The 114,879-nt window shown below is 71.9% G+C and carries 100 protein-coding genes, 4 tRNA genes and 2 pseudogenes (2 of these 106 only partly in view); 36 read left to right on the top strand and 70 right to left on the bottom strand.

The window, feature by feature from the left end:
- On the top strand, window positions 1–350 hold the end of the coding sequence (locus BM236_RS04150; RefSeq protein ID WP_175507543.1) for a M1 family metallopeptidase. It extends 1,090 nt beyond the left edge of the window; the window shows 350 of its 1,440 coding nt (coding positions 1,091–1,440); its start codon lies beyond the left edge, outside the window; it ends in the stop codon at window positions 348–350.
- A gap of 68 nt (window positions 351–418) precedes the next feature.
- Window positions 419–1,900 (top strand): carboxyl transferase domain-containing protein, encoded by a 1,482-nt coding sequence (locus BM236_RS04155; RefSeq protein ID WP_091120538.1) that lies wholly within the window; start codon window positions 419–421, stop codon window positions 1,898–1,900.
- A gap of 113 nt (window positions 1,901–2,013) precedes the next feature.
- On the opposite strand, the gene BM236_RS04160 is transcribed toward BM236_RS04155, so the two are convergent.
- The 6 genes from BM236_RS04160 to BM236_RS04185 form a co-directional block, all read right to left on the bottom strand.
- Window positions 2,014–3,345, bottom strand: coding sequence for a dihydrolipoamide acetyltransferase family protein (locus BM236_RS04160; RefSeq protein WP_091120818.1), 1,332 nt, complete (start codon window positions 3,343–3,345; stop codon window positions 2,014–2,016).
- Window positions 3,342–4,319, bottom strand: coding sequence for an alpha-ketoacid dehydrogenase subunit beta (locus BM236_RS04165; RefSeq protein WP_091120541.1), 978 nt, complete (start codon window positions 4,317–4,319; stop codon window positions 3,342–3,344). The genes BM236_RS04160 and BM236_RS04165 overlap by 4 nt, the downstream gene beginning before the upstream one ends.
- Window positions 4,319–5,428 (bottom strand): pyruvate dehydrogenase (acetyl-transferring) E1 component subunit alpha, encoded by a 1,110-nt coding sequence (pdhA, locus tag BM236_RS04170; protein WP_091120543.1) that lies wholly within the window; start codon window positions 5,426–5,428, stop codon window positions 4,319–4,321. Before pdhA ends, BM236_RS04165 begins: the two co-directional genes overlap by 1 nt.
- 195 nt (window positions 5,429–5,623) lie before the next feature.
- A complete protein-coding gene (locus BM236_RS04175) occupies window positions 5,624–6,586 on the bottom strand; it encodes a glutathione S-transferase C-terminal domain-containing protein (RefSeq protein ID WP_091120545.1) in 963 nt (320 codons plus the stop codon).
- Window positions 6,587–6,665: 79 nt separating this feature from the next.
- Window positions 6,666–7,733 (bottom strand): histidinol-phosphate transaminase, encoded by a 1,068-nt coding sequence (gene hisC / locus BM236_RS04180; RefSeq protein WP_091120546.1) that lies wholly within the window; start codon window positions 7,731–7,733, stop codon window positions 6,666–6,668.
- A 4-nt stretch (window positions 7,734–7,737) separates the two neighbouring features.
- Complete coding sequence (locus BM236_RS04185; RefSeq protein WP_091120549.1) at window positions 7,738–8,280, bottom strand: VanZ family protein; 543 nt, start codon at window positions 8,278–8,280, stop codon at window positions 7,738–7,740.
- 106 nt (window positions 8,281–8,386) lie between these two features.
- On the opposite strand from BM236_RS04185, the gene BM236_RS04190 reads away from it, so the two are divergent.
- From BM236_RS04190 to BM236_RS04210, 5 genes are all read left to right on the top strand, one after another.
- Window positions 8,387–8,782, top strand: a complete 396-nt coding sequence (locus BM236_RS04190) for a phage holin family protein (protein ID WP_091120552.1) — start codon at window positions 8,387–8,389, stop codon at window positions 8,780–8,782.
- A complete protein-coding gene (locus BM236_RS04195) occupies window positions 8,779–9,009 on the top strand; it encodes an arsenate reductase/protein-tyrosine-phosphatase family protein (RefSeq protein WP_091120555.1) in 231 nt (76 codons plus the stop codon). Before BM236_RS04190 ends, BM236_RS04195 begins: the two co-directional genes overlap by 4 nt.
- A complete protein-coding gene (locus tag BM236_RS04200; RefSeq protein ID WP_091120558.1) occupies window positions 9,009–9,881 on the top strand; it encodes a fructosamine kinase family protein in 873 nt (290 codons plus the stop codon). Before BM236_RS04195 ends, BM236_RS04200 begins: the two co-directional genes overlap by 1 nt.
- Before the next feature lie 59 nt (window positions 9,882–9,940).
- Window positions 9,941–10,189 (top strand): hypothetical protein, encoded by a 249-nt coding sequence (locus BM236_RS04205; protein ID WP_091120561.1) that lies wholly within the window; start codon window positions 9,941–9,943, stop codon window positions 10,187–10,189.
- A gap of 91 nt (window positions 10,190–10,280) precedes the next feature.
- Window positions 10,281–13,031, top strand: coding sequence for an alpha-amylase family glycosyl hydrolase (locus tag BM236_RS04210; protein ID WP_091120821.1), 2,751 nt, complete (start codon window positions 10,281–10,283; stop codon window positions 13,029–13,031).
- A gap of 7 nt (window positions 13,032–13,038) precedes the next feature.
- On the opposite strand, the gene BM236_RS04215 is transcribed toward BM236_RS04210, so the two are convergent.
- The 4 genes from BM236_RS04215 to BM236_RS04230 all read right to left on the bottom strand — a co-directional run bounded on the left by BM236_RS04215 (window position 13,039) and on the right by BM236_RS04230 (window position 17,240).
- Window positions 13,039–14,343, bottom strand: a complete 1,305-nt coding sequence (locus BM236_RS04215; RefSeq protein ID WP_091120562.1) for a putative bifunctional diguanylate cyclase/phosphodiesterase — start codon at window positions 14,341–14,343, stop codon at window positions 13,039–13,041.
- Window positions 14,344–14,534: 191 nt separating this feature from the next.
- Window positions 14,535–14,621: transfer RNA gene (locus BM236_RS04220), tRNA-Ser, on the bottom strand.
- A 103-nt stretch (window positions 14,622–14,724) separates the two neighbouring features.
- Window positions 14,725–15,891, bottom strand: a complete 1,167-nt coding sequence (locus BM236_RS04225) for a CaiB/BaiF CoA transferase family protein (protein WP_091120565.1) — start codon at window positions 15,889–15,891, stop codon at window positions 14,725–14,727.
- A gap of 5 nt (window positions 15,892–15,896) precedes the next feature.
- Window positions 15,897–17,240, bottom strand: coding sequence for an SLC13 family permease (locus BM236_RS04230; protein ID WP_091120568.1), 1,344 nt, complete (start codon window positions 17,238–17,240; stop codon window positions 15,897–15,899).
- 103 nt (window positions 17,241–17,343) lie between these two features.
- On the opposite strand from BM236_RS04230, the gene BM236_RS04235 reads away from it, so the two are divergent.
- Both BM236_RS04235 and BM236_RS04240 read left to right on the top strand, forming a co-directional pair.
- Window positions 17,344–18,099: a FadR/GntR family transcriptional regulator gene (locus BM236_RS04235; protein ID WP_245750120.1), complete on the top strand. Its 756-nt coding sequence runs from the start codon at window positions 17,344–17,346 to the stop codon at window positions 18,097–18,099.
- A gap of 7 nt (window positions 18,100–18,106) precedes the next feature.
- Window positions 18,107–18,865 (top strand): sulfite exporter TauE/SafE family protein, encoded by a 759-nt coding sequence (locus BM236_RS04240; protein ID WP_091120570.1) that lies wholly within the window; start codon window positions 18,107–18,109, stop codon window positions 18,863–18,865.
- A 9-nt stretch (window positions 18,866–18,874) separates the two neighbouring features.
- Here BM236_RS04240 and BM236_RS04245 read toward each other — a convergent pair whose 3' ends face one another.
- Together BM236_RS04245 and BM236_RS04250 are read right to left on the bottom strand one after the other, a co-directional pair.
- The gene (locus tag BM236_RS04245; RefSeq protein ID WP_091120825.1) at window positions 18,875–19,321 is read right to left on the bottom strand and encodes a nucleoside deaminase; all 447 of its coding nucleotides are present in this window, start codon (window positions 19,319–19,321) and stop codon (window positions 18,875–18,877) included.
- A 52-nt stretch (window positions 19,322–19,373) separates the two neighbouring features.
- Window positions 19,374–19,859, bottom strand: a complete 486-nt coding sequence (locus tag BM236_RS04250) for a tRNA adenosine deaminase-associated protein (protein ID WP_091120572.1) — start codon at window positions 19,857–19,859, stop codon at window positions 19,374–19,376.
- 93 nt (window positions 19,860–19,952) lie between these two features.
- Between BM236_RS04250 and upp the strand changes: the two genes are divergently transcribed.
- Entirely contained in the window at window positions 19,953–20,594 is a 642-nt protein-coding gene (gene upp, locus BM236_RS04255) for a uracil phosphoribosyltransferase (RefSeq protein WP_091120574.1), read from the top strand.
- Window positions 20,595–20,606: 12 nt separating this feature from the next.
- Here the strand turns inward: upp and thpR are convergent, their stop codons facing one another.
- The 4 genes from thpR to BM236_RS04275 all read right to left on the bottom strand — a co-directional run bounded on the left by thpR (window position 20,607) and on the right by BM236_RS04275 (window position 24,838).
- Window positions 20,607–21,173, bottom strand: a complete 567-nt coding sequence (gene thpR / locus BM236_RS04260; RefSeq protein WP_091120576.1) for an RNA 2',3'-cyclic phosphodiesterase — start codon at window positions 21,171–21,173, stop codon at window positions 20,607–20,609.
- Window positions 21,170–21,892, bottom strand: a complete 723-nt coding sequence (locus BM236_RS04265; protein ID WP_091120578.1) for a VIT1/CCC1 transporter family protein — start codon at window positions 21,890–21,892, stop codon at window positions 21,170–21,172. The genes thpR and BM236_RS04265 overlap by 4 nt, the downstream gene beginning before the upstream one ends.
- Before the next feature lie 265 nt (window positions 21,893–22,157).
- A complete protein-coding gene (locus BM236_RS04270; RefSeq protein ID WP_091120581.1) occupies window positions 22,158–23,303 on the bottom strand; it encodes an acyl-CoA dehydrogenase family protein in 1,146 nt (381 codons plus the stop codon).
- 56 nt (window positions 23,304–23,359) lie between these two features.
- Window positions 23,360–24,838: an MDR family MFS transporter gene (locus BM236_RS04275; protein ID WP_245750121.1), complete on the bottom strand. Its 1,479-nt coding sequence runs from the start codon at window positions 24,836–24,838 to the stop codon at window positions 23,360–23,362.
- 66 nt (window positions 24,839–24,904) lie between these two features.
- On the opposite strand from BM236_RS04275, the gene glgX reads away from it, so the two are divergent.
- Genes glgX through treZ form a run of 3 tightly spaced genes read left to right on the top strand, consistent with a single transcriptional unit; the run spans window position 24,905 to window position 31,307 of the window.
- Window positions 24,905–27,163, top strand: a complete 2,259-nt coding sequence (glgX, locus tag BM236_RS04280; protein WP_091120829.1) for a glycogen debranching protein GlgX — start codon at window positions 24,905–24,907, stop codon at window positions 27,161–27,163.
- On the top strand, window positions 27,163–29,583 hold the full coding sequence (gene treY / locus BM236_RS19210) for a malto-oligosyltrehalose synthase (protein ID WP_091120583.1): 2,421 nt from the start codon (window positions 27,163–27,165) through the stop codon (window positions 29,581–29,583). The genes glgX and treY overlap by 1 nt, the downstream gene beginning before the upstream one ends.
- The gene (gene treZ, locus BM236_RS04290; protein WP_091120585.1) at window positions 29,580–31,307 is read left to right on the top strand and encodes a malto-oligosyltrehalose trehalohydrolase; all 1,728 of its coding nucleotides are present in this window, start codon (window positions 29,580–29,582) and stop codon (window positions 31,305–31,307) included. Before treY ends, treZ begins: the two co-directional genes overlap by 4 nt.
- Here treZ and BM236_RS04295 read toward each other — a convergent pair.
- From BM236_RS04295 to BM236_RS04330, 8 genes are all read right to left on the bottom strand, one after another.
- On the bottom strand, window positions 31,300–31,995 hold the full coding sequence (locus BM236_RS04295; RefSeq protein WP_217645225.1) for an NAD-dependent deacylase: 696 nt from the start codon (window positions 31,993–31,995) through the stop codon (window positions 31,300–31,302). The genes treZ and BM236_RS04295 overlap by 8 nt on opposite strands.
- Window positions 31,996–32,056: 61 nt before the next feature.
- Window positions 32,057–33,040 (bottom strand): TauD/TfdA dioxygenase family protein, encoded by a 984-nt coding sequence (locus tag BM236_RS04300; RefSeq protein ID WP_091120587.1) that lies wholly within the window; start codon window positions 33,038–33,040, stop codon window positions 32,057–32,059.
- A gap of 43 nt (window positions 33,041–33,083) precedes the next feature.
- Window positions 33,084–33,989, bottom strand: coding sequence for an ABC transporter permease (locus BM236_RS04305; protein ID WP_091120589.1), 906 nt, complete (start codon window positions 33,987–33,989; stop codon window positions 33,084–33,086).
- Between the two features lie 8 nt (window positions 33,990–33,997).
- The gene (locus BM236_RS04310; RefSeq protein ID WP_091120591.1) at window positions 33,998–34,807 is read right to left on the bottom strand and encodes an ABC transporter ATP-binding protein; all 810 of its coding nucleotides are present in this window, start codon (window positions 34,805–34,807) and stop codon (window positions 33,998–34,000) included.
- Between the two features lie 6 nt (window positions 34,808–34,813).
- The gene (locus BM236_RS04315; RefSeq protein WP_091120593.1) at window positions 34,814–35,890 is read right to left on the bottom strand and encodes an ABC transporter substrate-binding protein; all 1,077 of its coding nucleotides are present in this window, start codon (window positions 35,888–35,890) and stop codon (window positions 34,814–34,816) included.
- 34 nt (window positions 35,891–35,924) lie between these two features.
- Window positions 35,925–37,283 (bottom strand): LLM class flavin-dependent oxidoreductase, encoded by a 1,359-nt coding sequence (locus tag BM236_RS04320; RefSeq protein ID WP_091120595.1) that lies wholly within the window; start codon window positions 37,281–37,283, stop codon window positions 35,925–35,927.
- Between the two features lie 257 nt (window positions 37,284–37,540).
- On the bottom strand, window positions 37,541–37,975 hold the full coding sequence (locus BM236_RS04325; protein ID WP_245750122.1) for an acyl-CoA thioesterase: 435 nt from the start codon (window positions 37,973–37,975) through the stop codon (window positions 37,541–37,543).
- 11 nt (window positions 37,976–37,986) lie between these two features.
- Entirely contained in the window at window positions 37,987–39,318 is a 1,332-nt protein-coding gene (locus BM236_RS04330) for a hydroxyacid-oxoacid transhydrogenase (RefSeq protein ID WP_091120597.1), read from the bottom strand.
- A 118-nt stretch (window positions 39,319–39,436) separates the two neighbouring features.
- On the opposite strand from BM236_RS04330, the gene BM236_RS04335 reads away from it, so the two are divergent.
- On the top strand, window positions 39,437–40,330 hold the full coding sequence (locus BM236_RS04335; RefSeq protein WP_091120599.1) for an oxygenase MpaB family protein: 894 nt from the start codon (window positions 39,437–39,439) through the stop codon (window positions 40,328–40,330).
- A gap of 60 nt (window positions 40,331–40,390) precedes the next feature.
- Here BM236_RS04335 and BM236_RS04340 read toward each other — a convergent pair whose 3' ends face one another.
- Both BM236_RS04340 and BM236_RS04345 read right to left on the bottom strand, forming a co-directional pair.
- A complete protein-coding gene (locus BM236_RS04340) occupies window positions 40,391–41,071 on the bottom strand; it encodes a class E sortase (protein ID WP_091120602.1) in 681 nt (226 codons plus the stop codon).
- 37 nt (window positions 41,072–41,108) lie between these two features.
- Entirely contained in the window at window positions 41,109–47,336 is a 6,228-nt protein-coding gene (locus BM236_RS04345; protein WP_091120604.1) for a DUF5979 domain-containing protein, read from the bottom strand.
- Window positions 47,337–47,861: 525 nt separating this feature from the next.
- Here BM236_RS04345 and BM236_RS04350 point away from each other — a divergent pair.
- The 5 genes from BM236_RS04350 to BM236_RS04370 all read left to right on the top strand — a co-directional run bounded on the left by BM236_RS04350 (window position 47,862) and on the right by BM236_RS04370 (window position 54,528).
- Window positions 47,862–50,429 (top strand): LuxR C-terminal-related transcriptional regulator, encoded by a 2,568-nt coding sequence (locus tag BM236_RS04350; protein ID WP_091120607.1) that lies wholly within the window; start codon window positions 47,862–47,864, stop codon window positions 50,427–50,429.
- Between the two features lie 119 nt (window positions 50,430–50,548).
- A complete protein-coding gene (locus BM236_RS04355; protein ID WP_091120609.1) occupies window positions 50,549–51,316 on the top strand; it encodes a DeoR/GlpR family DNA-binding transcription regulator in 768 nt (255 codons plus the stop codon).
- Between the two features lie 106 nt (window positions 51,317–51,422).
- A complete protein-coding gene (locus BM236_RS04360; protein WP_091120611.1) occupies window positions 51,423–52,721 on the top strand; it encodes an ABC transporter substrate-binding protein in 1,299 nt (432 codons plus the stop codon).
- The gene (locus BM236_RS04365; RefSeq protein ID WP_217645227.1) at window positions 52,718–53,677 is read left to right on the top strand and encodes a carbohydrate ABC transporter permease; all 960 of its coding nucleotides are present in this window, start codon (window positions 52,718–52,720) and stop codon (window positions 53,675–53,677) included. Before BM236_RS04360 ends, BM236_RS04365 begins: the two co-directional genes overlap by 4 nt.
- A complete protein-coding gene (locus BM236_RS04370; RefSeq protein ID WP_091120613.1) occupies window positions 53,674–54,528 on the top strand; it encodes a carbohydrate ABC transporter permease in 855 nt (284 codons plus the stop codon). The genes BM236_RS04365 and BM236_RS04370 overlap by 4 nt, the downstream gene beginning before the upstream one ends.
- Before the next feature lies 1 nt (window position 54,529).
- Here the strand turns inward: BM236_RS04370 and BM236_RS04375 are convergent, their stop codons facing one another.
- Genes BM236_RS04375 through BM236_RS04405 form a run of 7 tightly spaced genes read right to left on the bottom strand, consistent with a single transcriptional unit; the run spans window position 54,530 to window position 59,773 of the window.
- A complete protein-coding gene (locus BM236_RS04375) occupies window positions 54,530–55,666 on the bottom strand; it encodes a sensor histidine kinase (RefSeq protein WP_245750124.1) in 1,137 nt (378 codons plus the stop codon).
- Entirely contained in the window at window positions 55,663–56,340 is a 678-nt protein-coding gene (locus tag BM236_RS04380) for a response regulator transcription factor (RefSeq protein ID WP_091120615.1), read from the bottom strand. The genes BM236_RS04375 and BM236_RS04380 overlap by 4 nt, the downstream gene beginning before the upstream one ends.
- A gap of 2 nt (window positions 56,341–56,342) precedes the next feature.
- Window positions 56,343–56,747 carry a hypothetical protein gene (locus tag BM236_RS04385; protein ID WP_091120617.1) on the bottom strand — a complete coding sequence of 135 codons (405 nt, stop codon included), beginning with the start codon at window positions 56,745–56,747 and terminating at the stop codon, window positions 56,343–56,345.
- Window positions 56,744–57,895: a molybdopterin-dependent oxidoreductase gene (locus tag BM236_RS04390; protein ID WP_245750125.1), complete on the bottom strand. Its 1,152-nt coding sequence runs from the start codon at window positions 57,893–57,895 to the stop codon at window positions 56,744–56,746. Before BM236_RS04390 ends, BM236_RS04385 begins: the two co-directional genes overlap by 4 nt.
- Window positions 57,892–58,464 (bottom strand): methyltransferase domain-containing protein, encoded by a 573-nt coding sequence (locus BM236_RS04395; protein ID WP_091120620.1) that lies wholly within the window; start codon window positions 58,462–58,464, stop codon window positions 57,892–57,894. Before BM236_RS04395 ends, BM236_RS04390 begins: the two co-directional genes overlap by 4 nt.
- The gene (locus tag BM236_RS04400) at window positions 58,461–59,117 is read right to left on the bottom strand and encodes a TIGR04282 family arsenosugar biosynthesis glycosyltransferase (protein WP_091120623.1); all 657 of its coding nucleotides are present in this window, start codon (window positions 59,115–59,117) and stop codon (window positions 58,461–58,463) included. Before BM236_RS04400 ends, BM236_RS04395 begins: the two co-directional genes overlap by 4 nt.
- On the bottom strand, window positions 59,114–59,773 hold the full coding sequence (locus tag BM236_RS04405) for a glycosyltransferase family 2 protein (protein WP_091120625.1): 660 nt from the start codon (window positions 59,771–59,773) through the stop codon (window positions 59,114–59,116). Before BM236_RS04405 ends, BM236_RS04400 begins: the two co-directional genes overlap by 4 nt.
- A gap of 109 nt (window positions 59,774–59,882) precedes the next feature.
- Between BM236_RS04405 and BM236_RS04410 the strand changes: the two genes are divergently transcribed.
- Window positions 59,883–61,217 carry a hypothetical protein gene (locus BM236_RS04410; protein WP_091120627.1) on the top strand — a complete coding sequence of 445 codons (1,335 nt, stop codon included), beginning with the start codon at window positions 59,883–59,885 and terminating at the stop codon, window positions 61,215–61,217.
- Here the strand turns inward: BM236_RS04410 and BM236_RS04415 are convergent, their stop codons facing one another.
- The 3 genes from BM236_RS04415 to BM236_RS04425 form a co-directional block, all read right to left on the bottom strand.
- The gene (locus BM236_RS04415) at window positions 61,218–62,255 is read right to left on the bottom strand and encodes an NAD-dependent epimerase/dehydratase family protein (RefSeq protein ID WP_091120629.1); all 1,038 of its coding nucleotides are present in this window, start codon (window positions 62,253–62,255) and stop codon (window positions 61,218–61,220) included.
- Window positions 62,252–63,037, bottom strand: coding sequence for an S-methyl-5'-thioadenosine phosphorylase (locus BM236_RS04420; protein ID WP_091120844.1), 786 nt, complete (start codon window positions 63,035–63,037; stop codon window positions 62,252–62,254). The genes BM236_RS04415 and BM236_RS04420 overlap by 4 nt, the downstream gene beginning before the upstream one ends.
- 85 nt (window positions 63,038–63,122) lie before the next feature.
- Complete coding sequence (locus BM236_RS04425) at window positions 63,123–64,067, bottom strand: 1,4-dihydroxy-2-naphthoyl-CoA synthase (protein ID WP_091120631.1); 945 nt, start codon at window positions 64,065–64,067, stop codon at window positions 63,123–63,125.
- 57 nt (window positions 64,068–64,124) lie between these two features.
- On the opposite strand from BM236_RS04425, the gene BM236_RS04430 reads away from it, so the two are divergent.
- Window positions 64,125–64,589 (top strand): nitroreductase family deazaflavin-dependent oxidoreductase, encoded by a 465-nt coding sequence (locus tag BM236_RS04430; RefSeq protein ID WP_091120633.1) that lies wholly within the window; start codon window positions 64,125–64,127, stop codon window positions 64,587–64,589.
- A gap of 18 nt (window positions 64,590–64,607) precedes the next feature.
- Here the strand turns inward: BM236_RS04430 and BM236_RS04435 are convergent, their stop codons facing one another.
- The 6 genes from BM236_RS04435 to BM236_RS04460 form a co-directional block, all read right to left on the bottom strand.
- A complete protein-coding gene (locus BM236_RS04435) occupies window positions 64,608–65,225 on the bottom strand; it encodes an ACT domain-containing protein (RefSeq protein ID WP_091120635.1) in 618 nt (205 codons plus the stop codon).
- An 85-nt stretch (window positions 65,226–65,310) separates the two neighbouring features.
- Window positions 65,311–65,493: a DUF1918 domain-containing protein gene (locus BM236_RS04440; RefSeq protein ID WP_091120847.1), complete on the bottom strand. Its 183-nt coding sequence runs from the start codon at window positions 65,491–65,493 to the stop codon at window positions 65,311–65,313.
- Window positions 65,494–65,537: 44 nt separating this feature from the next.
- Entirely contained in the window at window positions 65,538–67,346 is a 1,809-nt protein-coding gene (recD, locus tag BM236_RS04445; RefSeq protein ID WP_091120637.1) for an exodeoxyribonuclease V subunit alpha, read from the bottom strand.
- Window positions 67,343–70,642 (bottom strand): UvrD-helicase domain-containing protein, encoded by a 3,300-nt coding sequence (locus BM236_RS04450; protein WP_091120639.1) that lies wholly within the window; start codon window positions 70,640–70,642, stop codon window positions 67,343–67,345. Before BM236_RS04450 ends, recD begins: the two co-directional genes overlap by 4 nt.
- Window positions 70,642–74,016: an exodeoxyribonuclease V subunit gamma gene (gene recC, locus BM236_RS04455; RefSeq protein ID WP_091120640.1), complete on the bottom strand. Its 3,375-nt coding sequence runs from the start codon at window positions 74,014–74,016 to the stop codon at window positions 70,642–70,644. Before recC ends, BM236_RS04450 begins: the two co-directional genes overlap by 1 nt.
- A 44-nt stretch (window positions 74,017–74,060) precedes the next feature.
- On the bottom strand, window positions 74,061–74,783 hold the full coding sequence (locus BM236_RS04460; RefSeq protein WP_091120643.1) for a class I SAM-dependent methyltransferase: 723 nt from the start codon (window positions 74,781–74,783) through the stop codon (window positions 74,061–74,063).
- 60 nt (window positions 74,784–74,843) lie between these two features.
- On the opposite strand from BM236_RS04460, the gene BM236_RS04465 reads away from it, so the two are divergent.
- Window positions 74,844–75,440: a TetR/AcrR family transcriptional regulator gene (locus tag BM236_RS04465; RefSeq protein ID WP_091120645.1), complete on the top strand. Its 597-nt coding sequence runs from the start codon at window positions 74,844–74,846 to the stop codon at window positions 75,438–75,440.
- Between the two features lie 11 nt (window positions 75,441–75,451).
- On the opposite strand, the gene BM236_RS04470 is transcribed toward BM236_RS04465, so the two are convergent.
- On the bottom strand, window positions 75,452–76,585 hold the full coding sequence (locus BM236_RS04470; RefSeq protein ID WP_091120647.1) for a PQQ-dependent sugar dehydrogenase: 1,134 nt from the start codon (window positions 76,583–76,585) through the stop codon (window positions 75,452–75,454).
- Between the two features lie 35 nt (window positions 76,586–76,620).
- Complete coding sequence (locus tag BM236_RS04475) at window positions 76,621–77,097, bottom strand: PGPGW domain-containing protein (RefSeq protein WP_091120650.1); 477 nt, start codon at window positions 77,095–77,097, stop codon at window positions 76,621–76,623.
- Window positions 77,098–77,168: 71 nt separating this feature from the next.
- Here BM236_RS04475 and mgrA point away from each other — a divergent pair, with 71 nt between their 5' ends.
- Complete coding sequence (gene mgrA / locus BM236_RS04480) at window positions 77,169–78,242, top strand: L-glyceraldehyde 3-phosphate reductase (protein ID WP_091120653.1); 1,074 nt, start codon at window positions 77,169–77,171, stop codon at window positions 78,240–78,242.
- A gap of 251 nt (window positions 78,243–78,493) precedes the next feature.
- Here the strand turns inward: mgrA and BM236_RS04485 are convergent, their stop codons facing one another.
- Entirely contained in the window at window positions 78,494–80,338 is a 1,845-nt protein-coding gene (locus BM236_RS04485; RefSeq protein ID WP_091120654.1) for a phosphoenolpyruvate carboxykinase (GTP), read from the bottom strand.
- Between the two features lie 222 nt (window positions 80,339–80,560).
- Between BM236_RS04485 and BM236_RS04490 the strand changes: the two genes are divergently transcribed.
- Window positions 80,561–80,905: an ArsR/SmtB family transcription factor gene (locus BM236_RS04490; RefSeq protein WP_091120657.1), complete on the top strand. Its 345-nt coding sequence runs from the start codon at window positions 80,561–80,563 to the stop codon at window positions 80,903–80,905.
- 5 nt (window positions 80,906–80,910) lie between these two features.
- Here BM236_RS04490 and BM236_RS04495 read toward each other — a convergent pair whose 3' ends face one another.
- Window positions 80,911–81,801 (bottom strand): phosphotransferase family protein, encoded by an 891-nt coding sequence (locus BM236_RS04495; protein ID WP_091120658.1) that lies wholly within the window; start codon window positions 81,799–81,801, stop codon window positions 80,911–80,913.
- A gap of 101 nt (window positions 81,802–81,902) precedes the next feature.
- On the opposite strand from BM236_RS04495, the gene BM236_RS04500 reads away from it, so the two are divergent.
- Together BM236_RS04500 and BM236_RS04505 are read left to right on the top strand one after the other, a co-directional pair.
- Window positions 81,903–82,829, top strand: a complete 927-nt coding sequence (locus BM236_RS04500) for an NAD-dependent epimerase/dehydratase family protein (protein WP_091120661.1) — start codon at window positions 81,903–81,905, stop codon at window positions 82,827–82,829.
- Window positions 82,826–83,749, top strand: a complete 924-nt coding sequence (locus BM236_RS04505) for an RNA polymerase sigma-70 factor (RefSeq protein ID WP_091120662.1) — start codon at window positions 82,826–82,828, stop codon at window positions 83,747–83,749. Before BM236_RS04500 ends, BM236_RS04505 begins: the two co-directional genes overlap by 4 nt.
- A gap of 59 nt (window positions 83,750–83,808) precedes the next feature.
- On the opposite strand, the gene BM236_RS18635 is transcribed toward BM236_RS04505, so the two are convergent.
- The 4 genes and pseudogenes from BM236_RS18635 to BM236_RS04520 all read right to left on the bottom strand — a co-directional run bounded on the left by BM236_RS18635 (window position 83,809) and on the right by BM236_RS04520 (window position 86,818).
- Window positions 83,809–84,273: a hypothetical protein gene (locus BM236_RS18635; RefSeq protein WP_139230022.1), complete on the bottom strand. Its 465-nt coding sequence runs from the start codon at window positions 84,271–84,273 to the stop codon at window positions 83,809–83,811.
- Between the two features lie 55 nt (window positions 84,274–84,328).
- Window positions 84,329–84,475, bottom strand: a pseudogene (locus BM236_RS19480) (HNH endonuclease signature motif containing protein); the annotation flags it as partial.
- A 27-nt stretch (window positions 84,476–84,502) separates the two neighbouring features.
- A pseudogene (locus BM236_RS04515) lies at window positions 84,503–85,378 on the bottom strand (IS3 family transposase); the annotation flags it as partial.
- 75 nt (window positions 85,379–85,453) lie between these two features.
- Window positions 85,454–86,818 (bottom strand): DUF222 domain-containing protein, encoded by a 1,365-nt coding sequence (locus tag BM236_RS04520; protein ID WP_091120669.1) that lies wholly within the window; start codon window positions 86,816–86,818, stop codon window positions 85,454–85,456.
- Window positions 86,819–87,074: 256 nt separating this feature from the next.
- Here BM236_RS04520 and BM236_RS04525 point away from each other — a divergent pair, with 256 nt between their 5' ends.
- The 3 genes from BM236_RS04525 (at window position 87,075) to BM236_RS04535 (ending at window position 89,473) form a co-directional block, all read left to right on the top strand.
- Window positions 87,075–88,091 carry an NAD(P)H-dependent flavin oxidoreductase gene (locus BM236_RS04525; RefSeq protein WP_245750127.1) on the top strand — a complete coding sequence of 339 codons (1,017 nt, stop codon included), beginning with the start codon at window positions 87,075–87,077 and terminating at the stop codon, window positions 88,089–88,091.
- Between the two features lie 67 nt (window positions 88,092–88,158).
- Window positions 88,159–89,007, top strand: a complete 849-nt coding sequence (locus BM236_RS04530; protein ID WP_281247621.1) for a 3-hydroxybutyryl-CoA dehydrogenase — start codon at window positions 88,159–88,161, stop codon at window positions 89,005–89,007.
- 103 nt (window positions 89,008–89,110) lie between these two features.
- Window positions 89,111–89,473: a hypothetical protein gene (locus tag BM236_RS04535; protein ID WP_175507545.1), complete on the top strand. Its 363-nt coding sequence runs from the start codon at window positions 89,111–89,113 to the stop codon at window positions 89,471–89,473.
- Between the two features lie 36 nt (window positions 89,474–89,509).
- Here the strand turns inward: BM236_RS04535 and BM236_RS04540 are convergent, their stop codons facing one another.
- A complete protein-coding gene (locus tag BM236_RS04540) occupies window positions 89,510–91,525 on the bottom strand; it encodes a phosphoinositide-specific phospholipase C-related protein (protein WP_139230024.1) in 2,016 nt (671 codons plus the stop codon).
- A gap of 82 nt (window positions 91,526–91,607) precedes the next feature.
- Here BM236_RS04540 and BM236_RS04545 point away from each other — a divergent pair, with 82 nt between their 5' ends.
- Window positions 91,608–92,774, top strand: coding sequence for an acyl-CoA dehydrogenase family protein (locus BM236_RS04545; protein ID WP_091120675.1), 1,167 nt, complete (start codon window positions 91,608–91,610; stop codon window positions 92,772–92,774).
- Between the two features lie 22 nt (window positions 92,775–92,796).
- Window positions 92,797–94,689 (top strand): Na+/H+ antiporter NhaA, encoded by a 1,893-nt coding sequence (locus BM236_RS04550; RefSeq protein WP_091120677.1) that lies wholly within the window; start codon window positions 92,797–92,799, stop codon window positions 94,687–94,689.
- Between the two features lie 181 nt (window positions 94,690–94,870).
- On the opposite strand, the gene BM236_RS04555 is transcribed toward BM236_RS04550, so the two are convergent.
- From BM236_RS04555 to BM236_RS04610, 12 genes are all read right to left on the bottom strand, one after another.
- Window positions 94,871–95,245, bottom strand: coding sequence for a carboxymuconolactone decarboxylase family protein (locus BM236_RS04555; protein WP_091120679.1), 375 nt, complete (start codon window positions 95,243–95,245; stop codon window positions 94,871–94,873).
- Between the two features lie 10 nt (window positions 95,246–95,255).
- Complete coding sequence (locus BM236_RS04560) at window positions 95,256–96,422, bottom strand: thiolase domain-containing protein (RefSeq protein WP_217645228.1); 1,167 nt, start codon at window positions 96,420–96,422, stop codon at window positions 95,256–95,258.
- A complete protein-coding gene (locus BM236_RS04565; protein WP_091120683.1) occupies window positions 96,419–97,936 on the bottom strand; it encodes an AMP-binding protein in 1,518 nt (505 codons plus the stop codon). Before BM236_RS04565 ends, BM236_RS04560 begins: the two co-directional genes overlap by 4 nt.
- A gap of 5 nt (window positions 97,937–97,941) precedes the next feature.
- Window positions 97,942–98,649, bottom strand: a complete 708-nt coding sequence (locus tag BM236_RS04570) for an ABC transporter ATP-binding protein (protein ID WP_245750128.1) — start codon at window positions 98,647–98,649, stop codon at window positions 97,942–97,944.
- Complete coding sequence (locus BM236_RS04575; RefSeq protein WP_091120856.1) at window positions 98,642–99,370, bottom strand: ABC transporter ATP-binding protein; 729 nt, start codon at window positions 99,368–99,370, stop codon at window positions 98,642–98,644. The genes BM236_RS04570 and BM236_RS04575 overlap by 8 nt, the downstream gene beginning before the upstream one ends.
- Window positions 99,367–100,380 carry a branched-chain amino acid ABC transporter permease gene (locus tag BM236_RS04580; RefSeq protein WP_091120685.1) on the bottom strand — a complete coding sequence of 338 codons (1,014 nt, stop codon included), beginning with the start codon at window positions 100,378–100,380 and terminating at the stop codon, window positions 99,367–99,369. Before BM236_RS04580 ends, BM236_RS04575 begins: the two co-directional genes overlap by 4 nt.
- Window positions 100,377–101,318, bottom strand: a complete 942-nt coding sequence (locus tag BM236_RS04585; RefSeq protein ID WP_091120687.1) for a branched-chain amino acid ABC transporter permease — start codon at window positions 101,316–101,318, stop codon at window positions 100,377–100,379. The genes BM236_RS04580 and BM236_RS04585 overlap by 4 nt, the downstream gene beginning before the upstream one ends.
- Complete coding sequence (locus tag BM236_RS04590; RefSeq protein ID WP_091120690.1) at window positions 101,318–102,634, bottom strand: ABC transporter substrate-binding protein; 1,317 nt, start codon at window positions 102,632–102,634, stop codon at window positions 101,318–101,320. Before BM236_RS04590 ends, BM236_RS04585 begins: the two co-directional genes overlap by 1 nt.
- A gap of 28 nt (window positions 102,635–102,662) precedes the next feature.
- The gene (locus BM236_RS04595) at window positions 102,663–103,463 is read right to left on the bottom strand and encodes a cyclase family protein (protein WP_091120692.1); all 801 of its coding nucleotides are present in this window, start codon (window positions 103,461–103,463) and stop codon (window positions 102,663–102,665) included.
- Between the two features lie 110 nt (window positions 103,464–103,573).
- A complete protein-coding gene (locus BM236_RS04600) occupies window positions 103,574–104,557 on the bottom strand; it encodes a fumarylacetoacetate hydrolase family protein (protein WP_091120694.1) in 984 nt (327 codons plus the stop codon).
- Window positions 104,558–104,673: 116 nt separating this feature from the next.
- Window positions 104,674–106,353, bottom strand: a complete 1,680-nt coding sequence (locus BM236_RS04605; protein WP_091120696.1) for a helix-turn-helix domain-containing protein — start codon at window positions 106,351–106,353, stop codon at window positions 104,674–104,676.
- A complete protein-coding gene (locus tag BM236_RS04610) occupies window positions 106,350–106,973 on the bottom strand; it encodes a TetR/AcrR family transcriptional regulator (RefSeq protein ID WP_091120698.1) in 624 nt (207 codons plus the stop codon). The genes BM236_RS04605 and BM236_RS04610 overlap by 4 nt, the downstream gene beginning before the upstream one ends.
- 112 nt (window positions 106,974–107,085) lie before the next feature.
- Between BM236_RS04610 and BM236_RS04615 the strand changes: the two genes are divergently transcribed.
- The 3 genes from BM236_RS04615 to BM236_RS04625 all read left to right on the top strand — a co-directional run bounded on the left by BM236_RS04615 (window position 107,086) and on the right by BM236_RS04625 (window position 110,497).
- Window positions 107,086–108,102: a fumarylacetoacetate hydrolase family protein gene (locus BM236_RS04615; RefSeq protein WP_091120700.1), complete on the top strand. Its 1,017-nt coding sequence runs from the start codon at window positions 107,086–107,088 to the stop codon at window positions 108,100–108,102.
- A gap of 29 nt (window positions 108,103–108,131) precedes the next feature.
- Window positions 108,132–109,082 carry an MBL fold metallo-hydrolase gene (locus BM236_RS04620; RefSeq protein WP_091120703.1) on the top strand — a complete coding sequence of 317 codons (951 nt, stop codon included), beginning with the start codon at window positions 108,132–108,134 and terminating at the stop codon, window positions 109,080–109,082.
- A 104-nt stretch (window positions 109,083–109,186) separates the two neighbouring features.
- On the top strand, window positions 109,187–110,497 hold the full coding sequence (locus tag BM236_RS04625; RefSeq protein WP_091120705.1) for a Fic family protein: 1,311 nt from the start codon (window positions 109,187–109,189) through the stop codon (window positions 110,495–110,497).
- 115 nt (window positions 110,498–110,612) lie between these two features.
- On the opposite strand, the gene BM236_RS04630 is transcribed toward BM236_RS04625, so the two are convergent.
- A tRNA-Arg gene (locus BM236_RS04630) sits at window positions 110,613–110,685 on the bottom strand.
- 191 nt (window positions 110,686–110,876) lie between these two features.
- Between BM236_RS04630 and BM236_RS04635 the strand changes: the two genes are divergently transcribed.
- Entirely contained in the window at window positions 110,877–111,884 is a 1,008-nt protein-coding gene (locus BM236_RS04635; protein ID WP_091120707.1) for a LuxR family transcriptional regulator, read from the top strand.
- 107 nt (window positions 111,885–111,991) lie between these two features.
- Here the strand turns inward: BM236_RS04635 and BM236_RS19215 are convergent, their stop codons facing one another.
- From BM236_RS19215 to BM236_RS04645, 3 genes are all read right to left on the bottom strand, one after another.
- Window positions 111,992–112,141 carry a hypothetical protein gene (locus BM236_RS19215; RefSeq protein ID WP_217645230.1) on the bottom strand — a complete coding sequence of 50 codons (150 nt, stop codon included), beginning with the start codon at window positions 112,139–112,141 and terminating at the stop codon, window positions 111,992–111,994.
- A 177-nt stretch (window positions 112,142–112,318) separates the two neighbouring features.
- Window positions 112,319–112,412: transfer RNA gene (locus tag BM236_RS04640), tRNA-Ser, on the bottom strand.
- A 67-nt stretch (window positions 112,413–112,479) separates the two neighbouring features.
- Window positions 112,480–112,953 (bottom strand): hypothetical protein, encoded by a 474-nt coding sequence (locus BM236_RS04645; RefSeq protein ID WP_091120709.1) that lies wholly within the window; start codon window positions 112,951–112,953, stop codon window positions 112,480–112,482.
- Between the two features lie 79 nt (window positions 112,954–113,032).
- Between BM236_RS04645 and BM236_RS04650 the strand changes: the two genes are divergently transcribed.
- Entirely contained in the window at window positions 113,033–113,413 is a 381-nt protein-coding gene (locus BM236_RS04650) for a hypothetical protein (RefSeq protein ID WP_091120711.1), read from the top strand.
- 37 nt (window positions 113,414–113,450) lie between these two features.
- On the opposite strand, the gene BM236_RS04655 is transcribed toward BM236_RS04650, so the two are convergent.
- The 3 genes from BM236_RS04655 to BM236_RS04665 all read right to left on the bottom strand — a co-directional run.
- Window positions 113,451–113,535 (bottom strand) — tRNA-Ser (locus BM236_RS04655).
- A gap of 72 nt (window positions 113,536–113,607) precedes the next feature.
- Window positions 113,608–113,823, bottom strand: coding sequence for a biotin/lipoyl-binding carrier protein (locus BM236_RS04660; protein ID WP_281247619.1), 216 nt, complete (start codon window positions 113,821–113,823; stop codon window positions 113,608–113,610).
- 64 nt (window positions 113,824–113,887) lie between these two features.
- Window positions 113,888–114,879: the 3' portion of a hypothetical protein gene (locus BM236_RS04665; protein WP_091120714.1), read on the bottom strand. It continues 283 nt past the right edge of the window; the window shows 992 of its 1,275 coding nt (coding positions 284–1,275); the start codon falls outside the window, past its right edge; it ends in the stop codon at window positions 113,888–113,890.

The raw sequence follows: 114,879 nt of genomic DNA on the forward strand, positions 1-114,879 counted from the left end.
GCGCCTGGCAGGACGAGACCTGGAAGCTGCCCCCGGGCGACTCGCTGGACACGTGGGCCGACGACGAGCCACGGTCCCGGCGCACGGCGGGGCCGCCCGGCGCCTACAAGGCCGACCACTTCGCCGAGCTCAACGTCTACTACGGCCCGGCCCTCATGTGGGACGCGCTGCGCAGGACGGTCGGGGACGACGTGTTCTGGAAGCTGGTCCGCGACTGGCCTGCCGCCCGGGCCGAGCGCTCCACCGGCCGCGACGACTACCTCGCGTGGCTCCAGGAGCAGACCGGCCGGGACCTCACCGCCTTCTTCCAGCAGTGGCTGATGGCGCCGACGAGCCCGCTCGCCCGCTGACGGCTACGGAACGGTCAGATGTCTCACATCGCGGCGACGTGCGCGGTCCCGCTGGTTACCCTCCGGCCATGGCCCGACTCACCGCGCGCGAGCTGATCGACCTGGTCCTCGACGAGGGCTCCTGGACCTCGTGGGACGCCCCCCCGGCCCGCGCCGGCGTCTCGGAGGCGTACGCCGCCGAGCTGCGGGCGGCCGAGGAGCGGACGGGCGTCGACGAGTCGGTGCTGACCGGCTCCGGGCTGATGATGGGCCGGCGGGTGGCGGTCCTGGCCTCGGAGTTCAGGTTCCTGGCCGGCTCGATCGGCCGCGACGCCGCGGACCGGCTGGTGGCGGCCGTGCAGCGGGCGACCCGCGAGCGGCTGCCCCTGCTGGCGGCCCCCGCCTCGGGCGGCACCCGGATGCAGGAGGGCACGCCGGCCTTCGTGCAGATGGTGCGGATCACCGAGGCGGTCTCGGCGCACAAGGCGGCCGGTCTCCCCTACCTCGTCTACCTGCGCCACCCCACGACCGGCGGCGTGATGGCGTCATGGGGCTCGCTCGGGCACGTGACCGTGGGAGAGCCCGGCGCCCTGCTCGGCTTCCTCGGCCCGAAGGTGTTCGAACTGCTCAACGGACATCCATTCCCGGCCGGCGTACAGGTCGCCGAGAACCTCTATGCGCACGGCATCATCGACGCCGTCCTGCCGCCCGACCAGATCGCCGGGATCCTCGACCGGGCGCTCACGATCCTGCAGTCCCGCCCGCGGGCTGGCGCCGCCTCGCCGACCGAGCTCGGTGGTAACGGGACCTCCGGGCTGCCGGACCTGGAGACGTGGGACGCGGTCACCCGGTCGCGCCGCGAGGACCGACCCGGGGTCAGGCGGCTGCTCAAGACGGCCGCTGCGGACGTCGTACCCCTCAACGGGACCGGGCAGGGCGAGCGCGACCCTGCCCTGATCATCGCGCTGGCCCGGTTCGGCGACGCGCCCTGCGTGGTGCTCGCGCAGGACCGCCGCGAGCAGGCGCAGCAGGCGTTCGGGCCGCAGGCGCTGCGGGAGGCCCAGCGCGGGCTGCGGCTCGCCGAGGAGCTGCGCCTGCCGGTGCTCACCGTGATCGACACCCGCGGCGCGGCGCTCTCCCCCGAGGCGGAGAACGGCGGCCTGGCCGGCGAGATCGCCCGCTGCATCGAGTCGCTGGTCAACGTGGCGGCGCCGACGCTGTGCCTGATGCTCGGCGAGGGCAACGGCGGCGGCGCGCTGGCGTTCCTGCCCGCCGACCGGGTCGTCGCGACACAGCACGCCTGGCTCTCGCCGCTACCGCCCGAGGGCGCCTCGGCGATCGTGCACGGTGACACCTCGCACGCCGCCGACATGGCCCGCGCCCAGCGCGTCCTCGCCGTCGACCTCGCCGAGCGCGGCATCGTCGACCGGATCATCCCCGAGCTCCCCGACGCGGCCGACGAGCCCGACGAGTTCTGCCACCGCGTCGGCGGGGTCATCGAGGCCGAGCTCGCCGCCCTGATGGCCGCCGGCCCGGGCTCCGCTGCTGCTCGGGCGACCCGCTACATCTGACCTGCCTGCCGAGGAGTCACTCCCTCCGCACCGAGGAGTCAATCCCTCCGCACCGAGGGGTCGCGCCGCAGTCGCCGGGTGACCCCTCGGCAGTGAGGGATTGACTCCTCGGGCTAGGAGAACAGGCCCGACGGATCGACCAGCGAGCCGGCCACGGCGGCCAGGAACGCCGAACCGGAAGCCCCGTCCACGTGCCGGTGGTCGAACGACAGCGACAGGGTGCACACGTCGCGCACCGCCAGCCGGTCCTCGCCGTCGGCGGAGACGACCCACGGCCGCTTCTGCACGGTGCCGAAGGCCAGGATGGCGGACTCGCCGGGGTTGATGATCGGCGTACCGCCCTCCATGCCGAACGGCCCGATGTTGGTGATCGTGAACGTCCCGCCCTGCTGCTCGGCCGGCTGGGTCCTGCCATCCCGCGCGACGTCGGTGAGCCGGTTGATCGCCCGGCCGAGGTCGGGAGGGGTCATCAGGTCGGCGTCCTTGATGTTGGGCACGACCAGGCCGCGCGGCGTCGCGGCGGCGATCCCGAGGTTGACGTAGTGCCGCAGCACGACCTCCTGCGCCGCCTCGTCCCACACCGCGTTGAGCAGCGGGTGCGTCCTCAGCAGCTCGGTCACGGCGCGGGAGAGCACGAGCAGCGGGCTGACCCGCACGCCGGCGTACGCCGGGTCCAGCTTGAGCCGCGCGACCAGCCGTGTCGTCGCGGTGACGTCGACGGTGGTCCAGATGGTGACGTGCGGGACGGTGAAGGCGCTGGCCGACATCGCCTGGCCCATCATCTTGCGCACGCCCTTGATCGGCTCGCGGGTGACGCGGCCGGTGTACTGCACCGGCGGGACGTCGAACGACCTGGCGGCCGGAGCGGCCGGAGCGGCCGGAGCGGGGGCCGCGGCAGGCGCCGCCAAGTCCTCCCGCGTGACCTCGCCCCGGTGCCCGGTGGGCGTCACGTCGCGCAGGTCGACGCCGGCCTCGCGGGCGGCGAGCCGGACGGGCGGCTTCGCGAGCACCGGGCCGGTCGGGGCGGCGTGCTGACCGGGGCGCGCGGAGCCGGTGCGCCGGGCCCGCCGCTGCGTCGACGCCTCGCGCGGACCGTAGCCGACGAGCGTCCCGGGTGAGTCACCGGCGGCCTCGGCCGCCGCCGCCGCCTCGGCGGACGGCGCCGCGGCGGCGTTCGGCACGAACTCGCTCGGGTGCGCACCGCTGCCGATCCGGATGATCGGCGTGCCGACCTCGACCGTGGTGCCGACCTCGACGAGCAGCGCCTCGACGATGCCGGCGTAGGGCGACGGCAGCTCGACGACCGACTTGGCCGTCTCGATCTCGCAGACGATGTCGTTGACCTGCACGGTGTCGCCGACGGCGACCTGCCACGAGACGAGCTCGGCCTCGACGAGGCCCTCGCCCACGTCCGGCAGTCGGAAGTCCTGCGAAGGGGCGGTCACCACTCCATGCTCCTGTCGACGGCGTCCAGGACCCGGTCCAGGTCGGGCAGCCAGTGGTGCTCGGCCCGGGCGGGCGGATAGGGGGTGTCGAGCCCGCCGACGCGCAGCACCGGGGCCTCGAGGGAGTAGAAGCACGACTCGGTGACGCGGGCCGCGACCTCGGCGCCGATGCCCAGGGTGATGTGGGCCTCGTGCACGACGACGCACCGGCCGGTCCGGCGAACGGACTCCTCGACCGGGCCGAGGTCGAGCGGCGACAGCGTGCGCAGGTCGATGACCTCCAGCGAGCGGCCCTCGGCGGCCGCGGCGTCGGCGGCGCGCAGGGCCGTCCCGACGGTCGGGCCGTAGGCGCACACGGTCACGTCCGAGCCCTCCCGCAGGACGCGGGACTCGAAGAGCGGCGCCGGGTCGGCGTCGAAGTCCACCTCGACCGCACCGGCGTGGTACTGCCGCTTGGGCTCCAGGAAGATCACCGGGTCGGGCGAGGCGATGGCCTGCTGGATCATCCAGTAGGCGTCGGTCGGGTTGGAGCAGGCGACCACCTTGAGCCCCGGGGTGTGCGCGAACTGCGCCTCCGGGGACTCGCTGTGGTGCTCGACGGCGCCGATGCCCCCGCCGAACGGGATCCGGATGACCATCGGCATCGGGATCCGCCCGCCGGAGCGGAAGTGCATCTTCGCCACCTGCGTGACGATCTGGTCGTACGCCGGGTAGACGAACCCGTCGAACTGGATCTCGACGACCGGCCGGTAGCCGCGCAGCGCCATGCCGACGGCCGTGCCGACGATGCCCGACTCGGCGAGCGGGGAGTCGATGACGCGGTCCTCGCCGAAGTCCTTCTGGAGCCCGTCGGTGACCCGGAAGACGCCGCCCAGCTTGCCGACGTCCTCGCCGGCCAGGACGACCTTCGGGTCATCCTCCATCGCCTTGCGGAGCCCGGAGTTGAGGGCCTTGGCCATGGTCAGCTTGGCCATCACGCACCCACCTCCTCGAAGGACGCGAGGTAGTCGGCGTACTCGCTGCGCTGGGCCTCGAGCTCGGCCGGGGTCTCGGTGAAGACCTTGTCGAACAGGTCGGTCACGACCGGCTCGGGCAGCGCCTTGCAGCCCTCACGAAGGTGCACCCCGAGCTCCTCGGCCTCGGCGGCGACCTGGTCGAAGAACGACTGGTCGGTGCCGGCGCCGCGGCGCAGGTAGGACTCCACGCGGGCGATCGGGTCCTTGAGCTTCCAGTGCTCGACCTCGTCGGAGTGGCGGTAGCGGGTCGGGTCGTCGGTCGTGGTGTGCGCGCCCATGCGGTAGGTGTAGGCCTCGACCAGGGTCGGGCCGCCGCCATCGCGGGCCCGTTGCAGGGCGGTCTGCATGACGGCGTACGTCGCCAGCACGTCGTTGCCGTCGACGCGGATGCCCGGGAAGCCGAAGCCGTCGGCGCGGCGGTAGATCGGGATGACCGACTGCCGGGTGGTCGGCTCGGAGATCGCCCACTGGTTGTTCTGGCAGAAGAAGACGACCGGGGCCTGGTAGGACGCGGCGAAGACGAACGCCTCGTTGACGTCCCCCTGGCTGCTCGCGCCGTCACCGAAGTGGGCGACCACCGCCGTGTCACGGTCCGGATCGCCCGTGCCGACGGCGCCGTCGCGCTGGACGCCCATCGCGTAGCCGGTCGCGTGCAGCATCTGCGAGCCGATCACGATCGTGTAGAGGTGGAAGTTGTGCTCGGTCGGGTCCCACGACCCCTGGTCGACGCCGCGGAACAGTCCGAGCAGCTGGAGCGGGTCCACGCCACGGCACCAGGCGACGCCGTGCTCGCGGTAGGTCGGGAAGACGAAGTCCTGACGGCGCAGCGCGCGACCGGCGCCGATCTGCGCAGCCTCCTGGCCGAGCAGCTGCGCCCACAGGCCCAGCTCACCGTGCCGCTGCAGCGCGGTCGCCTCGACGTCGAGGCGGCGGGTCAGCACCATGTCGCGGTAGAGGCCCCTGATGGCCTCGTCGTCCCCGTCGAAGGAGTAGTCCGGGTGCTCGACCCGCTCTCCCTCGGGGGTCAGCAGCTGCACGTAGTCGACGGCTGGGTCCAGGTCAGGCACGGCCTGCTCTCCTCACCTCGGGCGGTCCCGGCCGGGTTCACCGCGGGAACCGCGCTCCAGACGGCCACTGCCGCGGGGGTGCTGCGGCCCTGTGACCTGGCCCACAATCCGGGCTGAGGCAAAGGTACCGGCTACCTCATGAGAGTCGGAACGGGTGCGAGCGGTCGTACGGCGGCCGGATTCCGGCCGCGCACGTCAGCCGCGCCCGTGCGGCTCCAGCCAAACAGCGGGGTCGGGCCCGGCCGGGATGATCCCGGACGGGTTGATGTCGCTGTGCACGACGTAGTAGTGGGCCTTGATCTGGTCGAAGTCGGTGTTCTCGCCGAACGCCGGGATCGAGTGGAGGTCGCGGGCGTAGCCCCACAGGTTCGGCATCTCGGTGAGCTTGTTGCGGTTGCACTTGAAGTGGCCGTGGTAGACCGCGTCGAAGCGGGCGAGCGTCGTGAAGAGGCGCACGTCGGCCTCGGTGATCGTGTCGCCCATGAGGTAGCGACGGTCGGCGAGCCGGTCCTCGAGCCAGTCCATCGCCTTCCACAGCCGGTCGTACGCGGCGTCGTACGACTCCTGCGAGCCGGCGAAGCCGCAGCGGTAGACGCCGTTGTTGACCTCGGTGAAGACCCGTTCCATCACCTGCTCCATCTCCTCGCGGAGCGCCTCGGGCCACAGGTCGGGCGCCCCGTCGCGATGGTGGTCCTGCCACTCGAAGAAGAGGTCGTGGGTGATCCATGGGAAGTCGTTGGTGACCACCTGCCCGGTCGGCACGTCCACGATCGCGGGGACGGTGATGCCGCGCGGGTAGTCGGGGTAGCGCTCGAAGTAGGCCTCCTGCAGCCGCTCGATGCCGAGCACCGGGTCGCGGCCGTCGGGGTCGAGGTCGAACGTCCAGCTCCGCTTGTCGTGCGTCGGGCCGGGCGTGCCCAGGGAGATGACGTCCTCGAGCCCGAGCAGCTGGCGCACGATGATCGCCCGGGTCGCCCAGGGGCAGGCCTTCGCAGCGATCAACCGGTAGCGCCCCGGCTCGACCGGCCACAGCTTCCCGTTGACCGGGCCGCGCTCCGGCACCCGACCGTCCTTGGTCACCCGGTCCGGGATGTAGCGCATGTCGCGGTTGAACTCCTGGCCCTTCTCGACGTACGTCGGCTTCAGGTCCTCGCTCATGACGTCACGGTATCCACGCGGCCGTCGCGTGCGCACCGAGCGCCCTGAGACGCGCGACACCCGCACCCGGCGACGGGGCTCAGCGCTCGAAGGTCTCCGCCAGCCGGATCAGCCGGTCGTTGGCCTCGTCCTCGCCGATCGTCACCCGGACGCCGTCGGTGCCGAGCGGCCGCACCATGATCCCCAGCCCCTCCGCGGCCGCCACGAAAGCAGCGATCCGCTCGGGCTGGTCGGGGAAGCCGAACCAGACGAAGTTGCCCTGGGCGTCCGGCACCTCCCACCCAGCCGCGCGTACGCCGGCCAGCACCCGCGTCCGCTCCCCGACCAGCGCGTCCACGCGCTCGAGCAGCTCGGCCCGGGCGGCCAGCGAGGCGACCGCGGCCGCCTGGGCCACGAGGTTGACGCCGAAGGGCAGCGTGACCGCCCGCAGCGCCGCGGCGACCGGCTGCGGTGCGATGCAGTAGCCGACCCGGAAGCCGGCCAGTCCGTAGGCCTTGGAGAAGGTGCGCAGGATCGTCACGTTGCTGTGGCCGCGGTAGGTCGCGACGCCGTCGACGGGGCCGTCGATCCGCACGAACTCGATGTAGGCCTCGTCGAGCACCACGAGGACGTCGTCGGGCACCCGGTCGAGGAACCCGTCGACCTCGGCCTGCGTGAGGGCCGGGCCGGTCGGGTTGTTGGGACTGCAGAGCAGCACGACCTTCGTCCGCTCGCCGACCGCGGCGGCCATCGCGTCGAGGTCGTGCCGACCGTCCGCGAGCAGCGGGACCTGCACCGAGGTGGCGCCCGCGGCGAGCACGGCGATCGGGTAGGCCTCGAAGGAGCGCCACGCGTAGAGGACCTCGTCGCCCGGCTCGCAGAACGCGCTGAGCAGCCCGTAGATCAGGCCGGTCGAGCCCGTCGCGACGGCCAGGTCGGTCGCCGGGACGTCGTACGCCTCGGCGAGGGCGGCGTAGAGCGCGGCGTTGCCCATGTCCGGGTAGCGGTTCATCGACGCCGCGGCCGTCACCGCCGCCTCGAGGACGCCTGGGAGTGGCGGGTAGGGGTTCTCGTTGGAGGAGAGCTTGAAGGCGTCCGCCGACGCTGGCTTGCCGGCCACGTAGGGCGGCATGGCGGAGACGCTCGGGCGGGGCTGCGGACCGGTCACGGGGTCAGCGTAGGAGACGGCGTACCCCGACGAGCAGCAGGCCGATGCCCGCGCCGATCGCGGCACCCGTCGTGTTGTCGACGACGTCGGTGACGTCGCACGCCCGGTCGATCCGGGCGAGCACGAGCTGGGTCCACTCGATGCCGGCGGAGTACGCCGCCAGCGCGGCCAGGCCGACCGGGATGGTGAGCCACGCCCGCCGCCAGCGCGTCGCCGCGACGACCAGCAGCACGCCGGACGGGACGAAGAGGACGGTGTTGAGCAGCCGCTGGCCGCTCGCGAAGATCCAGAAGCCGGTCGGCGCCGGCCCGCCGACGTCCCACGAGCACGTCTCGAGGCGGCCCTCCGCGGGGACGATGCCCGGAGCGCCGTAGGCCGGGATGAGCGTGACGAGCGCGATCACCGCCAGCGTCCACCCGAGCGCGGCCACCGCCCACGCCGCCCGCCACCCGAGCCGCCGGGTCGCCAGCAGCGCCGCGCCGGCCAGCACCGCTCCTGCGACCAGTGCGCCGAGCAGCATGACCGGGACGCCGCCGAACGGGAACACGGCACAGACACTAGGAGAGCGGGTGCAGCCGATGTGGCCGCGCCCGCTCGTGACCCATGGTTCGTGACCCGGAGCAGCCCACCACCGCTGTGCTTGACTGACCGCCGTGAAGCTCCTCGGCTGGCTGGTCAGCAACGCCGCCGCACTCGCGGTGGCGGCCTGGCTGATCGACGGGATCCGGTTCACCGGACCCACCAGCGGCGGCGACGAGATCAGGCACAAGCTGCTGCCCCTGATCGGGGTGGCACTCATCCTCGGCGTCGTCAGCGCGCTCGTGAAGCCGGTGCTGACGGTCCTCAGCCTCCCGCTCGTGATCCTGACGTTGGGGCTCTTCCTGCTCGTCATCAACGCGGTGATGCTCCTGATCACCGACTGGCTGGCCGACCAGCTCGGCATCGGCTTCGACGTGACCGGCTTCTGGCCCGCGGTCGGCGGGGCCATCGTCATCACGATCGTCACCTGGTTCGTGGGCCGTGCCCTCGATGGAGCGCACGACCGGTGATCCCTGCTCCGCGGACGCCCGGACGGCACGCCGTCGCGCCGGTCTGTCTCGGCAACATCTGCCGCTCCCCGATGGCCGACGTCGTCCTCCAGGAGAGGCCCCACGGCGCCGGCGAGGTTCCAGACCCCTACTACGGTGGCGATGACGTGTTCGAGGAGGTGCTGGCGATGGTGGAACGGACAGCCGACGCGCTGGTCCGGCACCTGGCCGAGGAGCGGCGCGACTAGTGGCCGGCCGGGCGTCGGTGGTGGCGCGGCGTGCCGAGGAGCTCCTCGGCACACCGGTGGTCGCGACCTCGCCCGTCGCGGGCGGGGACGTCTCCCGGGCGACCAAGCTGCGCCTCAACGACGGCAGCGTCGCGCTGATGAAGACGCTGCCCCACCCGCCCGCGGGCTTCTTCCGGGCCGAGGCACGCGGCCTGCGCTGGCTGGCCGAGGCGGGGCTGCCGACCCCCGCGCTGCTGGCCTCGGCCGACGACTGCGTGATCCTGCGCTGGGTCGAGCCGGGTCGGCCGGCCGGCGACGGCGCCGTCGAGCTCGGCCGGGCGCTGGCCGCCGCCCACCAGCACGGGTGCGACGCCTTCGGGCTGGCCGAGGACGGGTTCATCGGGCCGCTGCCGATGCCCAACCGGACGGCGCTGACCTGGCCGGAGTTCTACGCCACCCGGCGCCTGCTGCCCTACCTCAAGCTCGCCCGCGACCGCGGCGGGATCGACGACGACCAGGCCCGCACGGTCGAGGCCGTCGTACCCCGGCTCGAGCGGCTGCTGCCCGCCGAGCCGCCCTCCCGGCTGCACGGTGACCTCTGGAACGGCAACGTGCTGTGGGGCTCCGACGGACGGGCCTGGGTGATCGACCCCGCGGCCTACGGCGGCCACCGCGAGATGGACCTCGCCATGCTGGCGCTCTTCGGCCTGCCCCAGCTCGAGCGCGTCGTCGACGCCTACACCGAGGCCCATCCGCTGAGCGACGGCTGGGAGGACCGGATCGCGCTGCACCAGCTCTTCCCGCTGCTGGTCCACGCCGCGATGTTCGGCCGCAGCCAGGGGTACGGCGCCCGGGCGGCCACCCTCGCCGGCCGCTACGTGACCACCACCTGATCACCGATCTCACCGCCGACTGCCCGTAACGCAGCGGCTCGAGGCGTCGTTGGAGCGACATGAACGCTCTCGCACTCATGGTGCCGCGCCAGCAGTCCCGAGCGTCCGACTCCGAGCGCAGCGAGGAAGAGGAGTTCCATGCGCTCGTCGAGTCGATCGAGACCCTGCTCTTCACCTCCGCCGACCACCCGGAGACCCTCGATCTGGCCGTGCTGACCGAGTCCCTGGCCGAGCTCGAGGCGCGCTGGCCGGAGGCCGCCGCCGAGCTGCGCCCACGCGTCGAGGCGCGGGGGCGTCACCGGGCCTGACCCATCGAGGTGAACCCTCCTTGCCACAGGTCGCCGGCGAAGCCTAGGTTCGGCTCCTGCCGTGACCGGCGTCACTCTCGGAGGGATCACCATGATTCGTCGCGCCCTGCCCGTCCTCGCTCTCGGCCTGGCCCTGGCCACCGCAGCTCCTGCGGCCGCCGGCCAGGGACACGGCCAGGGACACGGCAGGCATCACCATGGCGACGGCTTCGCGAGCCACTCGCTGCGCAGCGGTCTGACCGACCAGAGCTTCTACTTCGTCATGGGCGACCGGTTCGCCAACGGCGACACCGCCAACGACACCGGCGGCCTGGGTCCGGACCCCCTGGTGAACGGCTTCGACCCGACCAACAAGGGCTTCTACCAGGGCGGTGACCTGCGCGGGCTGAAGGACAGGCTCGACTACGTCAAGGGCCTGGGCACCACGGCGATCTGGCTGACCCCGGTCTTCAAGAACAAGGCGGTGCAGCTGGAGGACGGCCCGTCGGCCGGCTACCACGGCTACTGGATCACCGACTTCACCCAGGTCGACCCGCACCTGGGCACCAACCAGGACCTCTCCGACCTGGTCGCGGCCGCGCACCGCAAGGGGATCAAGGTCTTCTTCGACATCATCACCAACCACACCGCCGACGTCATCGGCTACCAGCAGGGCGCTCGGCCGGTCTACGTCTCGAAGGACGCCAGCCCCTACCGGACCGCCGCCGGCACGCCGTTCGACGACCGTGACTACCCGACCCCGTTCCCGACGCTGGACCCGGCGACCAGCTTCCCCTACACGCCGGTCCTCGACCCGAGCGAGCAGGACCTCAAGCAGCCGGCCTGGCTCAACGACGTCACGCTCTACCACAACCGCGGCAACACGACCTTCACCGGCGAGGACAGCCAGTACGGCGACTTCTTCGGCCTCGACGACCTCTTCACCGAGAACCCGAAGGTCCGCCAGGGGATGACCGACATCTACCGGACGTGGGTCGACGACTTCGGCATCGACGGCTTCCGTATCGACACGATGAAGCACGTCGACGACGCCTTCTGGCAGTCCTTCGGACCGGCCCTGCAGCGCGCCGCCGCGGCCGACGGCAACCCGAACTTCTTCATGTTCGGCGAGGTCGCCCTCGACGGCAGCGGTGCCGCACAGAAGGCGTTCACCTCGCACTACACGACCACCGACAAGATGCAGGCCGTCCTCGACTTCCCCTTCCAGGCGGCCGCCCGCGACTTCTCGTCCAAGAGCCTCGACAACCGGCAGCTCGCCTCGTTCTTCGCCAACGACGACTGGTACACCGACGCCGACTCCAACGTCTACGAGCTGCCGACCTTCCTCGGCAACCACGACATGGGCCGGATCGGCTACTTCCTCAAGACCGACAACCCGGCGTCGAGCGACGCCGAGCTGCTCCGGCGCGACCAGCTCGCCCACCAGCTGCTCTTCCTCTCCCGCGGCCAGCCGGTCGTCTACTACGGCGACGAGCAGGGCTTCGTCGGCACGGGCGGCGACCAGGCCGCCCGCCAGACCATGTTCGCCTCGCAGGTCCCGGACTACCGCACCGACGACCGGATCGGCACCGACGCGACCGGCACCACCGACAGCTTCGACCCGACCTCGCGGCTCTACCGCACGATCAAGGGCCTCGAGTCGCTCACCAAGGGGCACCCCGCGCTGCGCGACGGCGCCCAGCAGGTCCGCTACGCCTCCTCCGGGCCGGGCGTCTTCGCGTTCTCGCGGATCGACCGACGCGAGCAGCGGGAGTACCTCGTGGTGCTCAACAACAGCGAGTCGGCCGCCTCGGCGTCGGTGCCCACGTGGGCCCGCTCGTTCAAGCGGGTGTACGGCGACGGGCCGGCCCGGCTGTCCGGCACCCGAGGCGGTGACGTCCCGGTGACCCTCCCCGCTCTCTCCGCGTCGGTCTACGAGTCGACCGGCCGGATCCCGCGGTCGCACGCCGCGCCGTCGATCTCTCTCCGGACGCCGACGCCTGCGCCGGAGTCGCGCGGCCGGATGCACGTGAGCGCGAACGTCGGAGGCGACTCGTTCTACGAGGTCACCTTCCAGGCGCGCGTCGGCCACGGGCCGTGGCAGACCATCGGCGTCGACGACTCGGCGCCCTACCAGGTCTTCCACGACACCTCGGCGCTCGAGCCGGGCACCCGGGTGAGCTATCGCGCGGCGGTCCTCGACAACGGTCGGCACAGTCGCGTCTCGACGGTCCGCTCGACCGCGGTCCCGAACCCCTCGGTGATCGTCTCGGCCCCCCAGAACGGCGGCACGGTCACCCGGATCGACCCCGTCACCGTGTCGGCGACGGTGGACCCGGAGCGGCCCGGCCAGTCCGTCGAGCTCCAGCACAGCGTGAGCGGCGGCCCGTGGACCAGCCTCGGGACCGACGACTCCGCGCCGGCGTACACCGCGACCGACGATGTCTCCGCCCTGCCGCTCGGCACCACGGTGCGCTACCGGGCGATCCTGCGCGAGCCGGGCACGCCCGACGTGACGAGCGCCCCGACCACGGTCACGACCGCGGATCCGAAGCCGCTGGTCGCCGCGGTCACGGTCGCCGGCGACCTGCAGTCCGAGCTCGGCTGCCCGGGTGACTGGCAGCCGGATTGCTCGAAGACCCATCTGACCTTCAGCACCGCCGACGGCCAGTGGCACGGCACCTTCACCGTGCCGGCAGGCAGCTATCAGTGGAAGGTCGCGATCGACGACAGCTGGACGGTCAGCTATGGCGTCGGCGGCGGTGGCGACAACATCGCGCTCGCCGTGCCGGCCGGCGGCGGCACCTACACGTTCACCTGGAACCAGGTGACGCACGTGCCGTCCGTGGCACCGGCCGGCTAGTCGCGCACTAGCCGAGATCGGCGACCGTCGGCCGGGCCTGCGGGTTGGTGTGCAGGGCCTCGCGCCGCGCCAGCCAGCGGACCAGCTCGTCGGCCGGGAGCGGCGGTGAGTAGAGGTAGCCCTGCCCGATCGGGCAGGCCAGCGCGCGCAGCATCTCGTGCTGCTCGATGCGCTCGATCCCCTCGGCGACGACGGTGAGGCCGAGGGTCTGGCCGACCCGCGTGATCGCGGCGATGACGGCGAGGCTGGCCGCCGAGTCGGCGGTGTCGGCGAGGAAGCCGCGGTCGATCTTGAGCTCGTCGATCGGCAGGGTCACCACCTGGCTGAACGACGCGTAGCCGGTGCCGAAGTCGTCGAGGCTCACCTTCACCCCGAGCTCACGCAGGCGGCGCAGGCTCTGCAGGCCGATGTCGGCCTCGAGCAGCCGGCTCTCGATCAGCTCGACGGTGATGCGCTCCGGACCGATTCCACGCCTGACCAGCAGCCCCACGGCGGCGTCCGGGATGCGGGCGGACCGCAGCGTGTCCGGCGAGACGTTGATCGACATCCGCGGCACCCACACGCCGGCGTCGTCCCACTTGCGCAGCTGCTCGGTCGCCTTGTCGAAGACCAGTCGGTCCAGGGCGGAGGTCATGCCCAGCTCGTCGGCGATCTTGACGAACCGCGTCGGGGAGATCACCCCGCACTCGGCGTCGGTCCACCGTGCGAGCACCTCGACGCCGACCACGGCGCCGGTCACCAGGTCGAGCTGCGGCTGGTAGACGAGCTCGATCTCACGACGGTCGATCGCCATGCGCAGTGCGCGCCCGACCGAGAACCGCTCCCGCGCACCGTCGGCCATCGCCTGCTCGTAGAACACAGCGGTCCCCGGATGCTCGACCCTGCCGTGCGCCACGGCGACCATGCCCGCGCGGACCAGCGTCGGTACGTCGGTCCCGTCCCGCGGCGCCACGGCGATGCCGACCGTCAGAGCGCCGGCGTCGAGCGCGGCGGGCCGGTCGTTGACGAGGGCCAGATGGCTGGCGACATCGTGGATGACGGCGTCGTCGGCGGTGGGGGCGAAGACGACGAAGTGCGGATCGCCCAGTCGGCGTACCTCTCCGCCGAGCGCCTCGGCCGCCCTCACGACCCGCTCCGCGGCGTCCACCAGAAGTGCCTCGCCCGCCTCAGGTCCGACCACGTGGGTGGTGATCGCGTGGCCGTCCACCTCGACGACGAGCACGGCGGCGGTCCGCGGTCCCAGCGATGCCGCCTCGGCGGCCTCGTAATGGGGCAGCCCCGTCGTCGGGTCGATGCCGTGCTGCGGTACCACCTGGGCTCCTCCGTGAGATGCGCTTCGAGCGCCGATCCTTCAGCACCCCGGGTGAGCCGATCCTTCGACAAACCCGGAGTGTAGATCGGCAGGCCCTCTCCGTGGTTGCGGAATTCCCCGACGGACAAAATCAGTGGCCCGAACGCAGGAGACCCCGCCCGGGATCATTCCCGGACGGGGTCTCACTCACGCGGTGTCGGAGGGATTTGAACCCTCGGTGGACTTGCGCCCACAAACGCTTTCGAGGCGTTCTCCTTAGGCCGCTCGGACACGACACCGAGGGGAACGTTACCGGAGGGCGTCGGGGCGGACGAAATCCGGCTGTGCTCCCGACGAGGCACCGGCCGAGGCACCGCGCAGGGACAGGGCAGGGCAGGGTCCTCAGCCCTCGAGCCACTCCCGCACGGTCGCGCCGTGCTCGTCGAGGAGCGGCGGCGGCCGGTGATCGGTGCGCGTGACCTCGCTGCCGTCGGCGGCGAAGAACCGCAGCGGCGGCCCCGGCAGCGTCACCCGTCCGAGGGTCGGGTGATCCACGTCGAGCAGCAGGCCCTGGCTGGCCGTCTGCTCCCACTCGTAGACCTCGTCGATGCTGCGGACCTGCCCGGCGGGGATGCCGGCCTCGGACAGTCGGCGCAGCAGCGGCTCAGCGTCCTGGTCGGCGAACACCGACTCGACCAGCTCGATGAGGTGCTCGCGCCCGGCGACCCGCTCCTGGTTGGTGGCGATGCCGTCGGTCGTCGGGTCGATCGCGAACTCGGCGCAGAAGCGCCGCCACAGGCTCTCGCTGCCGACCGCGATCTGCACCGCACCGTCACGGCAGTGGAACAGGCCGTAGGGCGCGATCGACGGGTGGTGGTTGCCCTGCGCGCGCCCGACCTCGCCGGCGACGGTCCACCGGGTGCCTTGGAACGCGTGCACGCCGACGACCGCGGCGAGGAGGGACGTACGCACGACCGTGCCGACGCCGGTCCGGGACCGCTCGTGCAGCGCGGCGGCGACGCCGTAGGCGCCGTACATGCCGGCGAGCAGGTCGGCGATCGGTACGCCGACCCGCTGCGGGTCGTCGGGGCCGGACCCGGTCAGGGACATCAGGCCGGCCTCGCCCTGCGCGATCTGGTCGTAGCCCGCCCGGCCGCCCTCCGGCCCGTCGTGGCCGAAGCCGGTGATGGAGAGGCAGACCAACCGCGGATTGCGCCGCTGCAGCTCCTCGATGCCGAGGCCGAGCCGCTCGAGGACACCGGTGCGGAAGTTCTCCACGACCACGTCGGCCCGGTCGATGAGCGCGAGCAGCACGTCGCGGTCCTCCGGGGCCTTGAGGTCGAGGGTGATCGACTCCTTGTTGCGGTTCGCCGAGAGGAAGTACGTCGACTGGCGGTCGCCCTCCTCGCCGACGAACGGCGGCCCCCAGCCGCGGGTGTCGTCGCCGTGGCCCGGCGCCTCCACCTTGATGACGCGCGCTCCCTGGTCGCCCAGCATCAGCGTCGCGTGCGGGCCGGCGAGGGCCCGGGAGAGGTCGACGACCAGGATGCCGTCCAGCGGTCCACCCATCCCGCTCACCACCTCGGCAGGACGAGGGCCGCCCACACCAGCAGAGGACCGACCAGGGTCACGATGACGCTGTAGGTCAGGATCTGCTTGTAGTAGGGCCGCTCCTCGATGGTGTCGGGCCGGTTGGCCAGCATGAGCGCGCCGTTGGTCGAGAACGGGCTGACGTCGACGATCGTCGAGGAGACCGCGAGGGCCGCGACGAAGGCACCGGCCCCGATGCCGCCGTCCGCGATGAGCGGGATGGCGATGGGGATGATGACCGGCAGCAGCGCCGTCGAGGAGGCGAAGGCGGAGACCACCCCGCCGACGTAGCAGAGGATGAGCGCACCGATGGTCACCGCCGCGAGCCCGGCGGCCCAGTCGCCGACGTACTCGGGGACCTCGGCGGTGTTCAGGATGGTCGCGTAGGTGCTGACACCGGCGACGAGCAACACCGTCGGCCAGGCGATCTGCCGCACCGCGTCCTTGTGCTGCTGGGGCGAGAGCATCGCCAGGATGACCGCGGCCGTGATGGCGACGAAGCCGATGTTCTTGTCGAACGCGAGCGCGATGACGGCGACGGCGACGAACGCCACCAGCGTCAGGATCTGCTCGGGCACGACGCCCCTCCTCGCGGCCGTCGCCTCGGCGTTCGTCACGGTGCCGGTCGGCGCGGTCGCGCCCATGCCGCGCGCCGGCACGCTCGCGCCGCCCCGGCGCAGGTCACCGCCGATGGTGTCCGGCTCGTCGGACTCGATGCGTCGCGAGGCGAGCTTCGCGCCGCCGAGCGTGAAGAAGAGGATGAGCGCCAGCGCCGTGTTGACGACGAGGCTCGACAGGAAGATCGTCATCTCGCTGGAGGGGAGGCCGGCGGACTCCATCACCGAGTTGGTGATCGTCCCGTAGATGCTGATCGGCGAGAACCCCCCGGCCTGGGCGCCGTGCACGACGAGCATGCCCATCATCAGCGGGCTGATCCGGTAGCGCCCCGCGAAGCCGAGCGCGATCGGACCGATGATCGCGCAGGCCGCGGGGCTCGCGGCTCCGATCGCGGTGAGCACGGCGGTGACCACGAACATCACCCACGGGATCAGCACGACGCGGCCGCCCACTGCTCGGACCGCCGAGCTGACGATGAGGTCGACGGTCCCGTTGTTGCGGGCGATGGCGAAGAGGTAGGTCACGCCGATGAGCGTGAGGACCAGGTCGCCACTGATGCCGCCGAGGATGGTCTTCTCGTCCAGGTCGAGCGCATACATCCCCACGAGCCACGCGGCCACGTAGGCCAGCGCGCCCATGTTGATCGGCAGCACCGTCCCGACGACGAACAGGGCGATCAGGGCAAGGATCGCCGCCCACTCCGCACTCATTGCATCTCCTTGCATCCCGAGAGGGGCGGCGTGATCACCATCACTCCGCATGTAGTGGCCTAGCCAATAGGCCAATTCGCTCCGCTGTCAATATGGTGGACCGGTGCCGGAGCCCCATGCCCCTCACACCGCCTCTTCGCGAGGCGGGCTGCCGCGCGCCCTGCCACGGACGCGCCTCTACGAGCAGGTGGCCGAGCAGATCAGCCGCTGGATCGCCGACAACGGCCTCGTCGCCGGTGACCGCCTGCCGCCCGAGCGCGAGCTCGCCCAGCACCTCGGCGTCAGCCGCGCCACCCTGAGCCAGGCGCTCGTCGCGCTCGAGGTGGTCGGCGCGGTAGCGGTCCGGCACGGCGACGGCACCGTCGTCCGGCTCGACACCCCCGGGCGGATCGCCGACGCGGTCCGCGCCCACCTGCACCGGCTGCCGGACATCATCGACACCCGTGACGCGCTGGAGACCAAGACCGCGGGCCTCGCCGCGATCCGGCGTACCGACGACGACCTCGCCCGGATCGACGAGGCCCTGGAGGCGATGGCCGCGGACATCGACGCCGGCGGCCGGGGCGTGGAGGCCGACGAGCGGTTCCACGCCGCGGTCACCACCGCCGCCCAGTCGCCGCTGCTGGCGCGGCTCATGGCCGAGATCGCCGAGCTGGTCCGCGAGACGCGCCTGGAGTCGCTCTCCCAGCCCGGCCGGCCGCGGGACTCGCTCGCCGGCCACCGGGCGGTCGCCGAGGCGATCCGGGCCGGCGAGGAGGAGGCCGCGGCGCGCGCGATGCACGCCCACGTCCGGATGGTGAGCGACGTGGCGATCCTGCGGCCGGGCGAGGGCGGCGCCGGCGCCACGCCGGCGACGTGACCGCGACATGACGGGGCTGGACCAGTTGGCCGTGCTCCTCGCCGGCGTCGGCGCCGGGGTCATGACGTCCACCGTCGGCGTCGCCTCGCTGCTCAGCTTCCCGGTGCTGCTCGCGGTCGGGCTGCCACCGGTGACCGCCAACGCCTCCAACACCGTCGGCCTCACGCCGGGCGCGGTCAGCGGATCGTTCGGCTACCGCGCCGAGCTGCGCACCCACCTCGGCATCACCGCGATGGTCGTCGCGACGTGCGCGATCGGGGCCGCCGCAGGAGCGGCACTGCTCCTCACGCTGCCGGCGGACCTGTTCGAGGCGGTCGCGCCCTGGCTGATCCTCACCACGTGCGTCATCGTCGGCGTCCAGCCGCCCCTCAACCGGTGGCTGCGGCGCCGCCACACGGAGATGGTCGACCGCACCTCCGCGTCACCGCTGACGATGGCCTTCTCGCTGCTCGTCGGCGTCTACGGCGGCTACTTCGGCGCCGGCTCCGGCGTCATGATGATGGCGGTGCTCGGCCTCGGGCTCGACATCGACTTCCGCATCATCAACGGCCTCAAGACCCTCGCTGTGCTCGCGTCCAACCTGGTCGCGTCGGTCATCTTCCTCGCCCGCGCCGATCTCGACTGGCGTGCCGTCGCACTGCTGGCCGCCGGCTCGATCATCGGCGGGTACGCCGGCGCCCGCCTCGGCCGGCGGCTCCCACCCGCCCTGCTGCGGACCGTGATCGTGGTCGTCGGGGTGATCGCGGCGACCACGATGCTGCTCTGAGGCCGGTTCCTAGCCGGCCGGCTCGGGCCGCTGCTCGCGGAAGAACTCCTGCAGCAGCCGCGTCGACTCCTCCGCGAGCACGCCGGAGACGACCTCGGGCCGGTGGTTGAGGCGGCGGTCGCGGACGACGTCCCACAGCGAGCCGACCGCGCCGGCCTTGTCGTCGAACGCACCGAAGACCAGCCTCGCCACGCGGGCGAGGACCACCGCGCCCGCGCACATCGTGCACGGCTCGAGGGTGACGAGCAGCGTGCAGCCCTCGAGCCGCCACTCGCCGAGGTGGCGGGCCGCCTCGCGGATCGCAATGACCTCGGCGTGGCCGGTCGGGTCGGCGGCGACCTCGCGGACGTTGCGGCCACGACCGATGACCCCGCCCGAGGGGTCGAGCACGACGGCACCGATCGGCACGTCGCCGGTCGCCAAGGCGCCGCGCGCCTCATCGAGGGCAAGGGCCATCAGGTCGTCGTACGAAGTGGTCGTCATCGCGACCGGATCGTATGACGTCCGATCACGCGCTGGTGAGCCCGACCGCGTCGTCGAAGAGGTCCCCGAAGCCCATCTTGCGGGCCACCTCGGAGAGCATCTCGTCGGGGTAGAGGTCGACGTCGTCGAGCAGCACGCCCATGTCCATCGCGCTCATGCCCGCGTCGGCGAGCAGTCCGAGGTCGCCGGCGGGCTCCGGCTCGTCCTCCTCCTCGGGCATCGGCAGGCCGAGGAACTCCACGACGCTCGCGGCTAGCTCCCACTCGTCGGCGGCGGTGACGTCGGAGAGCAGGGCGCTGACGTTGGCCCCCGCCACGCGTACGACGACGAAGAAGTCCTCGTCGATGCCGATGAGGCTCACAGCACCGCCGTCGCCGGGGAAGCGGCGCAGCGCGTGCGCGAGGGTCTCGACGTCGGTCAGGAGGTCGTGGGCGAGCTCCTGGACCTGCCAGACCCCCTCCTCGCGGAAGACCGCGAGGGCGAAGTCGACGCCCTCATTCAGATCGGACATGTTCCCAGACTGACATCCGAGGCGCGGCCCGCCAACCCCCTTGAGCGATTGGCGGGGTCCCCACTCGGAGCTGGACCCTCTAAGGTCTGCGCCATGCGCACCCACGTCGTCGACCATCCCCTCGTGGCCCACAAGCTGACCCGGCTGCGTGACGAGACGACCGACTCGCCGACCTTCCGGGCGCTCGCCGACGAGCTCGTGACGCTGCTCGCCTACGAGGCGACCCGCGAGGTCCGGGTGGAGTCGCACGACATCGTGACGCCGGTGGCGCCCACGACCGGCGTCCACCTGGCTCGGCCGGCGCCCCTCGTCGTCCCCATCCTCCGCGCCGGGCTCGGCATGCTGGACGGGATGATGCGGCTGCTGCCGACCGGCGAGGTCGGCTTCCTCGGCATGGTCCGCAACGAGGAGACGCTCGAGGCGACCACCTACGCCGAGCGGCTGCCCGAGGACCTCTCCGGCCGTCAGTGCTACGTGCTCGACCCCATGCTCGCCACCGGCGGCACGCTCGCCGCGGCGATCCGGTTCCTCGTCGACCGGGGTGCCGACCACATCACCTGCATCACGCTGCTCTCCGCTCCGGAGGGGCTCGCCAAGCTCGAGGCCGGCCTGGCCGGCGTGGACGTCCCGGTCACCGTGGTGACCGCCGCCGTCGACGAGCGGCTCAACGAGCACGGCTACATCGTGCCCGGGCTCGGCGACGCGGGCGACCGGCTCTACGGGCTCGCGCAGTAGCCGATCAGCGGGTCACCCGCTCAGCGCGAACTCCTCGAGCACCTCGTAGCGTGGCCGGTTGCGCGGACCTTCGCCGAGGTGCGACTGCACCAGGCTGATCGACGACGCGGTCCAGGACGGGCCGCGGTAGGCGTCGAGCAGCCGCACCCACCTCGTGGCCTCCTGCGGGCGGCCGAGCCGCGCGACGGTCAGGTGCGGGCGGAACCGCTGGCCGCCCACCTCGATCCCGCTCCTGGCCGCCGCCGCTCGCGCGCCGGTGGCCATCCGGTCCAGCTCGGTGCGGCCGTCGTCGCCGAGCGACAGGCCCGCCCACAGCACCCGGGCGCGGGCGGCGTCGGGGAACGCCCCGCCACCCGCGATCGCCGTCTCGAAGCGGGTACGCCGGCCGGCGGCCCGCCCGAGCCGTTCGACGAGGTCGTCCAGCGATCGCTCGGGCGCGTCGGCCAGGAAGGCGAGCGTGACGTGGACCTGGTCGGACTGCGTCCAGCGGAACGGGCCGGCCTCCCGGCGTACGTCGAGGAAGTCGTCGAGGTCCTCCAGCGCCTCCTGGGGCGGGATCAGCGCGACGAACAGCCTCATCCGAGAACAGTGGTCCCGAGCAGGTTTCCGATCAGGTAGGTGATGCCCATCGCGAACGCGCCGCCGAGGACGTTGCGGATGACCGCGCGGCGCCAGTCGGCGTAGCCCAGCGTGGCGCTGGTCCAGCCCGTGAAGGCGAGGGCGACGAGCACGGCGAGCACCGTGACGTAGAAGCGCTCCGGCGAGGGCAACAGGATCGTGAACAGCGGCAGCAGGCCGCCGAGCGAGAAGGCGATCATGGAGGCGGAGGCGGCGTACCAGGGCTTGGCGACGTCGTTCACGTCGATGCCGAACTCGAGGTAGGAGTGCACGCGCAGCGCGTTCCACTCGGTGAGCTCGCGGGCCGCGGTCGCTGCGGTCTGCGGCGTCATGCCGCGGTCCTCGAGCATCTGGGTGAGGTGGGCGAGCTCCTCCTCGGGCATCCGCTGGAGGTCGTGCCGCTCTGCGCTCACCAGGGCCAGCTCGGCGTCGCGCTGGGTGGAGACGGAGACGTACTCCCCCGCCGCCATCGAGAGCGCACCAGCCACGAGCGCCGCGACGCCGGCGATGAGGATCGCGGAGCGGTCGTCGGCCGCTCCGGCGACGCCCATCACGAGGCCGGCGACGGACACGATGCCGTCGTTGGCGCCGAGGACGCCGGCCCGCAGCCAGTTGAGCCGGTTGCTGAGGCCCTCGGTGTCGCCGTGCTCGTGGTGCGACAGGTCGGTCAGCTCAGCCATACGCCCATCGTCCCAGCCGGGACGACGGGCCGCAAAAAAGGTGAGCCTGACCTCAGGGGTCTCGATACGCTCGCTGGCGCTCGCTACTCGACCACCGAGGACCTGGCGCTCGCTACTCGACCACCGAGCATCGCATGACTTCGGAGGCCGAGCATCGCACGACTTCGCTGGTCGAGCATCGCATGACTTCGGAGGCCGAGCATCGCACGACTTCGCTGGTCGAGTAGCCGGAGCCGCTAGGCGGAGGCGTATCGAGACCCGCGCGTCACAGGCCGAGGTCGCGGCCGATGAGCTCCTTCATGATCTCGTTGGAGCCCGCCCAGATCTTCGTGACGCGGGCGTCGCGCCAGGCGCGGGCGACGCGGTACTCGTTCATGAACCCGTAGCCGCCGTGCAGCTGGACGCAGTGGTCGAGCACCTCGCTCTGGGTCTGCGAGGACCAGTACTTCGCCTTCGCCGCCTCGACCGCGCTGAGCTCGCCCTTGGCGTGGGCGGCGACGCACTTGTCGATGTAGGACTCCGCGACCTCGATCTTGGTGAACAGCTCGGCCAGCAGGAACTTGTTGTGCTGGAAGTTGCCGATCGACTGGCCGAAGGCCTTGCGGTCCTTGGCGTACTGCAGCGTCTCGATCAGGATCTGCTTGGCGTGCGCGACGTTGGCCACCGCGCAGGACAGGCGCTCCTGCGCGAGCTTCTGCATCATGTGGATGAAGCCCATGTCGAGCTCGCCGATGACCTCGGCGTCGGTGACCCGGACGTTCTCGAAGAAGAGCTCGGCGGTGTCGGACTCCTCCATGCCGACCTTGTCGAGCTTGCGGCCGCGGCTGAAGCCCTCCTTGGTCGCCTCGACGCCGAAGAGGGTGATGCCCTTGGCGCCCTTCTCGGGGTCGGTCCGCGCCGCGACCACGACCAGGTCGGCGGAGTAGCCGTTGGTGATGAACGTCTTGGAGCCGTTGATGACCCACTCGTCGCCGTCGCGGACCGCTGTCGTGCGCAGCGCGGCCAGGTCGGAGCCTCCGGAGGGCTCGGTCATGCCGATGGCGAGCAGGATCTCGCCGGAGCAGATGCCGGGCAGCCAGCGCCGCTTCTGCTCCTCGGTGCCGAGCTCGACGATGTAGGGCGCGGTGATGTCCACGTGGATCCCGACGCAGGTCGGGAATGCAGCCCCGACCTTGGCGAGCTCCTCCTCGAGGACGGCGTTGAAGCGGAAGTCGCCGGCACCGGCGCCGTCGTACTCCTCGGGGACGGAGAGGCCGAGGAAGCCGTTCGCGCCCGCCTCGAGCCAGAACTCGCGGGGCAGCGCCTTGTCGGCGATGTACTTGTCGGTGTTCGGGATCACCGAACGCTCGAGCCACTGGCGCACCGAGGCGCGGAAGTCCTCGTGGTCCTCGTCGTAGATGTCGCGCTTCATGCGCCCATCGTACGGCGCAAGTTACTGGCGCGTACGTCGACCGGCGCCGAGCCGCCTCACGCGGGGCTGGCGGCGGCTTCGGCCGCCTCGGAAGGCTCTGCCGGCTCGGTGACCCGGCGCGGCATCAGCAGCGCGCCGATGATGAGCAGTCCGGAGATCGCCGCGCTCACGATGAAGACGGTGTGCAGCGCAGGAGCGAGCACGCCGGCCGGGAGCTCGTCGAGCGAGGAGACCCGGCCGCCGAGCCGGTCGGCGACGTAGGAGTTGGCGACGGCGCCGAAGATCGCGACCCCGACGGCGCTGCCGATCGAGCGGGCGAACATGTTGGCGCCCGTCGCGACGCCGCGGCTGCGCCAGTCGACGCTGGCCTGCGCGGCGACCACGCCCGGACTGGCGGTGAGGCCGAAGCCGAGGCCCATGACGAAGCAGCACAGCGTGAGGTGCGCGAAGGAGGACTCCGGACCGACGGTGAGCAGCAGCAGAGAACCGGCCACGGTGATGACCGCACCGAGGCAGACGGTCAGGCGGAAGCCGATGGTGAGGTAGAGCCGCCCGCACTGCGACGCCGCGATCGGCCAGCCGATGGTCATACCGGCGAGCGCGAGGCCGGCGACCACCGCGCCGTGGCCGAGCACGTGCTGGGCGTAGAGCGGGACGTAGGAGGAGAGGCCGAGCATCACGCAGCCGACGAGCAGGCTGCCCAGGGAGGACGCGTTGAGGACCCTGCGCCGGAAGACCCACAGCGGCAGGACCGGCTCGCTCACCCGCGCCTCGACCAGGACGAACCCGGCGAGGAGGACCACCGCGGCGGCGAAGATCAGCAGGCTCGGCGCCGAGCCCCACGCCCAGTCCTGACCGCCCTCGAGGAGGCCCAGCAGGAGCAGGACCCCGCCGCCCGTCAACAGCAGGGCGCCGGCCCAGTCGATCGACGTACGCCTGCGCTGGACGCGCTCGTCGAAACGGCGCACGAGCATCCAGGCGGCGGCCAGGCCGAGCGGGACGTTGACGAAGAAGATCCACCGCCACGAGGCGTAGTCGGCGAACACGCCGCCCAGCGTCGGGCCGACCAGCGAGGCCATCGCCCACACCGACGCGATGTAGCCCTGCACCTTGGGACGCTCGGCCAGCGTGTAGATGTCGCCGACGATCGTCATGCCCATCGGCTGCACGGCGCCGGCGCCGAGGCCCTGCACGGCGCGGAAGACGATCAGGCTCCCCATCGACCAGGCGAAGCCGCACAGCACCGAGCCGACGAGGAAGAGAGCGATCCCGAGCAGCATCACCGGCTTGCGGCCGAGGACGTCGGAGACCTTGCCGTAGATCGGGACGCTCACCGCGGTGGCGAGGACGTAGACCGAGAAGAGCCAGGGGAACCGGGTGAACCCGCCGAGGTCGCCGACCACGCTGGGGACGGCGGTGGCCAGGATCGTGGAGTCGATCGCGACAAGGCCCGTGCTGAGCATCACCGCGAGGAGGATCGGCCCGCGTTCGCTGCGCAGTCCGACGTCGCGCCGGCTGATCGTCGGGGAGGTCACACGAAGACAAGCGGCCGGGCCCGTTGCGCATTCCCCTCCGGTGGATACCTGTTGCCCATGATCGACGTGGAGGTCTGGCCGGGGCAGCCCTACCCCCTCGGAGCGACGTTCGACGGGAGGGGGACGAACTTCGCCCTCTTCAGCGAGGTCGCCGAGCGGGTGGAGCTGTGTCTCTTCGACGACGAGGGGACGGAGACCCGGGTCGAGGTGACCGAGTGCGACGCACTCGTGTGGCACTGCTACCTGCCGCAGGTGCAGCCGGGCCAGCGCTACGGCTACCGCGTCCACGGACCGTGGGACCCGGCGCACGGACTGCGGTGCAACCCCAACAAGCTGCTCCTCGACCCCTACGCGAAGGCGACCTACGGGGAGATCGACTGGGACCCGTCGCTGTTCGGCTACGAGTTCGACGACCCGGACCAGCGCAACGACGCCGACTCGGCGTCGCACATGATGCTCGGCGTCGTCGTCAACCCGTTCTTCGACTGGGAGGGCGACCAGCGGCCGCGCTACCGCTACAACGAGTCGGTCATCTACGAGGCGCACGTGAAGGGGCTGACCCAGCTCCACCCGGACGTCCCCGAGGAGCTGCGGGGCACGTACGCCGGGCTGGCGCACCCGGCCGTCGTCGAGCACCTGACCACCTTGGGGATCACAGCCATCGAGCTGATGCCGGTGCACCAGTTCGTGCAGGACGACACGCTGCTCCAGAAGGGCCTGCGCAACTACTGGGGCTACAACACCCTCGGGTTCTTCGCCCCGCACGCGGCGTACGCGACGACCGGCGCCGACGGCACCGCCGGGCAGCAGGTCCAGGAGTTCAAGCAGATGGTGAAGACCCTTCACTCATCGGGCATCGAGGTCATCCTCGACGTGGTCTACAACCACACCGCCGAGGGCAACCACCTCGGCCCGACGCTGTCGTTCAAGGGCATCGACAACCCGGCGTACTACCGCCTCGTCGAGGACGACCAGCAGTACTACATGGACTACACCGGCACCGGCAACACCCTCAACGTCCGGCACCCGCACTCGCTGCAGCTGATCATGGACTCACTGCGCTACTGGGTGACCGAGATGCACGTCGACGGCTTCCGCTTCGACCTCGCGGCGACCCTCGCCCGCGAGTTCTACGACGTCGACCGGCTGGCCACCTTCTTCGAGCTGGTGCAGCAGGACCCGGTCGTCTCCCAGGTGAAGCTGATCGCCGAGCCGTGGGACGTCGGCCCGGGCGGCTACCAGGTCGGCGGCTTCCCCGCGCAGTGGACCGAGTGGAACGGGAAGTTCCGCGACACCGTGCGCGACTTCTGGCGCGGTGAGCCGTCGCTGGGCGAGTTCGCGACCCGGGTCGCCGGATCGTCCGACCTCTACGAGAACAGCGGCCGCAAGCCGTTCGCGTCGGTCAACTTCATCACCGCGCACGACGGCTTCACCCTGCGTGACCTGGTGTCGTACAACGACAAGCACAACGACGCCAACGGCGAGGACAACAACGACGGCGAGAGCCACAACCGGTCGTGGAACCGCGGGGCGGAGGGCCCCACCGACGACCCCGCGATCCTGGGCGAGCGCGCCAAGGCGCAGCGCAACCTGCTGGCCACGCTGCTGCTGAGCCAGGGCGTGCCGATGATCGCGCACGGCGACGAGCTCGGCCGGACGCAGCAGGGCAACAACAACGTCTATGCCCAGGACAACGAGCTCAGCTGGGTGCACTGGGACCAGGCCGACACCCCGCTGCTGGAGTTCACCGCGACGCTGGTCCGGCTGCGCCGGGCGCACCCGACCTTCCGCCGCCGTCAGTACTTCACCGGTGACGCGGTCCGCACCCCCGTCGCCGCGGGCGACGTCGCGGCCGACGGTGCCGGTGACGGTGCCGGTGACGGACAGGACGGCCCCGCCTCGGACATCGTGTGGTTGGGTCTCGACGGTCACCCGATGCAGGACGACGGCTGGAACTCGCCGGACTCGCAGGCGATCGGGATGTACCTCAACGGCCAGGGCATCGCGGGGACCGACGAGCGCGGTCAGCGGATCATCGACCAGCACTTCCTGCTCTACTTCAACGCCGACGGCGCGACCGACGTCGTCCTGCCCAGCGAGGAGTACGCCTCCGGCTGGGACGTCGTCATCGACACCGGCGGTGGCGCCGGCGACCGTGGTGCGCTCGACGCCGGCGCGACGATGCCGCTCGCATCCGGCTCGGTCATCGTCCTGTGCGAGCACCAGGCGCCCGAGGCCGACCCCGACAACTCCGTCGCCGCGTCGGTGGCCCTGCTCGCCGCCCAGGCGGGCTCGGCGGGTGACGACTCCGAGGGAGAGGGCTGATGCGGGTCCCGGCCAGCACCTACCGACTGCAGATCACGCACGACTTCGACCTCTTCGAGGCCGCCCGTCGGCTTCCCTACCTCCACGACCTCGGCGTCGACTGGGTCTACCTCTCGCCGCTGCTGGCCGCCGAGCCCGGCAGCGACCACGGCTACGACGTCGTCGCCTTCGACCGGATCGACCCCGACCGCGGCGGCCCCGAGGGTCTGGCGGCGCTGTCGCAGGAGGCGCGCCGGCTCGACATGGGCGTGCTTGTCGACATCGTCCCGAACCACGTCGGCGTCGCGACGCCCTCGGAGGACCCGTGGTGGTGGGACGTGCTGCGGCTCGGCCGGGAGTCCGAGCACGCGACGGCGTTCGACATCGACTGGGCAGCAGCCGGGGGGCGGATCCGCATCCCTGTGGTGGGCGATGACGACCAGTCGGCCGAGGGCGGCCCGATCGCCAACCTGCGGCTCGTCGACACCCCCGAGGGCGGCGAGCTGCTCTACCACGACAACCACTACCCGATCGCGCCCGGGAGCTGGTCGCCGGAGGAGGAGCCGGACCTCGACCCCGACACCGTGCACGAGCGGCAGCACTACGAACTGGTGAACTGGCGCGCCGCCGACGACGACCTCAACTACCGCCGCTTCTTCGCCGTCAACACCCTCGCCGCCGTGCGCGTCGAGGACCCTGAGGTCTTCGCCGACACCCACGTCGAGATCAGGCGCTGGTTCGAGGAGGGACTCGTCGACGGCCTGCGCGTCGACCACCCCGACGGCCTCCGCGACCCGAAGCGCTACCTGGACGACCTCGCCGCCCTCACCGGCGGCGCCTACGTGCTGGTCGAGAAGATCCTCGAGCCCGGCGAGGAGCTGCCCTCGGACTGGGCCACGGCCGGCACCACGGGCTACGACGCCCTGGCGTCCGTCGACCGGGTGCTCACCGACCCGGCCGCCCGCGAGCCGCTCGACGCGCTGGAGGCGCGCCTGCGCGGGGCGCCCGTGGAGTGGGAGACGATGACCCACGACCTCAAGCGGCAGGTCGCCGACACGATCCTGCACTCCGAGGTCCGCCGGATCACCCGTGAGGTGCGCCGGACGCCTGGCTTCGCGACGGGCGCTGCGCGCCCTCCTCAACCGGCCTCGATGGTCGAGGAGGTAGCGCAGCAGCCGTCTCGAGGCCCCGGGTCGTTCGGTGCGGTCGAGGACGCCGTCGCCGAGCTGCTCGCCTGCTTCCCGGTCTACCGCTCCTACCTGCCGGTGGGCCGGGAGCACCTCGACGAGGCCTTCGCCCGCGCCCGGATCCGGCGACCGGACCTGGGGGCGACGTACGACCTGCTGCTGCCGGTGCTGTCCGACCCGTGGTCGGCGCCTGCCCGACGCTTCCAGCAGACCAGCGGCATGGTGATGGCCAAGGGCGTGGAGGACTGCGCGTTCTACCGCTGGTCGCGGCTCACCTCGCTCAACGAGGTCGGCGGCGACCCGTCGCACTTCGCGCTCGACGTCCCCGGCTTCCACGCCGCGATGACCACCCGGCAGGACCGGTGGCCGCACGCTATGACGACGCTGTCGACGCACGACACCAAGCGGGGCGAGGACGTCCGCGCCCGGATCGGCGTGCTCGCCGAGGTGCCGGCCGAGTGGGAGGCCACGCTCGACGCCGTGCTCGGCCTGACCTCGCCACCGGACGCCGGGTTCGCGTCGCTGCTGCTCCAGGCGGCCCTCGGCGCCTGGCCGCTCTCCCGCGAACGCCTGCACGCCTACGCCGAGAAGGCGATGCGCGAGGCCGGCGACCGCACGACATGGACGGCGCCGGACGAGGCCTACGAGGCCGGTGTGCACGCCTTCGTCGACGCGTTGTACGACGACCCGCAGGTCCGCGCTGCGCTCGACCCGCTGCTCCAGGCGATCGTCCGGCCCGGCTGGTCGAACGCGTTGGCGGCCAAGCTGATCGCGCTCACCATGCCCGGCGTGCCGGACGTCTACCAGGGCAGCGAGCTGTGGGAGCAGAGCCTCGTCGACCCCGACAACCGCCGGCCGGTCGACCTCGACCTGCGCGCCTCGCTTCTCGGCGCCGGCGCTCCGCCGGCCCCGGCGGCCGGCCTGGACGACCTCGGCGCGGCGAAGCTGCACCTCGTCCGCAAGGCGCTGGGACTGCGCCGCGACCGGCCCGAGCTGTTCACCGGCTACGCCCCGGTGCCGGCCGTCGGGCCGGCGGCCGGCCACGTGCTCGCCTTCGACCGGGGCGGCGCCCTCACTGTCGCGACCCGGCTCCCCGTCGGGCTCGAGCGGTCCGGTGGCTGGCAGGGCACCCGGCTCGAGCTCCCGCCCGGACGCTGGCGCGACGAGCTTTCCGGCGCCGAGACGACCACCGGCCAGCTCGGCTGCCTGCTCGCGGCCTCCCCGGTCGCCCTCCTCGTCAAGGTGCAACCGTGACGCGGGGACGCTTCGACGTCTGGGCGCCGCGGCCCGAGCGGGTCCGGCTGCTCGTCGGCGGCGGGACGGTCGAGATGGCGCGCGGGGACGACGGCTGGTGGACGCCGACGGGCCCCGTGCCCGAGGGCGAGGTGGACTACGGCTACCTGCTCGACGACGACCCGACGCCGAAGCCCGACCCCCGGTCGCGGCAGCAGCCCGCAGGGGTGCACGAGCTCTCGCGGACGTTCGACTCGTCGACGTACGACTGGGGCGACTCGGCGTGGACCGGGCGCCAGCTCGCCGGGTCGGTGATCTACGAGCTGCACGTCGGGACCTTCACCCCCGAGGGGACCCTGGACGCGGCCGTCGAGCGGCTCGACCACCTGCGCTCGATCGGTGTCGACCTCGTCGAGGTCATGCCCGTCAACGACTTCAACGGCACCCACAACTGGGGCTACGACGGCGTCTTGTGGTCGGCCGTCCACGAGCAGTACGGCGGCCCGGCGGCGTACCGGCGCTTCGTCGACGCCTGCCACCGCGCCGGGCTCGGCGTCATCCAGGACGTCGTCTACAACCACCTCGGTCCGTCGGGGAACTACCTGCCGCTGTTCGGGCCCTACCTCAAGGAGGGCCGCAACACCTGGGGCGACCTCGTCAACGTGGAGGAGCCGGAGGTCCGCCGCTACATCCTCGACAACGTGCAGATGTGGCTGCGCGACCTGCACGTCGACGGGCTGCGACTGGACGCCGTCCACGCGCTGGTCGATCCCTCGCCGACGCACCTGCTGGAGGAGATGGCGATCGAGGTGGCTGCGCTGTCCGCTCACGTCGGCCGGCCGCTGACCCTGATCGCCGAGTCCGACCTCAACGACACGCGGATGGTCACGCCGCGCGAGGCGCGCGGGCGCGGGCTCCACGCGCAGTGGAGCGACGACTTCCACCATGCCCTGCACGTCGCACTGACCGGGGAGACGCAGGGCTACTACGCCGACTTCGCCCCGCTGTCGGCGCTGGCCAAGGTGTGCGAGCGCGGGTTCTTCCACGACGGCACCTGGTCGTCCTTCCGCGGCCGTCCGCACGGCCGGCCGGTCGACCGCGCCGCGATGCCCACCTGGCGGCTGGTCGTGGCCAACCAGAACCACGACCAGGTCGGCAACCGCGCCATCGGCGACCGGCTCACCGCGCAGCTCGACGTCGACCAGCTGTCCTGTGCCGCGCTGCTGACGCTGTGCGGTCCCTTCACGCCGATGCTGTTCATGGGCGAGGAGTTCGCCGCCTCGACGCCGTTCCAGTTCTTCACCTCGCACCCCGAGCCCGAGCTCGGCCGGGCGACCGCGGAGGGCCGGATCGAGGAGTTCGCCGCGCACGGCTGGGACGCGGCCGACGTCCCCGACCCGCAGGACCCGGAGACGTTCGCGCGGTCGAAGCTGGACTGGTCCGAGGCGGGCTCCGGGCGGGGCGCGCAGCTGCTCGCGGTCTACCGGGAGCTGGCCGGGCTGAGGCGCCGGCTGCCCGACCTGACCGACCCGGCCTTCACGAGCGTGGAGTGCACCGCCGACGAGTCGAGCCGGGTGCTCACGCTGCGGCGCGGGCGGACGCTCGTCGCGGTCAACTTCGGAGCCGACGCGGCCACCGTGCCGGTCGCGGACGGCGAGCTGGCGTTCACGACACCCGCCGGCGCGTCGTACGCCGACGGGGTGCTGTCACTGCCGCCCCACGCCGGGGCGCTGGTCGTCAGCTGAGCTCGTCGACCCACGCCGGGACGACCGCCCCGGCCGGACCGTGCCGGGCCTCGTCGAAGAGCGCCGTGCCGAGCGATGGCTCGAGGTTGAGCTCCAGCGTGCGCGTGCCGTGGTCGTGCGCGGAGCGGACGAAGCCCGCGGCGGGATAGACGGCGCCGCTGGTGCCGATCGAGACGAAGAGGTCGGCCCGGCGCAGCGCGTCGTCGATGCGGTCGAGGCCGTAGGGGTACTCGCCGAACCACACGACGTCGGGTCGCAGCGCCGCCTCCCCGCAACCCGGGCAGGCCGGCCTGGCCAGCAGGTCGCCGTCCCACCCGAAGCGCCCGTCGCAGGCCTGGCACCACGCGCGGAGCAGCTCGCCGTGCATGTGCACGAGGTTGCGGGAGCCGGCCCGCTCGTGGAGGTCGTCGACGTTCTGGGTGACGACGAGGACGTCGTGCCTCTCCTCGAGTGCGGCCAACGCCAGGTGGGCCGGGTTGGGCACCACGGTGGCGAGGTGGGCGCGACGGTCGTCGTAGAACCGCTGCACCGTGTCCGGGTCGCACTCGAAGCCCTCGGGCGTCGCAACGTCCTCGACGCGGTGGCCCTCCCACAGCCCGTCCTCGGCGCGGAACGTCGGCACCCCGCTCTCGGCGCTGATGCCGGCGCCGGTGAGGACGACGATCCGGAGGCGTTCGGGGGGCGGCACGGCTCCGAGCGTACGGGCGGCCCCGGCGATGGTCCGCCGGAGCCGCCTCGATGCGAACGGGTCAGGCGCCGACCGCCGCCAGCGGTGAGAAGTGGGTGGCGTCCCCCTTGCGGACGCTGCTGCGTACGCCGTCCACGCTGACCGGCACCTCGCCCGCGAGCGTGATCCGGTGCAGCCGCCGGTGCTGGTCGTCGTAGTCGTCGACCGCGTAGTGCTGGGTCGCCTGGTTGTCCCAGACGGCCAGGTCACCGAGCCGCCAGCTCCACCGGACGGTGTTGTCGAGCCGGGTGACGTGGCGCTGGAGCAGCTGGAACAGGTCGGAGGAGTCGCGGCCGGAGAGACCGACGAAGTGGCGGATGAAGTGGCCGAGCAGGAGCGTCCGCTCGCCGGTGACGGGGTGGATCCGCACGACGGGGTGCTCGGTCTCGTACTCCAGGTGCCCGAACTCGTCGCGGTAGGCCTGCTCCTTGACGTCGATCCCACCGATCCGCTTCTCGTCGCGCTCGGCGGCGTAGTCGTAGAGGTTCGAGTGGACCGCCCACAGCCGGTCGACGAGCGCCTTCAGGGCCGGGTGCAGCGACTCGTAGGCGCGGGTCGTGTTGGCCCAGACCGTCGTGCCGCCGTAGGGCGGCAGCTCCACGGCCCGCAGCAGGGAGGCGGAGGGGATCCGGTCGACGAAGGTCACGTCGGTGTGCCAGCTGTTGGCCTTCCCCGTGTCGGAGTCGATCGGCAGGATCGCCTCGCCGTCACCCGCGACCGTGGGATGGGGCTTGGTCACCGTGCCGAGCAGGCCGGCGAACGCGCGCTGCTCGGCGTCGCCCGCGTCGTGCTGGTCGCGCAGGAAGATCACCTTGTGGGCGGCCAGCGCCCGCTTGATCTCGGCCACCTGCTCGGGAGGGACGTCGCCGCCGATGACGACGCCGCCGATCTGGGCGCCGAGGTGGGCGCCGACCTTGCGGACCTCGATCGTGGCGTAGCCGGGCTCGGGCTCGGCCTGGGTGGCGATGGTCTCGGTGGTCAGGGGGCGGTCGAGCTGGATGGTCATGGACTGTCCTCTCGGAGGGTGGGTGGGGCAGGACGACGCCGCGCTACGGGCGCCAGCGGGAGAAGCGCCGCTCGAGGAGCAGCAGGAGGAAGTTGAAGCCGACGCCGATCACCGAGATCGTGAGGATGCCGGCGTACATCTCGGGAATCTGGAAGTTGTTCTGCGCCGAGATGATGAGGTAGCCGAGCCCGGCCTTGGCGCCGACGAACTCGGTCGTGATGAGCACCATCATCGAGGCGGCGCCGGAGAGGCGGACGCCCGTGAAGATGGTCGGGACGGCGGCCGGCAGCACCACCTTGCGGAACAGGCTCAGCTGGGAGAGCCCCAGCGACCGGGCGGACTTCACCAGCAGCGGGTCGACGTTGCGGGCGCCGCTGATCGTGTTGAAGAGGACGACCCAGAAGCAGGCGTAGGTGATCATCGCGATCTTGGAGAAGTCGCCGATGCCGAGGATGAGCGTGAACACCGGGATCAGCGCGACGGCGGCGGTGTTGAGAAAGACGGTCAGCAGCGGGCTGAGCACGTCGGCGGCCGTCCGGTACCAGGCGATGAGCAGGCCGAGCGGGATCGCTATCGCGTTGGCGACGACGAAGCCGGTCAGCGAGCGGTGCAGGCTGGCGACGATGTCGGTCCACAGGGTGCCGTCGGAGATCAGCCGCCCGAGGGCCTGGATCACGGTGGTGAAGGGTGGCAGGAAGGCCGGCTCGACCCAGCCCGCCTGGGGGGCGACCTGCCACAGTGCCAGGAAGGCGACGACCGCGATGACGCGCTTGAGCGCGACGGTCAGCCCGCGGCCGACGGCTCTCGCGACGGGCGTACGCCGGGCCAGGACCGCGACCGGAGTGGTGCCGCGCCCTTCCTCCGCCCGGCGGGGCGACGGGACCGATGACGGGGTGGACGCCGGCTCGGGGTCCAGGGCGACCCGCAGGTCGGTGGTGGTGTCACTCATGACTGCTCCTAGACCGCGACGGGGGTGTGCTGGTTGTCGAGGCTGCGGCGCACCTCGTCGCGCAGCAGCTGCCAGATGTGGTGGCGGCGTTCGACGAACGCCGGGGTCGAGCGGCGGTCCTCGCCGTCGCCGGCCTCGGGGAGGTCGATGTCGACGATCGCCTTGATCCGACCGGGCCGGGAGGTCATCACCGCGACGCGCTGGCCGAGGTAGACGGCCTCCTCGATGCCGTGGGTGATGAAGAGGACCGTGGCGCCGGTGCGGCGCCAGATGCCGAGCAGGTCGTCCTGCAGCGCCTCCCGGGTCTGGGCGTCGAGGGCGGCGTACGGCTCGTCCATGAGCAGCACCGCGGGCTCGTAGGCGAGGCTGCGGGCGATCGCGACCCGCTGCTTCATGCCGCCGGAGAGCTCGTGCGGGTAGCGGTCGGCGAAGGCGGACAACCCGACCAGGTCGAGCACCTCGCGGGCCCGCTCCTGGCGCTCCCGGCGCGGCACCTTCTTCTCCTCGAGCCCGAACTCGACGTTGGCGAGGGCGGTGCGCCACGGGAAGAGGGCGTACTGCTGGAAGACGACGCCGCGGTCGAGGCCGGGCCCGGTGATCGGGCGCCCGTCCAGGGTGACCTCGCCGCGGGTGGGCCGGGTCAGCCCGGCGACCAGGTCGAGCAGCGTCGACTTGCCGCAGCCCGACGGCCCGACCAGGGTGAGGAACTCACCGGCCGGAACCTCCAGGCTCACGTCGTCGAGGGCGACGAACTCACCGCCGGTGGTCCGGTCGCGGAACGACTGGGTGACGTTCCGGATGCTGATGCTCGTGGTCATCGCTGATCACCCACCCTGCTTGGAGCTGGACTCGGCGTGGGGGTTGAACTCGTTGGTGTAGAGGTCGTCGGAGGCCGGGACCTCCTTGACCGAGCCGGTCGACAGCAGCCAGTCCTTCCAGAGCTCGAAGTCGCTGTCCTTGATCTCGCCGTAGGACGAGGGCACTCCCGAGCTGAGCCAGTACTGGATGCTCTCGGTGTTCTCGTTGGTCCGCTTGCGGGCCTCGATGATCTTCACGAACCTGGCGCGCACCTGGTCCTGGGGCGTGGCCTTCTCCCACTCGATGGCCTTGCCGACGCCGTCGACGAAGGCGCGCACCGCGTCGGGGTTCTTGGCGATGAGGTCCTTGCGGAAGACGTACTGGCCTCCGTTGAAGTGGCCGTACTGGTCCAGCTCGGTCCAGAGCGGGTGGATGCCCCCGTGAGCGAGGGCGAGCTGCTGGAACTGGCCGGTGAGAGCGGCGACGTCGACCTGGTGCCGACGCAGGGCGTCCTCCTGGTTGGTCGGTGGCAGCACGACGAGCTCGACCTTCTTGATCTCGTCCTCGGAGAGACCGGCGGCGCGGAGCTCGTTGAAGACGTCGGCCTCGTTCTGGCCGCCGAGCGTGTTGACGGCGACCTTCTTGCCGACCAGGTCCTTCGCGCTCTTGAGCGGGCTGCCGTCGAGGACGTAGTAGCCCGTGAAGGTCTTGTCGTCGCCGCCGTAGTAGTTCAGCACCGCCTTGATCGGGGCTCCGGAGCTCACCAGCTTCTCGACGGCCCCGCCGAAGGCGCCGCCGAAGTCGGTCTGGCCGGTCGCTGCGGACTGGACGTCCTGGGGGCCGGAGATGGTGTTGCCGACCCACTTCAGCTTGACCTTGCCCTTGAAGTAGCCGAGGTCCTCGGCCAGCTCGGGCAGCGTGACCTGGTTGTTCCAGCCCTGGTAGCGCAGCGTGGTCACCCCGCCCTTGGACTCGGCGCCGGACGAGGCACCGCAGGCGGTGAGCGCGGTGGCCGCGAGGGCGGCGACCACCGAGAGGAGGAGGGCCGAGCGGGTCCGGCCGCGCGGCCGGCGCGAGCGATCGGTCGTGGAGGGTCGTGTCACGGATCTGTCCTTCGGATCGGGGAACGGGAGGAGGTCACTTGCCCGAGGCGAGCGCCAGGTCGGCGCTGTAGACGCTGTCGGGGCGGGGCAGGCCGTAGTGGTCGCGCAGGGTGTCGCCGGCGTACTCGGTCCGGAACAGCCCGCGCTCCTGCAGGATCGGGACGACCCGGTCGATGAACGCGTCGAGGAGCTGGGGGTAGAGCGGCGGCATGACGTTGAAGCCGTCCGCGGCACCGTTCTCGAACCACTCCTGGATCGTGTCGGCGATCTGCACCGGCGTGCCGTGCACGACGTTGTGCCCGCGGCCGCCGGCCAGCCGGTGGAGCAGCTGGCGCAGCGTGGGCCGGTCGCGCTCGAGGATGTTGGCGATGACCTGCTTGCGGCTCCGGCTGTTGTCGAGCACGTTGCCGGCGCTCCCGAAGGCCTCGATCGGGACAACCTCGTCCAGGTCGAGGTGGCGCAGCGAGACGCCGCCCATCTTCTCGAGCTGGTCGAGCCCGTACGCCGGCACGGTCAGGCCGTTGAAGTGCTCGTAGAGCTCCCTCGCCTCCTCGGCGGTGTCGGCGATGAACGGGCTGATGCCCGGCAGCACGAGGACGTGGTCGGGGTTGCGGCCGAACGACCGCGCGCGGCTCTTGATGTCGTCGTAGAACGCCCGGGCGTCGGAGAGCGTCTGGTGGGCGGTGAAGATCGCCTCGGCGTTGCGGGCGGCGAAGGCTCGACCCTCGTTCGACGACCCCGCCTGGATGTAGACGGGGCGGCCCTGCGGCGAGCGCGGTGCGTTGAACGGGCCCTTCACCTTGAGGTGACGCCCCACGTGGTCGATCGCGTGGACCTTGCTGACGTCGACGTAGTCGCCGGACGGCCGGTCGGCGACGACGGCGTCGTCCTCCCAGCTGTCCCAGAGCAACGTGGCGACGTCGACGAACTCCTGGGCGCGCTCGTAGCGGTCCTCGTTGCTGGGCGTCGCGTCGAGACCGAAGTTGCGGGCGGCGTCCTCGCTGAAGGTGGTGACGATGTTCCAGCCGGCCCGGCCGCCGGAGATGCGGTCGAGGCTGCTGAAGAGGCGGGCCAGGTTGTAGGGCTCGTAGAACGAGGTGGAGGCGGTCGAGACGAGGCCGATCCGCTCGGTCGCCGTCGCGATCGCGGTGAGCAGGGTGATCGGCTCGAACTCGTGGCTGGGCCGGTAGCCGGTGCCGTACCAGGCGGGACTGTCGGCCAGGAAGACGGCGTCCAGCTTGGCCGCCTCGGCGGTGCGGGCGATCTCCTGGTACCAGGTGATGTCGCCGACCCGCTCGACGGAGCTGTCGGCGTGCCGCCACGAGGCCTCGTGGTGGCCGGTGTCGTGCAGGAAGGCGTTGAGGCTCAGCTGGCGGCCGGTCTGGGCGTTCACAGGGGGTCCCTTCTGGTGGGGTGGGGGCGAGGGCGCGCCGCAGAGCGGCCCGGGTCGATGACGGGGGCCGAGAGGGCGCAGGGAGTGGGGGAAGCCCGCAGGGGCGGAGGTCAGTGAGAGCAGCGACAGGAACGGCCGCCGAGAGGGCGGGGTCGATTCGTTCTCATGTAACTACAGTAAGACACTCGACTTTAAAGAGTCAACGACGTCCACGTTCTGGACGGCGCGTGTCGCGCCGGCCTTCCGTGGGCTGACGCTCAGACGGAGATCGCGGCGAGTGCCGCGCGGATGCGGCCGGGGATGGTGGTCGACGTACGCGCCTCGCGGTCGACGAAGACGTGCACGAAGTGGCCGTGCGCGACCGCCTCGTCGGAGTCGGTCGTGAAGATGGCGATGCCGTAGGTGACGGCGCGGTCGCCGAGCCGGTCCACGCGCAGCCCGGCGCGCAGCCGCTGCGGGTAGGCGACCGGCGCGTGGTAGCTGCAGCCCGACTCGACGACCAGCCCGATCACTGGCGCGTGCTCGATGTCGAGGCCGCCGCGCTCGATGAGGTACTCGTTGGCGACGGAGTCGAAGTAGCTGTAGTAGGTCACGTTGTTGACGTGGCCGTAGACGTCGTTGTCCATCCAGCGGGTGGTGATCTCGGCATGGTGCGGATAGTCGCCGTACGCCGGCCGACTCGGCTTCTCCACCGGCGCCGCCATCACCAGGCCCGGAGCGCGTCGCTGAAGATCGCGTGGAGCTCGTCCTCGTGCACCGGGCTGGGCGCGTTGTCGAGCAGCCGGCGCTGGGGCGCCGCACCCGCGACGAGGGCCGGGACGTCGTCGAGGGTGTAGCCGACGCCGCCGATGCCGTTGGGGGCGCCGACGTCGTGCATCAGGCTCCCGACCGCCTCGGCGAGCACGTCGCCGGCCTCGCGCGGGCCGACGCCGGCGGTGTCGCCGCCCAGGAGCCGGGCCGCCTCCAAGTGACGGAACGGCGTGGTCGGGGCGAGGGCCCGGAAGGCGGCCGGGGCGGTGACGGCCACGGCGAAGCCGTGCGGGACGAGCGACTCGGTGCCGACGTAGCCGGCCGGCCGGTAGTCCGAGCCGATGTCGTGCAGCACGCCCGCGACGGCGTACGCCATCGCGTGCGGGACGTGCACGCCGGCGTTGCCGAACGCGATGCCGGCCAGGGTGGCCGCCCACATCATCTGGTGGCGCGCCTCCTCGTCGTGCTCGTCGGCGACGGCCCGGCGCAGGTAGCGGCCGATCAGCTCGATGGCCTGGCGCGCACCCAGGTCGCTCCAGGGGTTGGCGCCCTGGCTGGCCGGGCGGGCCGTCACCGGCGAGGCGACCGGTCGGCCGACGTAGGCGCGCGCGGTCAGCGACTCGACCGCGTGGCAGAGCACGTCCAGGCCGCTGCTCGCGACCACGTCCGCAGGGAGGGAGGCGGTGGTGCGCGGGTCGACGACCGCCTCCGTCGGCCGCAGCAGGGGGCTGCTGACGCCGGTCTTCGCATGGGCCGAGACGAGGTCGAAGATCGCGATGCCGGTGACCTCGCTGCCGGTGCCGCTCGTCGTCGGGCAGGCGACGTGGGGCTTGAGCGGGCCGGGCACGGGCGTGGCGGCACCGAGCGGCGCGTTCACGTAGTCGATCAGCTCACCCGGGTGGGTGCTGAGCAGGTCGGCGAGCTTGGCGGTGTCGATCACCGAGCCGCCACCGAGGGAGACGAAGGCGTCGGGCTTGGCCTCGCGCGCGAACCCGACGGCGGCCTGCATCGACGCGTCGGTCGGCTCGACGAGGACCTCGTCGAAGACCACCACCTCGAGGTTCTGCTCGCGCAGGGCGGCCATCGTGTCGTCGTACCACTCGGTGCGGCGGAGCCGGGCGTCGGTGAAGAGCGCGACCCGGCCGCCGTCGGGCAGGTGGCGGGCGACCCGCAGCCCCACCTCGCGCAGCGAGCCGGGACCGAAGGTGACGCGCGAGGCGTCGACGGTGAAGGCCGACTCGAGCTCGACGTGTTCGGCGTGGGCGTGGTGAAGGTGAGGGCGCATCGCGGCTGACGTTAGTGGGCGATCGGGTGGCGTGGGCAGTGCCGTGCCCATTCGGCGGGCATGGACGCCCGCCTCCGCTCGGCTCTAGCGTCGTCCGGAGCGAGACCGAGGAGGCGCGATGGGCAGGCCCGACCGCAACGCCGGCCTCGACCCGGAGGTCGACCACGAGGAGATCTATCGCAACCTCGGGCTCCACGAGTTCCCGTGGGACCTCAACCAGGCACTCAGCTTCGCGCTCTTCCGCACCTACGCCGTGCCGAGCATCGGTCGGCTGCTCTTCGAGACCGGCGAGTTCACCACCCGCACCCAGAAGCGGTACGACGACACCTCGCTGCTCCTCGAGGCGGGGCTCGTGTCGGGCCTGGACTCGGCCGACGGCAAGGTCGCGCTGCGCCGGATCAATGCCATGCACCGGATGTACGACATCTCCGACGACGACCTGCGCTACGTCCTCGCCACCTTCGTCGTCGTACCCCAGCGCTGGCTCGACTCCTACGGGTGGCGGCGGCTGACCGACGCCGAGCGGCTCGCCACCGTCCGCTACTACCAGGCGCTGGGGAGCCGGATGGGTATCAAGGACATCCCCGACACCTACGCCGGCTTCGCGCGGCTGATGGACGACTACGAGGCGGCCCACTTCGACTACGACGAGGGCGGCCGCCGGGTCGCCGATGCCACCCTCGACCTGCTGGTCGGCTTCTGTCCCCGGCCGCTCGCACCGCTGGTGCGGGTCTTCAGCCGGGCGCTGATGGACCCACCGCTGCTGCGCGCCTTCTGCTACCCCGAGCCGAGCCCGCTCGTCCGCCGGATCTCCACCGGCGGGCTGCGCCTCCGCGCCCGGCTGGTCGCGCGCCTCCCGCCGCGCCGGCGCCCGAAGCTGGTCCGCGACATGCGTCGCATCCGCTCCTACCCCCACGGGTTCGACCTCGCCGACCTGGGCACCTTCACCACCGGGTGCCCGGTCCAGCGGACCTCGGACCCGGCCTCGCCCTCGGCCACAGGCTCGGCCTGACCCGGTATCGGCCTGTCGCACTCGCGCCGGTCGGCGGCGCGCCGGGCAGCACGGTTCCGGCTACGAAGCGGCCGCGTCGCGCTCGACCGTCCCGACGAGCACGCCGAAGACGATCGTCCGGTCGTCGGTGTGGAACAGCTCCGAGCAGGTGGTGAGGGTCAGCAGGTGCTGCGAGGCGTCCTGTGGTGGCTCGGCACCGCCGGCAGTCGGATTTCTGGGCACCGGGTCGGTCACCCAGGTGGCGGTGCTCGACACGACGAGATCCGTGCCGCCCGTCACGAGGCGGTAGGTGTACGTGGCGGTGGCGGTCTCGACGACGACCTCGTCGCCCTCCCTCAGGTCGGGCATGTCCCGAAGCGGCTCGCCGTGGGTCACGCGGTGCGCAGCGAGCGCGTAGTTGCCGGCCTCACCCGGACCGGCCGTCCCCTCGTAGTGTCCGAAGCCGCTGGCGAGCGCGGCGCTGTCGGTACCCTCCAGCACGGGAACGCGGTAGCCGGCACCGAACCGGGGGATGCGGACGAGCGCCTCGGCCTTTCCCCACTTCGTGCGGACCGATGGGTGACCGGTCGCCCATGACTCGTGCAGACGGCGCTCGAGGTCGTGGTGGCGATGGTGGGAGACGACGTTCGTGCCGGCGTACTCCCAGCCGACGTAGCCCAGCAGCACGACTCCGAGGCAAGCCAGGACCAGGCCGGGCCACATCGACCCTCGCCAGAGCCCCCTCGCGGCCCGGGCAGTCATCGAGGACCGCCCGGGCGCGAGCCGAAGAGCCGTGCCGTCAGGAGGCGCGCCTACGCCGGGCCGCCCAGGCTGCGGCGGATCCACCGGCGATGAGCAGCACGCCGACGGGGAGCAGCCACCAGGAGGGCCCGCCCGTGCTGGCCAGCGCACCGGAGGCGCTCGGGTCGCCCGCACTCGCCGAGACATCGCCTGTCGCACCGCTGAAGGTGTTGGTGACGCGGACCGTGCTGCCGGGCGCAGCGACAACCCGGCCGTCACGCCGTCCGCCGGCGCGCCTGTCGGAGTCGCTGTAGGTGACCGTGTCGTCCTCCGCCACGTGAGTCTCCTTCACCGTGCAGCTCGCGCCGAGCGGCACTTCGACGCGCTTGCGGCCGCCGTTGCTGAGCTTGAACGCCGCATCCCGGGCCGGGAGCGTGACCGCACCCTGAGCAGTCGTGCAGGCGAGCACGAACGGGTAGGGACCCACGGGTCCGTTGACGACCTTCTTCTCGATCAGCAGCTGCGCCGCGTCGAAGGTGTTCGTCACCGTGACGTCGCCGCCCGTGGCCGTCAGCGCGAGCGCCCCGCTCCGGGTCGGGTGGGTGACCCGGCTGGAGGTGGCGCCCCCGGCGTCGGTCTCCCGGGCCCAGCACGCCGCGCCGACCGGGAGGTCGGCGACCGTGACGGACTGGCCGGCCTGCAGCGCGTGCGGCTCGTCGGTGACGAGCGGCGTGTCGACGCCGTTCTGCGGCAGCACGCAGCTGACCGCGACGTCGTACGTGCGACCCGACGCGAACGCCGCCGCGGCGCCCTCGACCTTCTTCGACAACGTCAGCGAGGCGAGGTCGAAGGTGTTCGTGACGGTCAGCTCGAGGTGCTGGAGGTCGCTCGGCGTCCCGTCGACCACCTCGGCCCCGTCGGCGTAGGAACCGGTCGCGCTGCTGTGCGACGTCGCGCCACCGGTGGCGGTCTCCTCCGCCCAGCACCGCGTGCCGAGCGGCAGCAGGACGGGGTCGCCGTCGGCGTCGGTCAGCTCGTGGCGCTCGCCGCCCTTGATCTGCACGGGCGCGGAGTAGACGACGCTGGTCGCGCTGCCCTGGGCGCAGGTCACGAGCACCGTGAAGGTGGCGTTGGTCGCGTAGGCGGCCGTCGCTCCGGCACCCGCGAGCACCTTCGAGAGCGCGACGGTGCCGGCCGAGAACTCGTTGGTGAAGGTGGCCTCGACCGTGTTGTCGTCGGCGTTCTGGACGATCGTCACGGTGACAGGCGCCGGCGTGGCGTCCGCTCCACCGTTCCCGGTCTCGGAGACCGTGCAGACGGCGCCGACCGGCAGCAGCAGCGGTACGTCGGCCGAGATCTCGCTCTCACCCGCGAGACGGTGTGCCTCCACCGTGACCGGGGCGATGGCGTCACCGTCGAACGTGCACGCCACCTGGAAGGTGAACGGTCCGCGCGGGAGCGGTGCGCCGGCTCCGGCGATCCTCTTGACGATCCGCAGGTGCCCCTGCTCGAAGGTGTTGGTGACCGCGAGCTGCGCGGCCCCGTCCGCCGTGACCTGGACACCCGTCGACGGCGCGACGACGGTGCCCGTGGCGCCGTGCGCGTCGAGCTCGGTCGCCGTGCAGAGCGCACCGGTCGGGACGTCGAGCCGCTCGGCGTCGCCCGCTGCCACCGACACGGTCTGCGGGAACCCCGTCACCGTGGTGCCGGCGAAGCTGCAGTCCACCGTCACCGGGTAGCTCTTGCCCGCCCCGTACTGCGCGGCCGGGCCGGCCACCGTCTTGGAGACGGTGAGACTCGTCAGCGGGAAGGCGTTGCTGATCGTGACGGCCGAGGCGTTGTCCTGCGTGCCGAGCTGCGGCTTGATCGTCACAGCCACCGGGTCGCCGGTCGGGTGGTCGCTCACGCCACCCTGCGCGTCGGTCTCCGTGACCTCGCAGCGTGCTCCGGCAGGGACTCCGGTGACGTCGGCGTGCTCGCCGTCGTGCAGGCTGAGGGTGCCCGTGGCGACCGTCTGCTCGGGGTTGCCGACCGGGTCGATCGTGCACGAGTAGGCGAACTTGAACTGCAGACCGCTGACCGGCAGGGCACCCGGATTCTGGGTGACCTGCTTGGTCACGCGCAGGGTTCCGTACGCGGTCGCGACCCCGACCTGGATCGGCTCGGTGGCGGGCAGGACGCGGTCCGCGCCCGCCGACCGCTTCGTGGTCTCGGCATGGCCGAAGGAGTTCCAGGCGATGGTCGGGTCGGCGACCCGGGTCACCTGGAGCGGGGTGTTCATCGAGAACCGGATGCTCACGCCGTCACCCGGCGCGAGCGGCGTCCCCCAGGAGACCCGCATCTGGGCGGCGACGGCGCTCGGGCCGAAGGGCGCCGACCAGGAGCCCGCCGCGCACGTGTTCGCCATGGAGAGGTCGCCCGTGCAGAGCGGCTCGGAGTCGGCGTACGTCGTCACCAGCGCGCCGGCGCCGACGAGGGCCGGCTCCGTGGCGAGGGTGGGCCGGTTGTCCCACTGGGTGCCGCGGTCGGTGCTGCTGAGCACCACGCCCTTGTCGCCCTCGACCGGGAACCGGTCGACGACGCGCATCGCCGTGGCCGGCTCGGTGCCCGCGTTGACGAAGCGGAGCAGGTAGTCGAACCGGTCGCCCGGGTTGACCAGCGCGACGCAGGGGTAGGCGGTGTACGTGCGCCCGGCCTCGGTGCGGGCCGGGCAGGACGCGTCACCGATCGGGACGGCCTGCTGGGCGACGTTGTTCCACCATCCCAGGGCGTCGGTGCCGGCCACCCACTTGCGGGCCTGGAACGCGGCGCCGGCCTTGGTCGTCACCGCCGCGGAGTCCGTGCACCAGGTGCCGGCACCGAACGAGCCGTCGGAGGACGTGCCGCTTCCGGTGCCGCACGCGAGCTGCGGGTGCGAGGACGTGGCGCCCATGCGGTTGGTGCTGACCTGCCCCTCGACGACGCCGGGCGCGAGGGTCACCTGGATCTGGAGCGTGAGGGTGGCACCCGGGCGCAGGACCCACGAGCCGAACGACCAGCGCAGCCCGGTGACCGTGCCGTTGTCGGCGACGGTCGAGAAGTCCGGAGCCGGGACGGCATCGGTGCCGGCCGGGACCTGGGTGGCGACGACCTTGAACGGCCGGCCGCCGTCGCCCTGGAACGACTCGTCGAAGCTGAGCCCCGCCGGAAGGGTGTCCTCGACCACGAGACCGGGCAGGTCGGCGGTGCCGGTGTTGGTCACCTTGAGCAGGAACGGCGCCGTCTCACCGGGGGCGATGGAGCTGTTCGGGCTCTTGTCGACCGAGAGCTGGGGGCTGCCGGCGACGAACCCGAGCGTGGCGTCCACGGGGTCGATCGGCTGGGTCGTGCCGGCCGCCTGCAGTCGGGTCTCGAAGCCGCCGGTGGCCGTGTTGGTCAGCGTCACCCGACCGACGGGCTGGCCGTCGGAGCGCCGGGCGGCACGCGGGTGCACGTCGACGACGACCGCGCCGGTGCAGGAGGCTGGCGTCGGCGAGCCCTCGCAGGGGCGCAGGGCGTAGCCGCCGGTGCTGGAGGTGAAGGTGAACCGCAGGCCGATCACGTCGCCGGCCGCGACCCCGGTCGGCAGGCCCCACGGTGCTGCGCCATCCGGCGAGCCGGGCTTCCAACCGGTCGAGGTGAGTGCGTCGATCGTGACCCGGTCCGCGCCGAGCGGGAAGGTGACCGCGCTGATCGTGCCGAGGTCGACGGCGTCCCAGAAGTCGCTGGTGTCACCGGCGGCGACACGGTCGTCGTCGGTCACCAGCAGACGGTTCGCGCTGACGTTGCCCGTGTTCGCGACGGTCAGCCTGAGCTTGGCCGTCTGCTGGCCCACGCCCGGGATCTGCTCGGCGAGCTGGCCGGGCTGCAGGGACTTGTTGAGCACGGCGCCGCTCGAGGCGGGCGCCGTCTGCACGCCCGCGGCGCAGACGTCGCCGCTGAAGCCGGACCACCCCGTCGCCCAGCTGGAGAAGCAGTTGGTCACCTGCTGGCCGTCGGTGATCCCGTCGCGGCGCTGCACCGTGAGCCGCAGGAAGACGCGCTTGGTCGGGGTCAGCTCGCCGAGGACCCGGACCCGCACACCGGTGGCCGCCTCGAGCAGGGCGCTGTCGCTGGCGTCGTAGGTGACCCACTGACCGGTGCCGCGCGGGTCGTAGACCTCGAGCGCAGTGGCCGGCGTACCCGAATCCTTGGTCACGGTCGCCGACAGGAGCCGGACGGTGTCGAACGGGTTGTCCTGGGCACGCGGCGTGCCGTCGGCGTCCGCCGGCGGGTCGCTGATCACCGGCGACACGAGCGGCAGGTTGCCGTTGTTGGTGAGGGTGAGGTCGAAGTCGACCGGCTGACCGGGCGGAAGGGTGGACTGGCTGCTCGTCTTCGTGCCCGACCCCGAGCTACGGGGGGCTTCCACCGTCAGGCTCGCGCAAGCGTTCCCAGCGGCCGTGCCCGTGCTGTTCGACGTCGTCGCCTTCGCCTGCCAGGAGGCACAGTTCCCGACACCCGGGGAAGTGCCGTTCGGCAGGTCGTCGTCGTCGACGGAGTCGTTCAAGGTGCCGTGGATGTCGAGGTACGCCGTGCTGCCCTCGGCGATCGTCGCCTGGTCGTCGGCGTCCACGCCGGTGTAGGTGACCTCGAGACCGGTCACCCCGACACCCGGTCCGGTGACGTCAACGGTGGCGTTGGCCGTGTGCGTGAAGGTCGCCGTGGTGCTGTCCGCGTAGGTGACCACGAGGCTCGCCGACGTGGCTCCGGCCGGCAACCGGAGCCGCACCGACGTCACGTCGACGGAGTCGAACTCCGAGAGGCCGGCGGCCGCCCCGGGGTCCGGCTCCGTGATGACGAGCGTCCGCAGCGGGAACGGCGAGAAGTTCTTGGCCGAGATCGTCGCGGTCACCGGGGAGTGCCGGCCGACGACGGCGTACTCGCCGGCGCCCCGGGACCAGTCACCGTCGGTGTCGGCGACGAAGGTCTTCTGCGCGTTGACCAGGACCGTGTCGGGGAGGATGTCGAAGGTGTCGCAGGCCTGGGTGCCGGTGGTGCTGACACCCGCGTCGTCGACGGCGGCTGGGACGGCGCAGTTCGACACCGTCTGGCGGCTGCTGGGCTTGATCGGGCTTCCGCTGGTGCGGAGCGCGTCACGAAGGCGCAGCCCGGCGCGCACCTCGCCGCCGGTCGCGTCGTAGGGGAGGGCGGCCCCGCCGGCGTCGACGAAGACGACGCGGATCCCGGTCACCTGGCCAGCGGAGGGGACGGCGAACGTGCCCGTCGACGTCCGCGTGTCGACCAGGGCATAGTCACCGGCGGCACAGGTGCCGGCCGGCTGCGTGCAGACCAGCAGACGCGCGGTGTCGGCACCGGCCGGGAGCCGGGTGAGCTCGACTCCGGTCAGGTCGAAGCGCTCGTACGTCGCGGCGGTGTCGTCGGTCAGTGAGAGCTCGTCGATGATGACGGGGCCGGTGGAGGCGTTGCGCACGCCCAGCACCGCGGTGGTGTCCTCGTCGCTCCCCGCGATGGCGGAGCCATCGGTCCAGTTCTTCGTGGCGACGGGCTTGACCACGCGAGGCACCTCGACGTCGACCACGTTGGTGTCCGACGCCTCCGGCGCGTTGTCGGCGACAGTGGTCGCGGTGTTGCTGATCGTGCTGCCGTCGGCGAGCCCGGTGTCCGCCGGCAGCCGCACGCCGATCTCAAGGACGCGGGTGGCGCCGTCGTTCAGGCCGACCGAGCCGACGGGGGCCTGGAGGGGCTCGAGGAACGAGATCGTCAGCGTCCGGGTGGCGGAGTCGTAGGTGACCGTCCGCTGAGCGGTCGCCTGCGGCAGCGAGGTGACGTCGAGCCCCGCGGGAAGCACGTCGGTGACGGTCTGGTTGACGCACCCGGCGGTCAGGCCGGAGCAGCGCGCGGCGACGGTGTAGGTGAACTGGTCACCGGGGCGCGCCGGCGTTCCGTTGAGGTCGTTCTCCTTCGTCACGCCGACCACCGACTGAGGAACCGCGGCGGCCAGGGCACGGACACCGGAGCGGGTCGACGCCTGGGGGCCGGTCGACGGGTCGGCGGACGGGTCGGCGGAGGGGTCGGCGGAGGGGCTGGTCGACGGGCTGCCGACCTCGTCCGACGCGGCGTCGCTCGCCACATCGCCATTGGCGGAGGCGGTGGAGCTGGTCGCCGTGGGAGTCGGGTCCGGTTCCGAGGCGAATGACGTCCCACTGGCGACGACCAGCAGGGCGGTCGCCCAGATGACGGCGTGGCGCCACCGACGCGCGGCCATCAGCGCAGTCCCCCGACAGTCGCGATGTGTGTCCCGAAAGGCAGCGCGAATCCCATGTCGCGCACGGCAAGCATGTGCGTGTGTCCCCTAACGATGCCGCCCCATGCGGCCTCTTGACCCGGCTGGTGCCCAAAGCCCCCACAGGCTGGGTGCGCGACACAGGTCGCACGACGGGTCGGTGCCAGCATGGATGCGATCTGGCTCGACGGTCCCAAGAAGGGCGGGGAACCACCGGCCGGATCAGCGGGCTTTGCCCGACGATCCGCTCAGGTCGCCGCTCCTCCGGCCGGCGCCGGGCCCGGGTTCACCGTCCCGGTCACCGGGCCCGAACGGGCCACGGGCGGACGAGGTGTTCGGTGGACGAAGTGGCCGTTCCGCGCCGCCTCCTGAGGCGCGTGCCCTATCGTCCTTTACTCATCCGAGTCAGCGTTCGAGGGGGATCGCGATGCGTCGCGAGGTGTGCGGAGGACGGCCCGTCGACCGTCGGAGCATCGCAGGACTCGCGGCAGCGGCGAGGGGGACGAGGTGACGACGACCCCGGTCGCGGGCCCGTTCCTCCCTCGCCCCCATCTCCTCGACCGGATCGCGCGTGGCGCCCGGTTGACCGTCCTGCGGGCGCCGGCGGGCTTCGGCAAGACCGTGCTCCTGCGCCAGTGGGTCGACCGGGACCTCGACGGCGGGTCGCTCCTGGTGGGCGTCCGTGTACGACCCGGGGAGGGCGACCCGGGCAGCTTCTGGATCTCGATGATGGAGGCGCTCACCGACCGGGGGCTGCCGGAGCCGTCGACCTCACACCTGCGCTCGCCCCAGTCGTCGGCAGCCCGGATCATCAGCGCTGCCGGCCGGCCACTGGTCCTCTACGTCGACGGCTTCGAGAACGTCGCCACCCCAGCGGCCGAGGGGGCCCTGCTCGACCTGGTCCGCCACGTTCCAGACCTACGGCTCGTCGTCGCGACGCGGAGCCACCGCCATTTCGGTGCCCGAGTGACGTCGGGTCTGACGGTCACCGAGCTGACCGGTGAGGACCTGCTGTTCAGCGACCAGGAGACGGCGGCCCTCGCCGAGGTGGTCGACGGCGCGCCGTCGACACCTCCTCACCTGGCCGCTCTCCGGGAGGCGTCGGGAGGCTGGCCGGAGCTCACTCGCGCCATGCTCGAGGCACTGCGGCACGCGCCGGCCGACGGCGCAGAGGTGCCGGGGCTGCTCGAGCAGGTCGCGGCCGAATGGCTGCGCGATCGTCTCCTTCCAAGCGTCGCCGAGCCCGAGGCGATGCGATTCGCCGCCGTCACGGCGCTGCCGGACGAGGTCAACGCCGACCTCGCCGGGTTGCTCACCGCCGACCCTGCGGCCGCTCCCAGGTTCGAGGCCCTCGTCGCCGCTGGAGGGCTGGTCCCCGTCGGCACGCGGGGCGCAGGGTCGATGTACCGCTGGCCGGCGGCGGTGCGCCGGTCCCTCATCGACGACCTGCACCGCCACCAGTCCGAGCACCTGCCCGAGCTGGACCGGCGTCTGGCGCGGTGGTACGCCGACCACGACCGTCCGGCCGAGGCACTCGCGCATGCCGTGAGTGCCGCCGCCTGGCCGCTGGTCGTCGAGATCGTGGACGGCTCCTGGCGGCTGCTGCTCGACTCCCACGGCCGGGCGCTCGAGGAGGCGCTGCTCGCGGTGCCGACCACGGAGATCCTCGGCGACTCCTCCGTCGGCCCGGCACGCGCGCTCCGGGCGCTCGTCCTGGGGATCGACGACCCGGCGTTGAGTGCCGCCATCCTGCCTGCGGAGCCGGACGACCTCGCCCGGCTCGGCGCGACGGACGCCGCGATCACGGCGCTGGGCACCGGGATGGCGGTCCTGTCGGCACTTCGGACACCGCCTCGACTGCCGGAGGCGGTCGTGCTCGCCGAGCGCCTTGCCCAGCTAGCGGCTACCGCCCGCGAGGCCCGCCCGGGCGAGGTCGCCGACCTCTACGGCTCGGTCAGGCTCGAGGTGGGCGAGACGTACCTTGCCGCCGGTGACCTGCGCCGCAGCATCACACACCTCGAGGAGGCGAGCCGTCGCTCGTCGGGCTCCCCAGGTCGGCCCGAGGGCCATGCGGCGGCGCGGCTGGCCCTAGCGCACGCGCTGCACGGTGACGTGCTCGATGCCAGCAGCTGGTTGCAACCCCCGACCGCCGAGCGGGCAACGGATGATCGGACACGGCTCGGTGACCGGCTCGATAGAGGCGTCGCCCGGCTGCTGCTGGCGGTGGACACCCTGGACCTGCCGTCGGCGAGGCGGGCCGAGCGCGAGCTGCGGGGAAGCGCCGTGCCCGGCGCGAGGTGGGGCCACCAGCTCTACGCCCGCGCGCTCCTCGCCGTCCACACCGGAACCTCGGCGGGCGTCCTGCAGCAGATCGACGCAGCTCGGCGCCGGCGGAGCACCGTGTCGGAATCGGCTGCGCCCCTCCTCGCAGCGGTCGAGGCGGAGCTCCTCCTCGCCCTCGGACAGGGCAACCAGGCGCGCGCCGTCCTCCAGGGCGAGCACCGCCGCTCGCCGTCGCTCAAGGTGGCCCGAGCGCGGCTCGCGCTGCTGTCCGGCGATGCCACGACAGCGCTCGCGCTGACCGGCGACGCCGGGTGGGAGCGACGCGCCTGCTACCGACATCGGCAGGAGATGCTCCTCCTGCGGGCTGTGGCCGCGCACCGATCGGGTGAGGCAGCGGCGGCTACGGACGCTCTGCGCGAGGCGGTGCTGGCCGCTCGCACGACGGGCGCGATCCGTCCCTTCTCAACCGTTCCGCGGGCCGACCTGGCAGAGCTGGCCGCGGGCCTCCCGGCTGCGGTCGAGCTCCTCGCCGAGGAGCCTCTAGCAGGCGCCCCGGACGTCTTCGCCCGGCCGATCACCCTCGTCGAGCTGACCCCGCGCGAGCAGGTGGTCCTCGATCGCATCGCGGAGGGCCTGTCGATCCGGCAGGTGGCCGTTGACCTCAGAGTTTCCTACAGCACCGTCCGTACCCAGCAGCGGAGCCTCTACCGCAAGCTCGGCGTCGAGTCCCAGCAGGATGCCGTCGCGCGGGCGCGCGCGGCGGGCCTGATCTCGGGCAGACGCCAGCCGTGACCGATGTGGGCGCCTCGCTGCACTTGGCCGGACGACCGTTGACGCGGTCTCTTGCCACTCTCTCCTAGATGTTCGATCCTGTGCGAACACGACGAAACGGCGGAGCTGGAGGCAACGGGATGCTGGCGGAGCAGCGCCGACGCGCGATCCTGTCTGAGCTGCGTCGCACCGGGGCGGTGAAGGTCGCAGACCTCACCGACCTGCTCGGCGTCTCCGAGATGACCATCCGCCGCGACCTGGAGCAGCTCAGCACCGACGGTCTCGCCGAGAAGGTGCACGGTGGTGCCGTGCTCGGCGGCTCGGCGATCTTCGAGCCGGGGTTCGCCGCGAAGAGCCAGCTCGCCGGGCCGGCCAAGCAGGCGATCGCCGCCGCGGCGACCGCCATGGTCCGGCCCGGCTCCGCGATCGCCCTCAGCGCCGGCACGACGACCTGGGCGATGGCGCGGCTCGTGGCCCACGTCGCCGATCTCACCGTGGTGACCAACTCGCCGAGCGTGGCGGACGCCGTGACGAGTGAGAACCCGCAGGCCACCGTCATCCTCACCGGAGGCGTCCGGACTCCGAGCGACGCGCTCGTCGGTCCGATCGCCGACCGTACGATCGCCGGCCTGCACGTCGACCAGCTCTTCCTCGGAGTCCACGGCGCCGACCTCCACGAAGGCCTGACGACTCCCAACCTCGCCGAGGCGATGACCAACAAGGCGCTCATCGCCGCGGCGCGCGAGGTGGTCGTCGTGGCGGACAGCTCCAAGTGGGGCGTCGTGGGCTTCGCAGACATCGGCCCCCTGTCGCTGGCCGGCACCTTCGTCACGGACTCGGCGCTGCCTCGCCGCGCGGTCGCCGAGCTGCGCGAGCACGTCGACTCGGTGGTCGTCGCCGGCGCCTGACGAGGGCCCCGGATTGGGCATTGACAGTGACGCAGGCCACACGCTTGACTTCCTGGGACTTTATGAGCGGTTTCGTTCGACTCTGTTCGACCAGGGAGGCTTGCCAATGCCGTCAGCACCAGAGCTCGCGTTCACCCGCCGATCACTCCTGCAGGGGAGTCTCGCCGCACTCGCACTCGGCGGCAGCGCCGGCGCGCTGGCCGGTTGCGGCAGCAGCGACTCCTCCTCGGGCGGCGGGGGGAAGACCGTATCGATCGGCTCCAACTACTCCGACGCCGGCGTGAAGTCGGCGTTCGCAGCGGTGGTGGCCGACTTCAACAAGTCCTCCGGCCTGTCCGCCAAGGTGAACACCGTCGACCACAACACCTTCCAGAACAAGATCCAGACCTACCTCCAGGGCACCCCGGACGACGTCTTCTCCTGGTTCGCCGGCTACCGCATGAAGTTCTTCGCGGCCCAGGGCCTGGCCTCCCCGATCGACGACGTCTGGGACAAGATCGGCGACAGCTTCCCCGACTCGATCAAGAACGCCGCGAAGGCGGACGACGGCCACTACTACTTCGTGCCGCTCTACAACTACCCGTGGGTGATGAACTACCGCCAGAGCGTGTTCGACGAGCACGGCTACTCGGTCCCGGCCACGTGGGACGACCTGATGGCGCTCTGCCAGAAGATGAAGTCCGACGGCCTGACGCCGATCTCCTTCGCCGACAAGGACGGCTGGCCCGCGATGGGCACCTTCGACATCCTCAACATGAGGATCAACGGCTACCAGTTTCACGTCGACCTGATGGCCCACGACGAGTCGTGGACCGACCCCAAGGTGGTCAAGGTCTTCGATACCTGGAAGGAGCTGTTCCCCTACTACAGCAGCGGGCCCAACGGCCTGACGTGGGAGGAGGGCGCCCAAGACCTCCAGAACAAGAAGGCCGGGATGATGTTCCAGGGCGCCGGCCAGGTGGGGCAGCAGTTCTCCAAGGAGAACCTCGCCGACCTGCAGTTCTTCCCGTTCCCGGAGATCGACAGCGCCTACCCGATCGACAGCGGCATCGACGCGCCCATCGACGGGTTCATGATGTCGAAGAAGCCGAAGAACAAGGCCGGCGCGACCAAGTTCCTCGAGTACCTCGGCACGGCGAAGGCCGAGGCGGCGTACCTCGCCTCGGACCCGACCGACGTCGGCACCGCGAGCGACTACGACCAGAGCAGCTACAACCAGCTGCAGAAGGACTCGGCCGACATCATCTCCAAGACCAAGAACATCGCCCAGTTCCTCGACCGCGACACCAGGCCGGACTTCGCCTACCCCGTGGTTCAGAACGCCTTGCAGCAGTTCATCAACGACAAGGACAGCGCGGCCGCGGCCAAGTCGCTGGAGGACCAGGCGAAGACGATCTTCGTGTGAGCGCTTTGACACGGCTGCGCGACCCCAGGACCGACGAAGCAGCGACCCCGGCGGCGCCCTCCCGGCGCCGCCGCGGTCCTGTCCGGCTGAGCCGGCGCGACATCGCCGTCGTGACGGCGATGGTGGCCATCCCGCTGGTGGTCGACCTGGTCTTCATCTGGGGGCCCGCCCTGGCCACCATCGTGCTGTCCTTCACCGACGCCACCGGCGCGGCCCCGATCCACTGGGTGGGGACGAAGAACTACCACACCCTCGCCGAGGTCGACCCGTCGTTCTGGCCCGCGGTGCGGCACAACGCGATCTGGCTGGGCGTCTTCATCCTCATCGCCACCCCGCTCGGCATGCTCTTCGCGGTCCTGCTCGACCGCGGTCTGCAGGGCAGCCGGATCTACCAGAGCGTGATCTTCCTGCCCGTCATGCTGTCGCTGGCCCTCATCGGCATCATCTGGCAGGTCATCTACACGACCAACGGCGGTCTGCTCAACACGCTGCTCGGGCACGGCGACGGAGGCGGCGTCGACTTCCTGGGCGACCCCTCGATCAACCTCTGGGCCGTCCTGGTCGAGGCGACCTGGCGGCAGGCGGGCTACGTGATGATCCTCTACCTGTCGGGGCTCAAGGCCGTCGATCTGGCGCTGAAGGAGTCGGCGGCCCTCGACGGGGCCAACGGCTGGCAGACGTTCCGGTACGTCGTCTTCCCGGTGCTGCGCCCGGTCAACGTCGTCATCCTGGTCGTCACCGTCATCGAGTCGCTGCGCGCCTTCGACCTGGTCTACATCACCAACCAGGGCGGCATCGGGCTGCAGCTGATCTCGGCGATGATCACCCAGCAGATCACCGGTCCCGGCAACCGGATCGGCTACGGCTCGGCGCTCGGCGTGGTGCTGCTGCTGATCTCGCTGGTCCCGATCGTGGCCTTCCTCGTGCAGCAGTTCCGGAAGGAGGACGAGTCGTGACGCCGCGACGCTCGATCATCTCCGAGGTCTTCCTGATCCTCGTGGCGGCCCTCTGGATCCTCCCGGTCCTCTGGTCGGTGTACCTCGCCTTCCGGCCACTGGAGGAGACCAACAAGTACGGCTACGTCTCCTGGCCGCGGTCGCTCACCCTGCAGAACTTCCGCGACGCCTGGACCCAGGGCAGCGTGCTGCACTACTTCGTCAACTCGCTGTGGATCACGATCCCGGCCGTCGTGCTCACGCTGCTGCTGTCGTCGGCCCTGGCCTTCGTCATCGCCCGGCTGCGGTACCGGTGGACGCTGCCCCTGCTGCTGGTCTTCACGGCCGGCAACCTCCTGCCCCAGCAGGTCTTCCTCGCGCCGCTCTTCAAGATCTACAACTCCGTCGGCCTGCCGACCTGGCTCGCCGACTCCGGGAAGCTCTACGACTCGACGTTCGGGCTCGTCGTCATCAACGTCGCCTTCCAGCTGGGGTTCTGCGTCTTCGTGCTGGCCAACTTCATGAAGACCGTGCCGGCCTCGATCCAGGAGGCCGCCATCGTCGACGGGGCCGGCATCTGGACGCAGTACTGGCGGATCACCCTGCCGCTGTGCCGACCCGCGCTCGCCGCGATGGCGACGCTGCTCACCATCTGGATCTACAACGACTTCTTCTGGGCGCTCGCACTGATCTCGACGGGCGACAAGTATCCGATCACGACCGCCCTGAACGACCTCAAGGGCCAGTACGCCGTCGACAACAACCTGCTCGCCGCCGGGGCCCTGATCGTCGCCGCGCCGACGCTCGTCGTCTACCTGGTGCTGCAGCGGCACTTCATCGCCGGCCTGACGCTGGGCAGCACCAAGGAGTAGCTCAGCGTGCGGGCAGGCGCACCATGAACCGGCAGCCGGACGGAACGGGAGCCCCGACGTTCTCGACGCGTACGTCGCCCTGGTGGGCCTCGACGATCCCCTTGACGATGGCCAGTCCGAGCCCGGCCCCGCGGAGGTCATCGCCGACCGCGTGCACGTGCGCCGCCGCCTGGTCGCGCCACCCGACGTCGAAGACCCGGGCGATCGGGTCCGCTGACAGTCCGCCGCACTCGTCGCGGACGGCGAGCTCGATGCCGCTCGGCGTCGAACGGCCCAGCACCTCGACCGATCCGTCGGCAGGTGTGTGCCGGATCGCGTTCATGATCAGGTTGGTGGTGACGCGGGCGAGTCCTCCGGCGTCGCCGGTGACCTCGACGCCCTCTTCCACCCGACCGTCCAGCCTCACACCGCAGGCGCGGGCGACAGGGTCCGCGGCGGCGATCGCCTCGCTGACCAGGTCACCGAGCATCACCGCCTCCGGTCGGATCTGGACGACGCCCGCGTGGATGCGCGAGAGCTCGAAGAGGTCGTCGACCATCCTGACCATGCGGTCCACCTCGGTCCGGATCTGCCGGTGGTAGCGGGCCGGGTCGGTGGCGATGCCGTCCTCGAGCGCCTCGGTCATGGCTCGCATGCCGGCGAGCGGCGTGCGGAGGTCGTGGGAGACCCACGAGACGAGCTCGCGCCTGGAGCCCTCCAGCCGCGCCTCGCGGATCCTCGCCTGCTCGAGTCGTTCACTCGTCCGGGCCAGCTCCTCCGACAGGGCCTGCAGCTCGCTCGGACCGCGCGGATCGGCCACGTAGGACCCGTGGGCGTCGAGCGCGCGGGCGCCCCGACGCAACGCCTCCGACCACTGGGAGATGGCGGCGCCGAGCGCGAGTGCCACCACGAGAGCGACGCCGCCGGCCACGACGGCGACGAGACTGACCACCTCCCAGTCGTGGTGGGAGATGAACATCTTGTGGGACACCCCGAGGACGCCGCCCAGCACGGCACCGATGGTGACGACCACGACGATGCCCAGCTGCCAGCGGATGGAGCGGTGGCGCAGCAGCCACGCGGCGAGCAGTCCGACGGCTCCGACGGCGACCGCAGCAGCGGCGGCCATCGTGACGATCTGCACCTGGTCGCTGGTCACGATCCCCCCTTCCAGAGGTAGCCGACGCCCCACACGGTCAACAGCCGCTCGGGCCTGGTCGGGTCGGGCTCCACCTTCTCGCGCAGCCGGCGGACGTGCACGGTCACGGTCGACTGGTCGCCGATCGACCAGCCCCACACCTGCCGCAGCAGGTCGTCGCGCGAAAAGGCGATGTCCGGACGGGCCAGCAGGAAACGGAGCAGGTCGAACTCGCGCACCGTCAGGGCCAGCGGTTCGCCGCCTCGGTACGCCGTCCGAGCGGCCTCGTCGACGACGAGATCGCGGTCGACGATGCGGCGGTTCGCCGGCGGCGCGCCCGAGCGACGCAGGACGGAGTCGACGCGGAGCGCGAGCTCGCGCGGGCTGAACGGCTTGGTGACGTAGTCGTCGGCACCGACCTCGAGCCCCATCACCCGGTCGGTCTCCTCCCCGAGCGCGGTCAGCATCACGACGGGGGTGTCGGCGACCTCCCGGATCCGACGACAGACCTCGAGACCGTCGATGCCGGGCAGCATCAGGTCCAGCACGACCAGATCCACCGGCGCGTCGCGCACCGCCCGGAGCGCGGCCTCGCCGTTGTCCACATCCACCACGTCGTGCTGGTGGGCGCGCAGGTAGGAGACCACGACCTCGCGCACCGTGCGGTCGTCGTCGACCACGAGAACCCGGGCCATTCTCACCTCCGCCTTCGTCGTGAGCCTACGAGCGTGGCGAGGCCGACGACCGCGGCCGTGAGCGCGACGAGGCCCAGGTAACCCGCCACGTAGTCCCGGTCGAGCAGGGTCGGGTTGTCGGCGCGGGCCCCGAACCGCCCGAGGACCGGGATGGCGAGCAGCGTCACCGATCCGAGGACCACGAGTCCGGCGGCGACGGGCGCGCGGGCCGGACCCGGAAGCAGCCGTGACGCCGCCAGGCCGACCGCCACCGTGACGAGCGCGAGCACGCCGTCGTGCAGGACGACGCCGGCGGCCAGCCACACGAGTGCGTTGCCGAGGTCGTGCCCGCGGGTGAGTAGCAGCCAGCCGCCGTAGAACGCGAGGGCCGTGCCGAGGAGCCCGAGGCACCATCGGGTCGTGCTCACGTGCGCACCTCGATCCGGCTGACCCACTTGGTCTGCAGCACGCCCGGGCGGTCGGGCGCGACCACCCGTGCGGGGAAGCCGTGGTCCAGCGACAGCGGCTCGCCGTCCAGCGAGAGCGCGAGCAGGGTGCGCGGGTCGTCGGCGAAGTTCCCGTGCAGCACGGTCGTCCGGTAGGGACCTGTGCCCTGCAGCGAGGTGACGAGCACATCGGTGCCGGCGGGTACGCCGACCAGGTCGAGGAGGTCCCGCACCCGCACCCCGCCCCAGCGACCCGACGCGCTCCATCCCTCGACGCAGGCGATGGGCAGCTCCTCGACGTGCTGCGGCAGTGTGAGCAGGTCCGCGCGGGTGATGGCCTTCGTGCGCCGTCCGTTGACGAGGACGAGCCGGTAGTCGGGGTGGGTGGCGGCTGCGACGACGCGCGCGGCTGCGGCCGACTTGTTGATCGGGACGCCACCGGGACCGGACCCGGAGCGGACGCCGAGGACCGAAACGCGGCGAAGCAGCGGGACGGTGCTCCCGGCGGTCACGACGACGGCCCCGATCGAGCCCACCCAGGTCGCCCTCAGCAGACCGCGGCGCGTGAGAGCCCCCGGCTCGGTCGCGGACGGCCGGTCGTGGTCGGTGGCCTCGACGTCGACTCCCAGGACGTCACGGATCACCGGCAGCTTGACCGCGACGTGCACCAGCAGAGCGCCCACGGCGAGCCAGGACACGGCGTAGTGCGCGGAGCGGAAGGAGAAGGTCCAGGGGTACCACTGTGCGGCGTTCGCCAGCCCGGTCGCGAGCTGGAAGACGGCGGCCGCGACCAGCACGAGGATCGACCCGCGCTCGAGGGCGTCCAGCAGCAGCGGCCGGAGCCTCCGCTCCGGCCGCCGGAACAGCCGCGGGTAGACCGTCCAGAGCTTGACGAGCAGGAGGGGGACGGCCGCTGATCCCGTGCTCACGTGCAGGCCCTGGGTGACGCGGTAACCCCAGACCGGGCTGGCCGGGAACGGCAGCGGGTGGTCGGCGTTCTGGGCGTAGTGGCTGATCAGACCGGTGACGAAGCAGATCAGGAAGCACATACCGAGCCACAGCCCGACCCGGGCGGTGACCGCTGCGCTCCGCAGGCGCGAGGTGAAGTCCGACTCGGCGGGCAGCTTCACGTGACCGCCCCCTCCAGGACGACCGCCCAGCGCGCGCCGACGTGGATCCGGTCGACGATGGCCAGGCCGATCCGGCCGGCGAGCGCCTCGACCGCGTCGATGCCCACCACCGACCAGCGGATCACGTGCTGCTGGGCCTGCCAGTGCAGCGTGGCCGAGCCGTCGTGGTGGGTGGTCCCGGGCGGGGCGACCTCGGCGACGATGCGGCCACGGGGGTCGAGCACCTCTCGCAGTCGCGTCAGCAGGGCGGCCGGGTCACCGCCGATGCCGATGTTGCCGTCAGCGAGCAGCGCCGTCTCCCAGCGTCCCTCGCCGGGGATGGGCTCGAAGACGTCGCGCCGGAGCGCGGCACCTCCACGCCCGCGGGTCCTGCCGACGGCGCCGCGGATGACGTCGATGCCGAGCACGACGTGGCCCCGTTCGGCCAATGCCTCGGTGAGACGTCCGGGGCCGCAACCGACGTCGAGCGTCGGCCCGACGCAGAGCGCGAGGAGGGCGTGGTCCTCGGGGTCGGCCGGACGGTCCCAACCCTCGAGCCGGAGGTGGGCATGGGGCGGGCGCAGGCTCATGGTGCGACCTCCCGCCAGGCCCTGGGGAAGTGGCCGTCCGTCAGTCCGGTGACGACCGCGCGGGCGTCGGCGAGATCGTCGACGTCGCGCAGCGTCACCGCCACACCGACCTGCAGGCCCGCGTCCACGAGCGCCGCCCGGGTGCGCTGGTACGTGGTCGTGGTGGACATCGGGACGCCGCTGAGCGCCCGCGCGTCGCGTGCGCTTCGAAGCGCGAGGATCCACCAGCCGCCGTCCTCGGCCGGGCCCAGGACCGCCCCGTGACGATCGAGCTGCTCGGCGACATCCCCCAGGAGCTCCGGTGTCAGCTGCGGGGTGTCCATGCCGACCTGGAGGACCGCACCGTCGCCCGGGAGATCGAGGTGCGCGTTGACCAGTCGCTCGGCGAACCCCGCCCCGCGCTGACGGGTGGTGGTCCAGCCGGCGGTGGCGCGCGCCAGCTCGTCCCCGCGGACGCCGTCGGCCGGGTCGCCGTGCAGCGCCAGATGACACGCGTCCGACCCGAAGGCCTGACTGCAGGCCGTCACGGTGTCCAGGAGAGAAGCCGCCGCGACGGCGGCCGCGGCAGCGTCGCCGATGTCGACCGCGAGCCGGGTCTTGACCCGCCCCGGGACCGTTGCCTTCGCGAGGACGAGCGCGCGCGGCGCCGTCATGCGAGGACCCCCCAGAAGTCGCGTGCCGCACGGACGGTGCCGACCACCGAGCCCGAGACCTTCGACCGGGTACCGACGGCCCGCGCGCGGTACGCCACGTCGTGCTCGCTGATCCGCCAGCCGGCGAGTGTCGCCTTCTGCAAGAGCTCGACCGGATACCCGAACCGACGATCGGCGACGTCGAGGTCGAGGAGCGCGTCACGGCGACAGATCCGGACGGGGGCGATGTCGTGGACGGCCAGTCCGATGCGACGTCGCAGCCAGCAGAGGATGAGCGCGTTGCCGGCTCGTGCGTGCCACGGCCACACGCCACGCCCGACCGGCCGACGCCGGCCGAGCGCGAGGTCGGAGCGGCCGTGCCGGACCTCAGCGAGCAGCGGCAGCAGGTCGGCGGGGTCGAAGGAGTCGTCGCCGTCCATGAACGCCACGTAGGGCCGCGTGGCGGCCAGCAGCCCGGCGTGCACGGCGGACCCGTAGCCGGGGCGCGGCTCGGTGACGACGTGGGCGCCGAGCCGGCGTGCGGTCGTCGCGGTGTCGTCGGTGGAGCCGTTGTCGGCGACGATGACAGCGAACTCGGGCGGCACCTGCGGGAGCAGGCGCCGCAGCGCGGCAGCCTCGTCGCGGCAGGGCAGGACGAGGTCGCAGACGGGCTCCATGGTTCGACGCTAGGTGCCGCGACACCCGTCGAGGCGCGCCGGTTCTTACAGGTCGGTGACGTTCCGCCGGATCGCTCGGACCGGGCGGCGAGCGCCCTAGGGTCGTGGCATGCAGAGCCGGGACCGCGCCGCGTGGTGGGGCCTCGCCGGAGTGGTCGTGCTGATCGCCCTTGCGTTCGCCGTTCCCCGGGTGCTCGGCTGGGAGGTGTGGCCACGCGCGCCCCGTAGCGCCTCGCCGAGGGAGATCCCGCCGCTGCACGGTCTGTGGCAGCCCCACTGGTGGGGCCCGGGGACGTTACCGGCGTTGCTCCTCGCCGTCCTCGGCGTCCGGTCCGGTGCGAGCCTGGCTCACCGGCTGTCCTGGCGCGGCCTGCTCGCCGCTTGCTACGTCGGAGGTGTGGCCTGGCTGTTGGCCCTGGCGTTCGTGGACGGCAGCGCCGGGATCTCTCGCGCGCTAGGCGATCACTACGAGTACCTGCGCTCGGCCAGGGCGGTCACCGACGTCTCAGGCCTGCTGCACAGCTACGTCGACCGCATCCCGATCGACGCCTCGGACGCGTGGCCCACGCACCCGGCCGGCCACCCGCCGCTCGCCCTGCTCCTCTTCGTCGGCCTGGTCCGGGTCGGGCTGGGCGGGTCGTTCGCGGCGGGCCTCGTGGTGACCCTGGTGGCGGCGACGACCGCACCCGCCGTGGTCGTCACCCTCCGTGCCCTCGGCGCCGAGCGGGCCGCCCGTACGGCCGTCCCGTTCCTGGTCCTCACCCCGGCCGCCGTGTTCATGGCGGTCTCCGCGGACGCCGTGTTCGCCGCCGTCGTCGCTTGGGGACTGGCCTGCCTCGCGCTCAGCGCGACGGCGACGACGCGGCGTCGCGTGCTCGCCTGGGCGGTCCTCGCCGGCCTGCTCCTCGGAGCCGCGGTGATGATGTCCTACGGCTTGCCCCTGGTCGGGCTCGTCGCGATCGCGATCCTGGCGGCGGCGCGGTCCTGGCGCCCGTTCCTGGTCGCAGCGGCGGCTGCGCTCCTCGTGGTCCTCCGGTTCGCGGCTGCCGGCTTCGCCTGGTGGGAGGCCTATCCGGTGCTGCAGCGGCGCTACTGGGACGGGATCGCCGCCGACCGACCCGGCTCCTACTGGATGTGGGGCAACCTGGCAGCGCTCCTGGTCTGCGCCGGGCCGCTGGTGGGCGTCGGGCTCGTGCAGGCCTGCGTGGTCCCGCGACGCGCCGACCGGGTCGTCGTACTGCTCGTCGCGGCCGCGGCCGCCTGCGTGCTCCTCGCCGACCTGTCCCAGATGAGCAGGGCGGAGGTGGAACGGATCTGGCTGCCGTTCGTGCCGTGGCTGACCCTGTCGATCGTCCTGCTGCCCGAGCGCTGGCGGCACTGGGGCCTGCTCGCGCAGGCCGTCTGGGCGCTGCTGGTCCAGCAGCTCCTCTACACGACCTGGTGATCAGTCCCGCAGGGGCGCGGTCGCGAACGCCGGCAGCCCGACCTCGGGCGCGATCTGCGCCGTGAACCCGAGGGCCACCCGGGCGCGCTCGGGCGAGGCCACGACGTGGCGGACGTCGCCGAGGCGGTAGCCGCCGGTCACCTCGGGGTCGAGGCCGGTCCCGGAGCCGACGAGCCGCGCGACGTCGAGGATGCTGACCGGCCGGCCGGAGCAGACGTTGAAGGCCTCGAACCCGCCGCGCTCCCGCGTCGCGACCGCCTCCAGCGCCGCGAGGTTGGCCCGCGCGACGTCGTCGACGTGCACGAAGTCGCGCATCTGTCCGCCGTCCTCGAAGACCTGCGGTCGCTGCCCGCGCTCGAGGGAGGAGCGGAACATCGCCGCGACTCCCGAGTAGGGCGTGTCGCGAGGCATGCCCGGGCCGTAGACGTTGTGGTAGCGCAGCGCCACGGCTGCGGCGTCGGCCTGGCGGACCCACGCGGACGCGTAGTGCTCCTGCGCGACCTTGCTCGCGGCGTAGGACGACCGAGGATCCAGTCGTGCCGACTCCTCCACCAGCGTCCAGGCGAGCTGGTCGCCGCAGTGCGGGCAGTGGTTGTCGAAGTTGCCGGCATCGAGGTCGGCGCGGTCGCGCGCAGGCGGGACCTGCTCGCCGTGGGAGGCGCACGCATAGCGGCCCTCGCCGTAGACGACCATCGAGGAGGCGAGCACGAGCCGGTGGACGCCCGCCTCGTGCATGGCGGCCAGCAGGGCCGCCGTACCCAGGTCGTTGTGTGAGGCGTAGTCGGGCAGGTCCGCGACACGTGCGCCGGCGCCGACGACCGCGGCCTGGTGGCACACCGCGTCGACGCCGTCCAGCACAGCAACCCACCCGCCTGCCTCACGCACGTCGAGACGATGGGTCCCCTCGGGCGCCTTCGTCGCACCGTGCGCCTGCGGCAGCATGAGATCGACCCGGACGACGGCGTGGCCCGCCGCCTCGAGTGCTCGGCCGATCGCCGTACCGATGAAGCCGGCCGAGCCGGTCAGCAGGACCCTCACGGCACCTCGTAGGTGAGGGCGATGCCGTCGGCCCAGGTCGAGCAGGCGCAGCCGTCCGGGTCGGGCAGTCGGGAGATCGCACGGGAGAGCAGGCCGGAGAGCCTGTCGAGGTTGGCTCGGAAGAGCTGGAAGACCTCCTCCTGGCTCACCCCGTCGCCGGCCTCGGCGCCGGCGTCCATGTCCGTCACGAGCGCGATCGCGGCGTAGCACATGCGCATCTCCCGGGCGAGCGCTGCTTCGGGTGCTCCGGTCATGTTGATGAGCGACCAGCCCTCGCCGGCAAAGTGCCGCGACTCCGCCCGCGTCGAGAACCGCGGACCCTCGATGACGACCATGGCGCCTCCCGCCTTCACGTCCTCGCCCGCCGCGACGGCGGCCGAGACCCCCGCGCAGTAGGGATCGGAGAACGGCAGGTGGATCGCGCCCTGCTCGACATAGGACGGGGTGCGGCGGTAAGTGCGGTCGACCAGCTGGTCGGGGACGACGACGTCGCCGGGCGCGACGGTGTCGCCCAGACCACCGACAGCGCATGGAGCGAGGACCTGACGCACGCCCAGCGAACGCAGTGCCCACAGGTTGGCCCGATAGGGGATCGCATGGGGCGGGAACTCGTGCTGGCGTCCGTGGCGCGGCAGGAACGCGACCCGGCGGCCGCCGACCTCACCGACAGCGATCGGCGCCGAAGGAGCGCCGTACGGGGTGTCCACCGTGCGCTCGTCGTAGTCCGCGAGGAAGGAGTAGAACCCCGTGCCGCCGATGACCGCCACGTCCGCGATGCTCATGAGCACACCCTCTCAGCAGGGCACACGGCCACGTCGCAGGGACGCGTCTCAAGGTCACGCCACGGCGGCGCGAGAGCACTCCCGGTCAGTAGTACCAGGGGTATGGACTCCAGTCCGGCTCCCGCTTCTCCAGGAACTGGTCCCGCCCCTCCTGGGCCTCGTCGGTCATGTAGGCCAGCCGGGTGGTCTCGCCAGCGAAGAGCTGCTGGCCGACCAGGCCGTCGTCGAGCAGGTTGAAGGAGTACTTCAGCATGCGCTGGGCGGTCGGGCTCTTGCCGTTGATCGCGCGGCCCCACTCCAGCGCGACCTTCTCGAGCTGCGCGTGGTCGACCACGCGGTTGACGGCGCCCATGCGGTGCATCGTCTCGGCGTCGTACTCCTCGGCGAGGAAGAAGATCTCGCGGGCGAACTTCTGGCCGACCTGGCGGGCGAGGTAGGCCGAGCCGTAGCCGCCGTCGAAGGAGCCGACGTCGGCGTCGGTCTGCTTGAAGCGCGCGTGCTCGCGGGAGGCGAGGGTGAGGTCGCAGACGACGTGCAGGCTGTGCCCGCCGCCGGCCGCCCAGCCCGGTACGACGCAGACGACGACCTTCGGCATGAAGCGGATCAGCCGCTGGCACTCGAGGATGTGCAGCCGGGCGAGCCTGGCCTTGTCGATGACCGACGGCTCCTCGGCCCCGGTGTCGCCGGCACCGATCGTCTTGTCCTCGTACTGGTAGCCGGCCCGGCCGCGGATCCGCTGGTCGCCGCCGGTGCAGAACGCCCACTTGCCGTTCTTCGCGCTCGGGCCGTTGCCGGTGAGGATGACGCACCCGACATCGGCGGACGTGCGCGCGTGCTCGAGCGTGCGCAGCAGCTCGTCGACCGTGTGCGGCCGGAAGGCGTTGAGGACGTCGGGCCGGTCGAACGCGATCCGGACCGTGCCGTGCTCCTTCGCGCGGTGGTAGGTGAGATCGGTGAGGTCGTCGAAGCCCGGGACGGAATCCCAGTCGGCCGGGTCGAAGATCTCGGAGACTCCCTCGATGGCGCTCATGGGCTGTGAGGCTATCCCCGACGGAATATGCTGGCCGGATCGGGCACTGAAACAGGTATGACCGATCTTCTCGAAGGCGAGTACCAGCCCAGCACGCAGCAGTGGGTCCGCGACAACGTCGAGCTCTACGAGTCGACGGGCGGCAAGGAGGGCTGGTACCTCCGCGGCCGCAAGGACTGGCCGGTCGTCGTCATCACCTCGGTCGGCGCCAAGTCCGGCAAGCTTCGCAAGAACCCCGTGATGCGCGTCGAGCACGACGGCGCCTACCTCGCCGTCGCCTCCAAGGGCGGCGCGCCGGAGCACCCCGTCTGGTACCGCAACTTCCTGGTCAACCCCGTCGTCCAGCTCCAGGACGGTCCGGAGCCCGCGCTCTACCGGGCCCGGCTGATCGAGGACCAGGCCGAGTACGACGAGTGGTGGCAGCGCGCGGTCGAGGTCTACGAGCCGTACGCCGACTACAAGCCCAAGGCCGAGGCCGCCGGTCGGACGATCCCGCTCTTCGTGCTCGAGCCGGTCGACTGACGTTCGCCGGCCCGGCCGTCAGGGCCGGGCGATGGAGGCGGCGAGGCTGACCAGGTGACCGAGCCGGGCGAGCTCGGAGTCGAGGAACTCCGGGCCTCCGCGCCGACCCATCACAACGATCTCGTTGCCGTCGATCCGCGCGCCGGCGTACAGGCTCTCGTCGTCGGGGTCCTCGCCCTCCACGTCGAGGCGGCAGGCGTGCTCGATGTCGGTGAACGGGAGGTCGGTCGGCGCCGACTCGGTCGCCGCGATCAGGCCGTTGACCCGGTGGATGCGCACCGCCCAGTCGGCCCGGAAGGTCTGCGGCAGCACCTCGACCAGACGGGTGAGCGCCTCGTCCGGAACCTCGGTGAGGTCCTCGACCGCCTCGAGGTCGAGGAAGAGGTTGCCGCCTGCGGCGTAGCGGCCGATCCAGATGACCCGCACCCCGTCGAGCGCGTTGCACGCCGACACGATGGAGTCGGGCATCGTGCCCGGCGCCGTCTCTAGGAGGACGTCGTCGACCGCGTGGCCGCTATGGGTCTTCTCGACGATCTCGATCGCCTCGATGTCTCCACCGGCCTCACCGATCGCACTGGCGAGGCGACCCAGGGACCCCGGGACGTCGGGCAGCTCGACACGCAGAAGGTAAGGCACCCGAAGACACTAGCGGGCGATCGTTGCGGGGACACTTCGCCGTCGTGTCGTGAGCGGAGCACCGGCCAGGGCGGCGGTGTCGACGCTAGGAGCCCACGATGTGCGCGTCCGGGCCGGGATAGACCAGCCCCTCGTGGCCGTCGGTCCAGCGCACCACGTAGGGCGGCTCGCCGTGCTCGCCCCGCACCTCCATCACCTCACCCTCGCGGCGGCCCTCACCGACGGTGTGGCCCTCGATCAACAGGTGGTCACCCACGTTCGCGTGCATGGCGTCCTCCTCGTCTCGCGCGGACGTCTCCACTCTGCGCCGCCTCAGGGGGTGGCGTCCAGGGGCTCTGACCCGGCCGGCGGGACGCTCGGAGAGCCGTCGGCGAGCCTCTGCCGCAGACCGGTCGCGCGCAGCGCCCGACGGCCGATCGCGGCACGCACCGACGCGGGCGTGCCGACCACCCGGACGCGCTCCTGCGCTCGGGTGACGGCGGTGTAGAACAGCTCCAGGGTCAGCAGCGGCGAGTCCTCCGGCGGCAGCAGCACGGTCACGACGCGCGCCTGGCTGCCCTGGCTCTTGTGCACGGTCATCGCGTGGAGGGTCTCGACGTCACCGAGCCGGGACGGCGCGAAGGTCCTGAGCTGCGCGCCCGGGACGAACGCGGTCAGCGTCTCGCCGGTCTGGACGGTGACACCCGTGTCGCCGTTGAAGACGTCGAGGCCGTAGTCGTTGGCGGTGATGAGGATCGGCCGTCCGGCGTACCACTCCTGGCCCCAGGCTGCGCCGACCCGGACGCCGGTGGCCTCGCCCAGCCAGCGCTCGACCTGGCGGTTCCAGTGCGCGGCGCCCCACGGCCCTTCGCGGTGGGCGCAGAGCAGGCGGTGGGCGTCGGCCGCGGCGACCGCGCCCGCCGCGTCACCGGTGAGTGCGGCGTCGCGCACTGTCGTCGCGTGGTGGGTGAGGTCGGCCTGCAGGGCTGCCATCGCGTCGGCGTCGCCGGGGTCGACGAGCTCCAGGGCGGGGTCGCCCGCGGTGAGGAGGCCGAGGACGAGGTCGGCGTCCTCGTCGCGCAGCGCGGCGGCCAGCCCCCCGATCGCCTCGCCGAACCGGTGTGTCGTCTGCAGCCCGGCCACGGTGGCCGGCGCCCGCACGGCGAGGCCCGTCACGAGGTCGGAGAGGAGGGCGCCCGCCTCGACCGAGGCGAGCTGGTCGGGGTCGCCGACGAGGACGAGCCGGGCGTCGGGCCGCACCGCCTCGATCAGCCTCGCCATCATCGTGAGCGAGACCATGGAGGTCTCGTCGACCACGATGACGTCGTGCGGCAGCTTGTTGCCGCGGTGGTGCTTGAAGCGTGTCGAGGAGCCGGGCCGCCAGCCGAGCAGGCGGTGCAGCGTGCTCGCCTGCGGCCGGCCGAGTCGCTGCCGGTCGTCGTCGCTGAAACGGTCCGCCCGTTGCGCGTCCTCGACCGCCTCCTGCAGCCGCGCCGCCGCCTTGCCGGTCGGCGCGGTCAGCGCGATGCGCAACGGTCGATCGCTCTGCCCGGCGACGAGAGCCAGCAGGCCCGCGACGGTCGTGGTCTTGCCGGTGCCGGGGCCGCCGGTCAGGACGGTCGTCCACTGGCGCGCCGCCGCGAGCGCGGCGGCCCGCTGCTCGGCGTACCCCTCACCCGGGAAGAGCCGCTCGGCCGCCTCCGCCAGTGCCGGGTCGTCGATCGCCGGCGGGGCGGCCGCGAGCCGGGCGAGCAGGTCGTCGCGGACCTGACCCTCCTCGCGGTGGTAGCGGTCGAGGTAGAGGAGTCCACGGTCGACCTGGACCACCGACCCGGCCACGAGGGGGCTGGCGGAGACGCGGTCGAGCCAGCCGTCCACGGTCGGCCAGGGCAGCGTGGCGTCCTGGGCCGGAAGGGCGGAGAGGTCGACGCAGACCGAGCCGAGCCGGGCGGCGCGGACGGCGAGCGCGACGGCGAGGCGTACGTCGTCCGCGGACTCTCCGACGAGCTCCGCCGTCCGGGTGGCGACGTGCACGTCGGCGGCGGTCAGCGCCCCGGCTCGGTTGAAGTCACGCAGCAGCCCGGTCGCGCCCAGGGCCAGCCGGGCGTCGCGCGGGTCGTCGGACTCCCACCGCTCGATCATCGGCCGTCCAGCCTCTCGGACAGGGCGACGACGAGCGACGCCGGCGGCTGCCAGGCGAACACCCCGGTCGGGTGCCCGTCGAGGAGCGGGGTGTCGGGTCCGAGCATCCCGCGGACGTAGAGGTAGAGCACCCCGCCGAGGTGGGTCGCCGGGTCGTAGGCGGGCAGGCGCCAGCGCAGGAACCGGTGGACGACGACGGCGTAGAGCATCGCCTGCAGCGGGTAGTGCGAGTGCAGCATCGCCGCGGCGAGCCGGTCCGGCGCGTAGTCCGCCGCCGTCTGCTCACCGAGCAGGTTGGTCTTGTAGTCGACGACGACGAACCGCCCCGACGGCAGCCTGAGCACGACGTCGACCGACCCGGAGAGGTAGCCCCGCAGGGCCTGGTCGCCGAGCGTCCGGCCCCACGAGCCGGAGCCGTCGAGCCGGTCGGCGTAGGGCCGGAGCGGGTCGTCGGCCGGCAGGTGCTCGCGCATCAGGCCGGCCAGGTCGCGCAGCAGCACCTCGGTGCCGGACCCGCCCAGGTCGCCGCCCGCGAGCGGGAACTCGAAGTCGAGCTCGCGGAGCCGGTCGCGCAGCGGGACCTGCGACAGCGTCAGCCCGTCGGCCAGCGGCCCGAGCGGCGTGTGGTTGAGCGGGAGCAGGCCGTCGGCGAGCTCGTCGACCGTCCCTTCGACGGGCCACCAGCGCAGCTGCTCGGCCACGTGCCCGCGCAGCTCCTCGCGGAGGTCCGGCGCCTCGGGGTCGGCGTGCTCGAGGACGGCGTGGACGAGCGACCCGAAGGTCGCGCCGGCCGGGAGGCCGGCCATCGGGGAGAGGAGGTCTCGAGACGGTTGCTGTGCAACCTCCTCGACCAGCGACGGCGCCGCCTCCGCCACCTCGTCGTCCTCCTTGGCGCCCACCTCGGGCTCGGAGCCGACATGGTCGACCGGCGCGGACTCCTCGATCCGGATGAGGCCGGAGTAGGACGTGCGGCGCCAGGCAGTGTCGACCGGCCTGTCGAAGTGACGGGCGGCGAGCGTGCCGATCGGCTTGGGTTCCGGGGCCGGAACGGGCGGCGCGACCTCGGCGAGCTCGTGGGCCGGACCGCCGAGGCCCTCGATGAGACCCAGGACGCGGGCGGCGTCATCGTCGTCGCGGACGTCGACGCGGTCGGGCACCTCCGGGTCGCCCGGCCGGCGGCCGAAGAGCAGCCGGTGCAGCGCGCCCGTGGGCGTGTTGGTCGTCGGCGCCCACCACGCGACGACCTGCGACTGGGCGCGGGTGAGGGCGACGTAGAGCTCGCGCAGCTCCTCGCCGAGCTCCTCCGTCTGGTGCTGGGCGACGTGGTCGGGCCAGCGACTTCCGCTGCCCGCGACGTCGAGGGTGCGCCGGCCGTCGTCGTGGAAGCGTGCGACGGAGACGTCGAAGGAGAAGTACTGGTAGCCGAAGGGCAGGTAGACGATCGGGTACTCCAGCCCCTTGCTGCCGTGCACGGTGACGATCTGGACCGCCGCAGCGTCGGAGTCGAGGCGACGCGGGCGCTCGTTGGCCGCCGTACGCCGGCGCTCGTCCCGGAACCAGCCGAGCAGGGCGGTCAGGCCGAGGCCGTCGCGCAGGGAGACCTCGTGGAGCAGCTGGCCGAGGTGCCGGACGTCGGTCAGCAGCCGCTCGCCGCCCTCCTCGGCGAGCACCCGGCTGGTCAGGTCGCGCTCCTCGGCCGCCTCGACCAGCGCAGCGACGCCACGGCCCCGGAGCAGCAGCGCCCAGCCCCGGAGCCGGTCGGCGATCTCGGCGGTCAGGTCCTCGCCGCCCTCGTCGATCTCGGCGGCGGTGCGGCCGAAGAAGCAGGTGAGCGCCGCGGCGCGGACCAGGCCGGACCGGTGAGGGGACTCCAACGCCTCGAGCAGCGTCAGCCAGGCGTCGCCGGCGGGGGTCTGGAAGACGTCGCCGCCGCCGGACATGACGGCGGGGATCCCTCGGGCGGCCAGCACCCGCTGGACGAGCTGGCCCTCGGCACGGGTGGCGACGATGACGGCGACCTGGCCGGCGCGAACCGGCTCGCCGCACCAGGTGGCACCGGACGCGAGCAGCAGGGCGATGTCGCCGGCGCAGTCGTCGGCGACGAAGCTGCGGGCGTCCTTCGCCGACATCAGCCCGGCTCTCGTCAGGCGGAAGCCGTCGCGCCGGACCTGCCGCAGCCGGAAGGGGGCGGGGTGTGGCACGCCGGCCAGGCGGGTGGCGCCGTGGTGCGCCTGCACCGGGTGCACCACGATCGCCGGGTCGCCCAGCGCGGCGCCCTCGAGGGTGACCTGGAGTCGTCGGAGGAGCGCCTCGTCGGTGCGCCAGTTGGTGCCGAGCGTCGCCCGGTCGGCTGCGGTGCGCGCCGCATCGAGGTAGGTGACCACGTCACCGCCGCGGAAGCCGTAGATGGCCTGCTTCGGGTCGCCGATCAGGACCACGGTGGCGTGGCCGCTGAAGGCCCGGTCGAGGACCTGCCACTGCACCGGGTCGGTGTCCTGGAACTCGTCGACGAGCACGATCCGCCACCGCTGGCGCATCCGCGCACGGGCCGGTGCGTCGTCGTCCTCCAGCGCGGTCGCCAGCCGGCTGAGCAGGTCGTCGTAGGAGAGAACGCCCAGCCGACGCTTGCGACGCTCGACCTGCGCACGCACGGCGGCGGCGAAGGCGGTCCGGGCGGTGCCGCGCAGGTCCTCCGGGTCGGCCGCGGCCAGCTCGGCCTGCGGGTCCTCGATCGCGGTGCGCGCCAGGGCGAGCGCGGTGTCACGGTCGAACGGCGGCGGGTTCCGGTCGCCGCCGTAGGTCGCGAGGTAGACGTCGTCGACCACCTCGACCACGAGCTCGTCGAGGGACTCGACGAGCTCGGCACCCGCGTCGGTGTCACCCGCGACGCCCAGCGAGCGGAGCACGATCCGGCAGAACTGGTGGGTCGTCGCGATCGTCGCCGAGTCGAAGGCGGCCAGCGCGTCGGTGAGGCGACGGTGCATCGCCACCCGGTCGGCGCCCTCGCGGAGCAGGTGGGTGAGAAGGGTGTTGGCCGGGTCGGCGGTCGAGGGGTCGGCCAGCGCCCGCTGGGCCTGGACCAGCTGGCCGCGCACCCGCTCCCGCAGCTCCTGGCTCGCCGCGCGCCCGAACGTGATGACCAGCAGCTCGTCGAGGTCGGCGACGCCTTCGGCGACGTAGCGGGTCACGAGCGCGCCCACCGTGAACGTCTTGCCCGTCCCCGCGCTCGCCTCGAGCAGCGTGGTCCCCGTCGGCAGCGGACCGCAGACGTCGAAGGATCCGATCCGGCCCGTCATCAGAAGCTCCCCTGCTCGGCGACCAGCAGCGGGCTCCACAGCCGCATCGCCAGCGCCCCGAAGCGGGTGCTCTCGCCCGGGTGTCCCTCACCGTCGTCCGGCGACTCGGCGAGGCCCGGGACGCCGGCCCCCACACCCCATGCGCGCACCTGCTCGGGGTCGGACTGCTCCCCCGGGAAGCGCCCATCGTCCCAGTCCCAGCCGACCTTGCGCAGCGCCTCGTCGACGGTGGCGCCGGTCCGCCGCTGCCGGGCGTAGGCGAACGACGACTTGAGCGGCAGCGGCAACGGCGCGGTCAGGCCGCGCTCGCGCAGGGCGACGAGGTCGAGCAGCGCGGCACGCGCGGTGTGGTCGAGCGGCCCGAGCTGGGAGAGCGAGTGGGCCGAGCGCGACCGGCTGTTGGTGGGCCGGCCGAGCGTGAACGCGGTCCAGGCGCAGTCCTCGTCTGAGGCGGCGAGGGCGAGCAGCCGGATCCAGGACTGCAGCCGGTGGGTGGCCCCGAGACGGCTGTAGGAGACGGGCACCAGCCGGTCGCCGTAGATTTCCGGGACGGTGCCGCGCAGCCGCCGTCCGTCGCCGAGGTCGACGTCCACGTCGACGGACGTGGCCGGCCGGGTGCGCAGGGCGAGCGCCTCGCGGGCGAGCGGCTCGGCCCTGCTGATGATCTCGGAGAGCAGCCGCCAGCCCAGCTGGCCCGGGGGCAGCTGCGCGCGACGCCACTCCTGCTGGCGCACCTGGTCGGAAGGAAGTCCGCGGAGCAGGTCGTGGAGCACACGGTCACCGACCGCCCACTGCTCCAGGCTGTCGATCTCCACGGGCAGACCGTCGTCGAGGGGCCGGTCGTCGTGCGGCAGGGCCAGGTCGAGGCGCTGCCGGAAGAAGCCCTTCACGGGGCTCTTGTAGAACTCGAGCAGGTCGTCGAGCGAGACGTCAGGCGAGGCGCCGTCGGCGGTCGGCGGTGGCGGCAGCGGGCCGACCAGCAAAGGTGGTGCGGGCGTGCGCTCGCCGAGCGCGGCGCGCGCACCCGCCAGGGCGGCCCGGTCGAAGCTGAACGGCGCCCCCGGGACGAGGGCGCCCGGCTCGAGGTTGCGCAGGTCGAACGGCTGCAGCGGGTGGCGCACCGTCACGGTCTCCGAGACCCGGCCTCCGTCGGCCGTGGTCGCGGTGAGGTCGAGCGCGTCGAGCAGCTCGCCGAGGGGTACGGCGGGCGGGCGGCGCTGCCCGGAGAACTCGTTGGCTCCGGTGTAGGTCACGACCAGCGTCTCGGTCGCGGCCGTGATCGCGTCGAGGAAGAGCTGGCGGTCCTCGGTCCGGGCGTCCCGCTCTCCGGTGAGCGGCGTGCGGGCCAGCAGGTCGTCGCCGTCGACGGAGCCGACCCGCGGGAAGACGCCGTCGTCGAGGCCGAGCAGCGCGACGACGCGGTGGGGCACCGAGCGCATCGGCACCATCGTGCAGACCGTCAGCGTGCCCGTGCGGAAGTTGGCGCGGGTGGGGCGACCCGCCAGCCGGTCGGCGAGCATCGCGCGCACGTCGGGCAGCCGCAGCTCCCCGACCGGCGTACTGCTCGAGGCCTGGCGCACCCGACCCAGCTCCCGGGAGACCTGGCCGCTCTGCCAGGAGTCTCCGAGCGACACGCTGGTCAGCGCCGCCACACCCTCCTCCAGCGCGTCGAGCCACTCCTCGAGCGGGCGCGCGCCGACGAGGCGGTCGGTGACCTCGCGCAGACGCTCGACGAACTCGCTGAGGCGTCCGACCAGCTCGATGTCGCCGCTGCCGACGTCATCGAGGGGGAGGGTCCGGTCGAGCCACGCCTGCGCGTCGTCGGACATCGCAACCCCCGACAGCAACCGGTCGAGGCCGAACTCCCAGGTGTTGGCGACGTAGTCCTGCAGCCCGAAGTCCGCACGATGCTCCGCGTCGAACGCCCAGCGGATGCCCGCCTCCCGGGCCCAGTCGGCGAGCTGGTCGAGGTCGTCGTCACGGAAGCCGAAGCGACGACGCACCGGCTCGCTGTGGGCCAGGTCGAGGACCTCGCCCACGCCAGCGCGCCCGCCGGCCAGGTCGAGCAGCCGCGCGCCGACGGCGAGCAGGGGGTTGGTGCTGTCGAGCGCGCGGTCGGCGAGCCGGACCCGCAGCCGGTGGGCGGGGTGACCATCGTCACCGACGACCTCGGCCAGCCCGAAGCCGGCGGCGATCAGCGGCGCGTAGGTCTCGACGTCGGGGCACATCACCAGCACGTCGCGCGGCTCGAGGGTCGGGTCGTCGGCCAGCAGGCCGAGCAGCACCTCGCGCAGGACCTCGACCTGCCGGGCCGGACCGTGGCAGGCGTGCACCTGCACGCTGCGGTCGTCAGCGCGAAGGATGCGGCTGGCAGCCAGGTCGATGGCGTTGGCCCGCAGGTCGGCCTGCAGCCACCCGAGCAGGCCGTCCGGGGTCGGCGGCTCGGCGGGCACCGCCTCGTCGGCGAACGCGACGGCGCCCAGGGTCCGCTGCAGCTCGCGCACGTCGCGGCCGAGGGTCGCGAGCAGCGGGTGCCCGACGAGGTCGTGGGACCGGTCGTCATCGCGGGGCACCGCCCCCGCGGTGGCCAGCGGCCGCAGCGCCTGCCAGAGCGCGTCGGAGGGGTGCGGCGACCACAGGTGCACGTCGCGGTGCTCGGCGACTGCACCGAGGAGCGCGACCTCGGTGCAGGGCAGGCGGGTGTGGCCGAAGAGGGAGAGCCGGTCCGGCAGGTCGAAACCGGCGGGATCGGTGCGCAGCCGGTCGAGCGTCTCCACCTGCCGCTCGTGCGGGGCCCGCGCGTCGACGCGCTCGGCCAGGCGCCGCCAGAGCGGTGGCTGCCAGGCGAGGTCATCAGGGACCGGCCGGCCGCAGCCGTCGGTGTCGCGCCCGGCTGCCCAGTCGGCGACGACGCCGGGCCGCTGGACGGCGTAGGACGAGAAGAGTCGGGCGAGGCGGCGGGCCACCGAGAACCGCCGTCCGCGGCGCAGGTCGCCCTCCTCGCCGTCGAGACCGTGGCCGACGTGACGGGCCAGGGTGGCCGCCCACGGCTCGTCGAGGCACTCGTCGATCGCCGCGAGCAGGGGCCAGACCAGGACGTCAGGCGCCCACGGGTCCTCCTCACGGGTGCCGCTGACCTCTGCGAACAGTGACCACGGCGAGCGGAAGTCGACGCCGGCACAGACACCGTCACCGCGGCCGGGCGCGGCGCCGAGTCGGTGGGAGAGGCGCTGGGAGAGCCACCGCTCCACGCCCTTGGCGGGCACCACGACGACGTCGGTCGCGAAGGGGTCGTCCGGTGGCACCGCCAGCAGCTCGCCGAGGGCGTCGGCGAGCTGGTCGGTCCGCGGTGCGCGGTGCAGGTGGAGCGCCATTGCGTCGCAACCTACCGAGCCCCGCCGACACTCGGTGGCTGACCCTAGGCGTCTGGGCCGGCGCCCTTGACCACCTCCAGCATCGTCACGCCGAGCCAGGGGCCGCCGTACCAGTAGCCCGCCCCGAGGGGCCGCGCCGCGCCACGGCCCAGGTGGGCGGCGTATGACCTCGCCATAGGCCACGGGTCGGCGACGAGCAGCCGTCCGCCCGGGCGCAGCACCCGGAGCGCCTCGTCGACCGCACGCAGCCGGCCGGCCGAGGAGGGGACGTTGTGGATCGCCATCGCGGCGGTCACCACGTCGAAGGAGCCGTCCGCGAACGGCAGACCGGTCATGTCCCCGGTGCGTACGTCCACCCGGTCGGCGACGCCGGCGGCGCGCGCATTGGCCAACGTCGCGTCGCGGCTGTTGCCGCTCTGATCAGCGGTCCACAGGTCGATCCCGGTGGCCCGGCCGGCCGGTAGCTTCCGGGCCGCGGCGACCAGGACGGCGCCGCGCCCGCAGCCGATGTCGAGCAGCCGCTCGTCGCCGTTCAGCCCGAGCCGGTCGAGCTCGCGCTCCCAGATGCGCAACTTCCCGCGCAGGGTGGTGTGCAGGTAGACCGCGGTCTGGCCGAGCAGACCGGCCGCGGCGAGCGCCAGGCCGACCCGGTGCCGTGGGCTGGCGACCGCCGCCGCGGCGCATGCGACGCCAGCCGCTCCGACGACCGCTGGGAGAGGAGCCGCGTCGACCCCGTACGGTGCCCACCTTCTACTGTTCTCTGACATACTGTCAAAGTTAGTGAAGTCTGACAGACTGTCAAGGGAAGGGACCGTAACCTGCCACCAATGGCCGACACCTCCGCGACCCGCATCCGCCGGCAGCGCTCGGACGCCCGGCGGAGCATCGACGCGATCCTCGACGCCGCGCGCAGCACCTTGGGCGACCGACCGGACGCGAGCATGGACGAGGTCGCCGCGGTTGCGGGCGTCGCCCGACAGACGGTCTACGCGCACTTCCCGTCCCGAGCCGCGCTGGTCGCGGCCCTCGTCGAGGCGGCGCGCACGGAGGGCCTGGCCACACTCGAAGCCGCCCGGCTCGACGACCTGCCTCCGGTCGAGGCGCTGGATGCGTTCCTGACGGTCAGCTGGGACCTCGTCCGCCGCTACCCGCTGCTGCTCGAGCCCGCGTTGAACAGGTCGCCGCGCACCGGCGGAGTGGACTCGCACGATGCCGTGCGGCCCGCGCTCGAGCGGATCCTGCGTCGCGGGCAGCGCCTCGGCGACTTCGACCGGGTCCTGCCGGCGGCGTGGCTCGCGACGGCGATCATCGAGCTCGGTCACGCCGCCGCCGACCAGGTCACGGCCGGGGCGCTCACGGTCCGCAAGGCGGAGGCTGCGCTGTGGGAGAGCGTGCTGAGGCTCTGCGGCCACCGGCCCTCCTGAGCCGGGTCCGCTCAGATCGTCACGTGGAGGATCCGGTCGGCCTCGCCGGAGCCTCGGCCGTCGCGGTTCGAGGTGCCGACCCAGAGCGACCCGTCCGGAGCCGCGGCCACCAGCCGGATCCGGCCATGGCCATCGAGCCACCTGCGCGACCTCCCGGTCGTCAGGTCGACCGACAGCACGCACTCGCCCTGCAGCGCGCCGAGGAAGGCGTGTCCGCCCACGATCGCGATGCCGCTCGGCGACGCCTCGTCGGTCGGCCACTGGGCGATCGGGTCGCGGAAGCCGCCCGCGCCGTCGGCGCCCTCGACGTCCGGCCAGCCGTAGTCGCCGCCCTTGACGATGCGGTTGAGCTCGTCGTACGCGTTCTCCCCGAACTCCGAGGCCCACAGCTGCCCCTCGTCGTCGAGGGCGAGGCCCTCCACGTTGCGGTGCCCGAGGGACCAGACCTCGTTGCCGAACGGGTTGGAGTCGGGTACGCCGCCCGTGTCGGTGATGCGCAGGACCTTGCCGTTGAGCGAGTCGCGGTCGGGTGCGTTCGAGCGGTCCTCGGCGTCGCCGGTCGAGACGAAGAGCGTCCCCTCGGGTGAGAACCGCAGGCCGCCGCCGTTGTGGTGGACGGAGGTGGCGATCCCGTCGAGGATCACCTCCGGGTCGCCCAGCGACCGGCCGTCGAAGCGCATCCGGACGACCCGGTTGTCGCCGGACGCCGAGTGGTACGCGTAGAGCCACTCTCCACCCGGGTGCAGCTCCAGGCCGAGCAGGCCGCCCTCGCCGCCGGAGTCGACGCTCGAGACCGAGCCCGGGACGGTGCCGATCCCGCGCGCCCGACCGGAGGCCACGTGGAGGACCCGAGCCGTGTCCCGCTCGCCCACGAGCGCGCTGCCGTCGGAGAGGAAGGCGATGCCCCACGGCACGGCCAGCCCCTCCGCGACCGTCCCTGCGATCCGGAGCCGAGCCGCTGCCGGGGTGGTCGGCGTCGCGGACGCGGTCGGACCGGCCGGCGTCGACGTGGGCATCGGGGTCGGCGGCGTCGTCGCGGGCGTCCGGGTCGACCGCGGCTCTGCGTCCGGCGACCCGCAGGCGGCCAGCAGCGACGTCAGGGCCGCCGCACGGAGAACCGTCCGGCGGGAGGCCGGCGCATCCATGGTTCGACGGTAGAGGACCGGCGCAAGAGCCGGGCTCAGCGCTCCAGGTCGGCCTCGTTGATCTCGTCGTCGAGCTCGAGGCGCGCCTCCGGCCGGTGGTGAAAGCGCCGATAGCTGTAGACGAGCAGCGCCAGCGCCAGCAGGCCGGAGATCTCCAGCGTGACGCCGGTCCAGGGACCACCGAGCAGCCACCAGGAGTCGGGCAGCGGCCACCAGCCGGGCGCCCCGGGGCCGACCAGCCACAGCACGCCAAAGCCGATGATCACCAGCGCCACGACCACCGAGAACAGGATCCGGGGCCACGTCTGGACGCTGTCGGCGGCGCCACGCAGCGCGCGCAGTCGCACGGGGTCGAGCCGCCGCCGCGCCCACTCGTACTCGCGGGCGAGCAGCGCCAACCCCGCGAAGAGCATCAGCAGCCCGGGCCCGGGCAGGACGAGGGCGGCGATGCCCGCGACCACGAGCAGCCAGCCGAGCGCCTCCAGGACCAGGCGCTTCGCCCCACCTCTCACACCGAGAGACTCGCAGATCAGGTCAAGGGCCCGGTCCCGACGGGCTGGTGCATGCCGCCATGATGGGTGCCATGACCTATGTCCCTGACCCGTCGCGCTACGACTCCCTCACCGCCGACGAGGGCGGCGGCAGGGTCGGTGCCATGCCCTACCGGCGAACCGGCCGGAGCGGCCTCTCGCTGCCCGCGGTCAGCCTCGGCCTGTGGCACAACTTCGGCGACGACATGCCGTTCGACCGGCAGCGCGAGATCCTGACGACCGCCTTCGACCTGGGCGTGACGCACTTCGACCTGGCCAACAACTACGGGCCGCCGTACGGCTCGGCGGAGGAGAACTTCGGCCGCCACCTGCGCACCGACTTCCGCGGACTGCGCGACGAGCTGGTCATCTCGAGCAAGGCGGGCTGGGACATGTGGCCGGGCCCCTACGGCCAGGTCGGCGGCTCGCGGAAGTACCTCGTCGCGTCGCTGGACCAGTCGCTGAAGCGGATGGGCCTCGACTACGTCGACATCTTCTACCACCACCGGCCCGACCCGGAGACGCCGCTGGAGGAGACGATGGGCGCGCTGGACGCGATCGTCCGCAGCGGCAAGGCGCTCTACGTCGGCATCAGCTCCTACAGCGCCGAGCTCACCCGGCAGGCGGCGGCGATCCTGAGCGACCTCGGCACGCCGCTGCTCATCCACCAGCCGTCGTACTCGATGCTCAACCGCTGGATCGAGACCGACGGGCTGCTCGACACCCTCGAGGACGTCGGCGCCGGCTGCATCGCGTTCTCGCCGCTGGCGCAGGGCATGCTGACCGACAAGTACCTGCGCGGCATCCCCGAGGGCTCGCGCGCGAGCCAGGGCAAGTCGCTCGACCCGGGCCTGATCAGCGACGAGGCGCGCCGGCACATCGGCGCCCTCAACGACATCGCCTCCTCGCGGGGACAGACGCTCGCCCAGCTGGCGCTGGCCTGGGCGCTGCGCGACCAGCGCGTGACGTCGGTGCTGGTCGGTGCGTCGAGCGCCGACCAGATCCGCGCGAACGTCGGCGCGGTCGCCGACCTGGCCTTCACCGACGACGAGCTCGCGGCGATCGAGGAGCACGCCGTGGACGGCGGGATCGACCTGTGGCGCGGGGCCCGCGAGTCGGCCGACTGACCGCATCAGAAATGGAGGGAACCCCTGGCGTCTCGGGTCACCAGGGGTTCCGAGGAAAAGATTGCCTGATCAACAACCCGCTTGTCATCCCTTCCGGAGGAAAAGTTCCAGAAGATGACGTTGGTCCTGAGTTGCGCTGGACCGTGGGGATGATCCGGCCGTAGTCGGCTCGGGTGGTCCACCTGGCCAGAAGGTCAGACGCCCTGGTCGCTCAAGCGACCAGGGCGTCTGACGTTGCGTCGAGCGGAGGGTCAGCTCTCGCCGTCCTCCAGGGCCCGGGCGACCCGGCGGTGGGCCTCCCAGATCTCCTCGGGCAGGCGCTTGAACTGGCTGAGGTGCTCCTCGCGGAAGCCCATCTCCTGCTTCCAGCGGTCGGTGTCGATCGTGAGGATCCGGTCGACGTCCTCGTCGCTGGCCTCGAGGCCGTCGAGGAGGAGCTCGTCCTTGGTCGGGATGATGCCGACGGGCGTCGCCCGACCCTTGACCTCGCCGTTCTTGAAGGCGACCAGCCACAGCAGCGCGCGGAGGTTGTCGCGGAAGCCGGGCCACAGGAAGTGGCCGTCCTCCGGGTCGCGCTGGAACCAGTTGACGTGCGCGAAGAGCGGGCCGTCAGTGGCCTGGCCGAGGATCTTCATCCAGTGGGCGGCGTAGTCGCCCTCCTCGTAGGACATGAACGGCCGCATCGACATCGGGTCGTAGCGCAGCTGACCGTCGACGCCCTCGGCGGCGAAGGTCGCCTCGGCGCCCAGGGTCATGCCGTCGTAGACGCCCTCGGCCAGGTCGGTGATCGCCCGGACCAGCGGCTCCCGGTCACGGGTGCGGCCGCCGAAGATGATGACGTCGACCGGGACGCCCTTGGGGTCGTCGTAGTCCGCCGCGATGTTGGGGACCTGGGAGAGCGAGGCGGTGAATCGGCTGTTCGGGTGCGCCCACGGCTCCTCGGCCTGGTCGGGGTTGCGCTCCGCGATCGGGAGCCCCTTCCAGTCCAGCCAGCCGTCGAGGTCCTCCGGCGGGTTGGGGGTCTTGGCCTCCCACCACACGTCGCCGGTCTTCTCGTTGTAGGCGACGTTGGTGAAGATCGCCCCGGAGCCCTCGGAGATCGCCTCGACCGCGTTGGGGTTGGTGCGCTCGTTGGTGTCGCGGGCGACACCGAAGACGCCGTTCTCCGGGTTGAAGGCGTAGGCGCGGCCGTCCTTCTCGTCGACCCAGATCCAGGCGATGTCGTCCCCGTAGAACTCGACGTAGTAACGGTCGCCGAGCGCATCGGGCGCCAGCGTCATCGCCAGGTTGGTCTTGCCCGAGGCGCTCGGGAAGCCACCGGCCACGTGGAACTTCCGGCCGGTCTCCTTGTCGACGATCCCGAGCAGCATGAACTGCTCGGCGAGGAACTTGCCCGACGCCCAGCCGTCGTACGCCGCCTGGCGCAGCCCGTGGGCGATCTTCCCGAGCAGCGCGTTGCCGCCGTAGGACGAGCCGAAGTGGAGGATCGTGCGCTCGTCGGCGACGGTCACGAAGTAGCGCTGGTCGTCCGGGGTGCCGTGACCGAGGTTCTCCAGGTCGCCCGTCACGTGGACCGCGCGCACGAAGGAGTTCGGGTCGGCCAGGTTGTTGATGTGGTCCACGCCGACCCGCGCCATCCGGATCATGTGGAGGACCACGGTCCGCTCGTCGGTGATCTGGACGCCGGCGGCGTACCGCTCGAGCGGGGAGCCCGGAGGAGCCATGAGGTAGGGGATGACGTACATCGTCTTGCCCTGCGAGGCGCCACGCATCTTGTCCGTGACGAGCCGCTTCATCTCGGCGGCCGGCCGCCAGTTGTTGTAGGTGCCCGCGTCCTCGGGGTTGTTGGTCGCGACGATCGTGCGCTCCTCGGACCGCGCGGTGTCCTTGTGGAAGCTGCGGCTGTAGTAGCGGTCCTCGCCCGACGGGAACAGCTGTCCCGCCTCCAGCGCCTCAGCCACCAGCCGGGCGTCGTCGGAGGCGTTCACGACCTCGACCGCGGAGGCTCCGGTCACCTCCGCCCAGTGCGCCACGTAGTCACGCACGAGGGGATTCTTGAGCCCCGCTTCGTCGAGAACCTTGTCCACGTCAACCATCAATTGAGCCCTTCAGATCCGCCGATGTGCCCGGCACGCTACCCGAATTGAAGAATCCTTCAAGTGGTGTACTGTCCCCGATCCTGAGGCCTTGATCACGTTCGGACGACTGGATCGATCCAATGGTGGTTTTGTTGTTTCGAACGCCTATTTGTGCTCGTCAGAGGCCACTTTCGGGATCCTGACGATATGCCGTGAGCGACCTGGAGAAGGGGGTGGCGGATGAAGGGCGGCGAGCCGTTGTACGACGCCAAGGCCGAGCTCTTCCGGCTCCTCGGCCACCCCGCGCGCATCCGCGTGCTCGAGCTCCTCCAGGACGGGCCGACGCCCGTCCGCGACCTGCTCGCCGAGCTGCGCGTGGAGCCGTCCTACCTCTCCCAGCAGCTCGCCGTTCTGCGTCGCGCCGGCATGGTCACCTCGACCCGGACCGGGTCGTCGGTCTACTACGAGCTGGCCACCCCCGAGGTCGGCGCTCTGCTCGATGCCGGTCGCGGGATCCTCACCGGAAAGCTCGGGACGGACTCCTACTCGGAGGTCAACAGCCGCGAGCCGGCCGAGGACGCGTAGGACACCTAGGTCGCGTTGACGTCGCGGGCCCGGGCGACGGCCAGCAGCCGGTCGTGCGCCCGTGCTGCGACGGGGTTGGCGTCCTTGCGGGCCGCGAGCTCGACCAGCGCGACCAGGTCGGCGCTGCGGGCGGTGTCGCGGACTGCGTCGGCGTGGGCGCCGGCCGGGTCGCCGCCACGGACATCGGTCCAGCCGCGCAGCACCGCGTCGGCGTACGCACGGTGGCGGTCGAAGCGGAGGAGGTTGCCGAGGTCGGTGTAGGGGTGGCCGGCGTGGGTGAACTCCCAGTCGAGGACGGCCGTCACCTCCAGCGTCCCGGGGTCGACGAGGACGTTCTTGGGGTTGAGGTCGCTGTGCACGAGGCTCACCCGGGGGATCTCGTCGAGGCGATCCTGCGCATCGCCCGCGACCTGGCGCAGTCCGGCCAGGTCGTCGTCCTCCCACGCCAGGGCCTCCTCGTGCTGTGCCACCCACTCCTCCAGCCCGAGGGGGAACGGGTCGATGCGCAGCCCGGCGTCGGCGAAGGTGCCCCGGGCGAGGAACGGCATCCCTGCGATCGTGCCGGCGATGCGCCCCAGCCGCTCGCCGAGGATCGCGAGGCGCTGGTCGTCGAGGGTCGGCAGCAGGAGGTCGCCTCGCTGCCCGCGAACGAACTCAGTGACCAGGAGGCCGGGTGCGCCCGCCTCCGGGTGGGCCCGGCGCACCTCCTTGACCTGTGGCACCGGCACGAGCCCGCGGACCAGGTGCAGCAGCGCCTCCTGGATCTCCGCGGCGTGCGGGTGGTGGTGCGGGCTCGCGAAGATCCGCACGACCGACCGCTCGCCGCCCGCCTCGGCCAGGAAGGTCTCGCCCGACCAGCCGCCCTCGAGCGGTGTGAGCGAGGAGGGAAGGTCCACCGCGCGACGGTATCCCGACGCGCGCGCCGGTGATGTCACAGGCCGCAGAGGCTGTCTCGTCCCGTGCCCGAAGGACTGATCGAGACAGAGGAGTGAGGAAGATGCGGGTGTTCGTGGCGGGCGGTACGGGCGTGATCGGCCGGCGGCTGGTTCCCGAGCTGGTCGGACGAGGTCACGAGATCACGGCGACGACGACCACGCCGGCGAAGCTCGGCCTGCTGGCCGACCTCGGTGCGACGGGCGTGGTCATGGACGGGTTGGACGCCGCGGCGGTCGGCGAGGCGGTGGCAGCGGCGGCGCCGGACGTCGTCGTCCACCAGATGACGGCGCTGTCGCAGACCCACGCGGGGAAGCCCAGCCTGAGGTCGGCGGAGCGCTTCTTCAGCGGCACCAACCGGCTCCGCAGCGAGGGTGTCGACCACCTGCTCGCCGCCGCGGCGGCGGCCGGTGTCCCGCACGTCGTCGCCCAGGGACACGCGAGCATGAACGGGCAGCGCCGGGGCGGGTGGGTCAAGACCGAGGAGGACCCGCTCGAGGAGCTCGAGGGCACCAGGGCGGTCCGCCACCTCGAGGAGGCCGTCCTCGGATTCGGCGGGGCGGTGCTGCGCTACGGCGGGTTCTACGGACCGGGCGCCAATGACGAGCAGGTCGAGCTCATCCGGAAGCGGATGTTCCCCATCGTCGGCGCCGGCACCGGCCACTTCTCGTGGATCCATGTCGACGACGCCGCCCACGCGACGGTGCTGGCGATCGAGCAGAAGGCGAGCGGCGTCCTCAACATCGTCGACGACGAGCCCGCGGCGGTCCGCGACTGGCTGCCCTACCTGGCCAAGCTCGCCGGCGCGAAGCCGCCGCGGCACCTGCCCGCCTGGCTCGCCAGGCTGATCGGGGGCGACATGATGGTCGGCATGATGACCGAGGGGCGCGGCTTCTCGAACGCGAAGGCGAAGCGCGAGCTCGGCTGGGTCCTGCAACACCCGTCGTGGCGCGAGGGTTTCGCCACCGAGCTGGCAGGTGGGCGCGGGTGACCCGGGTCGAGGAGTTCGAGGAGCTCCGGCCGCTGCTCTTCTCGATCGCCTACCGGATCCTCGGCAGCGTCGCCGAGGCCGAGGACGCCGTCCAGGACTCGTGGCTCCGCTACGACGCGGCCGGGACGACGCCCACCTCCGTCAAGGCCTACCTCTCCGCGGTCGTCACCCGGGTCTCGATCGACACGCTGCGGTCCGCGCGCCACCGTCGGGAGGAGTACGTCGGCGAGTGGCTGCCCGAGCCGCTGCTGGTCGACCCCTACGACGATCCGGAGCGCTCCGCCGAGCTGGCGGACTCGGTGTCGATGGCGGCGCTCCTCGTGATGGAGCGCCTGACGCCGCTCGAGCGCGCGGTGTTCGTGCTGAGGGACGTGTTCGCCCTCGACTTCGCCGACGTCGCCCTCGCGGTGGGGCGGTCCGAGGCGGCGTGCCGACAGCTCGCCGTGCGGGCGCGCCGCCACATGGAGGAGGGCCGCCCGCGCTTCGAAGCGGACCTCCGCGAGCGGGAGGAGCTCGCCGACCGGTTCCTCGACGCGCTGCGTGACGGCGACGTCGACGCGCTGAAGGAGCTGCTGGCGGCCGACGTCCAGATGGTCGGCGACGGTGGCGGCAAGGCGCCCGCGTTCGCCCGGGCGGTCGCCGGCGTCGACAACGTCGCGCGGGTCCTCGCCGTCAACGTCCCGCTGCTCGCGACCGTCGGCGCCAGCGTCGAGGCGCAGCGCGTCAACGGGCAGCCCGGCGCGCTCCTGCGCGATCGGGACTCCCGCGTGATCGGCGCGATCGCCCTCGACGTGCTGGACGGGCGGATCCAGACGATCCGGTCCGTGGTCAACCCCGACAAGCTGGGGCACCTCGGCCCGCTCGCCGACGCGTGGGCGGTCGACCGTGCGGTGAGGCTCGCGCGACACCAGGCCGACTGATCGGCCGAGATGTGGAGCCGCGGATCCAGCACGGGCGGTGGCTCGACGCGCGGGATGGACTAGGGACCGACCTCGAACTCGAAGGTCGCCGGGGATTCTCGGTCGTCTCGCACGGTCGCTGTTCCGGTCGGTGCTGCGGCGGGCACGTTCACCACGATCGAGAAGCCCATGTCCTTGCCACTCGGGCTGAAGTCGCCAAGCGCGTGCAACTCGCCTCCCGGCAGGGCGAGAGTGAGGTGCACAGGCGGCAGCGGCTTCAGCTGCTCGCGGATGCCCCCGGTGTCGTTGCAGGTGCTGGTGTACCCATGCCCATAGATGGTGATCGTGCCTCCGGGACGCACCGTCGGCACAGGGCCATGGAACGGGCCGCCCGGGGGGTGGTCGTTCAGGTACGGAGCAGCGCAGGATGCGCTCGAGGTCTCGTTCCTCTGATGAGTGTCCGATCCGTTGCTGCCACATCCTGCGCACAACAGCACCAGAGTCGTCGCGGCGAACAGTCGGATGCGGGGCCGCAGGCTCTTCATGTCCCTCCGACGGATCACCGCGCGTCCTGGTTCCACTGAGAGGTGTCTCGTCGGTCTACGTCCGCCGTCGCGTGATGTGGATCTTGCCGTTGGGTTGTCGTTCGCTGAGGTAGCGGGGGTCGTGGACGCGGTGGTGGTGGTGGCTGCAGAGCATGCGTCCGTTGGCGAGGTCGGTCCGTCCGCCGGCGGCCCACGGGTCCTCGTGGTGGGCTTTGGTCTTGCCCGGCTTTCACGGACAGATACTTGATTGTGCTGCGTAGTCGCGGGGTGCGACATAGCCGAGCGTCGAGTGACGGCGCCGGGTGTTGTACTCCCAGATGTAGCTGAAGAGGCGGGCTCGTGCCTCGGCTCGGGTGAACGGGGTGCCCTTGGGGTAGATCTCCTCGTTCTTGAACGAGGCGAACCAGGACTCCATCACGGCGTTGTCGTAACAGCTCTTGCGCTCACCGATCGAGATTCTCAGCCCGTTGCTGGCGGCAAGGGTGAGCCAGTCCCACGCGGTGAACTGGTAGCCGCGGTCAGAGTGGATCACGCAGCCCTTCGGCGGGCGGCGGACCTTGATCGCGTCGGCGAGGGCTTGGCGCGCGGTCTTTGGGCTTTCCTGCGGTGCGGTGGCCCAGCTGATGACCTCGCGGTTGAAGGCATCGAGGACCACGGCCGCCCACAGCCATCCTTGACCGGTTCGGATCTGGGTGACGTCGGTGAACCAGAGAGCGTCGGGCACCTCTGCCCCGAACCGACGTTGTACGAGGTCAACGACCTCGGGGCGACGTGCCGGCGGTGCCGCTCGGGCACGGGACTTGATCTTGCAGCGTGCCGCGCGGATCCCGTTGGCTCGCATGAGTCGTGCCACCCGATGCCGTCCGACACGGTGGTCGCGGGCCAGCAGCTCGCGGTAGATGCGTGGCGAGCCGTAGTAGCCGAACTCGGCGTGGATACGGGTGATCTCCTCGATCAAGACAAGGTCCTCAGCGGCCCGCCCGGCCGGATGTGTCATCCGATTGCGCCAGGCGTAGTAGCCGGACCGGGACACCCTGAGCACCCGACACATCACAGCGATCCTGACTTCTGGATCGGCGGCCTTCTCCGCGCTGATGTAGGCGTAGACCTCTACTGGTCCGCCCGACGTGCGAAGAAGGCCAGCGCTTTCCCAAGATGTCGAGCTCTTCCTCCTTGCGGGCTAACTCCTTCTCGAGACGTTGGATCTTGTCCTTGTCCGACTCGATGCTCCCGCCAGCACGAGCAGACGCGGCATCACGCCGATCAGCAGTCCTGACCCAGTTCGAGATCGACGTCGGCGAGATTGAACTCCTTGCCCAGGTCCATGAACGAGCGACCCTGACGGTGCAGCTCGACGATCTGGTCCTTGAACTCCTGCGAATAGGCCGTCATCACGACACCTTCCCGTGGCCCTACAACCACTGTGGCGGTGTCCGCTCAACCCGGGGAAGACCACTTCGCACCAGGCGGCGGGCATGTCGCAGCCCTCGGCCTGGCAGGTGCGCTGGTTGAGGATCATCGCCTTGACCTGGGCCGGGGTGAACAGTCGCTTCTCCCGGCCCAGGTCGAGGACCTCGCCTCTGCCGCCGAGCACGGCCGGAACGATCCCCGCGGTGCAGGCCAGCCGCCGGATCTGCGTGGCCGAGAGTGAGCCGCCGTACAGGGTGTCGCCGGCGATCAGCTCCCCGGTGGCCAGCTGCTCCCGGAGCGACGCCAGGGGGATCGTGACCAGGACGGTGGTGGCCCGCCCGCCGTGCTGCGGCAGGGTGGCCGGGTCGAGGCGCTCCAGCAGGGCACAGAACGCGGTGCCGAGGATCCGGGGATGGGGTCCCTCACCCCGCAGCTGGCCTTGTCGGGGTGAGGTGAAGGCGTCGAGGTAGGTCTTGAGCCGGGCCGCGGTGGCGTCGGGCACGACCGCGGTGATCCGGGTGGTGCCGTCCCCACCCGGCCGGAAGGTGAGCCGGGTCTTGCGTTGGGCGTCGGCCTCCTCGGCCTCCAGCTGCCGGGCGAGGACTTCGTCGGCGTGCTCGGGGTCGACGGAGTCCAGGACCCGTTCCCCCAGGATCCGCAGCTGCTTGGGGGTGTGGTGTGCGGCCAGCTCGACCAGCGCGACCTCGGCATGGGCGAGGGTGTCGGGGTCGAGGTCGTCGGGCAGCACGTCGAGGGCGCGGGCGATCACCAGGGCCTGGTCCAGGTGCACGGCCCCGTCGGCCATCCCCGCCCGCAGGATCTCGTAGCGGCGGTCCAGCGCTTCGGCCAGCCGCTGCTCGGCCCGGGCGGTCCGGATGTCACGGTGGTTGTGCGCCACCTGCCACGCCGCGACATCGCGGGCGGCGTCGGTCTGCGCGACCGCTGCCGCGGCCGCCATGACTCGCAGCTCCAGCTCGTCGAGCTGGGCGCGGGCAGCAGCGATCCCCTCCATCGCCACCGCCTGCACAGCCGGCTCCATGAACGTCGGGTTCACGCCGGCGACGTCCTTCAACCGGGCCCGCACATCGGCCACAGCCCCGAGCACGGGATGTGTGGCGGCGGGTTGGGCGGACATGGCGGGCGGCTTCCGAGAGGACCGATGAACTACATCGATCGTACACCTGTTCGAACGATGACGGAAGAGTCTGAAGCGACTGTTTCCGCAGGTCAGAGCCGCTTGGCATCCACAGGAACGGCATCGGTCGTGGACGGGACCTGGCCTCTCGTGTGACGGAAGCGACCACAGAGCCGATCAGAGAGTCCGTCCGCGCCATGACCGGCTCACGACCGACCGAAGGCCACCGACACGAGCGAGGAGGACCATAGAAGATGTGACCATCCTCGACCTGGCGATCCCGGTCATCGCCGCGCCCATGGCCGGAGGTCCGACCACGCCGGACCTGGTCGTCGCGGCGAGCGAAGCGGGCGGGCTCGGGTTCCTCGCCGCGGGCTACAAGACACCAGAGGCCCTGGCGGACCACATCAACGACGTCCGCAGCCGGACGGACACCTTCGGCGTCAACCTCTTCGCGCCCCGCCCCGTCCCGGTCGACCCGGCCGCCTATGCGGCCTATCGGGAGCGCATCAGGGCCGATGCCGAGCGACTCCAAGCCGACGTACCCGAGGTGCCACGCGAGGACGACGACGCCTGGGCCGCGAAGCTCGGCCTGCTCGTGGCCGACCCGGTCCCGCTGGTGTCCTTCACGTTCGGCATCCCGAGCGCACGCGAGATCAAGCGCCTGCGAGACGTCGGGACCATCACCGCACAGACGGTCACCACCGCCGACGAGGCCAGGGCCGGCGCCGAGGCCGGCGTCGACCTGCTCGTCGTGCAGGCGCCGGCGGCAGGTGGGCACTCGGGCACCCTCTCCCCCGCCCGGATCCCGCGCGACCGTCCGCTCAACGACCTCGTCGCCGAGATCGCCGCGACCACCGTCCTGCCCCTGATCGCCGCGGGCGGGATCATGACGAGCGCCGACGCACGCGCCGCACTCGACCACGGAGCGAGTGCGGTCGCCGTCGGCACCGCCCTGCTTCTCGCCCCGGAAGCCGGTACGTCGGCCGCGCACCGAGACGCCCTGCTCGGCCCCGACCGCGGGCCGACGGTGATGACGCGCGCGTTCAGCGGCCGACCGGCCCGGGCGATCCCCAACGCGTTCCTGACGGAGCACCACGAGGAGGCGCCGAGCGGTTACCCGGCGATCCACCACCTGACCAGCCCGATGCGGAAGGCGGCGGCCGCAGCGGGTGATCCCGAGCACGTCAACCTGTGGGCCGGCGCCGGCTATCGCCAGGCCCGGGAGCGGCCCGCCGCCGACACCCTGCGCGCCATCGCCGCCGGCCTGTGAGGACGGCCCCCGTCGTACGGCCCGGCGACCAGCGGAGGATCATGCAGACCAGAGAGGAGCACACATGATCGAGAAGGTAGGCGTCATCGGCGGCGGCCTGATGGGGTCGGGCATCACCGAGGTCTGCGCCCGCGCAGGCCTGGACACCGTCGTGGTCGAGGTGACCGAGGAGGCCGCGCAGGCCGCGCGCGCCAAGGTCACCGGCAGCCTCAGCAAGGCGCAGAGCCGCGGCAAGATCACCGAGCAGGACGTCTCCGAGACGCTCGAGCGGATCGTCTTCACGACCGAGCTCGGCCAGCTGAAGGACCGCGACCTGGTCGTCGAGGCGGCCAGCGAGCGCGAGGACATCAAGCTCGACCTCTTCAAGCAGGTCGGCGCGCTGCTGGAGAAGGACGACGCGATCCTCGCCTCCAACACCAGCAGCATCCCGATCGTCAAGCTCGGCGCCGTCTCCGGCCGCGCCGGCAGCGTGATGGGCGTGCACTTCTTCAACCCCGCGCCGGTCATGCAGCTCGTCGAGCTCATCCCGAGCCTCACCACCAGCCCGCAGACCATGGAGCGGATGCAGCACTTCGTCGGCGAGACGCTCGGGAAGCAGCCCATCGAGGCGACCGACCGCGCCGGGTTCGTCGTCAACAGCCTGCTGGTCCCCTACCTGCTGAGCGCGATCCGGATGTACGAGGCCGGCTACGCCTCCGCTGCCGACATCGACAAGGGCATGGTGCTCGGCTGCGGCCACCCGATGGGCCCGCTCGCGCTCTCCGACCTCATCGGCCTCGACACGATCCGCGCGATCGGGATCTCGATGTACGACGAGTTCAAGGAGCCGCTCTACTCCCCTCCGCCGCTGCTCGACCGGATGGTCGACGCCGGCCTGCTCGGCAAGAAGAGCGGCCACGGGTTCTACGCCTACTGATGGTGGTGGAGCACCGGGACGGCGTACGCCGGGCCGGGTCGCACCGCCCAGCGGTCGGGATCACACGGCGCCGAATGAGCAACCCGGCTCCAAGAGCGGGAGAATGGAGCACGTGAGCTCACCGCAGCCGCCGGCCCGTCCGCGCCACCTGATGGATCCGAACAACCCGGTTCGGACCGTCAACGACCGCTCCCTGACCAACGTTCAGCGCTGGGTCGCGTCGGTCCTGGCGGTCTTCACGATCATCCACCTCGCCATCGGCATCGCCATCGCGGGCAACGTGGTCCGCGAGGACGCCACCGCCGCCCGCATCGGGCTCTGCGTCATCGCCGGAGCGTTCGGCGTCATCGCGGTGGCCGTCGGCTTCGCCATCCACGGCAAGAAGCCGCACACCTGGCCCTACGCTCCGTGGCTCCTGCTCGGCCTCCTCCCGGGCGCGGTCGGCCTCTTCTTCGCCTTGCGCTGAGCCGAGTGCGCAGAGGAGAGCAGAGCCGCACAGCCGCTAACCGAAGCCGTTGAGCCGGTCCACGACCCCGAACAGGTCGCCCTGGTCGTAAAAGTCGACGGCGACGAAGTTCGGCAGCATCCCGCGCTCCTTGCGGCAGGCGTCGGCCCGCGTGCCGAGGACGCTGGCGGCGTTCACCCGCCCGGCGTTGGTGACCTCCGCCGACTTGTCGGTCACCCAGTGGTTGAGCAGCAGCAGCGGCGCATCCGCGTGGCCGCGGTTCAGCGCGCAGGTGTCCGGGCCGTCGATGAGCGCCGCCGGCGTGCGGAACAGGAACGGGGTGTCCTGGATCCAGTCGAAGCCCTGCAGCAGCCAGGGGTACGCCGACCCGCCGCCGTGCCGCTCCATGAGGACGACGAGCCGCTTGCCGGACTCGACCATCTGGCCGAGCGTCGGCCACGGGTCTCCGGCGACCGGCTCGTAGACGTCCGGCAGCAGACCCGCCTGCTCGATGAGTGCGGCCGTGTCCGCCGGGCTGACCTCGTCCTGCACGACGAGCGTGACCACCTCCCGCGGGTGTGCGTCGAGCCACGACCGCATCCCCGTGAGGCTTGACGCCCACGACGTCGACCCGATCTCGCACAGACCGTGGCAGAGGTAGGACTCCTGGGGGCCGCGGGGGTTCAGACCGGCCGCGCCGACGAGCCGCAGCGCGCTGGCGACCGACGAGGCGCCGAAGGCCTGGTCGGCCTCGGCGACGGCCCGGTCCCGTGCCTCGCCGACCGTGGTGACGACGCTCGGTCGGTCGGTGGCGCGTCCGTACCAGCTGTCGATGAGCAGGGCCCGGATCCCGGCGTCGAGCTGGTCGACGATGCCGTCGGGCTGCTCCGGGAAGAACCAGCCAGGCTCGCTCGCGGCAGCCATGGAGTTGTGGGTCGCCGGGAAGGCGACCTCGTCGTAGCGGCGGTCGCAGAGCTCGACGTGCCCGTTGCAGCCCTCACTGTCGGAGACGGCACGGGTGGCCTGGAGGTGGTGGTCGCCCGGCCAGGCGCCGACGACCACTCCGACCAGGAGGACCACCGCAGCGACGAGCGCCCACGTGCGAGCGACGGGCGCGTGGGCCAGCGTCACCAGGGCCGTCCCGACCCCTCCGACGAGCAGCCCCAGACCGACCACCCACAGCAGCGCGAGGGCCACCCGCGCCGGGTCGGTGACGAGCGCGAGCCCCAGCACGATCGCCAGCGTCGCCCAGAGCAGGGTGCGCGACCGCTCGGTGCGGGGCGCCGACACGAGGGTGAGCAGCAGGCCCACCCCCACCGTCACGGCCGCGGTGGCCCAGAAGCGGCCGGCGAGCTGGTCCCACACCGCCGCACGGACGGCGCCGTCCAGGGTGTCCCGGTCGGCGCGGCCGACCACGGCGGCGGTGAGGACGAGCAGCGCCGCCAACCCTGCACCGGCCGCGAGCATGCCGCGGCCGACGTCGACCGCCACCGTCCGGAGGCGACGCTCGCGCGGTCCGAGCAGCCCGGGCGTGATGAGGAGGAGCAGCGCGAGGAGCGGCGCCAGCCAGGACAGCAGTCGGACCAGGTGGACGGGTGCGACGGCCGTCGTACCCCACGTGCCCGCGCCGATGTCGGAGAGCCGCACGTCCAGGTCCGCGGGGAGGGCGACCGTGCTCTGGGGAGCGAGCGCCGTGATCCCGGCGACCACGACGGCCGCGGCGTCGGCGAGCCGGAGGACGACCGGATCGTCGTCGCCGAGCAGGAGCGCGTTGTAGAGCGGCGACACGCTGCGACGGACGAGGGGGCCGAGGGCACTGCTCGAGACGACCCCTGTCGCGGTGGCCTCCACCAACGGTCGCAACGCCACCAGGTCGGGCTGCTCGCGCAGGATCCGGGTCGTGAGCAGGCGGCCGAGCTGGCGGGCCACGTCGGGATCCGTGCGCACCGCGTCCGCGTGGGCGGCGAAGCGATCGGCGTCCAGGACCTCGCGGTTGACCACCCCGGCCACCGTGCCGACCAGCAGCAGGAGGGATCCGAGGCCCAGGACGACCGTGCGCACCAGTCGAGGCACCTGCTCAGCGTGGCGGCACCGGGCCGCGCGCGCAACCGTCGTCGAGTAGTTCCTAGGACGTCCATCTATTAGTTTGGGTGGCATGCCAGCACGCCACGTCGTCGCCGCCGAGGAGACCGCCGACCTGCTCCGCCTCGTGCGGCAGATCGCGACCGACGAGCTCGCTCCGCGGGCAGCGGAGGCCGAGGCTGAGGAGGCGTTCCCCCGCGACGTCTTCCGTCTGCTCGGCCGCACCGGGCTGCTGGGCCTGCCCTACGCCGAGGAGCACGGCGGTGGTGGGGTTGCGTACGCCGACTACCTCCGCGTCCTCGAGGAGATCAGCGCGGTCTGGGCGAGCGTCGGCGTGGGCGTCAGCGTGCATGCGCTGTCGTGCTACCCGCTGGTGACCCGCGGGACGCCCGAGCAGCGCAAGCGGTGGCTGCCCGACATGCTCGGCGGCGAGCTGCTCGGCGCCTACTGCCTCTCCGAGCCGCACGCCGGCTCCGACCCCGCGGCCATGCGCACGCGCGCCGAGCGCGACGGCGAGGACTGGGTGCTCACCGGTGCGAAGGCGTGGACGACGCACGGCGGGCAGGCGGACTTCTACACCGTGCTCGCACGGACCGGCGACGGTCGCGGCGACATCTCCTGCTTCCTGGTCCCGGCGGACTCCGAGGGGCTCACCGCGGACGCGCCCGAGCGCAAGATGGGCCTGACCGGCTCGGCCACGGCGACCATGCGGCTCGACGGTGTCCGCGTCTCCGCCGACCGGCTGATCGGCGACGAGGGCGAGGGGCTGCGGATTGCGCTGGCCGCCCTCGACTCCGGCCGGCTCGGGATCGCCGCCGTCGCGACCGGGGTCGCCCAGGGCGCGCTGGACAAGGCCGTCGCCTACGCCCAGCAGCGCGAGACGTTCGGCAAGCGGATCATCGACCACCAGGGGCTCGCCTTCGTGCTCGCCGACATGGAGGCCGCGATCCAGAGCGCCCGCGCGACGGTGCAGCACGCCGCCGACCTGCGCGACGCGGGGCTCCCCTTCGCCCGGGAGGCGTCGATCGCCAAGCTGGTCGCGACCGACAACGCCATGAAGGTGACCACCGACGCGGTCCAGGTCCTCGGCGGCGCCGGCTACACCAAGGACTTCCCGGTCGAGCGCTACATGCGCGAGGCGAAGGTGATGCAGATCTTCGAGGGCACCAACCAGATCCAGCGGATGGTCATCTCGCGCAGCCTCGACGGAGCGGATCTGGGCACGATCAGCACACGCTGACCGCGCCTGGGACGATATCGGTGTGGCGTACGACGACCCGCAGACCGCGACCCCCTGGACGCACCGGGTCGCCCACGGGGTGAAGGCGTTCGCCACGGCCGAGTCCTCCGGAGCCGCGGCCCTCGTCGCGGCGGTCCTCGCGGCGCTCGTCTGGTGCTCGATCGACGCACCCGGCTACGAGTCGTTCTGGTCCACCTCGGCGTCGGTCGCCGCCGGCGGACATCACCTGGCCGAACCGCTCCGGGTGTGGGTCAACAGCGGCCTGATGACGCTGTTCTTCCTCGTCGTCGGGCTCGAGGCACGGCGCGAGTTCGACCTCGGTGACCTGCGCGAGCGACGCCGCTTCGTGCTGCCCTGCGCCGCCGGCCTGGCCGGGATGGCCGTGCCGGTCCTCATCTACCTCCTGGTGCTGGGCGGCGGCGACAGCGCCTGGGGCATGGTGATGTCGACCGACACCGCCCTCGCCCTCGGTCTGCTCAGCGTGGTCGGCCGCAGGCTGCCCGACCGGCTGCGCATCTTCCTCGTCACCGTCTTCGTCGTCGACGACGTGGTCGCGCTGCTCATCGTCACCATCGCCTACACCGACGAGGTGTCGGTCCGCCCGCTCGTCGTCGCCCTGGTCGCGCTCGGGCTCGTCGGTGTCGTCCGTCGGGTCGCCAACCGTCCGCTCCTCGTGCCGGTCCTGCTGCTGTGCGTGACGTGGGTGGCGCTGCTGCGCAGCGGTGTCGACCCGATCGTGCTCGGCCTGGTCGTCGGCCTGGCCACGTCGGCGTACGCCCCCTCGCGCGACGACCTGGAGCAGGCGAGCAGCCTCTTCCTCGGCTTCCGCGAGCAGCCGACGCCGGAGCTCGCCCGAGCCGCCAACGTCGGGGTCATCCGCAGCGTGTCGACCAACGCGCTGCTGCAGAGCCGGCTCCAGCCGTGGACCGGCTACGTCGTCGTACCGCTCTTCGCGCTGGCCAACGCCGGCATCTCCCTCGATCCGACCTTCCTGCGGTCCGCGCTGTCGCACTCCCTGGTGTGGGCGATCGTCGCGGCCTACGTCGTGGGCAAGCCGATCGGCGTCGTCGGCGCGTCCTGGCTGGTCGAGCGGATGACCGGCGGGTCGGTCCGGCCGGCGGTCGGCTGGACGGGCGTCCTGGGCAGCGGCACGCTCGCCGGGATCGGCTTCACCCTGTCCTTCATCGTCGCCGACATCACCCTGGCCGGCCCGCGTCTGGCCGAGGCGAAGCTCGGTGTGCTCCTCGCCGCCCTCCTGTCCACCGCGGTCTCGGTCGTGGTGTTCGCGCGCACCTCCCGCTGGACGGAGGTACGCCGGGCCCGCGCCCTCATCGGCGACGCGACCCCACTGGAGGACCTCTGCAGCGAGGTGGACCCCGACCACGACCACGTCCGCGGCTCGGCGACCGCTCTCGTCACGCTCGTCGAGTACGGCGACCTGGAGTGCCCCTACTGCGGTCGGGCCGAGTCCGTCGTGCGCGAGCTGCTGCGCGACACCGACCTGCGCTACGTCTGGCGCCACCTGCCGCTGACCGACGTGCACCCGCACGCCCAGCTCGCCGCCGAGGCCTCCGAGGCCGCCGGCGCCCAAGGGCGCTTCTGGGAGATGCACGACCGGCTGATCGACCACCAGGACCAGCTCGAGCCGCGGGACCTGCTCGACCACGCGCGTGCCCTGGGTCTCGACGTCGACCGCTTCAAGGACGACCTCGTCGAGCACCGCCACGCCGCCCGCGTCGCTCGCGACGTCGAGTCGGCCGACCTGTCGACCGTGGCCGGCACACCGACGTTCTTCATCAACGGCCGGCGTCACCACGGCTCGTTCAACCTCGAGTCGCTGTCGGCCGCGATCGACGAGGCCCGCGCCAGGACGCTCCTGGAGGCGTCACCGCCGGTGCCCGACGCTCCCGCGTGAACGCGAGCGGCGAGGGCCGGTCGGACCCGCCCTCGCCGCTCGTCGTCTCCGGCACCCGTGGGGACTGGGTGACCTCCGGACATAGCGAACCGCTGGCGTCTCGGGTCACCAGCGGTTCGGGGAGAACTCTGGCGGATTGCGCGCGTCGCTGTCTCGGGAATCGCCCAAGATCCCGGCACGACTACTCGCGCGCGTCGAAGGCCCGCTTGGCGGCCAGGGTGGCGTTGAGGGCGCGCGGGAAGCCGGCGTAGACGGCCGCGTGCAGGAGCGCCTCCACGACCTGCTCGCGGGTCAGTCCCACGTTGAGTGCCAGGTCGACGTGTGCCTCGAGCTGTGGCTCGCAGCCGCCGAGGGCGGTCAGCACGCCGAGCGTGACGAGCTGGCGGTCACGCGGAGACAGCCCCGGTCGGGCGTAGATCTCACCGAAGCCCCACGCGATCGTCTGGCGACCCAGTTCCGGCGAGACCTCGCGCAGGCTGTCGATCATCGCCTCGGGCGCGCTCGCGCCGACTTCGGCCAGCATGCGCAGGCCGGCGGCGTACTGCTCGTCGTCCATGTCCCTCTCCTCACTCGGTGGCGGCCAGCACCGTCACGTGGTTGGCGACGGCGAGGCCGCCCATGTTGTGCACAGCGGCGAGGCGGGCGTCCGGGATCTGCTCACCCGGGAACGTGCCGGTCAGCTGCATGCAGGCGAGCGCGTGCTGGGACACGCCGGTCGCGCCGACCGGGTGGCCCTTGGACTTGAGCCCGCCGGAGGGGTTGACGGGCAGCGCGCCGCCCGGCAGCACCGTGCCGTCCTCCAGCGCGGTGCGGCCGTGGCCACGCGGCGCCAGCCCCATCACCTCGTAGAGCTGCAGCTCGGCGATGGTGAAGCAGTCGTGCACCTCGGCGAGGTCGAGGTCCGGGGTGGTCACGCCCGCTGACTCCAGCGCCCGGTGCCAGGCGAGCTCGGTCGCGGCGAAGGCGAGCGGGTCCCGCTTGGCGGCGGGCAGGAAGTCGCTGGCAGCGGCCCGGCCGGCCACGCGGACCGCGGCATGGGACCGCGACGTGGGCTCCCGGCCCAGGACGAGCGCGGCGGCGCCGTCGGAGACCGGCGAGCAGTCGGTACGCCGAAGCGGAGCCGCGATCATGGGGTTGGCGGCCGACTCGGTCGCGCAGAACTCCTCGGAGAGCTCCTTGCGCAGGTGCGCATACGGGTTGAGCGCACCCTGCCGGTGGCTCTTGGCCGCGATCCGCGCGAGCGTGTCGCCGATCGGGCCGTACCGCTCCTCGTAGGCGCGGGCGACCTCGGCGAAGAGGCCGGTGAAACCGGTGACCGACGTCGTGCCGGCGGCGTCGTAGTCCGCACCGAGCAGTGCGCCGCCGACCGTCTCCGGCGGCAGTCCGGTCATCTTCTCCGCACCGATGACGAGCACGCGCCGGGCCTGCCTGGCGTCCAGGTGGGTGAGCGCGACGTGAACGGCGGTCGAGCCGGAGGCACAGGCGTTCTCGACGCGGAGCGCCGGCACGCCGAACAGGTCGTCGGAGATCTGGAGCGCGAGCGAGGAGGCGAAGCCCAGCGGGTCCATGCCGGCGTTGTAGTGCGCGACCACGACGAGGTCGATGTCGCGCGCGTCGACCTCCGCGTCCGCCAGCGCGGCGGTGCCCGCGTCGGTCACGAGCGACTCCAGCGTCGCCGCAGGGAGCTTGCCGAACGGGGTGTGACCCCAGCCGAGCACGAGTGAGTCGCTCACCATCCGTCCCATCCGGCGCGCAGCGCCTTCTTGTCGATCTTGCCGACGGCCGTCGTCGGCAGGGCGGGCACCAGTGCCACCGCCTTCGGTCGCTTGTACGACGTCAGCCGGGCGCGGCAGTGGGCCTCGACGTCGGCGACGGTCACGCCCGCCGCGGCCACCACGAAGGCGACCACCGCCTCGCCCCAGTCGGCGTGCGGGATGCCGGCGACCGCCACCTCCCGGACCCCGGGCAGCTGGGCGATCACGTGCTCGACCTCGGAGGAGTACACGTTGAGGCCACCCGTGATGATCATGTCCTTCTTGCGGTCGACCAGGTACAGGTAGCCCTGCTCGTCGACGTAGCCCAGGTCGCCGGTGTGCAACCACCCGTCGCGCAGCGCCTCCGCGGTCTCGGCGGGCCGGCCGAGATAGCCCGTCATCGTGTACGGCGACCGGGCGGTCACCTCGCCCACCTCCCCCGGGCCGCAGTCACCGCCGTCGTCGCGCACCACCCGCACCTGCGCCATCACGACCGGCTGGCCGCAGCTGCGCAGCAGCTGCACGTGACCGGTGTCGGTGCGGTGGTCGTCGCGGCGCAGCCGGGTGAGGAAGTTCGGCGCCTCCGACTGGGCGTAGAGCTGCACGAAGACGGGCCCGAACAGCTCCAGCCCCTGCGCGAGCCGGTCGAGCGTGATCGGCGCGGCGCCGTACAGGATGGTGCGGAGCGAGGACGTGGTGAGCCCGCGCCGGGCCGCCGCCGCGTCGAGCAGGCGGTAGATCATGGTGGGCACGAGGAAGAGGTAGGTGACGCCGTCGCGCTGGATGCGATCGAGCGTGACCCCGGGGTCGAACCGGTTCTCCAGGAACGTGGTGGCGCCCTTGGCCAGGGCGGCCTGGAGCAGGAAGCCCGCGCTGTGCGGCAGCGGCGAGGTGAGCAGCAGGACGTCGTCACCGCGGAGCTCCATCTCGACGAGATGGCTGAGCAGGTTCGCCGCCATGCCGGCCTGGGTGTGCACGACGCCCTTCGGCCGGCCGGTGGTGCCGCCGGTGTACATGACGAGGGCGACATCATCGTCGGCCGGCGAGGTCGGCGCGAACGCCGCCGGATGTGCCACCGCCTCCGTCCAGGAGCCCGGACCGTGGGCGTCGACGATGACGAGGGAGGGGTCGGCCCCGAGGCTCCGCGCCTGTTCGACGGCGTCCAGGCGGGCCGCCTCGACCACGCAGACCTCCGCCCCGGAGTCCTGGATGATGAACGCCTGCTCCTCGGCGGACAGCATGCCGTTGAGCGGCACCTTCGCTGCACCGATCGTCGCCAGCGCGAGGTCGGCCACGACGTACTCCGCGCGGTTGCCGAGCAGGAGGGCGACGGGCGAGCCGGCCGCCACCCCGACCTTCTGCAGGTGTCCGGCCAGACGGGCGGACGCATCCGCCAGCTCGGCGTAGGTCCAGGTGGTGCCGTCGACGACGAGCGCGGTGCGGTGCGCGTGCGTCCTGACGGCCTCGAGCAGGTAGTCGCGAAGGATCGCCATCCGCCTCACGCCTCACCCAGATAGGCGTGCCGCACGCCCTCGGACGTCAGCAGCTCGGCGGCGGGCGCGTCCATCACGACGAGCCCGTCGGCGAGCACGTAGCCGTGGTCGGAGAGCTCGAGGGCCCGCTGCATGTTCTGCTCGGCGAGCAGCACGGTCACTCCTGCGGCCGCGATCCGGCCGATGGTCTCGAACATCTGGTCCACGATCACCGGCGCGAGGCCGAGCGACGGCTCGTCGAGGATGAGCAGCCTCGGCTCGCTGGCCAGGGCCCGACCCAGCGCCACCATCTGCTGCTCGCCGCCCGACATCGTCCCGGCGAGCTGGCGCTGCCGGGAGGCGAGCACGGGGAAGAGGTCGAAGACGCGGGCGAGCGGGTCGCGGACACGACGGCGTGCCGCCCGGTCGTGCACGCCCATCAGCACGTTGTCGCGCACGGTCATGGCGGGGAACAGCCGCCGGCCCTCCGGTACGACGGCCACGCCGAGGCTCGGCCGGTCGGCGGCCGGCCGGCGGGTGACGTCCTCCCCCGCGACCCGGATCGTGCCGGCGTTCACCCGCTGCAGGCCCATCAGCGCCTTGACCAGGGTCGTCTTCCCGGAGCCGTTGGAGCCGATCAGGGAGACGGTGGTGCCGGCCGCGACCCGCATCGAGACGCCGCGGACAGCAGCGGCCTCGCCATAGCTGACGACCAGGTCACTGACCTCAAGCACGTGCTCCACCTCCCAGGTAGGCCGCGACGACCCGGTCGTCGCCGACGACCTCCGTGGGGGTGCCGTCGAAGAGGTTGCGTCCGCGGTCGAGGACGTACATCCGATCGGCCAAGGCCGTCACCGCTCTCACGTTGTGCTCGATGTAGATGACCGATCGGCCGTCGTCGCGCAGCGACGCGATCAGCTCCATCCCGGCGGCGGCCTCCGCGGGATTGAGGCCGCCGAGGACCTCGTCGAGGAGGATGAGTCGCGGGTCGAGCGCGAGCGCGCGGCCGATCTCGAGGAACTTGTGCTCGTGCAGGGTCAGGGTGGTCACGTCGCTGCCGGCGTGGCCGTCGAGCCCGATCCGTTTCAGCACGCCGTGGGCCCGCTCGATCGCCTCCGACCGCGACACCCGGTCCCGACCGAACATCGCTGCCGTCGCGACGTTGCCGAGCACGTCGAACGACCCCAGCGGCCGCGGGATCTGGAACGTCCGCGCGATGCCGGCATGGGCACGCCGGTGGGAGGAGAGCCGGGTGACGTCGCGGCCCTGGAACTCGATCCGGCCGCCGCTGACGGGCAGCGAGCCGGCGATGGTGCTGAGCAGCGTCGTCTTGCCCGACCCGTTGGGCCCGACCAGGCCGACGATCTCACCGGCACCGACCTCGAGGTCGACGCCGTCGAGCGCCTTCAGGCCCCCGAACCGCTTGGTGACGGCGGTGCAGCGCAGCAGGCTCATCGCGACACCCCCGAGGCACCGCGGACACCCGAGCGGCCCGGCTGGCGGAGGCGGTCGAACGCGCCCGAGATGCCCTGTGGCAGGACAGCGATGACGACGACCAGGAACACGCCGATCACGATCTGTGACAGCTCCGGTGACCCGATCCCGAGCAGCACCTCGCGCAGCACGACGACAGCGGCGGCGCCGATCGCCGGGCCCCACCAGCGCGCCGAGCCGCCGAGGATCGTCATCATGATGACGAAGAGCGGCACGTTGAGCGCGAACACGGCGCCCACCTCGACGTACCCGAGGTAGACGGCCTGCGGGGCGCCGATGAGGCCGCCGAGCGCACCGCTCACGGCGAAGGTGAGCACCTTGTAGCGGTATGTCGGCACGCCGAGCGACTCGGCGACCGCCTCCTCGTCCCGGATCGAGCGCAGCGCGGTGCCCCAGCGTGTCCTGGACGTGGCCAGCGCCACGAGGGCGGCGAGCGCGGCGAGCGCGACGCCGACCACGAAGACGTGGCGGATCCCGCCGCCGACCCACAGGCCGCGTGTGTGCTCGCGGACGAACACGCCGGTGCCGCCGTCGAGGAACGCGACGTTGGAGACGACGGTCGTGACGACGAAGGCGAGCGCGAGGGTCACGAGGCCGAACAGGTCGCCCTTGAAGCGCGGTGATGCGAAGACACCGAGGCCGACCACGAGTGCCACCCCGCCGGCGGCGAGGCCGGCCACGAGCATCGCCACCAGGAAGCCGGCGTCGGTGTGCTCGAGCACCGCGGCCGTGGCGTAGATGCCGACGCCGAAGAAGACGCCGTGGCCGAAGCTGGGATAGCCGGCGTTGCCGCTGAACACGTTCCAGCTCAGCGCCAGCGCCACCCAGACCACGAACTGGAAGGAGAAGGTCACGATGTAGTTGGACCCGAGGACGGGCACCAGCACCGCCGCGAGCGCGGCGACCACGACGATGCCAGCCACCCGCCGCAGCAGCGGCGCGTCCGGCTCGATCCACGCGCGGGGTCTCATGCCAGGCTCCTCACGGCAGGGCGCTCCCGGGTGGGGCGCTCGTGGGTGAGGCGCTCCCGGATGACGCGGGACAGCGGCTGGGCCGCCAGGTACAGGACCAGGACGCCGTACGTCACGGCCGACGCCCACTGGGGCGCGAACCACAGTGACCAGGCGTTCTGCAGCATCATCAGCACGACCGCCGCGACCAGCGCCCCGAGCGGCCGGCCGAGGCCGCCGAGCAGGCAGGCGACGACCACGACACCGATCCAGTGCAGTGGCAGCTGCGGCTGCAGCGGCATCTTCACCGCCACCGCCATCCCGGCCACCGACGCGCTGAGCGCGGCGAGCCCGGAGACGGCCAGAGCCAGCGGGGCCGCGCGGACCCCGAACGCCTCCGCGATCGGCTGGTCCTGCCGCATCGCCTGGACGGCCCGGCCGGACCGGGTGAAGCGCAGGCTCCACGACGCCAGGCCCACCATGACGACCGCCAGCACCAGGCTGAGGAGGTCGGGAGGCGTCACGGCGAGCCGGTCGAGCGGCGCGGGCAGGTGGATCGCCTCGCGCAGCCCGTCCGGCAGGTCGCGGCGCATCGACTTCAGGTCCGCGCTCCAGAGCTGGCTGGCCACGCCCTCGGCGACGATGAACAGACCGAAGGTCAGCAGCAGCGAGGTGGTGTCGTCGGCGTCGAGCCGGGTGAACAGCCACTGGCTCGCCACCCCGACCACGAAGCAGGCGGGCGCCGTGACCAGCAGCGTGGCGAACGGGTGCCAGCCGGCCTCGGTCACCAGGGTGAAGGTGATGTACGCCGCGAGGAGCACCACCGAGATGTGGAAGAAGTCGGCGATGCCGAGGTGCCCCCACTTGATGGTGAGCCCGAGGGCGATGCAGCCGTAGAGACAGCCGAGGAGCGCGCCGTTGAGCAGGGTCTGGGCGAGAGCGGTCGTCGAGACGTCCATCACGGCTTGTAGTCGATCGTGCCGCCGGCCACGTCCTTGGGCCACACCAGCACGCGCTTGCCGTCCTGGATCTGGGTGACCCTGTTGATGTCGCCGCCGTAGTTGTTGTAGCCGTCGAACTTCAGGCTCCCCGCGATCGTGTCGACGCTGTTGCTGTTGAGCCACGCGATGATCGCCTTGTTGTCGACTCCGGCATTGACCACGCCGGTCAGCAGGATCTGCCAGGCGGCGAAGCTCGCCGCCGCCTGCGTCTCGATGAGCGGGAAGAGGTCGTCGTCCTTCGCCACCTCGTCGTACTGCTTGCCGAAGTAGCGGGCGATGTCGGTGTCGCCGAGTGCGGAGTCGGTCTCGAAGATCGACAGCGTCAGCAGCCCGTTCACCTCGTCGTCCAGCCCGGCCAGGGAGGCCGGGGAGGGCAGCGCCGCGAAGACCGAGCGCGGGGTGTAGCCGATCGAGTCGAACGCGTCGTACAGATAGGTGGTGTCGGCGCCGAGGCCGCCGAGGTAGACGAGGTCGGGGTCGGCCTGCGAGATCCGCAGCGCGATCGAGCTGAAGTCGGTGGTGCCGAACTCGTACTCGACGTCGCCGGTGGTCTTCACTCCCTCCTTCTCGAACCTGCTCTTCGCGGCGGCGGCGAGCGAGAGGGTGGTCGGGAACTTCGCCGTCGCGTAGAAGACGCTCTTCGGCGGGTTGCCGCTCGACTTCAGCGCGTCCCACAGCGTCGTGGCGCCGGCGTCGAACATGTGCTCCTTGTCGCCCGTGCCGTCGAACTGCCAGGCCGGGAAGTGGTTCTCGCCGATCAGCTCCTGCGGGGCGCCGTTGGTGTGGGTCGGGAAGGCGTAACCGGCCTGGGTGACGGGCCCGGCCGCGGCGAGGGTGTTGGCGCCGCCGTACGGTCCCATCACGAGGTCGACGTGCTCGCCGATCAGGCGCTCGTAGTTGGACGCCACCTGGGCGGGCGTCGACTGGTCGTCGAGCACGTCCCACTTGAGCGGGCGACCGTCGATGCCGCCGCAGTCGTTGACCCACTTCGTGACGAGCTCGGCGACGCCCTCGTGCACCTTCGCGGTCTCGGAGAGCGGGCCGGTGAGGCTGAGCGAGCCGCCGACGACGATGGGATCGCCGGTGGGCTTGGTGCCCTCGTTGCAGGTCATGCCGGCGACGGGGGCGACGATCTTGGCGTCGGGCACCGCCGTGGTGGAGCCCTCGGAGTCGCTGCTGCCGCAGGCCGAGGTGACCAGCAGCAGGGCGGCGCCGGCGGACAGCTGCGCGCGGTGCCGAAGGAGCGCGCGGCGAGTGGTGGGGATGGGTGTCATGGTCGGTCTCCGTATCTGGGTGGGGCGATCAGTTGTCGAGGAACGCCACGACCCGACATGGCGATGCGCTGGTTCCGGGGAGCTTGAGCGGGAAGAAGCCGACGTGGAAGCCGGTCGGCGGGAGGGCGGCGAGGTTGTCGAGCTGCTGGATGACGAAGGCCTCCTTGTCGGCGATCGCGAAGTGGCCGTCCCAGATCTCCGTGGGGTCGCCGGTGGCCTCGTAGGCCGCCCGCATCACCGGGAAGGGGCGGTCCCAGGCGAGCGCGTCCGTGCCGAGCACCGTCGCGCCGAGCCCGGTGAGGTAGCGGGTGCCGTCGCCGCTCATCCCCGGGTAGTCGAAGAACTCGGGCTGCGACATGTCGAAGCGCTCCTGGCCGGTGCGCAGGAGCAGGGCGTCGCCCTCCTCCACGTCGCGACCGGTGGCCTTGATGGCCCGTTCGAGTGCCTCGACGGGGACCGCCTCGCCGGCCCGCGCCCACGGCCGTACGTCGAGCACCATCCCCGGCCGGTAGAGCTCGGCCAGGTCTATGTCGCTGATGGTCCGGGCCGGCTTGCCCTCGACCAGGTTGCCGCTGTGCAGCGGCGCGTCGACGTGCGTGCCGCAGTGGGTGTTCATCTCGGTGAGCCAGTCCTCGCCCCAGCCCTCGCCATGCGGCAGGTGCTCGGGCGGGCAGCCGAAGATGGCGGTCATCCGGTCACGGCCCTCGCCCTCCGGCCGCAGGTAGTGGATCTGCGGGGCGACGATGTTCTCCAGTGGTTTGTAGGCGTCCGGCATCAGGGCGCGGTTGGCAGGATCGAGCGTCCGGGAGAGGTCGACGAGGCGGGTCATGGCGGTCCTTCGGTGCGTGGGTGCAGGGTGCGGGTGGTCGCGAGTGGGGTTGATCCCGAGGGGGATGGCGATGGGCGGTGTCGCGGGGCGACCGGGGTGCCGGCCGGCGTTCAGCGGGATAGCCGCAGCCGGTTGCGGAGGACCCCGATGCCCTCAACCTCCAGCTCGACCTCGTCGCCGTCCTTGAGGCGCTTGCCGATCTCGATGGGGCTGCCCGAGAGGACGGTGCCGGAGCCGAGCAGCTCGCCGGCGTGGATCGTGCGGCCGCGGCTCAGGTAGGCGACGGCGTCCTCGAAGGTGTGCTCGATGGACGCCGACGACCCGTCCGACCAGGTCTCGCCGTTGACGCGGGCGCTCATCTTGAGCTGGTAGGGGTCACCCAGCTCGTCGGCGGTGACGATCCAGGGGCCGACGGTGTTGGCGCCGTCGAAGTCCTTGCCCCGGGCCGGCCCGAGCCGGGAGGCCATCACCTCGGTCTGCAGGTCGCGGCAGCTCCAGTCGTTGAAGATCGTGTAGCCGAAGATCGCCGCGCCGGCGTCGGCGGCGGTGAGGTTCCTCCCGGTCGTGCCGACGACCGCGGCGATCTCGAGCTCGTAGTCGACGTGGTGGGTGTCCGGCGGGGCGACGATCTCGTCCCCGGGGCCGCTCACCGAGAGGTGGTCGGCGTTGTAGTAGATGACCCGCTCCGCGAAGACCGCCGGCCGGCCGAAGTCACCGGTGGCGACGAGCCGCTCGTACTCGGCGTCGGGGTCCTCCGCCGCGGCGGCGAGGGTGCGGGCCATCCCGAGGAACGCGGGGGCGAGGTGCTCGATGAAGAGGGAGCAGTCGCGGAAGCGCGGCGGGTCCGGCAGCGGTGCCAGCAGCGTCACCTCCGCGAGGTCGTACGCCGCGTCGGCCGGGTGCGAGTCGAGGATCGACTGCGCCTCGTCGAGGATCGCGGAGCCGGCCCGCACGAGAGCCAGCATCGAGGCGAACCGCGCGTCGCCCCGGGACGCCCGGGTGAAGCTGACGGCGGTCGAGCCGGTCGCGTCCAGGGCGCCGACGTGGACGCCGTTGCCCGAGCTGCTCGGGGCCTTGAAAGTGAAGAGCTTCATGGGTCCTCTCCGATGTGTCGGTCATCACACTCGGAGCGGCGTGCCCTGTGCGTACAGGGCCCGTCGAGCCACTCTTGGGGTCGCTCACTGTCACGGCGTCACAAGCCGCGGCGCTCCTACCGGGGGTCGGGATGGCCCTGTGCCGGGCCTGTCGCGCTGAGCAGCTCGTGCATCCTGAGCGCGGTGTGGAGGCGGAACCGGTCGTCGACGTTGCGGGTGTCGACCCCCAGCAGATCCTCGATCCGCGCGATCCGGTTGCGGACGGTGTTGTAGTGGACGTGCAGCTCGGCCGAGGTCGGTCCGAGGTGCCGGTCGTTCTGCAGGTAGGCACGCAGGGTCAGGACGTAGTCCGTGCCGCGGGTCTCGTCGGAGGAGATGATCGGTCCGAGCAGGTCGCGGACCGTGGTCCGCAGGTGCGACGGCGGCAGGCTCGCGACGCCGAGGATGCCGAGCTCGAACGCGCTGGTGACAGGGTCGGCCGCCGGGTTGCTGGTCACGATCTCGAACGCGGCCCGCGCCTCGTCGAACGACATGGAGAAGTCGGCCACCTCCGCGCACTGCCGGCCGACGCCGGCGGCGGCGCCGCGCAGCGCGGGCACGCGCGTGACGAGGTCCGTGAGCGTCCGGCGCAGGTCGGTCGCCGAGCGCGACCGATGTCCCACGACCGCGACGACGCGACCGTGCCGATGGCTGGGCACGCAGGCCTCGAAGGCCTGCTGGAGCGCGCCGCTGACCTGCGCGAGCCGGACGTCGGCGAGCGGGGCGCCGGTGCGGTCGCCGACCACCACCACGTAGGCCTCCGGTGGCAGGACGACCCCCATCAGCGCAAGCCGCTGCCGGAACTCGGCGGCGTCGGCGACCCGCCCGCTGAACAGCTGGTCGAACAGCTCCCCACCGACGCGCTGGAGGGTCCGCTCACGCTCGGTGGACCTGGCCAGCTGGAGCCGGAAGAGGGCCGTCGCGAGCTCGATCATCGTCTGCGACGCCTCGTCGGGCCTGCGCGTGGCGATCACGCTCAGCACCACCCCCTCGGGCTCGGTGAGGGTCGCCCGCCAGGCGGTGAACGGGTTCCCCTCGCCGTACTCGCCGGCGGCGCGGACGAGGGTGCCGTCAGGCAGGCGGAGCTCGACGCGGGCACCGAGCTCGAGGGCGAGCAGGTCGAGCGCGGCGCCGGCGTCGGACTGCTGCGAGAAGCTCGTGGCGAGCCGGACGCAGTCAGCGGCGAACCGCCTCATCCTGTCGCGCTCGTCCTCGGCGCGGGCGGCGTGCGCTGCGGTCCGCCCCTCGACGTCCAGCTGGCGCAGGCGCACGGCGAGGTCGTGCGCGATGTCGGTGGCCGCGTGCTCCTCCCACTCCTTCCAGTCGTAGACGTTGCGCTGGGCGGCGTAGAGGACGCCGATCGTGGTGTCGGCGATGAGCAGGGGGACGGTCAGGGTGGCGAGGATGCCTTCGTTGTCGATGAGGCGCTTCATCAGCGGGACCCGGCGCCGGTCGTGGAGGTAGTCCCGGCTGACGTGGGGGCGGCCCTCGGCCGCGACCCGCCCTCCGATCCCCTCGCCGACCTTGAGCCGCCAGGCGGAGGCCATCTCGGTGGAGACCAGGCCGCGGTGAGCCCCCATCACGAGGTAGCCGTCGTCGATGAGACCGGTCCAGGAGACGTCGGAGCCGAGGACGTCGACGATCTGGTCGACCGCCACCTGGAGGGCCTGGGTGACGTCGTTGGCGGCGAGCAGGCGCTGCAGGTAGCGCACCTTGAGGTGGGGGTCCACGGTGCGCTCGGTGGCGAGCTCGGTCATCCGTCACTCCTTCGAGGCGACCGCCGGGTCCCGGGGGCGAGGATCCCGACGAGATATTGATCGAGCATCCGGAGCAGCTGCTCGGTGAGGTCGAAGGGCGGCGGGTCGTCGTCGATCCAGTTCGTCAGGATGATGAAGTACGACGCCGCGAGCACGAGCCCCGCAAGGGACACGTCCACCGACGCGCGTACCTCCCCCGACTCCTGCCCGCGGGCGAGGAACCGCGTGAACTCCTCGGCCAGCGGCGGCTTGCGCAGGATGTTGGTCGCGTGGGCCGCCGCGCCGAGCAGGCGCACGGTCTCGGGCCTCGTCTCGCTGCTGACCCGCCCGAGCTCGACCATGTAGCGGCGCAGGATCTCCTCGACGGAGTGGTCCTCGAGGTGCTCGCTGCGTACCGCCGTGAGGGCGCGGTGCCGGCGGCGGGCGCTCCACTCGTCGAGCAGCGCGGTCTTGCGCGGGAAGTAGTTGAACACCGTGGCGCGCGCGACGTCGGAGCGCTCGGCGATGTCGTCCATCGTCGTGCTGTCGAAGCCGCGCTCGACGAACAGCTCGACGGCGGCTGCATAGACCTGGTCGCGCCGGCGCAACCGTCCGCGGGTGCGTCGGTCCGTCTCCACCATGGGCGACTCCTCGTTCCGTCGTGGCCCTTGACGGCCCGAGCTCGTGTGACGTACGTTACACGAACTTGGACGCCAGTCCAAGTTCGTACCGCAGTCTATATAGGAGGCCGGCATGCGGCTCGTCACGTTCACGTCCGGCGGCGACTCCGAGCACCGCTTCGGCGTCTGGCACGCAGATCACGTCATCGAGCCGGCCGTCGTGCTGGCCGACCACGCCGCGCACTCAGCGGGCGAGACAGCGGCGGCGCACGCGCCGCAGGTCGCGACCGAGATGGTGGCCTTCTTCGAGTCCGGCGCCGACGGTCTCGCGCTCGCGAACGACGCGGTCGAGGCAGCGGTCAGCGCCCTCGAGCGGGGCGACCGGCTGGCAGGTCTGCACGACGCCGACGCCGTACGGCTGCTCGCGCCGGTGCCGCGGCCGCGCCGCATCCGCGACTACCTCACCTACAACGCGCACGCCGCCGGCTCCGGGCTGGAGGTGCCGCCGGCGTTCGCGGCGATGCCGATCTGCTACAAGTGCAACGTCGAGACGATCGTCGGGCCGGGCGACGAGCTCCTGTGGCCGTCCTACACCGACCAGCTCGACTTCGAGCTCGAGCTGGGCTTCTTCGTGGGACGCGGCGGCCGAGACCTCACGCCGCAGGAGGCGGAGCCGCGCATCGCCGGCGTCACGATCTTCAACGACGTCAGCGCCCGCGACATCCAGTTCTTCGAGATGAGCCTGACCATCGGCCCGTCGAAGGGCAAGGACTTCTGCACCGCCATGGGCCCCTGCGTCCTGACCATGGACGAGGTCGACGAGTGGTCGGTCGAGATGAGTGCGAGCGTCAACGGCGAGGTGTGGGCCTCGGGGTCCACCAAGAACCGGCAGTTCTCCTTCGCCGAGGTGCTCGCCTGGGCGTCGCTCGACGAGGACGTGCATCCGGGCGAGTTCCTGGCCCTCGGCACCGTCGGCGGCGGTTGCGGGCTGGAGCTCGACCGCTGGGTCCAGCCCGGCGACGTCGTCGAGCTCGAGGCCTCCGGCGTCGGCGTCCTGCGCAACACCGTCGGCCAGCGGCGCACCCCGCCGGCAGGCGCCGGCGTCCCGAGCTATCAGGGCTCCCCCGCCGTCCACGTCGCCCACCACTAGACCCCTCGACCCGACAGGGAGGCACGACCATGACCGCTCCTCAGGACATCCCCTACGCCCGCGGGCTGCACCGGCTCACCGAGCACACGCACGCCTGGCTCGTTCCCGACGGCACCTGGGGCTGGAGCAACGCCGGCCTCGTGACCGGCGACGGCGAGGCGCTGCTCGTCGACACCCTCTTCGACCTCGCCATGACCCGCGAGATGCTCGCCGGCCTCGAGGGCCTCACCCGCGACCACCCGATCAGGACCGTCGTCAACACACACGCCAACGGGGACCACTGGTTCGGCAACGAGCTCGTCGGCGACGCCGAGATCATCGCCTCCGCACCGACTGCGGAGGAGATGCCCGCCAACGGTCCGGCGCTCATCCTCGGGATGCTCGACCAGCCGGGCGCGATCGGCCGCTTCGCCCGGCACATCTTCGAGCCCTTCGACTTCACCGACATCACGCCGACGGTCGCCACCCGCACCTTCGACGACACCCTCGAGCTCAGCGTCGGCGGCACCGCCGTCCAGCTGTTCAACCTCGGGCCGGCCCACACAGCGGGCGACTCCGTCGTCTTCGTCCCCTCCGAGCGGGTGCTGTACGCCGGCGACCTGCTCTTCATCGGCGGCACCCCCATCGCCTGGGCCGGTCCGATCAGTCACTGGATCGAGGCCTGCGACCGGATGATCGCCCTGGAGCCGGAGTTCGTGGTCCCCGGCCACGGGCCGGTCATCCCAGCCGACGGGATCCTCCAGGTGAGGGACTACTTGGAGTACGTCCGCGACGAGGCCGCGGTGCGCTACGAGAAAGGCATGTCCCCCGAGGACACGATGCGCGACATCTCGCTGGACCGCTTCGACTCGCTGGACGAGAAGGGCCGCATCGCCCAGAACGTGCTGGCCGTCTACTACGAGCTCGACCCCACCTTCGAGCGCGTCGACACGCGAGAGGTGTTCCGGCGCATCGCGTCGCTGGAGGGCTACTCCGACTGAGTGCCGCGCCTGGTTCGATCGGGCGCGACGAATTGCCAGACGGGCCCTGAGCGGCTTCTGAGTGAAGGATAGTAGTATTATCCTTCACTGAGGAGGTCGAGCGAATGGCCCACTGGGAACGCATACCGGTCGCGCCGGACTTTGCCGGCACCACCAGATCGGAGCGCCACGGTGGCAGCTACCTGCGGTACCACCCTGATCTGCTCTTGGAAGTCTCGAACGCTCTGCCTCCCGCCGTGATCGAGTACGCCGCGGATGTGTCCACCGGGCTCGCGCGCCTGGGCGGTCGCTTGGCAGCGAACCCGCTTCCCGTGTTGTATGCGACCACCTTGCTTTCGGAGTCGATCTCCTCCTCCTGGATCGAGGGCATCCGAGCGACGCCGCGCGACGTCGCGATCGCACAGATCGGCGAGCCTGCTGCCACCCGCGCTGGTTCTCCCGCCGCGGGACAGATCGTGCGCAACATAGCCGCGATGAAAGAAGCGATCGAGGTGCTGGGTTCGGCTTCCTGGGAGCAGAAGCACCTCTGCGACATCCACCATCAGCTTCTTCCGTGGCACCGTGTCGGCTACCGCGAAGAACAGGTGTGGATCGGCGGTACCAACAGTCTCAACGCCGACTATGCGGGCCCGCCCGCCGACAGAGTCGACGCGTTGATGGATGACCTCCTGAAGTACGCAAACACCTCGGGAGAGTTGCCCATCATCCTGGCGGCCATCGTTCACGCTCAGTTCGAGACCGTTCACCCGTTCGAGGACGGCAACGGTCGCGTAGGGCGGGCACTCGTACACGGAGTCCTCAGGCGCGCTGGCCTCATCGACGGGGGCGTGATCTCGCTATCGACTGCAATGCGACACGACGAGGAGGGCTACATCGCAGCGCTCACGCGATACCGCTACGACGGCGATCGACGCGCCACGGCCCTTGCCAGTTGGGTCGAGCAGTTCCTGACCTACGTTGAGGTCGCTATCGCCGCAACGAGCCACTTCGTCGACGCCGCGGTCAAGGTTCAAGAACGGTGGCGACAAGCCATCAGGGGCACCCGATCGGATGCTGCCCTGCACCGGGCACTTGACCTCGTCGGCGAGAACCCAGTGGTCTCCGCGCGATTCGTATCCGAAAACCTCAACATCACCGCAAGCCTCGCCCACCGGGTGCTCAAGCAGCTAGAAGCCGTCGAGATCGTCAAGCCTGCAAGCGGCAAGTACCGCAGATCGCAACTCTTCCAGGCCGACGACATCCTGAACCTCGTCTCGCTCGGCGCCGAAGGCGATGCCCGCACCACTCCTCCTGCGATCCAGGCCGCCAGCAGTGGCGCTGAGCTGACAGCTCGTTGTGGAGCCCCGACCGCTCACGGATCGTGTCGCAACCGTGTGGTGAAGCTGGGCGACCACTGCTGGCGTCACGCCGGGTAGGCGTGCACCGTGCCAGACGCCGTTGCGTCCTGGCGTGTCCCGCGCTCGATTGCCAGGACACGCAAGAGGGGCACGATCCGGCGCGTTGCGCCGGATCGCGCCCCTCTTGACTCTGCGCGCCCGTAGGGATTCGAACCCCAAACCTTCTGATCCGTAGTCAGATGCTCTATCCGTTGAGCTACGGGCGCATGCCGCGTGCTGGGCACGACGACGCGTCGAGAATAGCGGACCCCGTCCGCGATCCCGAAATCGTGATCCGCTCAGGGCCGCGGCCCTTGCTGTTGTGCGAAGATCGCGCCGGCGGCACGGTCGTGGCGGTCGGAGAGCGGCCCGAGCGCGCGGCGATCCGGTCAGACCGCGCTCGAGCAGAGGGGGAGCGATGAGCAGCTACAGCGCCGAGCAGCGCGCCGTCTTCGAGAGCGAGTCGATCCCGCTCTTCGAGGAGATGGCCGCCGAGGGTGGCTTCGGCTCCGACGACCAGCGGATCGCCGCCGGCTCTCCCGGGCGGCGCGCCCTGGACAAGCTCATCGAGCTCGGCCTGGTGCACGAGGACACCGAAACCGGGCGCTGGGTGCCCGAGGACCCGACGGTCGCGCAGTCGCGGATCGTCAGCCCGCTGAGCACCGAGGGCGCCCGGCTCCTCGACGAGTCGTCGCACTGGGCCCGTAACTTCGGTACGCTGAGCCAGGCGTGGCGCAAGTCGGCGGTGGCCGACGACCGGGGGCCGTTCACCTACGTGCGCGGGCTGCAGCAGATCGGTGCCTACATCGGCAATCTCGCCGCCGAGGCGGAGGAGGAGCTGCTCACCGCCCAGCCGCAGACGGGCCGCGACACCGGCGGCGGGCTGACCCGGTCGGTCGAGGTGGAGCGGGCCATCCTCGAGCGCGGCGCCAAGCTGCTCACGCTCTACCAGCACAGTGCCCGCCGGAGCTCCGCCACGCGCGAGTACGCCGCCACGATCACCGGCCTCGGTGGCGAGATCCGCACACTGGACGAGTTCTTCAACCGGATGATCGTCATCGATCGCCGGATCGCGATCATCCCCTCGCCCGCCGACCTCAAAGTCGCCCTGGCCATCCGCGAACCCACGGTCGTCGCCTACCTGGTCGACGTCTTCATGCGGTCCTGGGAGAGGGCCCGGCCGTTCACGGCCCGCGACGCGACCGTGATGCGCCACATCGCCCAGGAGCAGCGGTCGATGACGATGCGGATGCTCATCGAGGGTCACTCCGACCCGGTCTCGGCGAAGCGGCTCGGGGTCAGCCCGCGCACCTACGCCGGCTACGTGTCCGACCTCAAGGACGAGTTCGATGCCGAGACCCGGTTCCAGCTCGGCTACACCATCGGCAGGCTCGGGAACGCCGCCGCTGAGGACGCGGCCGACTGACGGCGTACCCCGGAAAAGACGGAAGGCAGTGACCGTGGGGAGTCACTGCCTTTCCGTGCAAGCCGCCGCCGCTTCCCGTGGGGGATCCGAGACGCGGCGCTGGAGCGTCACTTGTGGATCGATGCACCCCAGCTGATGTCGGCGTGAGCCGGCGCGCCGATGCTCAGGAGGCCGAAGCTGACCGCGCATGCAGCCGCGACGACACCGATCTTGCGAACGAACTTCATGTTGTGTCCTGTCTTGCTCGTGGGGGTCACCCGAGACCTCTCAACGCCAAGTCTTCCCGGTGAAACGCAGAACTATGCGGGACCATGGTCCCTCAAAAGACTGCACTGCAAAAAGTTGCAACAGCAGTGGTGGGCCCGGAAATGGCCGAAGGCCCGGGCCCACCGAAGTGGACCCGGACCTTCACCGATGCCAGCTAGACACCCGGCTGGCGGAGGTGGAGGGATTTGAACCCTCGATGGGGTTGTAGCCCCAAACCCGCTTAGCAGGCGGGCGCCATAGACCTGACTAGGCGACACCTCCCCGACAGCGTGGACAGGCTACAAGGCTGTCGGCGTGCTCGGCGAATCAGGGCAGGCGCACCGCCCGATCAGCGCAGCCGGTGCCCCCGCTGCAGGTGCTGCTGCAGCTCGCGGACGAACTGCTCGTTGTCGATCGCGAGGATGGAGACGGGGATCGTGGTCGTCTCGCCGCCCTTGAGGCGCAGCATCACGCACGGCTGGTCGCGGACGGTCGTGGTCACCGCATCCTCGACCTGCGTCCAGCGGGCGGCCTTGACGCCGGCGCCGCGCACCATGCCGACCTGGTAGCCATCAGGGCCGGCGCGCAGGATGAAGGCGCGCTTGGCCAGCCACCACGCGAGCCCGGCCACCCCGAGGACGCCGAGGACGGCGAGGGCGATCAGGAGGTCGGGGTTGCCGTTGCTCAGCACGATCACAGCGGTCGCCGCGAAGACGATGACCGCGAGCAGGACCAGGTAGAGGCCGACGAAGCGTGCCGTCACCGCCGGCGCGAGGCGGTAGACGACGGTTCCGACATCCTGCTGCGGGTCCTGCGCTGACATGGCGCGATTGTCCCCCGGTTCGACCGTACGTCCCGCATCGGGGTTGTCGGCGGGAGTGGCCTGGATCACACTGGGGGCCATGCCAGTCGCCGGGGACCCGACCGACGCCCTTCGCGCGCTCGACCACGCGTTGGACGCACCGCGCGGAGCCGGCGTACCGCTCGGCAACTGGCGGTGGTCGGTGCGCCAGCGGCTCGTCATCGTCCGCGACCGCCTGCTCGCCGAGCGGCTGGGCGCCCAGGACGGCTGGCTCGCCGCTCGCGACGGCGCGGCCTACCGCGAGCGCGCCGAGCTCCTCACTCGGCTGACCGCGATCACCCCGACCGTGCTCGAGGCCCCCGACGCCGAGAAGATCCGCGTCCAGCTCAAGCGGCTCGTCCTCGACATCGCCCACCACGTCCAGCGGGTCAACGACCTCGTCTACGACGACGTGGAGCTCGAGCTGGGCGGGGAGGACTGACCGGCGCGATCGGAGACCGCGCGACGCCCTCACGAAGCGGATGGTGAGGGATTCGAACCCCCGGTGGGTTGCCCCACGCTCGCTTTCAAGGCGAGTGCAATCGTCCGCTCTGCCAACCATCCCGGTGCTGCGGGTGGCAAGCGTAGACGACCCCCACGCGCGCGCGCCCGGTCGGTGAGCAGGCGCGAGTACAACTAGTCGGCGAGCTCGACCAGGACGTCGCCCTCCTGGACGACGTCGCCGGGGGCGACCTTGATCGCGCGTACGACGCCGCCGTGCTCGGCGATGACGGGGATCTCCATCTTCATGGACTCCAGCAGCGCCACCGCGTCACCGTCGGCGACCTTCGCGCCGACCTCGACCGACACCTCGATCACGTTGGCGACCATCTCGGCGACGATCGCTTTCACACTCTCCCTCGGCACATCAAGGGACGTTAGCCGTTACCGACGCGTACGTCGGCATGCCGATCGCTCAGAGGAGCGCGTCGGTGCGCTTCGGCTCGGGGCGCACCGCGTGCTCGGCCTCCTCGGCCCGACGGCCGGTCCGGCCGACCGCCCGGCGACCGCCGCCCGCGCCGGTCAGCGCGAGGTCGATACGGATCAGGACGTAGCCGATCAGGAGGCCGACGACGAGGCCGTAGAGGACCGACAGCGCGCACTCGGTGACCGAGATGGCCGGGTTGACCAGGGCGTCCGAGATCGCCGCGGTGCCGGCCACACCGAAGGCGCAGACCCACCAGCCCTGCCGGCGCCGGGCGCGCATGTGCGTGCCCCACACCAGTGCGGGCACACCCAGGACCGCCTCGATCGGGCGGGGGAAGGCGCCGAGGTTGTCGCGGCTCCAGTGGACGGCGTCGAGCAGCGTCGTCACCAGGTCGGGGGTGCCGTAGCGGCGCAGCATCTCGGCGTACGCCAGCGTCACGGCGAGCGTGACCGCGCCGACGATCACGATGAGCAGGCCGCGGGTGCCGAGCCCGTGCAGACCCGCGCCGAGCCGGTAGACCAGCGTGAACGCGCACAGCAGCGAGAGCGCGAGGGTCGCGTACTCGAACCTCCCGACGTCGACCTGCGGCTCGAAGCCGAGCGCGGCCAGCGCACCGAGCCCCGCGACGCCGACGGCGATGCAGGTCTCGCGCGCGGCGTCGATGAAGCGCACGGCCGGCACGGTGATGACGACGGCGAGCACGGCGGCGATGACCGCGGTGACGACGGCGGCGCCGGTGCGGAGCTCGTCCCGGTCGAGCGCGAGCGTGATCGCACCGACCGCCAGGGTGAGCACCGTGAAGGTGACCGGGCGTCCACCCGAGCGGGCGGCGAGCACCCACGTGTAGGTGGTCGCGACGGCCAGCGCGCCCGCGCCCGGCAGCCAGGTCGGCCCCGTCGGCACCAGGCCGGCGGCGAGCGCAGCAGCGCCGACCACGAGGATGACGCTCCACAACGTGAGCTCCCACCACGGCGCCTGGG

Origin of the sequence: Nocardioides terrae (genome assembly GCF_900112345.1) — a bacterium.
GTDB lineage: Bacteria > Actinomycetota > Actinomycetes > Propionibacteriales > Nocardioidaceae > Nocardioides > Nocardioides terrae.

Coding starts and splice junctions, on each gene's coding strand:
- BM236_RS04155 (WP_091120538.1), top strand. CDS start 419: ATGGCCCGACTCACCGCGCGCGAGCTGATCGACCTGGTCCTCGACGAG.
- BM236_RS04165 (WP_091120541.1), bottom strand. CDS start 4,319: ATGGCCAAGCTGACCATGGCCAAGGCCCTCAACTCCGGGCTCCGCAAG.
- BM236_RS04175 (WP_091120545.1), bottom strand. CDS start 6,586: ATGAGCGAGGACCTGAAGCCGACGTACGTCGAGAAGGGCCAGGAGTTC.
- BM236_RS04205 (WP_091120561.1), top strand. CDS start 9,941: ATGAACGCTCTCGCACTCATGGTGCCGCGCCAGCAGTCCCGAGCGTCC.
- BM236_RS04210 (WP_091120821.1), top strand. CDS start 10,281: ATGATTCGTCGCGCCCTGCCCGTCCTCGCTCTCGGCCTGGCCCTGGCC.
- BM236_RS04225 (WP_091120565.1), bottom strand. CDS start 15,891: ATGGGTGGACCGCTGGACGGCATCCTGGTCGTCGACCTCTCCCGGGCC.
- BM236_RS04230 (WP_091120568.1), bottom strand. CDS start 17,240: ATGAGTGCGGAGTGGGCGGCGATCCTTGCCCTGATCGCCCTGTTCGTC.
- BM236_RS04240 (WP_091120570.1), top strand. CDS start 18,107: ATGACGGGGCTGGACCAGTTGGCCGTGCTCCTCGCCGGCGTCGGCGCC.
- BM236_RS04245 (WP_091120825.1), bottom strand. CDS start 19,321: ATGGCCCTTGCCCTCGATGAGGCGCGCGGCGCCTTGGCGACCGGCGAC.
- BM236_RS04250 (WP_091120572.1), bottom strand. CDS start 19,859: ATGTCCGATCTGAATGAGGGCGTCGACTTCGCCCTCGCGGTCTTCCGC.
- upp (WP_091120574.1), top strand. CDS start 19,953: ATGCGCACCCACGTCGTCGACCATCCCCTCGTGGCCCACAAGCTGACC.
- thpR (WP_091120576.1), bottom strand. CDS start 21,173: ATGAGGCTGTTCGTCGCGCTGATCCCGCCCCAGGAGGCGCTGGAGGAC.
- BM236_RS04265 (WP_091120578.1), bottom strand. CDS start 21,892: ATGGCTGAGCTGACCGACCTGTCGCACCACGAGCACGGCGACACCGAG.
- BM236_RS04270 (WP_091120581.1), bottom strand. CDS start 23,303: ATGAAGCGCGACATCTACGACGAGGACCACGAGGACTTCCGCGCCTCG.
- treY (WP_091120583.1), top strand. CDS start 27,163: ATGCGGGTCCCGGCCAGCACCTACCGACTGCAGATCACGCACGACTTC.
- BM236_RS04300 (WP_091120587.1), bottom strand. CDS start 33,040: ATGACCATCCAGCTCGACCGCCCCCTGACCACCGAGACCATCGCCACC.
- BM236_RS04305 (WP_091120589.1), bottom strand. CDS start 33,989: ATGAGTGACACCACCACCGACCTGCGGGTCGCCCTGGACCCCGAGCCG.
- BM236_RS04310 (WP_091120591.1), bottom strand. CDS start 34,807: ATGACCACGAGCATCAGCATCCGGAACGTCACCCAGTCGTTCCGCGAC.
- BM236_RS04330 (WP_091120597.1), bottom strand. CDS start 39,318: ATGCGCCCTCACCTTCACCACGCCCACGCCGAACACGTCGAGCTCGAG.
- BM236_RS04335 (WP_091120599.1), top strand. CDS start 39,437: ATGGGCAGGCCCGACCGCAACGCCGGCCTCGACCCGGAGGTCGACCAC.
- BM236_RS04340 (WP_091120602.1), bottom strand. CDS start 41,071: ATGACTGCCCGGGCCGCGAGGGGGCTCTGGCGAGGGTCGATGTGGCCC.
- BM236_RS04345 (WP_091120604.1), bottom strand. CDS start 47,336: ATGGCCGCGCGTCGGTGGCGCCACGCCGTCATCTGGGCGACCGCCCTG.
- BM236_RS04355 (WP_091120609.1), top strand. CDS start 50,549: ATGCTGGCGGAGCAGCGCCGACGCGCGATCCTGTCTGAGCTGCGTCGC.
- BM236_RS04360 (WP_091120611.1), top strand. CDS start 51,423: ATGCCGTCAGCACCAGAGCTCGCGTTCACCCGCCGATCACTCCTGCAG.
- BM236_RS04380 (WP_091120615.1), bottom strand. CDS start 56,340: ATGGCCCGGGTTCTCGTGGTCGACGACGACCGCACGGTGCGCGAGGTC.
- BM236_RS04395 (WP_091120620.1), bottom strand. CDS start 58,464: ATGAGCCTGCGCCCGCCCCATGCCCACCTCCGGCTCGAGGGTTGGGAC.
- BM236_RS04400 (WP_091120623.1), bottom strand. CDS start 59,117: ATGACGGCGCCGCGCGCGCTCGTCCTCGCGAAGGCAACGGTCCCGGGG.
- BM236_RS04405 (WP_091120625.1), bottom strand. CDS start 59,773: ATGGAGCCCGTCTGCGACCTCGTCCTGCCCTGCCGCGACGAGGCTGCC.
- BM236_RS04410 (WP_091120627.1), top strand. CDS start 59,883: ATGCAGAGCCGGGACCGCGCCGCGTGGTGGGGCCTCGCCGGAGTGGTC.
- BM236_RS04420 (WP_091120844.1), bottom strand. CDS start 63,037: ATGAGCATCGCGGACGTGGCGGTCATCGGCGGCACGGGGTTCTACTCC.
- BM236_RS04425 (WP_091120631.1), bottom strand. CDS start 64,067: ATGAGCGCCATCGAGGGAGTCTCCGAGATCTTCGACCCGGCCGACTGG.
- BM236_RS04430 (WP_091120633.1), top strand. CDS start 64,125: ATGACCGATCTTCTCGAAGGCGAGTACCAGCCCAGCACGCAGCAGTGG.
- BM236_RS04440 (WP_091120847.1), bottom strand. CDS start 65,493: ATGCACGCGAACGTGGGTGACCACCTGTTGATCGAGGGCCACACCGTC.
- recD (WP_091120637.1), bottom strand. CDS start 67,346: ATGATCGAGCGGTGGGAGTCCGACGACCCGCGCGACGCCCGGCTGGCC.
- BM236_RS04450 (WP_091120639.1), bottom strand. CDS start 70,642: ATGACGGGCCGGATCGGATCCTTCGACGTCTGCGGTCCGCTGCCGACG.
- recC (WP_091120640.1), bottom strand. CDS start 74,016: ATGGCGCTCCACCTGCACCGCGCACCGCGGACCGACCAGCTCGCCGAC.
- BM236_RS04460 (WP_091120643.1), bottom strand. CDS start 74,783: ATGTCAGAGAACAGTAGAAGGTGGGCACCGTACGGGGTCGACGCGGCT.
- BM236_RS04465 (WP_091120645.1), top strand. CDS start 74,844: ATGGCCGACACCTCCGCGACCCGCATCCGCCGGCAGCGCTCGGACGCC.
- BM236_RS04470 (WP_091120647.1), bottom strand. CDS start 76,585: ATGGATGCGCCGGCCTCCCGCCGGACGGTTCTCCGTGCGGCGGCCCTG.
- mgrA (WP_091120653.1), top strand. CDS start 77,169: ATGACCTATGTCCCTGACCCGTCGCGCTACGACTCCCTCACCGCCGAC.
- BM236_RS04485 (WP_091120654.1), bottom strand. CDS start 80,338: ATGGTTGACGTGGACAAGGTTCTCGACGAAGCGGGGCTCAAGAATCCC.
- BM236_RS04490 (WP_091120657.1), top strand. CDS start 80,561: ATGAAGGGCGGCGAGCCGTTGTACGACGCCAAGGCCGAGCTCTTCCGG.
- BM236_RS04500 (WP_091120661.1), top strand. CDS start 81,903: ATGCGGGTGTTCGTGGCGGGCGGTACGGGCGTGATCGGCCGGCGGCTG.
- BM236_RS18635 (WP_139230022.1), bottom strand. CDS start 84,273: ATGAAGAGCCTGCGGCCCCGCATCCGACTGTTCGCCGCGACGACTCTG.
- BM236_RS04520 (WP_091120669.1), bottom strand. CDS start 86,818: ATGTCCGCCCAACCCGCCGCCACACATCCCGTGCTCGGGGCTGTGGCC.
- BM236_RS04535 (WP_175507545.1), top strand. CDS start 89,111: ATGGAGCACGTGAGCTCACCGCAGCCGCCGGCCCGTCCGCGCCACCTG.
- BM236_RS04545 (WP_091120675.1), top strand. CDS start 91,608: ATGCCAGCACGCCACGTCGTCGCCGCCGAGGAGACCGCCGACCTGCTC.
- BM236_RS04555 (WP_091120679.1), bottom strand. CDS start 95,245: ATGGACGACGAGCAGTACGCCGCCGGCCTGCGCATGCTGGCCGAAGTC.
- BM236_RS04565 (WP_091120683.1), bottom strand. CDS start 97,936: ATGGCGATCCTTCGCGACTACCTGCTCGAGGCCGTCAGGACGCACGCG.
- BM236_RS04575 (WP_091120856.1), bottom strand. CDS start 99,370: ATGAGCCTGCTGCGCTGCACCGCCGTCACCAAGCGGTTCGGGGGCCTG.
- BM236_RS04580 (WP_091120685.1), bottom strand. CDS start 100,380: ATGAGACCCCGCGCGTGGATCGAGCCGGACGCGCCGCTGCTGCGGCGG.
- BM236_RS04585 (WP_091120687.1), bottom strand. CDS start 101,318: ATGGACGTCTCGACGACCGCTCTCGCCCAGACCCTGCTCAACGGCGCG.
- BM236_RS04590 (WP_091120690.1), bottom strand. CDS start 102,634: ATGACACCCATCCCCACCACTCGCCGCGCGCTCCTTCGGCACCGCGCG.
- BM236_RS04595 (WP_091120692.1), bottom strand. CDS start 103,463: ATGACCCGCCTCGTCGACCTCTCCCGGACGCTCGATCCTGCCAACCGC.
- BM236_RS04600 (WP_091120694.1), bottom strand. CDS start 104,557: ATGAAGCTCTTCACTTTCAAGGCCCCGAGCAGCTCGGGCAACGGCGTC.
- BM236_RS04605 (WP_091120696.1), bottom strand. CDS start 106,353: ATGACCGAGCTCGCCACCGAGCGCACCGTGGACCCCCACCTCAAGGTG.
- BM236_RS04610 (WP_091120698.1), bottom strand. CDS start 106,973: ATGGTGGAGACGGACCGACGCACCCGCGGACGGTTGCGCCGGCGCGAC.
- BM236_RS04615 (WP_091120700.1), top strand. CDS start 107,086: ATGCGGCTCGTCACGTTCACGTCCGGCGGCGACTCCGAGCACCGCTTC.
- BM236_RS04620 (WP_091120703.1), top strand. CDS start 108,132: ATGACCGCTCCTCAGGACATCCCCTACGCCCGCGGGCTGCACCGGCTC.
- BM236_RS04625 (WP_091120705.1), top strand. CDS start 109,187: ATGGCCCACTGGGAACGCATACCGGTCGCGCCGGACTTTGCCGGCACC.
- BM236_RS04635 (WP_091120707.1), top strand. CDS start 110,877: ATGAGCAGCTACAGCGCCGAGCAGCGCGCCGTCTTCGAGAGCGAGTCG.
- BM236_RS04645 (WP_091120709.1), bottom strand. CDS start 112,953: ATGTCAGCGCAGGACCCGCAGCAGGATGTCGGAACCGTCGTCTACCGC.
- BM236_RS04650 (WP_091120711.1), top strand. CDS start 113,033: ATGCCAGTCGCCGGGGACCCGACCGACGCCCTTCGCGCGCTCGACCAC.